The 98,656-nt window shown below is 69.6% G+C and carries 100 protein-coding genes and 1 tRNA gene; 72 read left to right on the top strand and 29 right to left on the bottom strand.

Going from position 1 to position 98,656, the window contains the following annotated elements:
- Positions 1–311: 311 nt before the first annotated feature.
- Positions 312–509: a hypothetical protein gene (locus tag ACYVIP_RS36770; RefSeq protein ID WP_460404982.1), complete on the top strand. Its 198-nt coding sequence runs from the start codon at positions 312–314 to the stop codon at positions 507–509.
- A 143-nt stretch (positions 510–652) separates the two neighbouring features.
- On the opposite strand, the gene ACYVIP_RS36765 is transcribed toward ACYVIP_RS36770, so the two are convergent.
- Positions 653–1,063: a hypothetical protein gene (locus tag ACYVIP_RS36765; RefSeq protein ID WP_460404980.1), complete on the bottom strand. Its 411-nt coding sequence runs from the start codon at positions 1,061–1,063 to the stop codon at positions 653–655.
- A 629-nt stretch (positions 1,064–1,692) separates the two neighbouring features.
- Here ACYVIP_RS36765 and ACYVIP_RS36760 point away from each other — a divergent pair.
- Positions 1,693–1,902, top strand: a complete 210-nt coding sequence (locus ACYVIP_RS36760; RefSeq protein ID WP_460404978.1) for a GntR family transcriptional regulator — start codon at positions 1,693–1,695, stop codon at positions 1,900–1,902.
- Positions 1,903–1,913: 11 nt separating this feature from the next.
- On the opposite strand, the gene ACYVIP_RS36755 is transcribed toward ACYVIP_RS36760, so the two are convergent.
- Both ACYVIP_RS36755 and ACYVIP_RS36750 read right to left on the bottom strand, forming a co-directional pair.
- Positions 1,914–2,402, bottom strand: coding sequence for a GNAT family N-acetyltransferase (locus tag ACYVIP_RS36755; protein WP_460404986.1), 489 nt, complete (start codon positions 2,400–2,402; stop codon positions 1,914–1,916).
- 56 nt (positions 2,403–2,458) lie between these two features.
- Complete coding sequence (locus ACYVIP_RS36750; RefSeq protein WP_460404976.1) at positions 2,459–3,223, bottom strand: GntR family transcriptional regulator; 765 nt, start codon at positions 3,221–3,223, stop codon at positions 2,459–2,461.
- A 121-nt stretch (positions 3,224–3,344) separates the two neighbouring features.
- Here ACYVIP_RS36750 and ACYVIP_RS36745 point away from each other — a divergent pair, with 121 nt between their 5' ends.
- From ACYVIP_RS36745 to ACYVIP_RS36630, 24 genes are all read left to right on the top strand, one after another.
- On the top strand, positions 3,345–3,656 hold the full coding sequence (locus ACYVIP_RS36745) for a hypothetical protein (protein WP_460404974.1): 312 nt from the start codon (positions 3,345–3,347) through the stop codon (positions 3,654–3,656).
- Positions 3,657–3,724: 68 nt separating this feature from the next.
- On the top strand, positions 3,725–4,000 hold the full coding sequence (locus tag ACYVIP_RS36740) for a WhiB family transcriptional regulator (protein ID WP_460404972.1): 276 nt from the start codon (positions 3,725–3,727) through the stop codon (positions 3,998–4,000).
- A 20-nt stretch (positions 4,001–4,020) separates the two neighbouring features.
- Positions 4,021–4,470 (top strand): Pycsar system effector family protein, encoded by a 450-nt coding sequence (locus ACYVIP_RS36735; protein WP_460404970.1) that lies wholly within the window; start codon positions 4,021–4,023, stop codon positions 4,468–4,470.
- A complete protein-coding gene (locus tag ACYVIP_RS36730; protein WP_460404968.1) occupies positions 4,467–4,871 on the top strand; it encodes a hypothetical protein in 405 nt (134 codons plus the stop codon). Before ACYVIP_RS36735 ends, ACYVIP_RS36730 begins: the two co-directional genes overlap by 4 nt.
- Positions 4,868–5,281 (top strand): RRQRL motif-containing zinc-binding protein, encoded by a 414-nt coding sequence (locus tag ACYVIP_RS36725; protein ID WP_460404966.1) that lies wholly within the window; start codon positions 4,868–4,870, stop codon positions 5,279–5,281. Before ACYVIP_RS36730 ends, ACYVIP_RS36725 begins: the two co-directional genes overlap by 4 nt.
- Positions 5,278–5,667 (top strand): hypothetical protein, encoded by a 390-nt coding sequence (locus ACYVIP_RS36720; protein ID WP_460404964.1) that lies wholly within the window; start codon positions 5,278–5,280, stop codon positions 5,665–5,667. Before ACYVIP_RS36725 ends, ACYVIP_RS36720 begins: the two co-directional genes overlap by 4 nt.
- Positions 5,664–6,167: an NUDIX domain-containing protein gene (locus ACYVIP_RS36715; protein WP_460404962.1), complete on the top strand. Its 504-nt coding sequence runs from the start codon at positions 5,664–5,666 to the stop codon at positions 6,165–6,167. Before ACYVIP_RS36720 ends, ACYVIP_RS36715 begins: the two co-directional genes overlap by 4 nt.
- The gene (locus ACYVIP_RS36710) at positions 6,164–6,862 is read left to right on the top strand and encodes a hypothetical protein (protein ID WP_460404960.1); all 699 of its coding nucleotides are present in this window, start codon (positions 6,164–6,166) and stop codon (positions 6,860–6,862) included. Before ACYVIP_RS36715 ends, ACYVIP_RS36710 begins: the two co-directional genes overlap by 4 nt.
- Positions 6,855–7,322 carry a hypothetical protein gene (locus ACYVIP_RS36705; protein WP_460404958.1) on the top strand — a complete coding sequence of 156 codons (468 nt, stop codon included), beginning with the start codon at positions 6,855–6,857 and terminating at the stop codon, positions 7,320–7,322. Before ACYVIP_RS36710 ends, ACYVIP_RS36705 begins: the two co-directional genes overlap by 8 nt.
- A complete protein-coding gene (locus tag ACYVIP_RS36700) occupies positions 7,322–7,483 on the top strand; it encodes a hypothetical protein (RefSeq protein ID WP_460404956.1) in 162 nt (53 codons plus the stop codon). Before ACYVIP_RS36705 ends, ACYVIP_RS36700 begins: the two co-directional genes overlap by 1 nt.
- Positions 7,480–7,695 carry a hypothetical protein gene (locus ACYVIP_RS36695; protein ID WP_460404954.1) on the top strand — a complete coding sequence of 72 codons (216 nt, stop codon included), beginning with the start codon at positions 7,480–7,482 and terminating at the stop codon, positions 7,693–7,695. The genes ACYVIP_RS36700 and ACYVIP_RS36695 overlap by 4 nt, the downstream gene beginning before the upstream one ends.
- Positions 7,692–8,114, top strand: a complete 423-nt coding sequence (locus ACYVIP_RS36690) for a hypothetical protein (protein ID WP_460404952.1) — start codon at positions 7,692–7,694, stop codon at positions 8,112–8,114. The genes ACYVIP_RS36695 and ACYVIP_RS36690 overlap by 4 nt, the downstream gene beginning before the upstream one ends.
- Before the next feature lie 126 nt (positions 8,115–8,240).
- Positions 8,241–8,750 carry a protein kilB gene (locus ACYVIP_RS36685; protein ID WP_460404950.1) on the top strand — a complete coding sequence of 170 codons (510 nt, stop codon included), beginning with the start codon at positions 8,241–8,243 and terminating at the stop codon, positions 8,748–8,750.
- Positions 8,747–10,030 carry a hypothetical protein gene (locus ACYVIP_RS36680; RefSeq protein WP_460404948.1) on the top strand — a complete coding sequence of 428 codons (1,284 nt, stop codon included), beginning with the start codon at positions 8,747–8,749 and terminating at the stop codon, positions 10,028–10,030. The genes ACYVIP_RS36685 and ACYVIP_RS36680 overlap by 4 nt, the downstream gene beginning before the upstream one ends.
- 17 nt (positions 10,031–10,047) lie before the next feature.
- Positions 10,048–12,279: a zonular occludens toxin domain-containing protein gene (locus tag ACYVIP_RS36675; protein ID WP_460404946.1), complete on the top strand. Its 2,232-nt coding sequence runs from the start codon at positions 10,048–10,050 to the stop codon at positions 12,277–12,279.
- A 239-nt stretch (positions 12,280–12,518) separates the two neighbouring features.
- A complete protein-coding gene (locus tag ACYVIP_RS36670) occupies positions 12,519–13,184 on the top strand; it encodes an HNH endonuclease family protein (RefSeq protein WP_460404945.1) in 666 nt (221 codons plus the stop codon).
- 497 nt (positions 13,185–13,681) lie between these two features.
- Entirely contained in the window at positions 13,682–14,512 is an 831-nt protein-coding gene (locus tag ACYVIP_RS36665; protein WP_460404943.1) for a hypothetical protein, read from the top strand.
- Entirely contained in the window at positions 14,512–15,297 is a 786-nt protein-coding gene (locus ACYVIP_RS36660; protein ID WP_460404941.1) for a DUF4417 domain-containing protein, read from the top strand. Before ACYVIP_RS36665 ends, ACYVIP_RS36660 begins: the two co-directional genes overlap by 1 nt.
- Positions 15,298–15,341: 44 nt before the next feature.
- Positions 15,342–16,106, top strand: coding sequence for a hypothetical protein (locus tag ACYVIP_RS36655; RefSeq protein WP_460404939.1), 765 nt, complete (start codon positions 15,342–15,344; stop codon positions 16,104–16,106).
- A 74-nt stretch (positions 16,107–16,180) separates the two neighbouring features.
- The gene (locus tag ACYVIP_RS36650) at positions 16,181–17,167 is read left to right on the top strand and encodes a bifunctional DNA primase/polymerase (RefSeq protein ID WP_460404936.1); all 987 of its coding nucleotides are present in this window, start codon (positions 16,181–16,183) and stop codon (positions 17,165–17,167) included.
- Complete coding sequence (locus ACYVIP_RS36645; protein ID WP_460404934.1) at positions 17,167–18,114, top strand: deazapurine DNA modification protein DpdA family protein; 948 nt, start codon at positions 17,167–17,169, stop codon at positions 18,112–18,114. The genes ACYVIP_RS36650 and ACYVIP_RS36645 overlap by 1 nt, the downstream gene beginning before the upstream one ends.
- Positions 18,111–19,154, top strand: coding sequence for an AAA family ATPase (locus ACYVIP_RS36640; RefSeq protein WP_460404932.1), 1,044 nt, complete (start codon positions 18,111–18,113; stop codon positions 19,152–19,154). The genes ACYVIP_RS36645 and ACYVIP_RS36640 overlap by 4 nt, the downstream gene beginning before the upstream one ends.
- A gap of 15 nt (positions 19,155–19,169) precedes the next feature.
- Positions 19,170–19,490 carry a helix-turn-helix domain-containing protein gene (locus ACYVIP_RS36635; protein ID WP_460404930.1) on the top strand — a complete coding sequence of 107 codons (321 nt, stop codon included), beginning with the start codon at positions 19,170–19,172 and terminating at the stop codon, positions 19,488–19,490.
- Between the two features lie 27 nt (positions 19,491–19,517).
- Complete coding sequence (locus ACYVIP_RS36630) at positions 19,518–20,936, top strand: tyrosine-type recombinase/integrase (RefSeq protein WP_460404928.1); 1,419 nt, start codon at positions 19,518–19,520, stop codon at positions 20,934–20,936.
- 99 nt (positions 20,937–21,035) lie between these two features.
- Here the strand turns inward: ACYVIP_RS36630 and ACYVIP_RS36625 are convergent.
- Positions 21,036–21,111, bottom strand: a tRNA-His gene (locus ACYVIP_RS36625).
- 65 nt (positions 21,112–21,176) lie between these two features.
- Positions 21,177–21,782 (bottom strand): oligoribonuclease, encoded by a 606-nt coding sequence (gene orn, locus ACYVIP_RS36620; RefSeq protein WP_460404926.1) that lies wholly within the window; start codon positions 21,780–21,782, stop codon positions 21,177–21,179.
- Positions 21,783–21,839: 57 nt separating this feature from the next.
- Between orn and ACYVIP_RS36615 the strand changes: the two genes are divergently transcribed.
- Complete coding sequence (locus ACYVIP_RS36615; protein WP_460404924.1) at positions 21,840–23,318, top strand: glutamate-cysteine ligase family protein; 1,479 nt, start codon at positions 21,840–21,842, stop codon at positions 23,316–23,318.
- Between the two features lie 4 nt (positions 23,319–23,322).
- On the opposite strand, the gene ACYVIP_RS36610 is transcribed toward ACYVIP_RS36615, so the two are convergent.
- Positions 23,323–23,532 carry a hypothetical protein gene (locus ACYVIP_RS36610; protein WP_460404922.1) on the bottom strand — a complete coding sequence of 70 codons (210 nt, stop codon included), beginning with the start codon at positions 23,530–23,532 and terminating at the stop codon, positions 23,323–23,325.
- A 134-nt stretch (positions 23,533–23,666) separates the two neighbouring features.
- Here ACYVIP_RS36610 and ACYVIP_RS36605 point away from each other — a divergent pair, with 134 nt between their 5' ends.
- The 4 genes from ACYVIP_RS36605 to ACYVIP_RS36590 are packed head-to-tail and all read left to right on the top strand — an operon-like array spanning position 23,667 to position 27,761.
- The gene (locus ACYVIP_RS36605; protein ID WP_460404920.1) at positions 23,667–24,893 is read left to right on the top strand and encodes an NAD(P)/FAD-dependent oxidoreductase; all 1,227 of its coding nucleotides are present in this window, start codon (positions 23,667–23,669) and stop codon (positions 24,891–24,893) included.
- A gap of 13 nt (positions 24,894–24,906) precedes the next feature.
- Complete coding sequence (locus ACYVIP_RS36600; protein ID WP_460404918.1) at positions 24,907–25,941, top strand: tetratricopeptide repeat protein; 1,035 nt, start codon at positions 24,907–24,909, stop codon at positions 25,939–25,941.
- 55 nt (positions 25,942–25,996) lie between these two features.
- The gene (locus ACYVIP_RS36595; protein WP_460404916.1) at positions 25,997–26,590 is read left to right on the top strand and encodes a hypothetical protein; all 594 of its coding nucleotides are present in this window, start codon (positions 25,997–25,999) and stop codon (positions 26,588–26,590) included.
- Between the two features lie 10 nt (positions 26,591–26,600).
- On the top strand, positions 26,601–27,761 hold the full coding sequence (locus ACYVIP_RS36590) for a lactate 2-monooxygenase (protein ID WP_460404914.1): 1,161 nt from the start codon (positions 26,601–26,603) through the stop codon (positions 27,759–27,761).
- Positions 27,762–27,766: 5 nt separating this feature from the next.
- Here the strand turns inward: ACYVIP_RS36590 and ACYVIP_RS36585 are convergent, their stop codons facing one another.
- Positions 27,767–29,428: a bifunctional 3'-5' exonuclease/DNA polymerase gene (locus tag ACYVIP_RS36585; protein WP_460404912.1), complete on the bottom strand. Its 1,662-nt coding sequence runs from the start codon at positions 29,426–29,428 to the stop codon at positions 27,767–27,769.
- Between the two features lie 94 nt (positions 29,429–29,522).
- Between ACYVIP_RS36585 and ACYVIP_RS36580 the strand changes: the two genes are divergently transcribed.
- The 9 genes from ACYVIP_RS36580 to ACYVIP_RS36540 all read left to right on the top strand — a co-directional run bounded on the left by ACYVIP_RS36580 (position 29,523) and on the right by ACYVIP_RS36540 (position 40,326).
- Entirely contained in the window at positions 29,523–31,136 is a 1,614-nt protein-coding gene (locus ACYVIP_RS36580; RefSeq protein ID WP_460404910.1) for an acyl-CoA synthetase, read from the top strand.
- A gap of 377 nt (positions 31,137–31,513) precedes the next feature.
- Positions 31,514–32,701 carry a S8 family peptidase gene (locus ACYVIP_RS36575; RefSeq protein ID WP_460404908.1) on the top strand — a complete coding sequence of 396 codons (1,188 nt, stop codon included), beginning with the start codon at positions 31,514–31,516 and terminating at the stop codon, positions 32,699–32,701.
- A 137-nt stretch (positions 32,702–32,838) separates the two neighbouring features.
- Positions 32,839–34,065 (top strand): acyl-CoA dehydrogenase family protein, encoded by a 1,227-nt coding sequence (locus ACYVIP_RS36570; RefSeq protein ID WP_460404906.1) that lies wholly within the window; start codon positions 32,839–32,841, stop codon positions 34,063–34,065.
- Positions 34,062–35,120, top strand: coding sequence for a phosphotransferase family protein (locus ACYVIP_RS36565; protein ID WP_460404904.1), 1,059 nt, complete (start codon positions 34,062–34,064; stop codon positions 35,118–35,120). The genes ACYVIP_RS36570 and ACYVIP_RS36565 overlap by 4 nt, the downstream gene beginning before the upstream one ends.
- Complete coding sequence (locus ACYVIP_RS36560) at positions 35,120–35,785, top strand: histidine phosphatase family protein (RefSeq protein ID WP_460404902.1); 666 nt, start codon at positions 35,120–35,122, stop codon at positions 35,783–35,785. The genes ACYVIP_RS36565 and ACYVIP_RS36560 overlap by 1 nt, the downstream gene beginning before the upstream one ends.
- Before the next feature lie 37 nt (positions 35,786–35,822).
- Positions 35,823–36,836: an SMP-30/gluconolactonase/LRE family protein gene (locus ACYVIP_RS36555; protein ID WP_460404900.1), complete on the top strand. Its 1,014-nt coding sequence runs from the start codon at positions 35,823–35,825 to the stop codon at positions 36,834–36,836.
- A gap of 299 nt (positions 36,837–37,135) precedes the next feature.
- Positions 37,136–38,449: an ABC transporter substrate-binding protein gene (locus ACYVIP_RS36550; protein WP_460404898.1), complete on the top strand. Its 1,314-nt coding sequence runs from the start codon at positions 37,136–37,138 to the stop codon at positions 38,447–38,449.
- A gap of 69 nt (positions 38,450–38,518) precedes the next feature.
- Positions 38,519–39,487 carry a carbohydrate ABC transporter permease gene (locus ACYVIP_RS36545; protein ID WP_460404896.1) on the top strand — a complete coding sequence of 323 codons (969 nt, stop codon included), beginning with the start codon at positions 38,519–38,521 and terminating at the stop codon, positions 39,485–39,487.
- A complete protein-coding gene (locus ACYVIP_RS36540; RefSeq protein WP_460404894.1) occupies positions 39,484–40,326 on the top strand; it encodes a carbohydrate ABC transporter permease in 843 nt (280 codons plus the stop codon). The genes ACYVIP_RS36545 and ACYVIP_RS36540 overlap by 4 nt, the downstream gene beginning before the upstream one ends.
- 22 nt (positions 40,327–40,348) lie before the next feature.
- On the opposite strand, the gene ACYVIP_RS36535 is transcribed toward ACYVIP_RS36540, so the two are convergent.
- Complete coding sequence (locus ACYVIP_RS36535; RefSeq protein ID WP_460404892.1) at positions 40,349–40,969, bottom strand: TIGR04282 family arsenosugar biosynthesis glycosyltransferase; 621 nt, start codon at positions 40,967–40,969, stop codon at positions 40,349–40,351.
- A 2-nt stretch (positions 40,970–40,971) separates the two neighbouring features.
- Complete coding sequence (locus ACYVIP_RS36530) at positions 40,972–41,772, bottom strand: SAM hydrolase/SAM-dependent halogenase family protein (RefSeq protein ID WP_460404984.1); 801 nt, start codon at positions 41,770–41,772, stop codon at positions 40,972–40,974.
- A 345-nt stretch (positions 41,773–42,117) separates the two neighbouring features.
- On the opposite strand from ACYVIP_RS36530, the gene ACYVIP_RS36525 reads away from it, so the two are divergent.
- From ACYVIP_RS36525 to ACYVIP_RS36480, 10 genes are all read left to right on the top strand, one after another.
- Positions 42,118–43,566, top strand: coding sequence for a glycosyltransferase family protein (locus ACYVIP_RS36525; RefSeq protein WP_460404890.1), 1,449 nt, complete (start codon positions 42,118–42,120; stop codon positions 43,564–43,566).
- Positions 43,567–43,574: 8 nt separating this feature from the next.
- Positions 43,575–43,952, top strand: coding sequence for a Dabb family protein (locus tag ACYVIP_RS36520; protein WP_460404888.1), 378 nt, complete (start codon positions 43,575–43,577; stop codon positions 43,950–43,952).
- Positions 43,949–45,391: an MFS transporter gene (locus ACYVIP_RS36515; protein ID WP_460404886.1), complete on the top strand. Its 1,443-nt coding sequence runs from the start codon at positions 43,949–43,951 to the stop codon at positions 45,389–45,391. Before ACYVIP_RS36520 ends, ACYVIP_RS36515 begins: the two co-directional genes overlap by 4 nt.
- Positions 45,392–45,404: 13 nt before the next feature.
- A complete protein-coding gene (locus ACYVIP_RS36510; protein ID WP_460404884.1) occupies positions 45,405–45,890 on the top strand; it encodes a VOC family protein in 486 nt (161 codons plus the stop codon).
- Positions 45,891–45,892: 2 nt separating this feature from the next.
- Positions 45,893–47,950: a methyltransferase gene (locus ACYVIP_RS36505; RefSeq protein WP_460404882.1), complete on the top strand. Its 2,058-nt coding sequence runs from the start codon at positions 45,893–45,895 to the stop codon at positions 47,948–47,950.
- A complete protein-coding gene (locus tag ACYVIP_RS36500; protein WP_460404880.1) occupies positions 47,947–49,212 on the top strand; it encodes an extracellular solute-binding protein in 1,266 nt (421 codons plus the stop codon). Before ACYVIP_RS36505 ends, ACYVIP_RS36500 begins: the two co-directional genes overlap by 4 nt.
- Before the next feature lie 19 nt (positions 49,213–49,231).
- On the top strand, positions 49,232–50,485 hold the full coding sequence (locus tag ACYVIP_RS36495) for a cation:proton antiporter (RefSeq protein ID WP_460404878.1): 1,254 nt from the start codon (positions 49,232–49,234) through the stop codon (positions 50,483–50,485).
- A gap of 505 nt (positions 50,486–50,990) precedes the next feature.
- Positions 50,991–51,485 (top strand): response regulator transcription factor, encoded by a 495-nt coding sequence (locus ACYVIP_RS36490; protein WP_460404876.1) that lies wholly within the window; start codon positions 50,991–50,993, stop codon positions 51,483–51,485.
- A gap of 201 nt (positions 51,486–51,686) precedes the next feature.
- The gene (locus tag ACYVIP_RS36485) at positions 51,687–54,239 is read left to right on the top strand and encodes a glucosidase family protein (protein WP_460404874.1); all 2,553 of its coding nucleotides are present in this window, start codon (positions 51,687–51,689) and stop codon (positions 54,237–54,239) included.
- Complete coding sequence (locus ACYVIP_RS36480) at positions 54,236–55,318, top strand: hypothetical protein (RefSeq protein WP_460404872.1); 1,083 nt, start codon at positions 54,236–54,238, stop codon at positions 55,316–55,318. The genes ACYVIP_RS36485 and ACYVIP_RS36480 overlap by 4 nt, the downstream gene beginning before the upstream one ends.
- 1 nt (position 55,319) lies before the next feature.
- On the opposite strand, the gene ACYVIP_RS36475 is transcribed toward ACYVIP_RS36480, so the two are convergent.
- A complete protein-coding gene (locus ACYVIP_RS36475) occupies positions 55,320–55,766 on the bottom strand; it encodes a MarR family winged helix-turn-helix transcriptional regulator (protein ID WP_460404870.1) in 447 nt (148 codons plus the stop codon).
- Between the two features lie 63 nt (positions 55,767–55,829).
- Between ACYVIP_RS36475 and ACYVIP_RS36470 the strand changes: the two genes are divergently transcribed.
- The 4 genes from ACYVIP_RS36470 to ACYVIP_RS36455 all read left to right on the top strand — a co-directional run bounded on the left by ACYVIP_RS36470 (position 55,830) and on the right by ACYVIP_RS36455 (position 58,446).
- Positions 55,830–56,198 carry a VOC family protein gene (locus ACYVIP_RS36470; RefSeq protein ID WP_460404868.1) on the top strand — a complete coding sequence of 123 codons (369 nt, stop codon included), beginning with the start codon at positions 55,830–55,832 and terminating at the stop codon, positions 56,196–56,198.
- Between the two features lie 51 nt (positions 56,199–56,249).
- A complete protein-coding gene (locus ACYVIP_RS36465) occupies positions 56,250–57,299 on the top strand; it encodes a TolB family protein (protein WP_460404866.1) in 1,050 nt (349 codons plus the stop codon).
- Between the two features lie 149 nt (positions 57,300–57,448).
- Complete coding sequence (locus ACYVIP_RS36460; RefSeq protein WP_460404864.1) at positions 57,449–58,279, top strand: helix-turn-helix domain-containing protein; 831 nt, start codon at positions 57,449–57,451, stop codon at positions 58,277–58,279.
- Positions 58,280–58,281: 2 nt separating this feature from the next.
- Positions 58,282–58,446, top strand: a complete 165-nt coding sequence (locus tag ACYVIP_RS36455; protein ID WP_460404862.1) for a DUF397 domain-containing protein — start codon at positions 58,282–58,284, stop codon at positions 58,444–58,446.
- A 64-nt stretch (positions 58,447–58,510) separates the two neighbouring features.
- Here the strand turns inward: ACYVIP_RS36455 and ACYVIP_RS36450 are convergent, their stop codons facing one another.
- On the bottom strand, positions 58,511–59,287 hold the full coding sequence (locus tag ACYVIP_RS36450; protein ID WP_460404860.1) for an ABC transporter permease: 777 nt from the start codon (positions 59,285–59,287) through the stop codon (positions 58,511–58,513).
- Positions 59,280–60,242 (bottom strand): ATP-binding cassette domain-containing protein, encoded by a 963-nt coding sequence (locus ACYVIP_RS36445; protein WP_460404858.1) that lies wholly within the window; start codon positions 60,240–60,242, stop codon positions 59,280–59,282. Before ACYVIP_RS36445 ends, ACYVIP_RS36450 begins: the two co-directional genes overlap by 8 nt.
- Positions 60,243–60,355: 113 nt before the next feature.
- Between ACYVIP_RS36445 and ACYVIP_RS36440 the strand changes: the two genes are divergently transcribed.
- The 6 genes from ACYVIP_RS36440 (at position 60,356) to ACYVIP_RS36415 (ending at position 64,992) form a co-directional block, all read left to right on the top strand.
- Complete coding sequence (locus tag ACYVIP_RS36440) at positions 60,356–61,111, top strand: TetR/AcrR family transcriptional regulator (protein ID WP_460404856.1); 756 nt, start codon at positions 60,356–60,358, stop codon at positions 61,109–61,111.
- A 44-nt stretch (positions 61,112–61,155) separates the two neighbouring features.
- Entirely contained in the window at positions 61,156–61,818 is a 663-nt protein-coding gene (locus tag ACYVIP_RS36435) for a DUF998 domain-containing protein (RefSeq protein ID WP_460404854.1), read from the top strand.
- Positions 61,819–61,829: 11 nt separating this feature from the next.
- Positions 61,830–62,465: a LysE family translocator gene (locus tag ACYVIP_RS36430; protein ID WP_460404852.1), complete on the top strand. Its 636-nt coding sequence runs from the start codon at positions 61,830–61,832 to the stop codon at positions 62,463–62,465.
- A gap of 172 nt (positions 62,466–62,637) precedes the next feature.
- The gene (locus ACYVIP_RS36425) at positions 62,638–63,051 is read left to right on the top strand and encodes a DUF6319 family protein (RefSeq protein ID WP_460404850.1); all 414 of its coding nucleotides are present in this window, start codon (positions 62,638–62,640) and stop codon (positions 63,049–63,051) included.
- Between the two features lie 14 nt (positions 63,052–63,065).
- Positions 63,066–64,094 carry an L-glyceraldehyde 3-phosphate reductase gene (gene mgrA / locus ACYVIP_RS36420; protein WP_460404848.1) on the top strand — a complete coding sequence of 343 codons (1,029 nt, stop codon included), beginning with the start codon at positions 63,066–63,068 and terminating at the stop codon, positions 64,092–64,094.
- Between the two features lie 7 nt (positions 64,095–64,101).
- Positions 64,102–64,992, top strand: coding sequence for a ribokinase (locus ACYVIP_RS36415; RefSeq protein ID WP_460404846.1), 891 nt, complete (start codon positions 64,102–64,104; stop codon positions 64,990–64,992).
- A gap of 162 nt (positions 64,993–65,154) precedes the next feature.
- On the opposite strand, the gene ACYVIP_RS36410 is transcribed toward ACYVIP_RS36415, so the two are convergent.
- Positions 65,155–66,144: an o-succinylbenzoate synthase gene (locus ACYVIP_RS36410; protein ID WP_460404844.1), complete on the bottom strand. Its 990-nt coding sequence runs from the start codon at positions 66,142–66,144 to the stop codon at positions 65,155–65,157.
- Positions 66,145–66,218: 74 nt separating this feature from the next.
- On the opposite strand from ACYVIP_RS36410, the gene ACYVIP_RS36405 reads away from it, so the two are divergent.
- Positions 66,219–67,649 carry an Nramp family divalent metal transporter gene (locus ACYVIP_RS36405; protein ID WP_460404842.1) on the top strand — a complete coding sequence of 477 codons (1,431 nt, stop codon included), beginning with the start codon at positions 66,219–66,221 and terminating at the stop codon, positions 67,647–67,649.
- Here ACYVIP_RS36405 and ACYVIP_RS36400 read toward each other — a convergent pair.
- The 10 genes from ACYVIP_RS36400 to ACYVIP_RS36355 all read right to left on the bottom strand — a co-directional run bounded on the left by ACYVIP_RS36400 (position 67,624) and on the right by ACYVIP_RS36355 (position 78,889).
- Complete coding sequence (locus tag ACYVIP_RS36400; protein WP_460404840.1) at positions 67,624–68,118, bottom strand: gluconokinase; 495 nt, start codon at positions 68,116–68,118, stop codon at positions 67,624–67,626. The two genes, ACYVIP_RS36405 and ACYVIP_RS36400, sit on opposite strands and share 26 nt — an antisense overlap.
- 24 nt (positions 68,119–68,142) lie before the next feature.
- Positions 68,143–68,916, bottom strand: a complete 774-nt coding sequence (locus tag ACYVIP_RS36395; protein ID WP_460404838.1) for an ESX secretion-associated protein EspG — start codon at positions 68,914–68,916, stop codon at positions 68,143–68,145.
- Between the two features lie 8 nt (positions 68,917–68,924).
- Complete coding sequence (locus tag ACYVIP_RS36390; protein ID WP_460404836.1) at positions 68,925–70,145, bottom strand: PPE domain-containing protein; 1,221 nt, start codon at positions 70,143–70,145, stop codon at positions 68,925–68,927.
- A gap of 70 nt (positions 70,146–70,215) precedes the next feature.
- Complete coding sequence (locus ACYVIP_RS36385) at positions 70,216–70,800, bottom strand: DUF3558 domain-containing protein (RefSeq protein ID WP_460404834.1); 585 nt, start codon at positions 70,798–70,800, stop codon at positions 70,216–70,218.
- A complete protein-coding gene (locus ACYVIP_RS36380; protein ID WP_460404832.1) occupies positions 70,797–71,144 on the bottom strand; it encodes a PE domain-containing protein in 348 nt (115 codons plus the stop codon). Before ACYVIP_RS36380 ends, ACYVIP_RS36385 begins: the two co-directional genes overlap by 4 nt.
- A 582-nt stretch (positions 71,145–71,726) precedes the next feature.
- The gene (locus tag ACYVIP_RS36375) at positions 71,727–74,195 is read right to left on the bottom strand and encodes a LamG-like jellyroll fold domain-containing protein (RefSeq protein WP_460404830.1); all 2,469 of its coding nucleotides are present in this window, start codon (positions 74,193–74,195) and stop codon (positions 71,727–71,729) included.
- Positions 74,196–74,269: 74 nt separating this feature from the next.
- Positions 74,270–75,256 carry an ABC transporter permease gene (locus ACYVIP_RS36370; RefSeq protein ID WP_460404828.1) on the bottom strand — a complete coding sequence of 329 codons (987 nt, stop codon included), beginning with the start codon at positions 75,254–75,256 and terminating at the stop codon, positions 74,270–74,272.
- On the bottom strand, positions 75,253–76,260 hold the full coding sequence (locus ACYVIP_RS36365) for an ABC transporter permease (protein WP_460404826.1): 1,008 nt from the start codon (positions 76,258–76,260) through the stop codon (positions 75,253–75,255). The genes ACYVIP_RS36370 and ACYVIP_RS36365 overlap by 4 nt, the downstream gene beginning before the upstream one ends.
- Entirely contained in the window at positions 76,257–77,771 is a 1,515-nt protein-coding gene (locus tag ACYVIP_RS36360) for a sugar ABC transporter ATP-binding protein (RefSeq protein WP_460404824.1), read from the bottom strand. The genes ACYVIP_RS36365 and ACYVIP_RS36360 overlap by 4 nt, the downstream gene beginning before the upstream one ends.
- Before the next feature lie 32 nt (positions 77,772–77,803).
- A complete protein-coding gene (locus ACYVIP_RS36355; protein ID WP_460404822.1) occupies positions 77,804–78,889 on the bottom strand; it encodes an ABC transporter substrate-binding protein in 1,086 nt (361 codons plus the stop codon).
- 386 nt (positions 78,890–79,275) lie between these two features.
- Here ACYVIP_RS36355 and ACYVIP_RS36350 point away from each other — a divergent pair, with 386 nt between their 5' ends.
- Together ACYVIP_RS36350 and ACYVIP_RS36345 are read left to right on the top strand one after the other, a co-directional pair.
- Positions 79,276–81,354 (top strand): PQQ-dependent sugar dehydrogenase, encoded by a 2,079-nt coding sequence (locus ACYVIP_RS36350; RefSeq protein ID WP_460404820.1) that lies wholly within the window; start codon positions 79,276–79,278, stop codon positions 81,352–81,354.
- 76 nt (positions 81,355–81,430) lie between these two features.
- The gene (locus tag ACYVIP_RS36345; RefSeq protein ID WP_460404818.1) at positions 81,431–82,303 is read left to right on the top strand and encodes a LamG-like jellyroll fold domain-containing protein; all 873 of its coding nucleotides are present in this window, start codon (positions 81,431–81,433) and stop codon (positions 82,301–82,303) included.
- On the opposite strand, the gene ACYVIP_RS36340 is transcribed toward ACYVIP_RS36345, so the two are convergent.
- Positions 82,300–83,004, bottom strand: coding sequence for a histidine phosphatase family protein (locus ACYVIP_RS36340; protein ID WP_460404816.1), 705 nt, complete (start codon positions 83,002–83,004; stop codon positions 82,300–82,302). The genes ACYVIP_RS36345 and ACYVIP_RS36340 overlap by 4 nt on opposite strands.
- A 59-nt stretch (positions 83,005–83,063) precedes the next feature.
- Between ACYVIP_RS36340 and ACYVIP_RS36335 the strand changes: the two genes are divergently transcribed.
- The 4 genes from ACYVIP_RS36335 (at position 83,064) to ACYVIP_RS36320 (ending at position 86,683) form a co-directional block, all read left to right on the top strand.
- Positions 83,064–83,717 carry a PadR family transcriptional regulator gene (locus ACYVIP_RS36335; RefSeq protein ID WP_460404814.1) on the top strand — a complete coding sequence of 218 codons (654 nt, stop codon included), beginning with the start codon at positions 83,064–83,066 and terminating at the stop codon, positions 83,715–83,717.
- A 141-nt stretch (positions 83,718–83,858) separates the two neighbouring features.
- On the top strand, positions 83,859–84,866 hold the full coding sequence (locus ACYVIP_RS36330; protein ID WP_460404812.1) for an ATP-binding cassette domain-containing protein: 1,008 nt from the start codon (positions 83,859–83,861) through the stop codon (positions 84,864–84,866).
- Positions 84,866–85,642, top strand: a complete 777-nt coding sequence (locus ACYVIP_RS36325; RefSeq protein WP_460404810.1) for an ABC transporter permease — start codon at positions 84,866–84,868, stop codon at positions 85,640–85,642. The genes ACYVIP_RS36330 and ACYVIP_RS36325 overlap by 1 nt, the downstream gene beginning before the upstream one ends.
- Positions 85,643–85,717: 75 nt before the next feature.
- Complete coding sequence (locus tag ACYVIP_RS36320) at positions 85,718–86,683, top strand: YeiH family protein (RefSeq protein WP_460404808.1); 966 nt, start codon at positions 85,718–85,720, stop codon at positions 86,681–86,683.
- A 9-nt stretch (positions 86,684–86,692) separates the two neighbouring features.
- Here the strand turns inward: ACYVIP_RS36320 and ACYVIP_RS36315 are convergent, their stop codons facing one another.
- Positions 86,693–87,583 (bottom strand): LysR family transcriptional regulator, encoded by an 891-nt coding sequence (locus ACYVIP_RS36315; RefSeq protein WP_460404806.1) that lies wholly within the window; start codon positions 87,581–87,583, stop codon positions 86,693–86,695.
- A gap of 71 nt (positions 87,584–87,654) precedes the next feature.
- Between ACYVIP_RS36315 and fxlM the strand changes: the two genes are divergently transcribed.
- From fxlM to ACYVIP_RS36300, 3 genes are read left to right on the top strand one after another with little or no spacing between them, the layout of a single operon-like run.
- The gene (fxlM, locus tag ACYVIP_RS36310; protein WP_460404804.1) at positions 87,655–88,833 is read left to right on the top strand and encodes a methyltransferase, FxLD system; all 1,179 of its coding nucleotides are present in this window, start codon (positions 87,655–87,657) and stop codon (positions 88,831–88,833) included.
- Between the two features lie 46 nt (positions 88,834–88,879).
- On the top strand, positions 88,880–90,217 hold the full coding sequence (locus ACYVIP_RS36305; RefSeq protein ID WP_460404802.1) for an MFS transporter: 1,338 nt from the start codon (positions 88,880–88,882) through the stop codon (positions 90,215–90,217).
- Entirely contained in the window at positions 90,214–91,644 is a 1,431-nt protein-coding gene (locus ACYVIP_RS36300) for a pyridoxal phosphate-dependent decarboxylase family protein (RefSeq protein ID WP_460404800.1), read from the top strand. Before ACYVIP_RS36305 ends, ACYVIP_RS36300 begins: the two co-directional genes overlap by 4 nt.
- Here the strand turns inward: ACYVIP_RS36300 and ACYVIP_RS36295 are convergent.
- A complete protein-coding gene (locus ACYVIP_RS36295; protein ID WP_460404798.1) occupies positions 91,641–92,606 on the bottom strand; it encodes a hypothetical protein in 966 nt (321 codons plus the stop codon). The two genes, ACYVIP_RS36300 and ACYVIP_RS36295, sit on opposite strands and share 4 nt — an antisense overlap.
- Complete coding sequence (locus tag ACYVIP_RS36290) at positions 92,603–92,728, bottom strand: hypothetical protein (protein WP_460404796.1); 126 nt, start codon at positions 92,726–92,728, stop codon at positions 92,603–92,605. Before ACYVIP_RS36290 ends, ACYVIP_RS36295 begins: the two co-directional genes overlap by 4 nt.
- A 167-nt stretch (positions 92,729–92,895) precedes the next feature.
- Here ACYVIP_RS36290 and ACYVIP_RS36285 point away from each other — a divergent pair, with 167 nt between their 5' ends.
- Complete coding sequence (locus ACYVIP_RS36285) at positions 92,896–93,777, top strand: IclR family transcriptional regulator (protein WP_460404794.1); 882 nt, start codon at positions 92,896–92,898, stop codon at positions 93,775–93,777.
- Here the strand turns inward: ACYVIP_RS36285 and ACYVIP_RS36280 are convergent.
- Positions 93,733–94,668 (bottom strand): cobalamin-binding protein, encoded by a 936-nt coding sequence (locus tag ACYVIP_RS36280; protein ID WP_460404792.1) that lies wholly within the window; start codon positions 94,666–94,668, stop codon positions 93,733–93,735. The two genes, ACYVIP_RS36285 and ACYVIP_RS36280, sit on opposite strands and share 45 nt — an antisense overlap.
- A 488-nt stretch (positions 94,669–95,156) precedes the next feature.
- Between ACYVIP_RS36280 and ACYVIP_RS36275 the strand changes: the two genes are divergently transcribed.
- Entirely contained in the window at positions 95,157–95,471 is a 315-nt protein-coding gene (locus ACYVIP_RS36275; RefSeq protein WP_460404790.1) for a hypothetical protein, read from the top strand.
- 220 nt (positions 95,472–95,691) lie between these two features.
- Here the strand turns inward: ACYVIP_RS36275 and ACYVIP_RS36270 are convergent, their stop codons facing one another.
- A complete protein-coding gene (locus tag ACYVIP_RS36270; protein WP_460404787.1) occupies positions 95,692–98,301 on the bottom strand; it encodes a glycoside hydrolase family 97 catalytic domain-containing protein in 2,610 nt (869 codons plus the stop codon).
- Between the last annotated feature and the right edge of the window lie 355 nt (positions 98,302–98,656).

Genomic DNA, 98,656 nt, shown 5'->3' with positions numbered 1-98,656 from the left:
GTGCGGTGGGCCGTTCCCGGCCTGCTCTGCGAAGGACTGGAACCTCTTGGCGGGTGCGCCGTTGATCACCCCCTCTTTGGTACAGCCTCTTGTTCTCTCTCTGCCACGGTGACCCTGTGACACAGAATTAGAGTGGGCGATCTTGAACTGATCGCGGTGTCACTGCCCTGTCACAGCTATTTCCCCAGGTCAGGGCACGTGGAGTGACACTGTGACAGGTGTGACACCTAGGACAGGTCCAGCACGTGTCACCGGCCCGGTAGGAACGCTTCCGCGCAGCCGGTTGAGGGCAGACGGTAAGGTCTTCGGCTATGGCAACGACGTTCGCTGACCTTGAGGCACGGGTACGTGGCCTGGAGTCACGCGCCCAGCGCACCGAGGAAGACGTCACCGCGATCGTTACCACCGTGGTTGAGGTCCGCGACGATGTGAAGTGGTTGAGGCGCGCTGTTGAGGCGCTGCTCGCCGACCGGAACCTCTCGATCCCGGAGGACGAGTCCGAGGACTGATCCGCGCTTCTGCGCACCCCGAGGTTGTCACTGTCCCGTCACAGCTGTTTCCGCAGGTCAGGGCGTGTGGAGTAACGCTGTGACAGGTGTGACACCCGAGACAGATTCTTGAGGTGTCACCGACCCGGCCGGCACGCTGGTCCTCAAGGGCGAGGCAGCGCCATCCGCAGGGTGATGGGGCCACCAATGCCGGCAAACACGGTGATCAGTAGCGCCAGCGGGTCGAACCCATGGCGCTCCAGAGAGCCGATAACGGTGAATCCCGCAATCGTGCCCACGGCAGCCACGAACAGCCACCGAAGACGATGCCAGTCTCGGCCCTGGCCCCGGTGGCAATCGCGGCGGAGCAGCAGCACAGCCGCCACTGCCACAGCGTGCAGCACCAGCGGCCACACGAATCCGCCAACCACGGCGTACAGACCGCCGAGTGGCGCCATAGCCCACTGGAAAGGCAGCACGGTCAACACAGCCGACGCAGCCTCCGTCAACACAGCCAAAACGATGACAACGACCGTCAGCACCCGAGTGCTCGGCTGAGCTGACTGGTTGTCCACGAGGTAATCATCGGCGGTGCCGCCGCAGCGGTGGAGCCGCCGTCCGAGTGGGGTTGCAGTCGCTCAGGAACGTGAGCACTGGGGGGTTCCGGCGCCGGGACACCTCACCTCAGCGTCGTCGACCTCGGTGACATAGGCTCCGTACTCTTGGCCAGCGGGGGTGTCACACACCTGTCACAGCTGTTTCCCCAGTTCAGGGCGTGTGGAGTGACACTGTGACAGCTGTGACGGCCAGGACAGGTAAGGCGGCTGTCACAGCTGCCCCGGCTGCTGTCGAGCCGTTCACCGCCAGCTGGCATCCGAACCAAGTACGACCAGGCACCCAAGACACTGCTGAGCCTGCCCGGCGTACACGGTCGAGGCTTGGGCGACGTGTTGGCACAGGGCCGTAACGGAGACCTCCCTGCGGAACTGCTCCCGCCCGAACGCGTGCATGCGGTCGTCCCAGGAGACCAACCATCGCAGCTGCGCAGAAGGTGGCACGGTTGAGTCTGCATCCATGCAGGTCAGCGTAATACCTCTTAAGACCTTATGGGACCTCTCATATTGTTTCCGCAGGTCGTAGTGTGTCTACATTGCACATCGTGTCCTGGTCGTCCCGCGCTGAGCGCATCCAACATGACTCAGCCGTGTTGGTGTGGCGTCAGGTCGCCGACGACCTCGTGGCCGGCATCCAGTCGGGCGACCTGCCGCCAGGTTCGCGGTTGCCATCGGAGCTGGAGCTGGCCGAGATCTACGGCGTGGCCCGAGTTACTGTTCGGCGAGCTGTCGCGGAGTTGCGCCAAGACAACCTGGTTGTCGTGGTGCACGGCCGGGGCACCTTCGTGCGCGAACGGTGATCGCTGCCGCGTCAAGGCTGGCTCAACTCGACCACCTTCGGACCCCGACAGAGTTGCATGTGCGCCGGTCGTTGGAAGCAAGCGCCGGACCCGGTCGGGTCGGCAACAACCCGCACCAGTTCGAATCCGCGATCGAGGTAGTAGTTCCAGAGCCCTTGATTGTTGCGCCACGCGTCGAGTCGAATCCAACTCAGTTTGTCGGCCATCGCCCGTCGTCCTGCCCAGTCCATTAGTGCCGACCCGAGTTCTTGGCCGGCTATGCGTGGTTTCGTGACCATTCGGTGAAGGTAGAGAGAGTCCTGTGGTTTATCCTCTGGGTACCACAAACCGGCCTCTGCATTTCTGTCCACGGTAATAGTTCCAATAATGCCCCCGAATGAGTCGGTGGCTAGCCAGCATGTACCGGCGTCGACAGCAGCTTGAACATTGTGCACCTTTACTGGATATTGCCATTGGTCAAGACCGCGTTTCGCCAGTCGCTTTGCTGCCTCAGACCACATATCGACCACGGCTCGAACGTCGTCCTTGCCCTGTGCTCGCCGCAGGTGCCCTGTGGTCACGTTGTGTCATCCTGTGAAGGATGCTCACGCTCGTAAACGATGATGTGCCGGTCTCCCGGTAGGACATATTTTTCAACTCGGCTAATATGATCGTCCGCCGTAAAGCCCGTGAGGTAATGCACAGCGACTGGTGTACCTGTCGACAGTGCGAGTCGTTCTGATTCCTCCGGCTTTGGCATTCGAATATAGTATTCGTCCAGCGCTCGGACCTCTCGACCTATCAGGCGAGTGATTACGGCATTGGAGCCCTCTGGAATATCAGTGGGACTCATAATGGGCGTGTCTTTAACCATGTCCAATAGGTAATAGGTGTCGTTGATGTTGAACGGCTCACCGTCGATGCTACGCACTCGCTTGCGTACCGCCATGGATGTCCCTTGCGGCACGCCGTATCGATCGGCGACGAGCTTGTCGGCACTCTCAATTTGTACTTCAATGGACTGTGTAGGTTTTCGACCTTCCTCGGTGAGTGATGCCATAAAGCGGTCCATCGTCTTGGATCGCCGGGGCTCTTCATCCGCTTGTGGTCGGTAGACCATGTCGCGGCGTTCACGCACTACGCGTCCCCGGCCTGCTCGAGCGGCGACCAGACCTTCCTGTTCCAACGTGAGCAGCGCGCGACGGACGGTCACGCGGCTCACGCCGTACTTCGCTTCGAGCTGAGCCTCGGACGGCAGGGCCTGACCTGGTTCGTACTTGCCTTCGCTGATGGATCTCCGCAGGTCGGCGGCGACGGTGCTGTGGAGCGGTTCGCTGGCCATTGCTCCCTCTGGGTGGATGTGAGGCCGGGTGTTGACACCCATCATGCCTGTAGCTACATTCATGACCGAACCTGTAGTAACAAGTACTACAAGCATCACTGCAACGACAGGAGGATATCAGGTGAAGCGCCTGCCTACTGACATGAACAGGCCCGCTGAGCTGGGGAACTACGCGTCTGACCAAGCTCTCGCCGACGACGCGGATTTGTCTGACCTGGAGCTTTTGGCTACGGCGACGCAGGACGCGATGGACGCGCACCAGGTGGGTGTGATCGTCGGTCCGGCGCTGGACACCGTGGCGTTGGCCCGTGCGGCGCGTCGGGCGCGTCGTCGGGATGCGTCGCGGTTGCTCAGGGCGAACGTGCTGTGTGCCGGTCTGCTGGGTTCGGGGAAGTCGAACGTGGTGGCCGGTACCACGGGTGGTGTGGCGTGACGGGGCGGGCTGTTCGCCCTCGTGCCAACCGGGCTGGTGGCCGGGGCCGGCCGGATTCGCTGTGGGCGTTGTTCGACCTTGGTGACCGGTCCGGTACGGACTGGATCCGGCGCGGGGTGTGTGCGCAGACCGATCCGGAGGCGTTTTTTCCGGAGGACGGCGCCAACGCGCGTGCGGCGAAGGCGGTGTGCCGGTCCTGTCCGGTGGTCGCTGAGTGCTTGCGGTACGCGGTGGCGCGGCCGGCGCTGACGGGTGTGTGGGGCGCGACGAGTTCGCTGGAGCGTCAGCAGCTGCGTCGCGTCGCGAACCGGCGTGCGGATGTTGCCGGGGAGGCGGCGGCATGAGCACGGCGCTTCCTGATGGTTTGAGTACGACGCGTGAGCAGGCGGACGACGCGGCGCGGCGGGCGGATACCAAGGCGACGACGTTGCTGTCGTTGACGGGTGTCGGTCTGGCGGGTGTGATCGCGTTGTCCACGCGTCAGGACGTGACCGGTGCCGGCGCCGTCCTGTTGTGGGTGTCGCTGACGCAGGTGTTCGCGAGTGTGGTGTTGCTGCTGCTCGCGATCCGGCCCCGGCTGAACCGGCACCCGGTGCCTGGTTCGTGGTTGTACGCGGCGACGGTGGGTCCGTCCACGTTGCTGCGGGCTTACGGCGACGACGCGCCTCGTGTGGTGAGCGCGGCGGACGAGCTGTGTGTGGTGGCGCGGATCGCGCGGGCGAAGTATCGGCGGGTCGGTGTCGCGGTGGTGCTGCTGCTGACCGGTTTGGCCACGCTCGTGTTGTCGCTGCTGGCAACGGCGGTGTCGGCATGAGCGCGACGATCACGTTGGATGACACGCTTTACGCGATCGTGCAGTTGACCCACGAACAGGGTCTGCCGTTGCACGGCGTGGACGTTCGCGCTGGGGCTGTGACGGTACGCACCGAGACGGCGGACGCCCGTTGGTGGGTGCGGTGGCTCACGGACTCGGTGTCGACCGGGGTGCGCCCGGTGGTGTGGGACGTTGAGGACGGTTCCGCGGTGCAGGTGGTGTACGCGACTCGTGCGGGCATCGAATGGTGCGTTGTCGAGCGCGTGCCGACTGAGGTCGCCGGCCGAGTGCTCGCCGCACACGGCATGACGCTCAGCACCAAGCACCAGTTTCTTCCGGCCGCCGTTGCCGTGGCGCTCGCGGACGAGCTGGCTGCGGATGCGCTGGCGGTGGCGTCGTGACCGCGGTTGGAGTGGTGAGGCTGCCGTGGTCGGGGGAGTGGTGGCCGGGCCGGGTCGAGAACGGACTGCCGACGTTCGGGTTTCGTGACGCGCCACCGGGTTTGGCGACGCGGCGCCAGCTGCGGACGGCCGGGCTGTGTCCGGGCCGGCAGTCCGTTGCCGCACAACTGGTGTGGCGGCAGGGTCGCCGGTGGGCGGCGCTGTATCGGCGTGAACTCGCGGTGGCGTCGCCTGGCGCGACCACCGGCCAACTGGCTGCGCTGCGCCGCGCGGAGCACGTGTTGCGCACCTGCGCCAACTGCGGGCGGCGCTGGGAGTTCCGGCTGCCTCCGTCGTTCGGTCGCCGTTGCTGGCCCTGCGTGTCTGCCGCCGAGGCGAACCCTACTGAGTACGGGGAGATTGCTGCATGAGTACGTACATCAAGATGGATGGCTATGTCGCCGTGGCGCGTCCCGGTGGCGTGCTTGTCACCACGCTGACTCTGATCATCGCTCTGCCCAATGGATCCACGGTCGAGTTCCCGGCCCTGTTGCTCCCGATCGGTGCTGGTCTCGCGATCACACCAGCGATCCGCACCGGCGTGGACGGTGAGGTGTGTTTGGACTTCACCCGGTGGTCACCGGCCCGGGTGGACGGGGACCTGTCCGTGCGGTTTCCAGTGGTCTGCGCCGACCAGGCCACGGCGGTGGCGGTGGCCCGCGCGTTTGACGCTGACCCGGCCACGTCGTGGCGTGACCCGGTGACGGTGATGGTCGAGTGGGCCAACCGGTTCGCGATGTCGGGCGGTGCGGCATGACCACTGTGGACTTGACGGCGGATGTGGTGCTGTTCGCTCCCGACGATGCCGGTCTTCTGCATGTGCTGGTGATCCAGCGCGGTGAGGGCAGTGACGCGTACCCGGGATGGTGGGCGCTTCCCGGCGGCTACGTCGATGAGGGTGAGACGTTCAAGCAGGCCGCGCGGCGTGAGTTGGCTGAGGAGACCGGATTGCTTGCGCCTGCTCGGTTGGGGTTGGTGGGTGTGTACGACGCGCCGGGTCGGGACCCGCGGGGGCGGGTGGTGTCGGTGCCGTTCGTTGGTGTGTTCGCACGCATGGTCCCGGCTCGTGCTGGGGATGACGCCCGTGCCGTGCGGTGGGTACCGGTCAGTGAGGTGCGGTCCGGTGCGCTGTCGTTGGCGTTCGACCACCGGCAGATCGTCGTCAACGCCGCCAACCGGTACGCCGCCAAGAGTGCCCATCACGAGCAGGTGGCGCCCGCGTTCCGCAACGCAGCGGATGAGCGGACGCGCCGATGAGCGGGACGGTTTCGTTGTGGGCCAGCGTGGTCGCTGTCGCGGGCACGCTGTTGGGTGGCCTGTTGGCCGGTGTGGTGCAGGCCCGGACGGCTCGGGTGGCGCGGCGTGAAACCCGTGAGGCGGACCGGCGTTCGGAAGCGTTGGGCGCGGTGACCGCGTTGTTGTCGGCGCTGGCCGATCACCGCGGCGCGATGCGGGATCGGGAAGACCTGCGGTTGTCCGGTGCGGATGAGGACGCTCTGCGGGACGCTCGGGCCGTTGTCCGGGTGACCCGTGCGGCGATCACGGCTCCGTTGTCCACGGTCGCGATCCTGCTCCCGGACCTGGCCAAGTGGGCAGACGCGGCGGTGCAGGCCACCTACGCGCTGCGGAAGGCGCCCGATCACACAGTTCTCGAACACTTGCGTCTTGTGTCGGTGGGTTTGGAGCGGGTGTTGCGGCAGGCCGCGTCCCGCGCGCTCGCCGCGGAGCGTCCCCGCTCCCGCCGTGCCCGCCGGGGGCCGGCGCTTGCGGACGAGGGGCTGCCGGTCCGGCTGGACCACCTTGCGGTGATGGTCGCGGACCTCGTCTCCGAGCGCTCCGCGTTGCCGCAGGAGCAGCTGGACGCGGAGCGGGACGCCGCGGTCGACGCGATGAATGAACTGCTTCGGCAGCGCGCGACGCGTGCTGATCAGGCCGGTGATCACCGTGGCTGACGGACTGGTGTCGAGCACCCCCGACCCGGCGGTGAATCCCGCCAAGAACCCCCGCCGGGTCGGGGTTCCCAACCACCACCAGAGCACTGGAAGTGGAGAGAACCTCATGGTAGTCAAGAAACCCGAACCGAGCAGGCCCACGGTGGCCCCGGTGTCGGTCGATGCGGTGCAGGCGCTGCTCACGAGCCGTAGCCACCGGTTCCTGTCGTTCGACGGCCAGGGGCGGCTGATGGTCCGGCTGGACCATCTCGCGGTGCTGGTCGCGGAGATCGTCACCGAGCACACCGCCGCCCTGGCGGAGCAGCTGGCCGCGGAGCGGGACGCCGCGGACGACGCGATCAACGAGCTGCTCCGCCAGGTGGACGAGGCGCGCACCGACCGGGACCCGGCGGACACGGCGACGGTCTACGAGTCCACGGAGGCGTTCCTGGCTCTGACAAACCCCGGGACGGTGTCGTGATGAGCGCGACGAAGGAACTCGGCCACCTGGGCACGCGGAGCTGGTGGGACGGGACCTTCCGCACCTTGTGCGGGCAGACGTTCCGTACGTCGCGCTCCGCGACGTGGAAGACCGAGAAGTGCGCGGCGTGCACGGCGGCCAAGAAGGCGGGTCGGCGATGAGCGCGACGGATGTGTTGGCGCGGTTCGGGACGTGGGCGCTGCTGCGGTTCACGCTGGCGTTGCTGGTGTTCGTGCTGCTGCACCTCGTGCGGTTGCCGGTGCTGCTGCTGACGGCGGTGCTGGACGGCGCTATGTCGCGTGTGGATCGTGCGGTGACGTCGGCTGTGTCCGGGCCGGGGCCAGGACCTGTTGGTGGGGAAGGAATGCGATGAACGAGCACGCAAAGAACACCGTGGACAACACCGACGCCTTGGACACCGAGGCCGTGGAGAACGAGACCGTGGCGCGGGTGGTGGGTTCGGAGTTGGTGATGCGTCGGGTCGCGCCGGTGGCGACGCCGGTGCCGGATCGGGCCACGCGGGTGGCCTCGTGGCTCGGATGGCATCTGCCGGAGATCACGGGTGTGGCGGTCCCGGCCGCGGTGGCGGTGTCGGTGTCGCCGTGGTTGTGGCTGGTGTCGGCCGCGGTCGGTGCGGGCTGGTCGGTGCAGGCGGTTCGCACGGCCCGTGAGCAGGCCGCGATCCGCGCCGGCAGCACCACCGCGGCGGGGACCGACACCGCGTCCGGTGAGCGGGACTCGGTGCCGGAGTCGGGTGTGGACGGAACTGCTCGGGTGAAGGGAGATCACTGACATGGACGTGTGTGTCTCATGTCTAGAGGGCGGTACCTGCAACGCCCACTGGGCCGAGGTTCTGGAGAAGGTCCGCGAGTTGAACGAGCAGGACCAGAAGGCCGGCCAGCAGCCGAAGGGGGCGTCATGACCGGGGTTGGGTCCAGTGTGATCGCGGTCGCCGGCACGCTGGCGGGTGGTGTGCTGGCCACCGTGGCGCAGGTGTTGATTGCTCGGGTGCAACGCCGGGAGTCGCGGCGGGAAACCCGCCGGGATGAGGCGTTGACGGCGGTGACCGCGCTGGCGGTGGCGTTGGCCGCGCACCGCCGGTCGACGTGGGTCGCGCGTCGCCAACAGCTCACGATGGACGATGAGCGAACGGTGTCGGACGCGGTGGCGGTGGCGCACGAGACGTGGTCGGTGGTGTCCGCTCGGCTGGTGACGGTCAAGATCCTGGCACCGAGGTTCACCGCCGCGGCGGAGGCGGTGACGGAGGCGATCTGGGCGATGCAGGCCGCCGGAGACGACTCCATGTTGGAGACCCGCCGCGCTGACGCGGTCGCCGCACTTGATGCCCTGATGGTGCAGGCGGCCGAGGTCTTCACCAGGAACGAATGGTCCCGTGTGGACGGTCGACCGGTCGGGGGTGCACGGTGACCTGGCAAGAACAGCGGCGCCTCAACGACGCCGCCAAGGCTGAGCAAGCACGTCAGGACCGGGTCGCGGCGGCTCAGGTCGAGGCGATCCGTACCCAGACCCAGGTGGACGCGGCGCGGGCGATGGGTGAGCAGCGGGATGCTGCGGAACGCGCTCACCGGGCCGACCAGGAGCAGCGCAACACCGAAGCGCGGGTCCGGCGCGCGGCGCGTCGTGCGCGCCTGCTCGGGTGGTGTGGTGCGCATGTGGTGGATCTGCTGATCTACCCGCTGGCGGTGGTGTCGGCGGTGATGGCGGTTCCGGCGATGGCCGCGTTCGGGCACGAGGTGTACGGCACGGCGGCCGGCTACGCCCTGCCGATCATCACCGAGTTGGGGATGTGGGCGTTCGCGATCGCGGTGCACCTGGTTCGGCACCGCAACGCGCAGGACGGCGGGGATCGTCCGGTGTGGGCGTTGCAGCTTGGAGTGTGGTCGTTCGCCACGGTCGCCGCCGGGCTGAACTTCTTGCATGGCGCCGTCACCGGCCCGTTGGGCGCTGGGGTGACGGCGGGTGTGGTGATGGCGGTCGCGTCGGTGGCGGGTGTGGCGGCCCACCAGTTGGTGACCGCCGCGCCGCGCCGATCCCGCGTCGCCAGGCACACGGCCCGAATCCAGCGGCGCACGGCCGCGACGGTGACCCGGGTTCGGCGGGCTGCGCTTCGGGCCACGGTCGCCGACATCGACCAGACCGGCGAACCGCGGCTGCTGTTCCGGCCTGGCCAGTACCGGCTCACCCGGTCCCGACTGGCGCCGTGGCGCGCACCCCGCCTCGCCCCGATCTCGACACCCGATCCCCAGGACATGCCGTCCCGGGAGTTGGATGCCCTGGACCACGAGCTGGCCGCACTGCTGAACACCGTCGACCCCTATCCGGCCGCCGGGTCGACCCGCGCGACCGAGGACGCCGGGGGCGGGATCGGTACGCTAGACCACCCCAACCGCGACACCGGTCCCGACTCCGATCGTGGGGCCGATCGGCCGGCCGGCCAGCGGAAATCGACCCGATCGAATCGCGCGACGTCGGATCGGAAGACGCCCCGATCGGCGCGCCGGGAAGCGAAGCGGGAACCGTCGCGGGCGGCTCGATCGATCGAGGATCTGCGCACCGAGCTGTACGCCGCGATCGAGGCCGACCCGTCCTCGATTGACCCGACGTCGGCGGAGTCGATTCGCCGTGCTCTGCACTGCTCCCCGACGCGTGCTCGTGAGCTTCGTGACTCCTACCGCCCGAACCATTGATCGAGGTGACACCAGCCATGAGCAACGACCCGAATCACCCCGGCAACAGCGACGGCGACGCAGAGGTGTCGAACGTGCGGTTCCTGCCCGCCCGGCGGCTCGATCGACCGACCGCGATCGAGGTGTCGCAGTCGAGGTCGGTTGAGCCTGCGGACCAGGTGCTGGAAGGTGAGATCGTCACCGCGCAGGAGTACAACGCGCGGCAGAAGGCCGCCGCGATCGAGCGGTACAAGGGGTACCGGCGCGACGCGGTCACCGTGTACCGGGGCGCGAAGACAGTGTTCACCCATGCCCGCACGAAGACCGCGGTTCGGCACGTGCTCGCCTACCCGGTGGCCGGGGCGGGGATCGTGTGGCACCGGTGGCGCGACGCGCACGGTGTCGGCCGCTACGAACGGCAGATGCGCGCCGCCGAAGCCGCAGGCGACCAGGAAGCGATGCGGTACTGGCAGGAAGCCGACACGGCCGAGAAGCAGCGTCGCCACGATCGCGTGATGGCGTGGATGGCCTTCCTCAACCCGTGGTTGTGGATCAAGTACGGCACCCTGGCCATCGTCGGTCTCGCGCTGTTCTTGCTGGTCATTGGTGTGATCACCGCGATCAACACCGGTGAGTTCGCCGACGTCATCGGCCCCATCTCCGCGGTGCTGGACGCGGTCGCGTTCGCGGTGTGGTTCGTCACCGCCTACGGCATGTTCCTCATCCTCGGTGGCACCGCCGCGACCCTGTTTTACCTGTACAGCCAGGGCCGTAAGCATGCGGAGGTGCCGGCCTGGTTGTCGGTCCCCGACCCCGGTGCGGGGAACGTGATGGACGCGCTGCCCGACGAGAACACCATCGTCAACGCCCTGAAGAACCTGAACATCCCCGGCTTCCAGCGTGCGCTCAAGGAAGGGTGGCGGGTCCGGTTCCGCATGCCCCCGGTGATCGACGGGAAGGGGTGGCGCGCGCAGCTCGATCTGCCCCCGGCGTGCACGGTCGAGGAGATCGTGAAACGCAAGAACATGTTGGCCCACAACCTGGTTCGGTTCCCGAACGAGGTGTGGCCCACCGAACCGCAACCGTCCATGTTGGACCTGTGGGTAGCCAAACCCGGTGCTCTGTCCGGGCCGGTGGACCCGTGGCCGCTGCTCGCCGACCTGGGGACCGACGCCGCGACCTGCGACTACTTCACCGGTGTGCCGGTCGGGGTGACGGTAAAAGGCGACGTGGTCAAGGCCCGGCTGTTCGAGGCGAACTACGTGCTGGGCGGCATGATGGGCTCTGGGAAGTCCACTATGGCCATCACCATCCTGCTTGGTGCGATGCTGGACCCGCTGGTGGACATCGACGTCGTGGTGATGGCCGAGAACGCCGACTACGAGCCCATGGAACGACGTCTGCGGTCGCTGACCACCGGTGTCGACGACGACACCGTGGACGCCTGCCTGACCCTGCTCGGTGCCCTGTACGAGGAGATCTCCGTGCGGGGCCAGGCACTCAAGGAACACGACGCACGTGCCGTGACCAGGGACCTCGCCGAGAAAGACGCCCGGCTGCGCCCTCGGGTGCTGGTCGTCGACGAGTGCCAGAACCTGTTCATCGGCAAGCACGGCGCGGCCGCGATCGAGGTCGCCTCGAAGCTGATGTCCAGTGCCCGCAAGTACGCCATCACCCTGCTATTCCTCACCCCCGAACCCAGCAAGGATGCGTTGCCACGCAAGCTCATCTCCATCGCCTCGAACAAGGCCTGCTACGCCATCGGTGACCACCAGGCCAACGACGCCGTACTTGGCTCTGGCTCCTACCGCGCCGGGATCTCCGCCGTGGGATTGACCCCGAAGACCGACGAAGGCCCCGGTGACGTCGGCACGTGCATGCAGCGGGGTTTCACCGCAAAACCCGGGTTGTTGCGGACGTTCTACGTGGGCCAGGCCGACGCGCACCGCGTCACCGATCGCGCGATGCAGCTGCGTGACCAGCGCGGCATCGCCACGGTCGACGTCGACCGGGAACCGCCGCGGGACCCGCTCATCGACATTGCCGCGGTGCTGGGTGACGCGACCCGTATGAAGACGATGGACGTGCTGCAACGCCTGGTCGAACAGCACCGGTCCACCTACCAGGACTGGAACGCCCGCACTCTCACGGCCTACCTCACCGACCACGAAGCGGCCCCCTACAAAAGCGACGGCGCCATGCAGATCAGCGCTGCCCGCATCCACGAAGCGATCACCGTCCGTGACGAAATCGCGGGTGAGGAGAGCTGAGAAAGGGTAGGGAGGAAGCCAGGGAGGCACCGAAAGTCAGGGAGTTTTCCCTGACCACCTCCCTGCCCCTGCCTCCCTGGACCTGAGCAGCACGAACCAGCCGTCAGGGAGGCAGGGACCCGCACCCCGCTGACCACCCATAACACCCACAAACCAGGGAATTCGAGGCGCCCCGTGCCTCCCTCCCTGTCTTCACCACACCCAACAACAGTCACAGATAGTAGTCATTTGGAGGTCTTGTGACCCGCACCAATCAGACCCGCGCTGCCGCGCTGACCATCGCCGTGATTGCGGCGCTGGCGGTGGCCTGCCTGCCCGCGACCACCGCACAGACCGCCCCGGCCCTGTCCGGTGACCCGGTCCCGGCGTTGGCCGCGCTGCCGATTCGTCCCGAGGACACCACCGCCGTCTACGAACGGGACCAGTGGGGCGACTGGGCCACCCACGGCGATGGCTGCGACACCCGCGAACTGGTACTCACCGACCAGGGCACCGGAACCACACCCGGCCCGGACTGCCGCCCGGTCTGCCCCGACGCGCCGGTTGGGCCGGCGTGCTGGGTCGGTCCCTACGACGGCGCCGAGTTGCGGGACCCGTCGCGGGTGCACATCGACCACCGCGTACCGCTCGCCGAAGCCGCCCGGTCCGGGGCGGCCGGCTGGACCGGGCGGCAGCGGGAGCAGTTCTACAACGACACGAACAACCTCGTGGCCGCGTCCGCCGAGTCCAACACCAGCAAGGGCGACGACGACCCCGGGCGGTGGCAGCCACCCAACCGCGCGGTGTGGTGCGACTACGCCACCCGCTACGTGACCACAAAGGACACCTACGGCCTGTCGGTCGACCCGGCCGAACGGGCCGCGCTCGCCGAGATGCTCGCCACCTGCGATCGGCGGACGTCCTGATGTTTCTTCACCACACCTGCATCACGGTGCAGTGCGACACGTGCTGGTCCGACCTCGAGCTTGATGGCGTCGGTGGCCTGCACTTCGAGAACATCGCCGACGCGACCGCGTGCTTTGGTGATCTCGGATGGGACGTCCGTCCGGACGGTCACGCCCGTTGTGATCAGTGCGTCGCCCGCGAGGCTTGTGCCACCGAGGGATGCGACTGGCGGGGGTGGATCCGCTGCGGGTGTCGTGGCGCCGTGGCCAGTCATCGGGCACTGGCTATGACCCCTGCGGCAGTTGCCGCCGGTCGCTGCGCGTGTGAGACCCGGTGGTGCGAGCGGTGTAGCGCCTACGAAACCCGCATCCCGGGCACCAACGGTGAGGAACCCCCGGCGCTCTGACATCCACTGTGGACAGTGAGAAAGGGAGAAGCTATGTGTCGCTCATCAGGTGAGGGCGGACGTCGGTGTCCCAGTCACGGCTCACGCGACCGTGCGTCGGCTCAGCGTGCTGTGCAGCGCGCTGCCGCTGAACTGCGGGCAGCTACCTACGCCCAGGACCCGGAGCGCATCAGGAACGCGAAACAGCGCGTGGCCGCCGCGGCCGAGCGCCTGGCTCGGGTTTCCACCGATCAGGCGGGGGACACGACACACCAGCACGGCCCAGACACCGTGCCGGGGATGGTCAACGTCAACAGTGCGGGGGCGGGCGCCACGGTCGGCGAACAACACGGTGTGATCCGGTCCAGCGACACCACCGTTGAGGACGGCGTCCACGACGCCGTCATGCGTGCGGCTCGGTGGGCGGATCGCGCGGCGCGCATGGCGCGCGACCACGGCGACACGGCGGGACACGACACGCCGCGACAGGGTGGCACGCACCGCCGCAACGTCGCCAGCGGGAACGAGCACGTCTCCGCCCAGATCGGTTTCGTCTTCCGCTCACCGGCCGACCAGCAACCCGAAGACGGGGACGGGACGCCCAGCAGCAAGCGGCGGGCCGCCGGTCGTGATGGTGGGGTCGGGCCGGTGAGCGGTGAAGACAACCTCACCCTTGTCTCTCCGCAGGGTCCGGTGCACATCTCCACCTCCAGCCCAGACGGCAACCCCGGGGTTGTGGGGGACGTGACGTCCGACGAACCCCGTCCACGCCCCGAGAACCGGGGCCGCGGCGCGGCTGCGAGCCGGGCTCGGGCGCGAGCAGCGCGCGACGCGCAACGTCGCGCTGCCCGGCGTCGCAGGGATACCGGGCCGGTCGACGTCATCGGCGACGGCCGCATCGTCATTGACGGCAGGGACGTGACGCCGCGCCGCACCGCGCGGGACGAGCGGGGTGATGCCTGATGACCGCGACCCGTGAGGTGTTCGCACTGGACGCCACGAAGACCAGCCACCGGTGGGCCGAGGTCCCGGGGAACTGGGACAAGCTCAACCTTCGTGCTGTGTTCGAGTCGGACAACCTGTGGGGGATCCCGGCCCTGCCGGCCGCCCGGTGGGTGCCTGCTCGGTTGGTGGCCTACAACGACCGGGCCGGGGTCGAGCGCTGGTCGGATGACCCGTGGGCCACCGTAGATCCGCGCACCGCCGTGCACTTCTTCCTGGACGACTACCGGTTCGAAACCGTCTGGTCGAAACCAGAGCGCGGGCTGTCCCGGTGCCAACGGGTCGGTGGCGCCCTGACGCCGGACTTCTCGCTGTGGACGACGATGCCGCTGGCGATGCAGCTCTGGCAGGTCTACCGGTCCCGCTGGTGTGGCGCCTGGCTGCTTCACCACGGCGTCGCCGTCATCCCCACCGTCAGTTGGTCCACACCGGATTCGTTCGCGTTCGCGTTCGCCGGCATCCCAACCCGGTCGACGGTGGCCGTGTCCACCGTGGGCATTGCCCGCGCGGACACCGACACCCGCGCGCGGTTCGTCGACGGCTACACCGCGATGCTCCACCACCTCGACCCGGCCACCGTGCTGGTGTACGGACGCGAACTCCCCAACACCGCCACCGCGCTGACGCCGGCCGGCACCGAGGTCCGCTACTACCCGACCCGGTGGGCCAACCACGAAACCCAACGAGCGCGCAAACGGGCCGGTGCCCGAACCGAGCAGGCGGGCGGCGCGGGGGGTGGTGCGTGATGGGCGGACGAGGCAGTGCTGGCAGCTCGCGGCAGATAATCCGCGTGCAGGACACGTTCCTGCCGGACCCGGCCGAAGCGCAAGCCGCGGACCCGGACGTGGTGTCGCCCGAACTCCCGGAGCAGCCGCCACCAACCGAGCAGGACCACGACCAGGCGGACGCGGTCACCGAGCCTGAGCTGAGTCCGGAGGAGACGCCGTCACCGTCTCCGGTGTCCGGTGCGATGTCGGACGCGCCGCTGCTGGACAACAAGTGGGGCGGATTCGACGACGCCGCGCCGGTCGCCTATCACGAGGACGGGGTGATCGGGTCCGCGCTGGCCAGGATGGGGACCGACACGCGGATGGAGGTCGACGGACAACCCCTCGCCAACGTGCTCGGTGGCCTGGCCACCGACGTGGTTCGCCGCAAGCTCACCGCACAGGAAGGACTGGACGCCTACAAGCAGGTGCGGGACCGGCTACCCGAGGACAGCCAAGCCAGGCGCAGCCTGGACGTGGCGATCATGCGGATGGACGCACCCGCCACCCCAGCACCGCAACTTCCCGCCAGCACACCGGAACCGTTGCGGCAGCTCGCCAACGACCTGCACAAGATCCCCATGGTGCGCGCGGACCCCACCGAACTGGACCGCATCAGGGATCTCGCCGAAGGCGTCGCCGCGGGTCGTGTCCGCGCCAGCTTCCTGCCCGACGAAGTTCGACGCATCCGGTCCATGCGCCACGAAAGCACCGGCGACACCGGCTACTTCGAGATCCGCGACGCCGTCCAGCGCGCAACCGACGCCCTCAACACCCGACGCACATGACCGAACAACCCGGGCGCCTGCCCGGCCCGTGCCTGCTCGGTTCACGTACTGACTCCACTGTGGAGGGACACGCCATGACCACGGCAACCCTGGTCGCCACACCCGATCCCGTACCGGCCCCTCGTGACCGGAGTACCGATCTGCTCACTGCCGCGCTGCAAGCCGCGTCACGCGGCTGGCACGTGTTCCCGTTGCGGTCAGGCACGAAGCTGCCGGCGCTGCACCGGGTCGACCGGTGCCCGCGAACCGGCGCGTGCGTGGCCGGGCACGCCGGGTGGGAGCAGCGCGCCACCACCGACCCCGATCGCATCCGGGCTGCCTGGTCGGCCGGCCCGTTCAACGTCGGTATCGCGACCGGCCCATCGGGTCTGGTCGTGGTGGACCTCGACACCGCCAAAGGCGAACTGCCCCCGGACCCGTGGAACGTGCCCGGGGTGCGGGACGGACAAGACGTGCTCGCGGTGCTCGCCGACCGCCACGGCCAACCCGTGCCGTGGGACACCTTCACCGCCGCCACCCCGTCCGGCGGGGTGCACCTGTACTTCCAAGCGCCCGTCGGGGTGCAGTTGCGGAACACCGAGGGCGACAAGGGCAACGGGATCGGGTGGCGGGTCGACACCCGCGCGCACGGCGGCTACATCGTGGCCCCTGGTTCCATCGTGGACGGAGCCATCTACACCGTCACCGCTGACCGGGACCCGGCGCCGCTCCCGAGGTGGCTCACCGACCTGTTGCGGCCGGCGCCGCTCCCCGCGCCACCCGAACATCCGGTGGTGGCGAGGGTTGGTCGGTCCCGCTACCTGGATGCCGCGATCCGGATGGAGTGCGAACGCGTCCATACCGCGCCCAAGGGGCAGCGCAACGCCTGCCTGTTTGTCGCGTCGTCCGCGCTTGGACAGCTCGTTGCCGGTGGCGCCCTAACCGAGCAGGAGCACGAGGCCGTGTTGCTCACCGCGGCCGGTCGGCATCTCGCGGTCGGTGCCTACACCGAACAGCAAGCGAGAGCCACCATCCGATCCGGACTTGCCAAGGGCCGTAACCGGCCCCGGCAGGTGGCCTGATGGTGGCGTTCCTGTTGGGCACCCATCAGCCGGGCTGGTTGGCGCGGGCGGGTGTGCCGTTGTTCGTGTCGGACGTGCGCCTGCGGGCCTACAAGACGCTGCCGCGGGCAGTGGCGTCGTGGGCATTGGACTCGGGTGGGTTTTCCGAGTTGCAGTACCACGGCCGGTGGACGGTCACCCCAGAGGAGTATGTGGCGCGGGTGCGTCGCTATCGCGACGAGATCGGCCACCTGTTGTGGGCAGCGCCGCAGGACTCGATGTGTGAGCCGCCGATCATTTACGGCGGCCAGTACGGACGCGAGAAGTTCGTGGGCACCCGCCAGTTCCTTGACCCGGGCCGGCGGTTGAGCCACGAGGACCTGATCCGGCTGCACCTGATGATGACGGTCGCGAACTACGCGACCTTGGTGCGACTGGACCCGACATTGCCCTGGGTGCCGGTTGTGCAGGGCTGGAGAGTGAAGCACTACCTGCTCTGCGTTGACCTGTACCGGGAACTCGCTGGCATCGACCTGGCCACCATGCCACTGGTGGGAGTCGGCAGTGTGTGTCGCCGGCAGAACACCAGCGAGGCAGGCGAGATCCTCGCCGCACTCCGCGATCGTGGCCTGACCCGGCTACACGGGTTTGGGTTCAAGCTCCAAGGGCTCGAGCAGCACCGGCGACTGTTGGCATCGGCGGACTCGATGGCATGGTCGGACACAGCGCGCAAACACCACCGTCGCGCCATCAAGCTCGAACTCGCGCATGGCCTGATGCCCGGCTGTGAGCCTGGGCCGCATCACCCGGCCCAGAACTGCGCCAACTGCCTGCCCTTCAGTCTGCGGTGGCGCACCACCGCACGCGCAGCTGCGGCAGCTACCCGAACAGGCCGGTCCGCGAGCCAACCCCAGAGCCGTGACGTTCGGCAGTTGGCGCTGTGGAACACCACAGGAGATGCCGCATGACCGCCACACCCGGACGGGGCCTGCATCCGGTGACGCCGCAACCGAGCAGGCGGACACGATGGACCGACACCGAACTCATGCGCGAGGAGTTCCCGCCCGTGCGGTGGGCCGTTCCCGGCCTGCTCTGCGAAGGACTGAACCTCTTGGCGGGTGCGCCGAAGCTCGGCAAATCCTGGCTGTCGCTGGGGATCGGCGCGGACATCGCCAACGGCGATGCCGCGCTGGGCTCCATCGACGTCGAACGTGGCCCTGTCCTGTACTGCGCACTGGAAGACACCGGACGGCGCCTTCAACGCCGCAGGCGGCAAATGCTGGCCGCCGGGGGCCGTGCGGCGTCGTTGCTCACCCTGGAAACCGCCTGCCCCACCATGACCGCGGGCGGGGACGCGCTCATCGTGGACTGGCTCGAACAGAGCCCAGGGGCCCGGCTGGTCATCATCGACACCTACGAGAAAATGCGGGGCCGGGACGCACCCGGCGTGTCCGCCTACGGCGGGGACTACGCCGCCGCGACCAGGTTCAAGGTCATCGCCGACACCTACGGCGTCCCGATCCTGCTCATCCACCACGTCCGCAAACAAGGCGCCGACGACTGGCAAGACCTCGTGTCCGGCACCAACGGCCTGATGGGCGCCGTAGACGCCACGTTGGTGTTGGAACGCTCACGCGGCCAAGCAGACGGCGTTCTGCACGTCACCGGCCGCGACGTCGAAGAAGCCGACTACGCCATGAGCTTCGACCCCCAATCCGGTGCCTGGACCAAACTCGACGGCCCCGCCTCCGACTACGAAGTCAGCGAAACCCGCGGCCTGCTCCTCCGCCTGATCCGCGACTACCCCGGCAGCAAACCCGTCGAACTCGCCAAAGCCCTACCCGACATACCGGCGTCGACGATCCGCAAAACCCTCGCCCGCATGGCAGAAAAAGGCCAGGTCAAAGCCACCCCCGGCGGCGCCTACCACCCGATCGACCAGGCCAGTGACACCCACCAGGACGTCACCGCTGTCACACCTGTCACACCGTCACTCCACACCCTCTGACCAGGGAGAACACCTGTGACACCCCCAGTGACACCCACCAGGACCAGTCACTCTGACCTTCCGGTCCTGTACACCACCGATGAGGCTGCGGACATCCTCAGGGTGCGCAAAAGCTGGCTCGAACGGCAAGCAGCTGCACGGAAGGTCCCATTCACCCTGCTCGGTGGCAGCTACCGCTTCTCAGTCGCCCATCTCCACGAAATCGTGCACATTTTCGAGCCTGATCCGAGCACGGTGGTGATAAGCACACCACGTATAGCGATGCGTCGGGGAACCCAGCCCACAGGCAAGAAAGCGACTCCGCTCCAGGCGCGTCACCGGACACGGGCCGCCTGATCGGTCGACGAAAGGAACGTATCAACCGTGGCATACGCGGAAAAGCGCGGAAATGCGTGGCGCGCTCGCTGGCGCTCGCCGGACGGCACGCTTGACGGCCTGTCGGGCTTCGAGAGCAAGAAAGATGCCGTCAACTACGGACAGGATCGTGAAGCAGAGATCCGGAATGGCACCTATGTTGACCCGCGCGCTGGCAATATCGCGCTGGCGACGTGGGTCAACGAGTGGTTTCCGTCGTTGGACCTAGAGCCTACAACGTTGAGCAACTACCGCTACATGATCGAGTATCACATCTTGCCAGAGTTCGGTGGTCGCGCGTTGAACTCGCTCACCGCCCAGGAGGTTGCGAAGTGGGAGAAGGCGCTCAGGGCAAGTGGCCTTTCGCAACGAACGGCGGCAGGTGCGCGTTCAACGCTCACGACGGTTCTCGCGGACGCAATCCCCCGTCACATTCCGAGTAACCCTGCGGAACGACAACGAGGTAAGGGGAGGAAGGGGCGGAGTCGCATAGCGCGGCTCGAAAAGCAGGAGAAGGCTTGGCCATCACCATTTCAGGCGCTAATCCTCGCCGAGCGCGCTGCCGCGCTGACCGGAAACGATCTGGACTTCGTCCTGTCCATCACGATCGCATACACCGGAATGCGATGGAGTGAAGCTATCGGGCTTGCTCCCAACTGTGTTCGGGGAGACGTGCTCGGCATCGACTGGAAGCTCTACGAGCTGGACGGACAATTCTACTCAGGTCGTCCCAAGGATGGGTCCATGCGCACTGTCGACTTGCCAACGTTCCTGAGTAAGCTTCTGGCTGCTCACCTTGGAACAACGACAGGTTCCAGCTGTACGTGTCAGCTCCCCAACGGTGCGGACCCGGATATCCAATGGTGCACCGGGGCCGAGTTCGTCTTTCTTGGCACGAGAGGCGGACACTTGCGACGGTCGAACTACGGTGCGCGCGTCTTTCGCCCTGCGGCTGACGGCTACTACCCGGAAAGGAATGGGCGCCGGAAGCGGGACAAGATGCCGGTACTCGTCGACTACGCGCACCCATGGCCGGGCAAGCTGGTACCGCCGTGGCCGTTCGCTGACGCGCGTGAGCCGACCTACCAGCCACCTGTTGGCCGGGGGAGACCACGTCCGGCAGATGCGACCAGCTTCGCGTCATGGCTTGCCATCCGGCCGGGCTTGACACCCCATGGGCTGCGTCACGGGCATCAGACCTGGATGGACGAGACAGGCGTTCCCTACCCGCTCCAAGCAGAACGGATGGGGCACGAGGTGTCCGGAATGCGGGGCGTGTACAGCCACGTCAGCGAGAGCATGCGGGCGATGCTCAAGGACGTGCTACAGGCGCTGTGGGAGCAGTCTCTCACCGAACGGCTGCGGATCTCGCCACGTTCATCGGTGCCCGTCCTGGACAGGCTTCTGCGCGATCACCAAGGAGCCTGATCCGGGGAGCCCGCTCCCATTTCGCTCCCAGAATCGGACACCTCAAGGTCAGGGTCTCCCTGCTCAACTGAGCGGAGAGGCCCTGACCTGGTGTTTTCTTGGGGTGAGTGACGGGACTTGAACCCGCGACATCCTGGACCACAACCAGGTGCTCTACCAGCTGAGCTACACCCACCATCGCCGCCGGGAAACAGCGGCGGACAACATCGTAACGTGCGCCCCACCCGGCCCCGCAATCGGTTACTGGTTGGCCCCGCTGAGCCCGTCGGCCACGGCCTTGGCCTGCTCACTGCTCGGCCCGGGCAGCGGCACGAACGCGGTACCCCGGTAGTAGCGCAGCTCCCGGATCGACTCCCGGATGTCGGCCAGCGCCCGGTGGGTCAGCCCCTTGTCCGGCTGCGCGTAGTACACCCTCGGGTACCAGCGCCGACACAGCTCCTTGATCGAGGACACGTCGATCATCCGATAGTGCAGGTGGGTGTCCAGCGCCGGCATGTCCCTGGCGATGAACCCCCGGTCGGTGGCGATGGAGTTCCCGCACAGCGGCGCGGTCCCCGCCTCCGGCACGTGCCGGCGGACGTAGTCGAGCACCTGCTTCTCCGCCTCGGCGAGGCTCACGGTCGACTGGCGCACCACTTCGGTGAGTCCGGACCTGGCATGCATGTCTCGCACGACATCGGGCATCCCCTCGAGTACCGCGTCCTCGGCGTGGATGACCACGTCGACTCCGTCGTCCAGGATGTTCAGCTCGGAGTCGGTGACGAGTACGGCGATCTCGATCAGGGCATCCCTGCCGAGGTCGAGGCCCGTCATCTCGCAGTCAATCCAGACCAGGTTGTCCGTCACACCGAGGGAGCTTAGCCCGGGTACGCTCGTTTGATCTCGGAACCGGAGGCGAGGCCGATGGGCAAGGATGTCGAGCGGACCGAGTTCACCCGTGCGGACCGGCAGCAGTTCCGCCAGAAGGTCCGTCAGTGTCTTGACGTGTTCGCCCAGATGCTGGCCGAGGCGCGGTTCGACACCGAACGCCCGATGTCCGGCCTCGAGGTGGAGCTGAACCTGGTCGACCCCGCCGGCGACCCGGCGATGCGCAACGCCGACGTGCTCGCCGCGATCGCCGACCCGGCCTTCCAGACCGAGCTTGGCCGGTTCAACATCGAGATCAACCTGCCGCCGAAGGAGCTCGGCCCGTCCGGCCTTGCCGACTTCGAGACCAGCCTGCGCGACAGCCTCAACGCCGCCGAGCGCAAGGCCGAGCTGTCCGGCTCGAACATCGTGATGATCGGCATCCTGCCCACGCTCCAGGACGAGCACATGGGCCCGGAGACCCTCTCCGAGAACCAGCGCTACAAGCTGCTCGACCAGCAGATCTTCGCCGCGAGAGGCGAGGATCTGGAGATCGACATCGCCGGCCAGGAGCGGCTGGTCACCCAGGCCGACACGATCGCGCCGGAGAGCGCGTGCACCAGCGTCCAGTACCACCTGCAGGTGGCGCCGGACACGTTCGCCAAGTACTGGAACGCGAGCCAGATCGTCGCCGGCGTCCAGGTGGCGCTCGGCGCCAACTCGCCGTTCCTCTACGGCAAGCAGCTGTGGGCGGAGAGCCGGATCACCCTGTTCGAGCAGAGCACCGACACCCGCTCCGAGGAGCTCAAGGCCCAGGGTGTGCGCCCTCGGGTCTGGTTCGGCGACGGGTGGATCACCTCGATCTTCGACCTGTTCGAGGAGAACGTCCGCTACTACCCGGCCCTGCTCCCGCTGTGCGACGACGAGGACCCGGCGGAGGTGCTCGCGCGGGGCGAGACGCCGACGTTGAGCGAGTTGCGGCTGCACAACGGCACGGTCTACCGGTGGAACCGGCCGATCTACGACGTGGTGGACGGCTGGCCACACCTTCGGGTGGAGAACCGGGTGCTGCCGGCCGGCCCGACCGTGGTCGACGTGATGGCGAACGCGGCGCTCTACTTCGGCCTGGTCAGGGGGCTCGCCGACCAGGATCGTCCACTGTGGACGCAGATGAGCTTCTCCGCCGCCGAGGAGAACTTCCACGCCGCCGCCAGGGAGGGCATCGGCGCGCGGATCTACTGGCCGGGGGTGGGCGAGGTGCCGGTGACCGAGCTGGTGTTGCGCAGGCTGCTACCCCTGGCGCACGCCGGCCTGGACGCGTGGGGCGTCGCCGCGGCCGACCGGGACCGGCTGCTCGGCGTGATCGAGCAGCGGTGCATCAGCGGCCGCAACGGCGCCACCTGGCAGGTCGACACCGTGCACGCGCTGGAGCAGACGACCTCGGTCGACCGCAGACCGGCGTTGCGCGAGATGACCAGGCGCTACGCCACCCACATGCACAGCAACGAACCCGTGCACACCTGGCCGGGGGTGTGACCGGTCAGCTGGTTGTCTTCGACGCCTCGAGCACGGCGTCGCGCAACACGGCGCGCAACCGGCCGACGTCCAGCGCCGCGAGCACGGCGGTTTCCCCTGGTGGCGTGACCAGCACGACCCTTCCCTGCCGGACGAACACCGTCAGGTCCCGGCGCCGTCCGGCGACGTCGCGACAGGCGATCGACCACTCCCTGTGGTTGTTCACTATCCCCATCCTCGGGCCGTTACTGAACTACGCCACCGTTGGCGCCGTATACCCACAAGGGACGCGACCGCGGTGGCTACGTGACGGCAGTTCGTCCAGACAATCGTGAGAACGACGCAAACTTCTCGAAAGGCATGATTCACATGGCCGATCCGAACCGTATCGTGATCGTCGGCACAGGTCTCGCCGGTGCCACCGCGGCGGGCGAGCTGCGCGCCCAGGGCTACTCCGGACACCTGACCCTGCTCGGCCAGGACGCCGACCGGCCCTATGAACTGCCGCCGCTGTCCAAGGGCATCCTCCTTGGCGACACGACCGACCCGGACTGGGTGCACGACGAGGCGTTCTACGCCGACAAGGACATCGACCTGCGACTGTCCACCCTGGTCAGCGAGGTGCGCCTGGGTGACCAGGAGGTCGTCGAGGCCGGCGGCACCAGCCACCGGTTCGACCGGCTGCTGCTGGCCACCGGCTCGACCCCGCGCACGCTCGACCGGCTTCCCGGCGCCGACCTCGACGGCCTGCGCACGCTGCGCACCCTGGCGGACTCGCGGTCGCTGCGCGCGGAGCTGACCGAGGGCCGCCGGGTGGTGATCATCGGCGCCGGCTGGATCGGCTGCGAGGTCGCCGCCGCCGCGCGCGCCCACGGCGCCGAGGTGACCGTGGTCGACCAGCAGCCGTTGCCGCTGCACGCCGTGCTCGGCGACACCGTCGCCGGCGCGTTCCACGACCTGCACGCCGGCCACGGCGTGACCTGGCGGCTTGGCATCGGCGTGGCCGGGTTCACCGGCGACGGCACCGTCTCCGGGGTGACCCTGGCCGACGGCACGACCCTGCCGGCCGACCTGGTGCTGGTCGCGATCGGCGCCGCGCCGAGGGTGGAGCTCGCCAGGGCGATGGGCCTCGAGCTGGCCGAGTCGGGCGGGGTGGCCGTCGACGAGGGCCTGCGCACCTCGACCGAGCACGTGTACGCCGTCGGCGACATCGCCGCCCACCGGCACCCGCGCTACCCGGACCGGGTGCGGGTCGAGCACTGGGCCAACGCCAAGGACCAGGGCGCGCACGTCGCCCGCAACCTGCTCGGCGCGCACGAGCCCTACCAGGCGAGCCCGTTCTTCTTCTCCGACCAGTACGACCTCGGCCTGGAGTACCGCGGCCTGGCCGACCCGAACGCCGACGAGCTGGTCGTGCGCGGCGACCTGGCCGCCCGCGAGTTCATCGCATTCTGGCTGCGCGACGGCGCGGTGCGCGCGGCGCTGAACGTCAACATGTGGGACGACGGCGACGCGCTCGGCGCGCTGGTCGACAACGGCGTCCGGGTGGAGCCGGCGAAGCTCGTCGCCGCCGAACTCGCCAACATGCTGGGGTGAGCCGGAGCACACCATGACGGGGTCACTCGAGTCGGTACTGGTCAGAGCCGACCAACTGGCCGCACAGGGCCGTCCGCACTCGGCGATCGCCATGCTGGTCCCGGCGATCGCCGAGTTCCCGGAGCATCCCGGCTCGTGGTGCCGGCTGGCCGCGGCCCACCTGGACGCGGGGCAGCCGGGCGAGTCGCTGGACGCGGCCAAGCAGGCGATCGTGCTCGGCGAGCGGTCCTGGGCACACCGGGTGGCCAGCCTCGCGCTGGTGGAGCTCGGCCGGCACGACGAGGCCGTGGTCTCGGCGCGCGAGGCGGTGCGCCGCGAGCCCGAGGACTGGCGTTGTCACGTGGCGCTGGCCGAGGCGCTGGCCAACGACACGCCCGCGGACGCGATGCGCTCGGCTGGCGCGGCGGTGGCGCTGGCGCCGGAGCAGGCGCGGACCCACGAGATCCTCGGCGACGCGGCCACCCGCGCGCACGACTGGCTGGCCGCCGAGCGGGCCTACCAGCAGGCGCGCCGGCTGGACCCGGACAACGAGGACGTGGTGGCCAAGCTCGCCCGGTTGGCCGCCCGCCCGCCCGCGGATCCGCGCCGGCCCGCGCGGCCGGCCATCCGGGCGCCTGCCCGCCGCGCGACGGGCAGGCTGGGCCGGGCCGAGCGGATCGGCCTGCTGTTGCTGGTGCGCCGGAGCGCGGCGTGGCTGGTGGTCGGGTCGCTGGCGTTGCTGGTGGCCGGGCAGCCGGCGCCGAGCCGGATGCTCGCCTGGTTCGGGCTCGGGACGGTGGTGTTCGTGGCGGCGCTGGCCGGGCACGGGTGGCGCGGGTTACCCGCGCCAGTGCGGGTTTCACCGCGTGAACTGTCCACACGGGAGCCCGCGATCGCGGTGTCGGTAGGGTTGGCCATGTTGTCGGTACTGGCGATCCTCAGCTGGATTGTGTTGCTGGTACTGGGATCGGGGTCACTCACCGCGTTGCTGCTCGCGCTCGGTGGTTGCTCGGTCGCAGCCGCAAACAGTTGGTTCGGACTGTGGCGGATTTGGGCAGGTAGAGGCTAGGGTGCGCGAATTGGCGCGGGGATAGGGGACGATCGTGTTGGTCAGGCTAGGTGGTTTGCTCGCGTTCTTCGGTCTTGGCTCGGTGGCGCTGTACTCCTTCGACATGCAGTTCAAGATCCTGTCGTGGGCCGAGCCGGCGCAGCCGTGGCTCGGTGTCGGGCTCGCGTTGGCCGGAGCCGCCGTACTGGCGGTGAAATTCTTGGTGAACAACAACGACACGCCGGCCCCGGCGAGCGCGCCGGGCGCACCGGGCGCACCGCAGTTCTCGCCGCCGCCGGGCGGGTACGCCCCGCCGCCGAACGTGCAGCGCGGCCAGAACTTCGGCCCACCGCAGGGTTTCCCGCCCGGCCAACAGTTCCAGCAGGGTCCCGGCCAGCAGCCGGGTGGCCCCGGGTTCCCGCCGGGTCACGGGCAGCCCCATGGCGGTTCCGGGTTCGGCCAGCCGCGCGGGCCGGAGCCGGTGCTCGGCCGCCCTCAGTTCGCGCCGCAGGTGGCCACGCCGCCCCCGCCCGGCCAGCCACGGCAGGCGCCGCCGGCCGGGTTGCCGCAGTTCCCGCCGCGCCAGCAGCCGCCGCAGCAGCAGCCGGAACCGGTGCCCCAGGACCAGTTCGGCCCGCAGGGTGGGCAGCCCTTCGGCCACCAGGGCTGACCGCGGCGGCATGACGACCTTCGGCGGTTACCAGAACGAGCTGTACCTGCAGGGTCTCGGTGGCCAGGTGCCGATGTTCACCACCAACGGCACCGCGCTCGAGGCGGCCGCGCGCGCCCACCTCGCCGACGATCCGTTCGGTTACGTGGTCGGTGGTGCCGGTGCCGGCACCACCGTGGCGGCCAACCGGGAGGCGTTCGACCGGTGGCGGATCGTCCCCCGGATGCTGACCGACGCGACCAGGCGGGACCTGTCGACCACGGTGCTGGACACCGCGATGCCGGCGCCGGTGATGCTCGCTCCCGTTGGCGTGCAGTCGATCGTGCATCCGGACGGGGAGCTGGCCACCGCGCGGGCGGCGGCCGCGCTCGGGGTGCCGATGATGCTCTCGACGGCGTCGTCGTACGCCATCGAGGAGGTCGCGGAATCCAATGGGGACGGTCCGCGCTGGTTCCAGCTGTACTGGCCCAACGACAACGACGTGACGATCAGCATCCTGTCGCGGGCCAAGGCCGCCGGGTTCTCGGTGCTGGTGGTGACGCTGGATACGTGGACGCTGGCCTGGCGCACCACGGACCTGGACGCGGGGTACCTGCCGTTCCTGCGTGGCATCGGCACCGCGATCCCGTTCTCCGACCCGGCCTTCCGCGCCGGCCTCGCGAAGTCGCCGGAGGAGGACCAGACCTCGGCGATCCTGCACTGGATCCCGATGTTCACCGGCACGGACAAGCGCTGGGACCAGCTGCCGTTCCTGCGGGAGCACTGGGACGGGCCGATCGTGCTGAAAGGCATCCAGCACGTCGACGACGCGCGCCGGGCAGGTGACGCCGGGATGGACGGCATCGTGGTGTCCAACCACGGCGGTCGCCAGGTCGACGGGGCGATCGGGTCGCTGGACGCGCTGCCGGAGATCGCCGCCGCGGTCGGCGACCGGCTGGCGGTGCTGTTCGACTCCGGCATCCGCACCGGCGCGGACATCGTGAAGGCACTGGCGCTGGGCGCACGGGCGGTGCTGCTCGGCCGCCCCTATGTCTACGGCCTGGGCCTGGCCGGCGAGGCCGGCGTCCGCCACGTCCTCCGCAGCATCCTGGCCGACCTGGACCTGACGATGGCCCTGTCCGGCCACCGCACCCCCACCGACCTCACCCCCGACACCCTCCGCCGCACCTGAGTTGACTACTTCGCGTCGGCGTAGGTGGTGACGGTGGTGGCCTGGAGGGGGAACAGGACTGGGGTGTCCGGGAAGACCAGGCGGGTGGCTTCGGCGGCGGACGCGGTGATGGCGTCGGTGACGTGGGGGGCCTGGGCGGTCGGGCAGTGGACCAGGACCTCGTCGTGCTGGAAGAAGACCAGTTGGGCCTCGGTGCCGGCGAGGTGGCCGCGCAGCAGGGCGAGCACGGTGAGCGCCCAGTCCGACGCGCTGGCCTGGACCACGAAGTTGCGGGTGAACCGGCCCCACTCCCTGGCCGCCTGCCGGGAGCGGCGCTCGGCGCCCTCGTCGTCGGCGGCCGCGCCGATCAGGTCGCGCCAGGCCTCGCTCGGCGGCGGGCTGGTGCGCCCAAGCCGCGACCGGACCAGCTGTCCCTGCTCGCCCGCGCGGGCCGCCCGCTCCACGTAGTCCACCGCCTGCGGGAACCGTTTGCGCAACGTGGCCAGCAGCGCCGCCGCGCCCCCCGCGGTGCCGCCGTACATCGCCGAGAGCATGGCGATCTTCGCGTGGTCCCGGTCGCCGTCGAAGGCGTCGGCCGCCAGCCGCGAGTACAGGTCGACCCCACTGGACACCGACGCGAGCCCGTGGTCGCCCGACAGCGCGGCCAGCACCCTGGGCTCCAGCTGCGCGGCGTCGGCCACCACGAGCGACCAGCCGGGATCGGCCCGCACCGCCGTGCGCAGCGCCCTTGGCAGCTGTAGCGCGGCTCCACCCCTGGTCGCCCAGCGGCCGGACACCACCCCGCCGACCACGTACTCCGGCCGGAACCGGCCGCCGCGCACCCACGAGTCGAGCCAGGTCCAGCCGTTGGCCACCCACAGCCGCGCCAGTTCCTTGTAGCGCAGCAACGGCTCCACCGCGGGATGGTCGACCTCGCGCAGCACGTGTGCCCTGGTCGACGTCACGTCGATGCCCGCGCGGCCGAACGCGCGGAGCACGCTCGCCGGGTTGTCCGGGTTGACCTGCCGGCTCTCCGGCACGCCGACCAGACCGAACGCCGTGGTGATCTCCTCGGCCAGGCCGGCGAGCACGGCCGGGCGCGCGCCGGGTGACGGCCGGGGACCGAGCAGGTCGGTGAGCAGCGCGTCGTGCACGTCGGCCCGCCAGGGCAGCCCGTGGTGGCGCATCTCGGCGGCGGCCAGCGCGCCCGCCGACTCCGCGGCCACCAGCAGGCGTAACGGCGCCGCCTCGGCCATCCGCCGCACCTGGTCGGCGTGCACGGCCACCGCCGCGGCCAGCGGGTCGGCGTCGGGCGGCAGCCGGGAGCGGTCCGGCTCGAACAGCGTCGGCTGCTCGTCGCGGGACACCGGCCGAGGGTCGGCCGGCTCGGGCAGGCCACGCAGTCGCGCCCACGCCGCGGCCGGGTTGCGCGGCCGGCCGGGCGTGCCGGCGTGGGCCAGCAGGATGCCCTCGGTCAGCGTCAGGTCGTGGCAGCGGCCGAGCCGCACGCCGGCCGCGAGCAGGTCGGGGTAGAGCGCGTCGGCCGATGGCAGCACCCAGCGCGGCGCGTGCTCGGCCTCGGTGCCGGCGATCCAGCCGGCGAGGTCGGGCACGACCGTGTCGGTGCCGCCGGGGAGCACGCGCACCCGGCCGGCGCCATCGGCCTCCGGTGCCACTACGACCTGCATACTCGGCATTGTGCGCGCTGCCACCGACAGTTCCACGGTGGACCGCTAGTTAACTCCCTAGTAGGTTCGAGCACAGCCGACGAGGAGGTCAGAGTTGACTCGGGTCAGGCACGCGGTCGCACAGGTTCCGGTTCTGGTACGCGGGCTCAACGTCATCCGCCGGTCGGGCCTGGTGCCCTTCACCCGCCCGGACCGGGCGCTGGTCTCGCTGCTTCGGTTACGCCAGCTCGGCCCGATCGCCGGCGCGGCCAGGGTCGCCGCCGGCCGCGACCGCACCGCCGTCGGCCTGGTCGACGAGCGCGGCCCGCTCACCTACGCCGAGCTCGACGCCCGGTCCAACGCGCTGGCCAGGGCGTTCGCCGCGCGCGGACTCGGGCCGGACTCGGTGATCGCGCTGCTGGCCCGCGACCACCGCGGCGCGGTGCTGACCATGATCGCCGCCGGCAAGCTCGGCGCCCGGCTGCTGCTGATGAACACCGGCTTCGCCAAGCCCCAGTTCGTGGACGTCGCCCGGCGCGAGCGGGTCTCGGCGATCGTGCACGACCAGGAGTTCACCGACCTGGTCGACGCGGTCGACCTGCCGGCGTTCCTGGCCTGGGTCGACGACCCCACCACCGGCGAGACCCTCGAGGACCTCGTCGCGGGGGTGGACGACAGCCAGTTGCCCAACCCGCGGCGCCCCGGCGGGCTGGTGCTGCTCACCAGCGGCACCACCGGCACCCCCAAGGGGGCGCCCCGGCAGGTGAAGTCGCCGCTGGCCATCGCCCAGTTCCTCGACCGCGTGCCGCTGCGCGTCGGCGAGGCCACGATGCTCGCCGCGCCGCTGTTCCACGGCACCGGGCTGTCCCAGTTCCTGCTGTCCTTCGGCCTCGGGTCGACGGTCGTGCTGCGCCGCCGGTTCGACCCGGAGGAGACGCTGCGCGCGATCCAGGACAACCGGGTCACCGCGCTGGTGGTGGTGCCGACGATGTTGCGGCGCATCCTCGACCTCGGCCCCGATGTGCTGGCCAGGTACGACACCTCGAGCCTGCGGATCGTGTTCACCGCGGGCTCGGCGCTGCCCCCCGAGCTCGGCAACCGGGCCACCGCGGCGTTTGGCGAGGTCGTGCACAACCTGTACGGGTCGACCGAGGTCGCGGTGGCGACCGTGGCCACGCCGAGTGACTGGCGGGAGGCGCCGGGCACCGTCGGCCGGTCCCCGGTCGGTTGCACGGTCGCGCTCTACGACGAGGACGGTCGCCGGATCACCGCCAACGAGGTGGTCGGCCGGGTTTTCGTGGGCAGCGTGCTGGCCTTCGAGGGCTACACCGACGGCCGGCACAAGGACGTCATCGACGGCCTGCTGGCCACCGGCGACCTCGGCCACTTCGACGAGCAGGGCAGGCTGTTCATCGACGGCCGGGACGACGACATGATCGTCTCCGGTGGGGAGAACGTGTTCCCCGGCGAGATCGAGAACCTGCTGCTGGAGCACGAGGCGGTGGCCGAGGCCGCGGTGACCGGCGTGCCGGACGAGGAGTTCGGCCAGCGGCTCAAGGCCTATCTGGTGCTCCGGCCGGGCGCGCGCCTGGACGTCGAGGCGGCCAGGGAGTACGTGCGGGCGAACCTGGCCAGGTACAAGGTGCCGCGCGAGGTGGTCTTCGTCGGCGAACTGCCCCGCAACGCGACCGGCAAGCTGCTGCGCGAGCGGCTGGCCGAGCTGGCCTGATATCACATCAAATTTCTCGGGGCAAGACCCCATAGTTGGGGATCATGGCGAAAAATGGGTGGAACTCGAAAGGTGGAAATCTAAATTTCATTTCCGCATCGAATATCCGCGGGATTGTCCGGAATAGTCACCCGATAGCAGTGTTTGCGCAGGTGGCGACACGTGTGCGGCGGAGTGTACCGGTGGTCATCCAATTTCGCGGCCGTTGACACTGCTGGACTGTCTGCAGTAGAACGATTACGCCGTTCAGTCCAGAACGGGCAAGTGGCAAGCATTGCCCGAAGTTCAATCGAAAGGGTTGCATGAGATTGGGTTACCGGCATTCTTCAAGAAATGCGGGTGGCCACATCGTCGGGGACAGAAAGGGCAAAATCGTCATGACGCGCAATCGTCGGGGCCGGCTCATCGCCGGCGTGGGGCTCGCGGCAGCGGCAGTGGTGGTCACCACTGCCGTCGCGATTCCCGCACAGGCGCAGGAAGGCACGATCCGTCTCGCGGACTCCGAGGCGGCCGTGACCGACAGCTACATCGTGGTGCTGGAGGACAACCTCCCGGCCGCGGTGGACACCGCGGTCAACACGCTGGCCTCGCAGTACGGGGTCCAGGTCGAATTCACCTACACCACCGCACTGCAGGGCTTCTCGATCACCGCGTCGGCCGACCAGGCCAAGCGGCTGGCCGCGGACGACTCGGTGGCCTACGTCCAGCAGAACCAGCAGTTCAGCATCAACGACACCCAGCCCGACCCGCCGTCCTGGGGTCTGGACCGCATCGACCAGCCCGACCTGCCGCTGGACAGCTCCTACACCTACGCCACCAGGGGCGCGGGCGTCACCGCCTACGTCGTCGACACCGGCGTGATGATCGAGCACCCCACCTTCGAGGGCCGGGCGACCGGCGGCTTCGACGCGATCGACGGTGACAGCGACGTGACCGATGGCCACGGCCACGGCACGCACGTCGCCGGGACCGTCGGCGGCGCGGAGTACGGCGTCGCGAAGGGCGTCAGCATCGTCGGCGTCCGGGTGCTCGACGACAGCGGCTCCGGCACGACCGCCCAGGTGGCGGCCGGCATCGACTGGGTGGCGCAGAACGCGAGCGGCCCCTCGGTTGCCAACATGAGCCTCGGCGGTCCGGCCGACGACGTGCTCGACGCGGCCACCGCCGGCGCGATCGACGCCGGGGTCACCTTCGCCGTCGCGGCCGGGAACTCCTCGGCCGACGCGGCCGGCTTCTCGCCGGCCAGGGTCGAGACGGCGCTGACCGTCGCCGCGTCCGACGACGCCGACTCGCAGGCCTCGTTCTCCAACTACGGCTCGCTGGTGGACCTCTACGCCCCGGGCGTGGACATCACCTCCTCCTGGAACGACGGCGCCACGGACACGATCAGCGGCACGTCGATGGCCTCCCCGCACGTCGCGGGCGCGGCCGCGCTGTACCTGGAGGCCAATCCGGACGCCGCCCCGGCGGACGTGGCCACCGGCCTGACCACGGCGGCCTCCGCCGACAAGATCACCAACCCGACCGAGGGCACCGCCAACCTGCTCCTCTACGTGGGCGAGTGACGTCGAGCGGGTAACCGCAGCGAAGGGTCCCTTCACCGCGCTCAGCGCAGTGAAGGGACCCTTCGCTGCTTGTGCGGCCAGCCCAAGGTCCAATCGGGGGTCTCCCGGACGGGTGGTTTTGGCCTACTGTCCATGAGGTGGACTTCTCGCACTCGGCCTCGGCGGCCGACTACCTGCAGCGTGTCGGCGACTTCCTCCGCACGGAGATCGAGCCGGTGGAGGCCGAATACCACCGGACACTCCAGGAGAGCAAGGACCCCTGGGTGGTCCTGCCGATCATCGACGAGCTCAAGGGCAAGGCCCGCGCGCAGGGCCTGTGGAACCTCTTCCTGCCGGAGAAGGAACATGGCGGCGCCGGGCTGTCCAATGTGGAGTACGCGCCGCTGGCCGAGCTGATGGGCCGCTCCACGATCGCGCCGGTGATCTTCAACTGCAACGCCCCGGACACCGGCAACGCCGAGGTGCTGGTCAAGTACGGCACCGACGAGCAGCGCGCGCGTTGGCTGGAGCCGTTGCTGCGCGGGGAGATCCGCTCCGCGTTCTGTATGACCGAGCCGGAGGTGGCCTCCTCGGACGCCACCAACATGGCGGCCACCGCGGTGGTCGACGGCGACGAGATCGTCCTCAACGGACGGAAGTGGTGGAGCACCGGCGTCGGTCACCCGGAGTGCGCGTTCGTGATCTTCATGGGCCTGACCGATCCCGACGCGCACCGTTACCGCCGTCACTCGATGGTGCTGGTGCCGATCGACGCCCCCGGTGTCCGGGTGGAACGGTTGCTGTCGGTGTTCGGTCATCGGGACGAGCCGTTCGGCCACGGCGAGGTCAGCTTCACCGACGTGCGGGTGCCGCTCTCGTCGGTGATCGCCGGGCCGGGCCGGGGCTTCGAGATCGCCCAGGGCAGGCTCGGCCCCGGCCGGATCCACCACTGCATGCGCTCGATCGGCCTGGCGGAGAAGGCGTTGGAGCTGGCCTGCGCGCGGGCCACCGAGCGGGTCGCCTTCGGCAAGCCGCTGGCCGGCCTCGGCGGCAACCGGGAGCGGATCGCCAAGGCCAGGATCGCGATCAACCAGGCGCGCCTGCTGGTGCTGCACACCGCGTGGCTGCTGGACACCGTCGGCCTGGACGGGGCGCGCAGCGAGGTGTCGCAGATCAAGGTCGCGGTGCCGAACATGGCACTCGAGGTGATCGACATGGCCATCCAGCTCCACGGCGCGGCCGGCCTGTCCGACGACTTCCCCCTGGCCGCCGCCTACACCGGCGCCCGCTCACTGCGCCTGGCCGACGGCCCCGACGAGGTCCACCTCGGCCTGATCTCCCGCTACGAACTGGCCGGCTACCAGCCAGAGGTGGGCCGCCAGTGAGCGAGCTTCAGGATCGGCCTGGGCGGGTCAGGGACGAGGACGCGTTCGACACCGAGGCGGTCACCGCCTGGCTTCGCTCCACTGTGGACGATCTGGGCGCGCTGACCGAGGTGTGCCAGTACCCCGGCGGCGCGTCGAACCTGACCTACCTGCTGCGCTTCGGCGACCGAGAGCTGATCCTGCGTCGCCCGCCGGCCGGCCAGAAGGCCCGGTCCGCGCACGACATGCGGCGCGAGTACCGGGTCCAGCGCCAGCTGCGCCCGGTCTACCCCTATGTGCCCGAAGTGCTCGCGCTCTGCGAGGACCCCGAGGTGCTCGGCTCGGACTTCTACGTCATGGAGCGGCTGACCGGCATCATCCTGCGCGGCGACCTGCCGCCGGGCATGACGCTGCCCGCGGCCGAGGCGCGGGCGCTGGCCTACCGGGTGTTCGACCGGCTGATCGAGCTGCACCAGGTCGACCCGGAGGCCGCGGGCCTCGCCGATCTCGGCAAGGGCGCCGGCTACGTCGACCGGCAGGTGCGCGGCTGGTCGGACCGCTACGTCCGGGCCCGCACCGACGACTCGCCCGACTGCGCCGAGGTCATGGCCTGGCTGGCCGAGAACCGGCCAGACGACGTGGGCATCTGCGTGATCCACAACGACTTCCGGTTCGACAACGTGGTGCTCGACGACCAGTCGACACTGGACGTCGTGGGCGTGCTCGACTGGGAGATGGCCACCCTCGGCGACCCGCTGATGGACCTCGCGGGCAGCGTGGCCTACTGGATCCAGGCCGACGACGACGAGACCGCGCAGGTGCTGCGCCGCCAGCCGACCCACCTGCCCGGTATGCCGACCCGCGCCGAGCTGGTCGACCACTACTGCGCCAGTACCGGCCTCTCCGCGGCGAACTGGACCTTCTACGAGGTGTTCGGCCAGTTCCGGCTGCTGGTGATCATGCAGCAGATCTACTACCGCTACCGCGCCGGCCAGACCAACAACCCGGCGTTCCAGCACTTCGGCACGTTCGTCAGCTACCTCGACCAGCGCTGCCGCGCGGCGATCGGTCGCTGATGGCCGCCATCTACCTGCTGCGCCACGGCCAGGCCAGCTTCGGCACCGCCGACTACGACGTGCTGTCCTCGGTCGGCGAGCTGCAGGCCAAGGTCCTGGGCGACGAGCTGCGCCGCCGGGAGGTCCAGGTGCACGCCGTGTGGTCGGGCACCCTGCGCCGCCAGGTGGCCACCGCCGCGGCCTGCCTGCCGGCCGCCGGCGTCGACCTGGAGATCCGCCAGGACCCGAGGTGGAACGAGTACGACCACCTCGGGCTCGTGCCGGAGGGCCAGGCGAGCGACCCGGCGGATCTGGCCGCGTCCGCGCGGCACTTCCAGGCCGCCCTGGACGACGCGTTGTCCCGGTGGCTCACCGGCGGCGGCCCGGCCGGCACCAGCGGCACCTGGGAGCGGTTCCGCGACGGCGCGTTCGCCGCCGCCACGGACGTGTTCGCCGGCCTGCCCAAGGGCGGCGCCGCGCTGGTGTTCACCTCGGCCGGCCTGATCAGCGCGTTGTGCACGCGCCTGTTGGACCTGCCGCCGAAGGGCTTCCTCGCGCTCAACCGCACGATGGCCAACGCCTCGGTCACCAAGCTGGTCAGCGGCCGGTCCGGGGTGAGCCTGCTGTCCTACAACGAGCACGGCCATTTCGAGGGCCAGCACCGGGAACTGCTCACCTATCGGTGAGTTGCCCGCTCACCGAGCGGTGCGGTAGGCAGAGACCATGCGACGCCCCCGGATCGAGCCGGTCACCTGGCAGCCGCCCAAGACCGACCGGGCCGACCGGCCGGCGAAGGGCAGCCTGCCGCCGCTGGACATCCTCCCGGTCAACGGCCGAGGCCCGGAGGACGTGCTGATCGACCGGGGACACGTGTTCACCGGCGTCGAGGACGGCCGCATCCTGCGGCTCACCGCCGACGGCCGCCGGCTGGACACCATCGCCGACACCGGCGGCCGGCCGCTGGGCATCGAGCTGTACCCCGACGGGCGGCTGCTGGTCTGTGACGCCGCGCGCGGCCTGCTGCTGGTCGACCGTGGCAGCGGGGAGATCGAGGTGCTCGTCGCGCGCGGTCCTGACCTGCGGGTGTGCAACAACGCCGCGGTGGCCGGCGACGGCACGGTGTACTTCACCGACTCCACCACGCGCTTCGACCTCGAGCACTGGAAGGCCGACCTGCTCGAACACCGGGGCACCGGCCGGCTGCTGCGCCGCGATCCGGACGGCACGGTGACCACCGTGCTGGCCGGGCTGCACTTCGCCAACGGCGTCGCGCTCGCCGCCGACGAGTCCTCGGTGATCGTCGCGCAGACCGGGGCCTACCGGCTGGACAAGGTGCACCTCACCGGCGACCGGCAGGGCATGAGCGAGCCGTTCGTCGACGGGCTGCCCGCCTTCCCGGACAACATCGCCACCGGCTCGGACGGTCTGGTGTGGATCGCCATGGCCAGCCCCCGGGTGCTCGCCCTCGACCTGATCAGCCGGCGGCACCCGGTGCTGCGCAAGGCCATCTGGGCGCTGCCGGCGCCGTTGCAGGTCAAGGAGAAGCGGGTGGTCTGGGTGCGCGCGCTGGACGGCGTCACCGGTGCCACGGTGCACGACTTCCACGGCGTCCGGCCCGACTACCACATGGTCACCGGCGTGCGGGAGAGCGCGGGCACGGTGTACCTGGGCAGTCTCGACGAACGGGCCGTCGGCCGGTTCACCATCCCGGCGCCGGCCGACCAGGGACGCGATTAACCCCCGTTCACCGGTATACGGCGATGCGGTTTTGTTGCCGAACAGCAACCATGCCAGGCGTCCCCGGGTTTCTCGGACATCGAAACGCTGCCATGGCGGTATTTTCGTGCGTTCGCGCGGGTGAATACGGCCGTACGGGGGTTGACGTGAAAGCTTGTGCTGGTCCAGGCTTGTCCGCCATTAACCGATCAAGTCTGGCTTAGTGCCAACGGATTACGCGGCCGTGACCAGCCGATCCGAAATGGACTAGGCGGTCAAACTGGTGCGGTTCGGTAAGTCCGGATTGACAGGAGTATGGGATGAGTGCTGGAGCAAGGGTGCGCGGTGCGGCCTTCCTTGCCGTGGCGGCGGTGGTGCTGGCGGGATGCGGCGACAGCGGTGACAGTGGTGGGGACGGCGGCGGGCAGCAGGGCGGTGAGCCGGTCGCGCTGGAAGGTCGCGGCCCGATCACGTTCGCGACCGGCAAGGACACCTCACGCAACATGCAGGACCTCGTCGACGAGTGGAACGGCGCGCATCCCGACGAGAAGGTGACGATCACCGAACTGCCGGACTCCGCGGACGAACAGCGCAACCAGATGATCCAGAACGCCCAGGTGGAGTCCGAGGAGTTCACCGTGCTCAACCTGGACGTCATCTGGACCGCGGAGTTCGCGGCCAACCGCTGGGTCGTCGAGCTTCCGCGCGACGAGTTCGACCTGGAGAACTTCCTCGAGCCGGCGGTCGACACCGCGATCTACCGCGACAAGATGTACGCGATGCCGGTCTACTCCGACGGTGGCCTGCTCTACTACCGCAAGGACCTGCTCGACAAGGCCGGCCTGAAGGCTCCCGAGACCTGGGACGAGATGTTCGCCGCCTGCGAGGCGGTCAAGGCGCTGCCAGAGGCCAAGAGCATCGGCTGCTACGCGGGCCAGTTCGACAAGTACGAGGGCCTCACGGTGAACTTCTCCGAGGCCGTGCTGTCCGCCGGTGGTGACATCGTCGACGAGAGCGGCAAGCCGGCCGTCGACACCGCGGCGGCCAAGGATGGCCTGAACTTCCTGGTCGACGCCAAGAAGAACGGGCAGATCCCGGACGCCGCCATCACCTACCAGGAGGAGAACGGGCGCCGCGCGTTCCAGGACGGCCAGCTGCTCTTCCACCGGCAGTGGCCGTACCAGTGGGTGCTGGCCAACGCCACCGACGGTTCGTCCAAAGTGGCCGGCAAGTTCGACGTCGCGCCGTTGCCCGGCAAGGACGGCCCCGGCACGTCCAGCCTCGGCGGGCACAACTTCGCGATCTCGGCGTTCGCGCCGAACAAGGCGACCGCGTTGGACTTCATCAAGTTCTTCGCCAGCGAGGAAGCCCAGCGGTCCAACCTGCTCGCCACCTCCCAGGCACCGACGCGCTCCGCGCTCTACGACGACGCGGAACTGGTCAAGAAGTTCCCCTACCTGCCAAGCCTGCGGGCCTCCATCGACAACGCCGCGCCACGACCCCGGGTCGTGAAGTACGGCGCGGTCACCGCGGCCATCCAGGAGGCCGCCTACGGCGCGCTCACCGGTGAGAAGTCCACCGACGACGCACTCGCCGACCTGCAGGCAGAGCTGGCGGAGCTGACCAAGCAGTAGGCGTCGCACGGTGCCGGCCGGGCGGACCGCCCGGCCGGCACCGTCGACCCGTGTGAACGGGAGATCGTCGTGACCGTGCCCAACAACAACCCGCAGCGCCACGGCCGGCTTGCCGTGCTGCTGCTCTCGCCGACGTTCGTCGTGCTGGGGCTGGTGATCGCCTATCCGCTGGTTTCCGCGTTCCGGGAATCGTTGTACCGCAGGGAAGAAGGCCTTGACGAGAGCGGGTTCGTCGTCGAGGGCGATCGCTTCGTCGGTATCGACAACTTCACCGCGATCTTCTCCGGCGACGCGGCCGACCGGTTCTGGAACGCCTTCTACAACACCACGTTCTTCACCATCGTCGGCGTGACGATCGAGGTGCTGCTCGGCGTGGCGATGGCACTGGTGATGCACCACGCGCTGCGCGGGCGCGGGGTGGTGCGGGCCAGCATCCTCGTCCCGTGGGCGGTGCCGACCGCGATGTCCGCGCTGTTGTGGCAGTGGATCTTCCAGGCGGACGGCGTCGCGAACGAGATCCTCAACGCCGAGATCCTGTGGACCGCGGACGGGTTCGAGGCGAAGATCGCGGTGTTGCTCGCGGACACCTGGAAGACCGCGCCGTTCGTCGGCCTGTTGGTACTGGCCGGGTTGCAGATCATCCCCAACGACGTGTACGAAGCGGCCAGAGTGGACGGTGCGACCGGCTGGTTGCAGTTCTGGCGGATCACCCTGCCGTTGGTCAAGCCGGCGCTGCTGGTCGCGGTGTTGTTCCGGGTGATGGACGTGTTGCGGATCTTCGATCTGCCCTATGTCCTCATCGGACCGCGAAAGGCGTCGGTGGAGACGTTGTCCATGTTGGCCTTCGAGGAGGCGAGACAGATCCGCTTCGGGCCGGCCGCGACCTACGCGATCATCCTGTTCCTCTACGTCGCGATCGTCGCCTACGTCTTCGTGAAGCTGCTTGGCGCGGACCTGATCGGTGAGGCGAGAGTGCGCGAGCGAGAGCGCACCAAACGCGGCCCGGCCGCGCGTGAGCCAGAGGCGGTGTCGGTATGAGCGCGAAGGGCGGGATTCCGCGCGGCCGGCGCTGGTTGCTCCAGCTGGGCATCGTGCTCATCGTCGGCTACTGTCTCGTGCCGTTCTACTGGATGGTGGTGTCGGCCTTCCGCCGGCCGACCGACCAGGGCGACAACACGATCCTGCCGAGCCCGTGGTCGACGGCGAACTTCGAGGCGGTGTTCGGCGCCGGCACCGGGTTCGGCCGGTCGCTGGTGAACAGCGTGGTCGTGGCCGGGGCCACCACGATCCTCACGCTCATCATCGGCACGTTCGCGGCCTACACGTTGGCGCGGCTGAACTTCCGGTTCAAGAACCTCGTCGCCGGGATCATCATCGCCTGCTCGATGTTCCCCAGCATCTCGCTGGTGGTGCCGCTGCTCAAGCTGTTCACCGAGATCGGCTGGATCAACACCTACCAGGCGATGGTCGTGCCCAGCCTGTCGTTCGCGCTGCCGCTCGCGGTGTGGACGCTGGCCATGTTCTTCCGGCAGATGCCGAAGGAGCTGGAGGAGGCGGCCATGGTGGACGGTCTGACCAGAGGGCAGGCGTTCCGCCGGGTCATCATCCCGCTGGCCGCGCCGGGCATGTTCACCACCGCGATCATCACGTTCATCGCGGCGTGGAACGAGTTCATCCTCGCGCTGTCCATGGTGAACGACAAGGAGATGAAGACCGCGACGGTGGCGATCTCCCAGTTCACCGGCTTCTCCGAGTTCGACACGCCGTTCGGCACCAAGATGGCGGCCGGCGTGATCGTGACCGTGCCGTTGGTGGTCCTGGTCCTGGTCTTCCAGCGCCGGATCATCGCCGGGCTGACCGCCGGCGGCGTCAAGTGACGGTCGCCGGCGGCCAACGCGGTCAGGCCGGGCGGGGATGTGCCTCGAGATCGGCGCCGGTGTCGATGTCGGGGATCTCGACGTCCGGCACGGCCTCGATGCGGTGGCCGGCCTCGCCTGCGCACCGGATCAGCTGTCGTGCCGTGTCCGGCACGCTCATCGGCACGTCGGCCAGCTCGTCGAACGGCCTGCTGGCCGACAGGGCGGCGTAGCCGCCGTCCGGCGCCAGCAGCAGACCGAGGTCGCCTGCCGCGGCGATGTCCTGGCAGGCGACCAGGTTGGCCGCGGTCAGGCCGACGAGATCGGAGCCGACGACGGTGACCACCCGGTGGCCCCGGGCCAGCCCGGTGCGCAGCTCGTTGGCCTGCCGGGCGGCGAAGGTGTCGCCGACCTGCCGGTGAGCCGGCGGTGTTGGCCGCACCCGGGGGAGTGCGGCCAACAGTTCCTCCGGTGAGCCGTGGACCGCGAGCCGGACCGTGGCCGTGGTGTCCAGCGCGGCGCGGATCACCGAGATCAGGCACTCCGTGTAGACCCGCTCGGCGTCCAGGTCACCGATGTCGCGGCGCAGGCGGGTCTTGGCGTGCTTGGCCGTCGGTGGCTTGCACAGCACGACGACCAGGTCGCCAGCCGGTCGCGTGGTCACCGTCAGACCCGGGCCGCGTCCGTCGATGTTGGCTTCGCCAGCGTGGCCGGGTCCGTCGAGTGGATCTCCACCAGCGTGGCCGGCGTGACGTTCAGCTGCTCGACCAGGTTGCCCTGGTTCAGCCCGAACGACAGGTTTCCCCGGCTGTTCAGGTATGCCAGTCGCTGGCCATGGTCGACCTCCGAGAAGGTGTCGCGCAGCGGCCACCGGCCGCGGTCGCCGCCGATCGTGACCTCCAGCTCGACGTGGCCGTCGCCGTTGGTCGCGATCCGCAGGTCGTCCACGGCGGTCGCCGGGATGTTGGTCCACACGTTGCCGAACGCCTTGTCGATCCTGGTGACCTGACCGAGCAGGCCCGACTCGTGCGCGACCGCCCGCACCGCCGGCAGCCGCACCAGGTCCGCCGGCTCGACGCGCGCGCCCACCTCGTCGATGGGCCGTCCGTTGGCCAGATGCGCCGCGCACGCGACCACGACATCCCGGCCGTACCAGGTCGGCGTGGCCGGGTAGTTGATCACCTCGGGGTTCTCCACGCGATAGGCGTGGGTGGCCGGTGACGTCTCCAGCGCCCAGGTGAGCAGCCCGTTGTCGGGTGCCACCAGGATCTGGCCCTTGTCGTTGCGGACCGCGACGGTCGGGGTCGCCGAGCCGGTCTCCGGGTACACATAGGCGCAGATCACCGTGTCCGAGGGGAAGAAGTCGGGCACGTCGCCGAGCATGTGCGATCCCTCGACGACATCGAACGCTGGCACCTGGTGAGTGATGTCGATGATCTCGGCGCTGGGGCAGATCTGCAGAATCAATCCCTTGCACAGACTGGTGGCCTCGTCGTGAATTCCGACGTCGGAAAGAAAAGCGATGATGCTGCGCTGTGAATTCTCCATGGCTGCTCCGGTCGGTAGGAGATGTCGGGGAATCGCTGTCTCCAACGTACAAACGGAAAGCACCATGGACATCCGTCGTGGGTTGTCGGCCCGAGGTCCGCTCGGTGCCGGTGGGTGTTACCCGGGGTGGCGGGCTGTGGGGCCACAGTTGCGGTCACCATCTACCACGGGAGGTTTCGGGTTGCGGCTCGGTATTCCTAACGTCGACCTCACCGCGATCCGACCTAACCCGAGACGGGGACGATGCCTGTGCGATGTCACCTGGTGGTCCCCTCCGTCGTGCACGTGGAGGTGGGCCTTGGCGGGTTGAACCACTACCGGGGCACGGCCATGGCGCTGGCCACGCTGATGCCGACCACGGTGCACCAGCCGAAGCTGCCTCTCGCGCGGCGCACGGAGTGGAACTCGGCGAAGGTGCCGGTGCTGGCCTGGTCCACCGTCGACGACGTCGTCGACCACCTGCTGCGGCACACCTCGGCAGGCGACCTCATCGTCAAGTATGCCGGCGCGTTCGGTGTGCAGACCGACATCGCGCTCGACCGTGCCCTGCTGGAGTTGCGGCGGCGCACCGGGTGCGTGCTGGTGTACGCCGATCCGGACGCACCCCACCGGCTGCCGCTGTTCGGTCCGCGCAGCGACCTCCCGTTCGCCGCCGCCGACGGGGTCTGGTGCTTCCAGGGCGGCGAGCGCGCGGTGCGGGAGTACGCGCGGATGCTGGGCGACCGGGATGACCTCGTCCGGGTCGCGCCCTTCGGGGTGTCCGCGTTGCCGGCGCTGGCCGCGGTCGTCCCGCCGGCGCCGGATCGCCGGTTCGACCTGGTCACCACTATCGGCGCGGTGTCCAGCCGGGAGGACCGGCTGGTCGGGCTGCTGCGCCGGACGATCGCCGGCTGGCCGCGCGCGGCGCGGCCGCTGCGTGTCGGGCTGTGCGGCCCGGTGCCCGCCGACCTGGCCGGGGACCTGCGCTCGCTGGGCGCGGAGGTGACGGTGCGCCCGCCGGCCGATCCCCACGAACTCCTTGCCTGGTACGGACAGGGGCGCTACACCGTCAACCTGCTGCGCGCCGAGTGCCGGGGATATCCCGACGTGCCGGCCTGCCGGCTGTTCGAGGCGGTGGCCATGGGCTCGGTGCCGGTCACCGAGTACTTCGACGGCCTGGAGAGCTACTTCTCGCCGACCAGGCACCTGCATCTGCTGGACGAGCTGGCGGGACTGCCCATCGCGGTGAGCGACCCGGCGACCGACGCCGCGCGCACCCGGGTGGCCGACGCGGCGGCGAGCCGGCTGCACGCGGTCGCGCGGGCCAGCCGCGACGCGCTCACGGTCCTGGTCGAGACCACCGCCCCGGCCGGCGTCTCCCCGCCACCGCCGCGTGTCTTGCCGTGTGGGCAACGGATTCCCCTGGTCGGCTCCTGGCATCCGCGCGGTCTGGCCAGCCTGTCTGAGCTGCTCGGACCGGATGTGGCGCTTTCCCCGACGCGGGCGGAGGTCTCGTCGCTGGACACCGACGTGCTCGCGGTGACCGCTTCGCTGAAGAACCAGGTCGACGCCACCCTCAGGGAACAGGGAAATCGAGTGTCCACAATGTATGTCGACGTTACCGGGCTGCACGACTCCGGTGCGGTGCGCTGGGTGCCCGGCCGCGACGTCGCGATCCCGAACGACTCCGGATGGCCGTGGCTGTCCGGATCCTCCACTGCCGGCGCGAGGTGAGGAGAACGATGTCGGACACGGCTCTGGTACACGTGGTGCTGCTCAGGTTCGATTCGTCGGCCACGGCCGAACAGCGCGAGACCTTCCTGGCCGGACTCGACGAGGTGCTGCGGCGCGACGAGGGTTGTCTTGACTACCGGTTCGGGCTCGACGCCGGGGTCGCGGCCGACCACGACCACTACGACTTCGCCCTGACCGTCGCGTTCGCGGACCCGAAGGACTATCTCGCCTACGAGTCGTCGGCCACCCACGACGAGTTCGTCCGGCGCTGTGCCGCCCCCATCGTCGTCGGCCGGGCCACGGTGCAGCACTGGTGGGACCGGACCAGACCGTCTGTCCACAACGGACAGACCGGCGCACGTGCCGGCGGGACGGCGACTCGATGACCTCAACGCCACCGGCGGAAGGCGTCCGGAGCTCGACCACCCTGCGGCTCACCGTGCTCACCGTGTTGCTGGCACAGTTCCTCGGTGTCCTCGACGGGCTGATCGTCAGCGTTGCCCTGCCGTCGATGTCGCTGGAGCTGGGCATCGCGCCCGGCGACGTGCACTGGGTGCTCAACGCGTACTCGGTCGCGTTCGCCGGTCTGTTGCCGCTTGGCGGGAAGGCGGCGGACATCTTGGGCCGCCGGCGGACCTTCCTGGTGGGACAGGCGTTGCTGAGTCTCGGCTCGCTGCTCGGCGCGCTGGCGTCCAACGGGGTCGTGGTGCTGGTCGCCAGGGTCATGCAGGCGCTGGGCGCGGCGATCAGCACGCCGGCCGCGATCTCCATCCTCGCCGACAGCTTCCACGACGAGAAGGAACGCGCGCGGGCCTTCGGTCTGCTGCCGATCGGCGGCGGTGTCGGCTGGGTGAGCGCCGGCCTGTTCGGCGGCCTGCTGACCGCCTTCGTGGGGTGGCGCGGGGTGTTCCTGGTCAACCTGCCGGTGTCCGCCGCGGCGATCGTGTTGGCGCTGTTCTGCTTTCCCCGGTCGGGTCCCCGCTCGGCGGGCGACCGGATCGACTGGTCGGGTGCGGCGCTGCTCATTCTCGCGCTCGGCTGCGCCGTGTTCACCCTGGGCAGGGTCGAACAGGTCGGCGTCGCCTCGCTGGACACGCTGGTCGGCGTGGTGGTCGCCGCCGTGCTCGGCCTGCTGTTCGTCCTGCGTGCCAGGCGCGGCGCCAACCCGTTCCTGCGGTTGGAACTGCTGCGTCGCGGCGGGGTGCCGGGGGCGGCGGTTCTCGGCCTGGTGCTGCCGGTCGGCTTTGTCGCGACCCAGTTCCTCGGCAGCATCTACCTGCAGAACGTGCTCGGGCTGCGCGCCGATCTGGCCGGCTACGCCTTCCTGCCCCTCGCGGCGACCCCGCTGCTGGTGACCACGGCGGTCGGCCGGTTCTACCCCCGCTTCGGGGTTGCCCGGTCCGTCTCGTTCGGCTTCCTGCTCGCCGCGGTGGGCATGGCGCTGGCCGCGGTGGCGCCGACCCAGCTGGGCGTCGGCTGGCTGCTCATCGGGTTCGGCCTGATCGGCATCGGGCTCACCATCGTCTACGTGCCGCTCGCGGTCGCGTCCGTCTCCGGCATCGACAGCGCGGAGTACGGCGCCGCGTCCGCGATCTTCTCCACCGCCAACCAGGTCGGCGGGTCCATGGCACTGGCCGTGTTGTCCACAGTGGCCCTGGCCGCCAGCGACACCTCGGCGCCGGGCACCCGCTACGGCGCCAACGGCCTCGCCGCCGGTCTGGCCGCCGCGGCTGTGCTGGCCCTGTTCGCCTGTGTCGCGGCCATTCCGTTGCTGCGCAGGGTCGACCGCCTGTCGCAGACGTCCGAACCGAGCGATGCCGAGTGAAAGGAGATGGCACATGTCCGGCGCCGCACCACATCGGCTGCACCATGTCGGCCTGACCGTCACCGATCTGCCAACGGCCGTTGACTTCTACGCCGGTGTGCTGGGCGCTGAGGTCGTCGACCACATCGAGCCGCGCGACCACACCCAGGTACGCGAGCTGGTCGGCGTGCCGGACGCGGAGCTGGTCGGCCGGATGCTCGCGCTGGGCTCCGGTGCGCGCATCGAGTTGCTGTCCTATCGGTCGACGCACCGCAGAAAGCTGGATGTGCGGCCGTGTGACGCGCCGTCGGCGCATCTCGCGTTCGCGGTGCCCGATCTCGAGGTCGCCATGAAAGCCGTGTCGGCCCTCGGTGGCCGGCTGGTCGGCACGCCGGTCCGGTTCGACGCCGGCAGGTTCGTCTACTGCGCCGACGTCGACGGAAACATTCTCGAGCTGATCGAGGAAGTCACCCAGGAAGTCACCCAGGACGTCACCGAGAAAACAGTGGAAGGGGAATGACGATGCCACCTTTTCGTGCGGTTCTCGTTGGCTGTGGTCCACGCGGCGAAGGCCATGCCAACGCCTATGCGCTGGCCGACGACGTCGACCTGGTCGGCTGCTGTGATCTGGACGCCGCGCGGGCGGCGGATTTCGCGGAGCGGTTCGGCATCGCCACCTTCGGCGACAACCTGGACGAGGTGCTCGCGGCCTGCCGGCCCGACCTGGTCGACGTGTGCACGCCCGCGTCGGTGCGCCTGCCGGTGGTGACGGCCGCGTTGGCCGCCCAACCGTCGGCCCTGTTGGTGGAGAAGCCGTTGAGCTGGTTACCGGAGGAGGCACGCCAGCTGGCCGCCGCCGCCGAGGCCGCGGATGTGCGCCTGTTCGTCAACCACCAGTTGCGGTTCCTGCCACCGGTGGTCGAGCTGCGGGACCTCATCGCGAGTGGCGCCATCGGCGACGTGCGGTCGATCCGGGCGACCACCCAGTGGTCCCTGCTCGAACAGGGAACCCACCTGTTCGATCTGGTGAGCTTCCTGCTGGGCGACCGTGTCGAGTTCCACCGGGTCGTCGCGCAGGCGGTCGGCTGGGAGCCGAACGCCGCGCTGCCACCGGCGCCGTTCTACACCCAGGGCGTCGTGCTGGCCGACGGCGACCGGCGGGTGTACTTCGAGTGCGGCCCGCAGGCGCCGACCTGGCCCGGCCGCGACCAGCCGTGGCACCAGGCGGGCATCGAGCTGACCGGCTCGAACGGCCACGCGACCTGGAGCCTCAACCGGGGCTGGACGTGTGTGTCCGGCGATCGGCGGTGGGAGAACCTCTACCTGCACGACGACCTCGACGACCGCACCGAGGCACGGCTGCTCGACGACCTCGTGGCCGCCACCCGCACCGGCGCGGCGCACCAGGCCGACGTCGCGATCGCGCTGCGGTCCTTCGACGTGGTGATGGCCGCCGAACGCTCGGCGTTGCGCCGGCAGTGGGTGGAGCTGCCCGCGCGCTGTGTCGACGCGGACGTCCGGCAGTTGCGGGACCTGCTGGCCGTGGCCGGACCCGGCCAGGCGGACGGACTCCTCGAACGGGACGAGCACGCGCGGCGGTTGCGCAGGCTGTCCGATGTCGCCCCGAACCGGACTCTGTACGCGCTGTCCGTGCTCGGTGTCGCCAACCACCTGCTCGACGGGCCGAGGACCACGACCGAACTGGCCCGGCTGACCGGCGCGCACCAGGAGACGCTGTTTCGCCTGCTGCGCGCGGCGACCGCGTTGGACGTGCTGTCCGCCGAGGACGCGGACCGCTGGTCGCTGCGCCCCGCCGGCAGGCTGCTGTCCGACGCGGAGCCGGAGAACCTGCGGGCGCAGTTCAGCGACAACGACCTGTTCGTCTGCTGGAGCGGCTTCGCGGACACGCTGTACAACGGCGAGTCCAGCTATACCAAGGCATTCGGCCAGTCGTTCTTCGCCAGGCTCAGCGAGCACCCGGACGGCATGGACAACTTCCACACGCACATGTTCGAGCGCGCGCACGCCCTGTACAAGTCGCTGATCGACCTCGACGTGTGGCCGGCCACCGGGTCCTGTGTGGACGTCTGCGGCGGTACCGGCGGGTTGCTGGCGCAGCTGCTGGCCAACCGGCCGGGGTTGCGGGGCGTGCTGCACGATCTGCCCGAGGTGTTGGAGATCTCGCCGCTGCGCCGGCGCGCCGAGCTGGCCGACCGGGTGGTCTTCGTCGCGACCGACGTGTTCACCGAGGTGCCGGCCGGCCACGACGTCTACGTGGTCGCCTCGGTGCTGCACGACTGGGACGACCAGGCCGCCATCGAGATCCTGGGCACCTGCCGGCGCGCGATGTCGGCGGGGTCGCGGCTGTTCGTGATCGAGCGGGTGCTCGCGTGGCCGGGGGAGGACACCACGATCTTCAGCGACCTGTGGATGCTGGTGGTGGCCGGCGGCCGGGAGCGAACGGGCCAGGAGTGGCGCACGTTGTTGGCGGCGGCCGGTTTCGACCTGGTCGCCGTGCACGAGCCGGTGAACGCGGAGCTGGGTCTGCTGGAGTGCGTGGCCACCGAGGTGCACCAGTGAGGGTCGGCGTCCTCGGCGCGGTGGCGGCGGTGGCCGCGTTGGTCACCGCCTGCGCCGCCGCCGACGACGGGCCGGTGACGATCGATCTCTCCTTCGCCCCGGAGGCCAGCGTCGCCACCATCGTGGACGACTGCAACGCCAGGGCGGCCGGCCGCTACGAGATCGTGCACCACGCGATGTCGGGCGATGCCAACCAGCAACACGACGAGCTGGTGCGTGGCCTGGCCGCCCGCGCGGACGAGATGGACATCGTGGGCCTGGACGTGACCTGGGTGCCCGAGTTCGCCGAGGCCGGCTGGCTCGAGGAGTGGACCGGCGAGCACCTGGCGGCGGCCGAACGCGGTGTGCTGCCAGGGCCGTTGGAGACCACCAGTTGGCAGGGCAGGACCTACGCGGCCACCAAGAACGCCAACGTCCAGCTGCTCTGGTACGACCGGCGGGTGGTCACGTCCCCACCGGCCACCTGGGACGACCTGATGACGCAGGCGGAAGGCCTGCGGACGGCGGGCAAGCCGTACCGGGTGCTGTTCACCGGGGCCCAGTACGAGGGTCTGGTGGTCCTCTACAACACCCTGGTGGAGTCGGCGGGCGGGCACATCCTGGCCGAGGACGGCGGTTCGGTGGCGGTGGACGCCGGCGCGGTCGAGGCGCTGGCCGTGCTCAGGGAGATCACGGCTCGGGGGCTCACCGATCCGCGCGTGGCCGACCACAAGGAGGAAGAGGTCCGCCAGGGCTTCCAGGACGGCCAGGCCGCGTTCCAGCTCAACTGGCCCTACGTCTACGCCATGATGGCCAAGGAGCGGCCAGCCGACCTGCGCCACCTCGGCTGGGCCCGCTACCCGGCGGTGCGTCCCGGCCAGCCGAGCCGGACCACGATCGGCGGCTACAACGTGGCCGTCGGCACCCATTCGGCGAACAAGCCCGAGGCGTTCGAGGCGGCGCTGTGCCTGCGCGACGAGGCGAACCAGAAGTTCGCCGCACTGCGCGACGGGCTCCCACCGACCATCGAGTCGATCTACGCCGACGACACCCCGCTGCGTGCCGACCAGCCGCCGGACCCCGAGGACAACCCGACGATGAGCAGCGCGTACCCGATGCGCGACGCGATTCTGGATGCCCTGCGGGACGCGGCCGTGCGGCCGCAGACGCCCAGGTACCAACAACTGTCGACGATCATCGCCGAGCAGCTGTGGCCACCGGCGACGATCGATCCCGCCGTCACCGCCGAGCGGCTCCGCGACGAGCTCGCGGCGATCGCCTGAGGTTGAGGGCAACTCCCCTATGGAATTCTGGATTCGGGTCGCGCATGTCGGGGTGACGTTCGCGTTGGTGTTGGTGATCGCCCTGCTCGGCCGGTGGGTGGCGCGGGTGCTGCGGCAGCCGGAGGTGATCGGGGAGATCGCGCTGGGCCTGCTGATCGGGCCGGTGCTGGTCGCCGTGGTCGGCGCCGATGCCTTCGGCCGGCTGGTGCCCGGCGATGTGCTCGCGGTGCTGAAGTTCCTTGCCCAGATCGGGTTGGTGCTGTTCCTGGTCGGCCTGACCCATCGGATGCGGCGCGCCCCAGCCGGTTCGGCGCGCGGCGCGGTCGGCTGGGTGACCTTCGGCGGGTCGGTGCCCAGCTTCCTGCTTGGCGCGCTGTTCGGGGTCTGGGTGCTGCTCACCCAGGATGGTGGGGTGCGGGGCAGCGCGCCGGCGCCGGCTTTTCTGGTGTTCGTCGCCGTCGCGCTCGCGGTCTCGGCGGTTCCGGTGCTGGCCAGGATTCTGGCCGACCGGAAGATGGTCGACTCGCCTGTCGGCTGGTTGGCGCTCGCGTCGGCCGGCATCATCGACACCGCGGGCTGGCTGTTGCTGACGGTGGCGGTCGGGCTGAGCACCGGCAGCCTTGCCGGGCTGGTCCGCACGTTGCTGGTGCTCGCCGGAACTGTCGTGGTGGCGCTGGTCATTCGCCGGGTGCTGCGGCTGCCGGCCGCCGCACGGTCGTGCGCGCGCTGGCCGAGGTGGTCGGCGACGGTGCTCGGCGCGGTCGCGCTGGCCGGGGCGTTCGGCGTGGAACACCTCGGCCTCAGCGTCATTTTCGGGGCCCTGCTGGTGGGTCTGGCGATCCCGGCGGAGGAGGACACGCGGTGGGGCGAGGTGGTCGCCACCGTCAGTCGTGCCGGCCGGACGCTCGTGCCCGCGTTCTTCGTGGTCACCGGAATCACTGTGCTCACCAAGGCGTTCACTGCTGTTCCGTGGACCGTGGTGCTGCTGGTCACCGTGCTCGGCATGCTGGGCAAAGTCGGCGGTGGCTACCTCGGCGCGCGGCTCGCGGGCGAGTCGAGGCCGGTCGCCACGCGCGTCGGCGTCCTGCTCAACACCCGGGGCCTGACCGAACTGATCGTGCTCGAGATCGGCTACCACGCCCACATTCTCAGTGGTCCGCTCTATCTGGCGTTCGTCGTGATGGCGCTGTCGACGACCGCGCTCACCGGCCCATTGTTGACGTTGCTGGATCGGCTGTCGGCGGCGCGGCCGATGGTCCAGGTCGCCCCGTAGTTCGTCGACCTGACAATTCTGAATTCTGGCGGTGGCAGTAACCCTGTCCGCCCTCCTGTTCCGGCCAGGCGGTCCAGTAGGCCGGTTGGGTACAGTCTGATGTCAGGGCAACAAAACTATGATCGAGCTGAGGTGTGCGCACGTGAAAGACGAAGTCCGGGCGAAAATCTTCACCCGATCAGACCAGTGCTCGACTACTCAGCGTGTCCGATCTTGATCGAAAATCCCGGTAATGACTTGACCTAAACCTGGGAGATCCGTAGTATCTATGAACATTGTTGTAACAACAAAAAATCGCGCAGTTCAAACCTGCCGAACCGGGGGAAGAATGCGGATCTTGGTACATTGTACCTTGCCACTTATTGCCGCAGCATTCGCCAGTCTGCTTCAGTCGACGCTGGGAAGGATCGACGTCCTCATTCAGTCAGACGAGGAACTGCTGCCGCAAAGCTACATTGAATACAATCCACGGTTGGTCGTCATTTTGACACCGAATGCGTTGCCGGTGAAAACCGAGAAGATGTTGGACGCGGTAGTAGCCGACAAGAAACATGTCGGCCTGGTGATCGTGGCCGCTGGATTCGAGCGGGGACTACCCGAGTTCATCGGCCGGCCGTCGACCGCGACCCTGCTTTTCGACGACGCGGTGGACGATCTGCACTACGCGATCCGCAAAGTCATCACCGGCGAACCGGTGATCACCTCCCGGCTGGTGGCGCCGGTGATCACGAACGCGACCGCCGCGGTGTCGAGGGCGAAAGCCGCGATCGACCGCCTGGCGCCCCGGGAGCGTGAGGTACTCCGGCTGATCGGCACCGGCCGGACCAACCAGGAGATCGCCCGCGAGCTGTCCCTCGGGACGACCACGGTCAAGTCCTATGTGTCCCGACTGCTCGCCAAGCTGCACTTACGGGACCGGGTCGAGTGTGCGTTACTCGCACGACAGGTCGAACTGCTGAACACCCGCCCCGTCGCCAGTCTTGATCATTCCCGTGGGTGACGTGGCCGCCTGAATCGGTTCGGATGTTGGTCGGGCGGTTCGGGCCCGATCACCACAGGCACGTCAACACTTTCTCCGGTGTCCCGGCACCATCCGGTTGGTTATCGTGTGCTCACCTTGTAGCGCCGGACCAACGCCGGCCTCACCGTGGAGGTGTCGAGTACGTTGCGTGGGAGCAAAGTCGTCTTAGCCTTGGCCGTGTTGGCCACCACCTCGACCGTCCTCGGCGCTCCGGCCGCGACTGCCGCACCGTCTGTTTCGGACTCGATCGGCGGTGGCGCCGGCGGAAAGCTGGCTGAACTCACCGAAACCACGCGGCTTGGCGACCGGCGCGCACTGGCCACCGGCGAACGGGCGATCGCCATGGGCGACGCCAACGGGCTCTACCCGGCCAGCGGCTGGCACATCCGCGGCGAGCTGGGCGGCGTCTGGTCCCCGCCGGTGAAGCTGCTCGACGGCATCTGGTTCGCCGTCGACGGCGCGTGGCTTGGCGCCGACCGGCCGGCCGCCGGCTACACCACCGGCTGGGGCTACCACCGCTTCGACTACGGCGACGTCGACGGCCTGCGGGTCGACCGCCTGGACTTCGTCCCCGACGGCCTGCGGGCCAACGTCATCGGCCTGACCTTCCACAGTGATGCCCGGCGCACGGTGAACCTGGCGCTGGACGCGCATTCCGAGCTGATGCCGGCCTATCCCTGGGGCTGGACCACGCCGGGCGCGGCCGAGGTCAACCTGCCGGACACCGGCTCCTACGACGCCGGCACGCTCGCCTTCCGCGAACAGGGCACCTCACCGGGCACCGGCGCGCACGACTACGCGGCGTTCGTCGGCTCGTCGGCGTCCCCGGTCGGCCACGCGCTCGGCCCCGACCACCGAGGCCCGCAGGACCCGGCCGTGGTCTGCCCGGCCGATGGCGACGCCCCGCCGCGCTGCGACGACTCCGCGTTCGGCAAGGGCACCGGCGGCCGGCTCGACTACGAGATCCCGTTGCGGCCAGGGAAGTCCACCACCGTGTGGTTCACCGTCGCCGGCTCGGACGCCGGCCAGTCGGCAGCACGCGCCGAGTACACGAAGGCGTCGGCGAACCCGGCCGCCGCTCTCAGGTCCACAGTGGAGAGCCGAAAGGCGGTGGCGGCCAACACGGTGGTGGAGCTGCCGGGCGACGAGCTGCTGGCGCGCAGCGTGGAGTGGAGCAAGCAGAACCTCGCCGCCTCGGTGCAGCAGGCGAGGGACCTGCGGCTGCGCAACACCGACGAGGGCACGGTGTTCCCGCCTGCGGCCGGCACGCTGGCGCGGGCGAGCTGGTACGGCGCCGGGTTCCCGGACTACCCGTGGCTGTTCGGCACCGACGGCGAGTACACCGCGTTCGCCGCGGTGGCCGCCGGCCAGTTCGAGCCGATCAAGGCACACCTGCGCGCGTTGCGGGACGTCTCCGAGGTGATCAACGACGGTAGCGGCAAGCTGGTGCACGAGATCGTGTCCACAGGGGACGTCTACTTCGGAGCCAACGCCGACGCCGGCAACACCGACGAGACGGTGAAGTTCCCGAGCGCGGTCGCGCTGGTGTGGCGCTGGAGCGGCGACGACCGCTTCCGCGACGACCTCTACGACTTCGCGGTCCGCAACCTGCGCTATGTGGACGAGCACCTCGACGCCGACGGCGACGGTTGGCTGGAGGGCCTCGGCAACGTCGAGCGTCCCGGCATGGGCGAGGAGAAGCTGGACAGCACCGCCTACTTCGTCCGCGGCCTGCTCGATCTCGCCGACCTGGCGGCGAGCAAGGGCGACCACGCCACCGAGGCCTGGGCCAGCGCACGCGCCGCCGGCATCCGGGAACGGTTCGAGACCACCTGGTGGGCCGGCGGTGACGCGAACGCCTACGCCGAGTCGATCGACGACCCGACCGATCCGGCCAACGACAACCGCCCGGTGTTCCAGCGCCACTGGACCGGTGTGTCGCCGATGGAGATCGAACTGCCAGACGGCATCCCGCTGGCCGGCCGGGACAACGGCACGACCGCGTTGACCCAGCGGGAAAAGCCCTGCTACACCGGCGAGTTCGGCCTCTACCACACCGGCTCCGGCCCGACCTCCGCGCCGGCGGGCAACCCCGGCCCGGCGTGCGACACCGTGGTGTCCACCGTGCCAAGCGAACGGTCGACCTACTCGCTGAACACCGCGGTGATGGCGGTGGCCGAGGGCAACTTCGGCCGGCTCGGTCCACAACGGACCTACACCACCGGCAACGCCCGCATCCAGCTCGACCCGGCGGTGTGGGAGACCCCGGGGTCGATGCCCGAGGTCGCGCCGTCACCGGACTTCGTGGCCAACATCGACCGCCCGTTCCACGACCGCTCGATGTCGTTGCAGGCGTGGGGCGCCTACGGCGTGCTGTGGCCGGTGGTGCACCAGCATCTCGGCGTGGCCCCGGATCTCGGCAACGGCCGGCTGTCGGTGGTCCCGCAACTCGCCGAGGACCGGAACCGCATAGCCGGCAGGAACATCCGCGTCGGCACCGGCTCGGTCGACGTGACCGTGACCCGCGACGGCGACCGCCTGCGCGTGTCCACCGACGTGCACCGGGTGCGCGCCGACCTGACCGTGGGAGCCGTGCTCCCACAGGGAAAGCGCCCTACGGCGGTCACCTTCGACGGCCGCCCGGTAACCTTCGAGCTGATCGAGACCACCCGGGGCACGGAGGTCAGCACCGCTGTCCGACACGACGGCACACTGGAAGTGAGGTTCCGTTGACGGCCAGACGGCTGCTCGTCGCACTGGTCGCCGGCGCGGTCCTCGCCGGCTGCGCCGAGTCGTCCCGGCCGGGGCCCGGCCAGAGCCCCGACGTGGACACGCTGACGGTCACCGGATCCGAGCCGGTGGAGATTCCCGGCTCGGCCAGCCTCTCGCCGACGGGCGAACGCCTACTGCTGACCTCCACGGCCCCGTGCGTGCGCCGGCTGGACGGCTCCGACGAGGTGTGTGTGGACACCGATCGGGTCGCCCCCGACGCGGCCAACGCCGCGTGGTCGCCCGACGGCACACAACTGGCGTTCACCGACGACTTCTGGCGGCTGGCGAACGAGCCGGACCTGTGGGTGTTCGACGTGACCACCGGCGTGCTGCGCAACCTCACCGACGACGGCGAGGACAAGATCGTCCTGTCCGGACCGAACGAGAACGCCGACATCGACCTGCTGCCGTCCTGGTCGGCCGATGCCGAGACGATCCGGTTCGTCCGTGGCAGGGCGAAGGCGGAGTCGGTCGAGTTGATGTCGGTGCCGGCCGGCGGCGGCGAGCCGTCGACGATCCGGACGGTCGACTGCGCCACGACGGACGTCGCGGCGCTGGCGTGGTCGGACTCCCGGGTGGCCTGGTCCTGCGGCCTCGAGGGCGCGGAGGTGTTCCTCGCCGACCACGCCGACGGCACGCCGGAGCGGGTGCTGCCCGGCGACGGGGCCGAGGACCGGATGCTGCTGTCGTTCTCCCCGGACGGGCAGTGGCTGCTGGTGGACTCGCTTCGCCAGTACGGCCAGTACACCGCCCTCGAGGGCGGGCAGGCGGTGATCGTGCCGGCCGATGGCGGCGACCCGGTGCCGGTGGCCGACCAGGCCGGCTTCCCGACCTGGTCGCCGGAAGGACACGCGCTGGCCTACGTCGCGCTGCCGGACCGGCTGATGATCGCGGCCGAACCGGGCGCGGAACCACGCGAACTGCGCACGGCCGAGAAGACCTTCGGCGCCGCCGACGGCCGGCGGCTGGCCTGGACGCATGACCACCTGCTCGTCCAGGCCGACCAGGAGCCGGCACTGCTCACACTCGCCACCGAGTGAGTCACGGGCTGCCGTCGCGCAGCGAATGGATCATGCTCCGCAGCAGCCGGAGCGCGGCTGACTGCTCGCGTTCGGTCATCCCGGCCAGCATCCTGACCTCGACGGACCGGACCGCCACGGTCGCCTTCGCCAGGCTCCGCCGGCCGCGCGGCGTGAGCCGTGTCGGCAGCGCCTTGCCGACGGGTGCCGCCGAGGGCCTGGTCACGAAGCCATCCCGTTCCAGGGTCTGGAGCAGCACGTTCATCGACTGCCGGGTGACGAACGCGCCCCGCGCGAGCTCGGAGTTCGACAGGCCCGGCCGTTGCGCCAGCAGCTCGAGGCAGGAGTAGTGCGTCACGCTCATCCCGAGCGGCCGTAGCACCTCCTCCATCGCCGCGCGCAGCGCGCTGGACGCCTCCTTCAGCAGGTAGCCCAGTGACGTCTGGAGGTCGACCCCGTCTTGCGTCATGTCAGTATTCTGACATACAGTGAGTCGTGTCAGAAAACTGACATGACTAGGAGGAGGATCACCATGCCCGTCACCGGCCCAGACTTCATCTCGCTCCAGGCGCGCGACCTCGACGCGTCGCGGACGTTCTACGAGCGGTACCTCGGCCTCGTCCGCTCGCCGGCCGGACCGCCACACGCCGTCGTCTTCGAGACCAAGCCGATCGCGTTCGCCCTCCGCGACGTCGTCGCCGGCACCGATCTCGACGCCGTCGCCCAGCCCGGCATCGGCGCCGCGATCTGGCTGCACGCCACCGACGTCCAGGCCATTCACGACGCGCTGGTCGCCGACGGCCACCCCATCGTCACCGCACCGATCGACGGCCCCTTCGGCCGGACGTTCACCTTCGCCGACCCCGACGGCTACCAGATCACGCTGCACGACCGCGCCTGACCTGCGTCGATCCGCGCACTCTCGCTGGTTCGAGATGACATCATCACCCGCATGGTGCGACGGTGGAGCTTGCTCGTGGTCGGTCTGGTCCTCGCCGGGTGTTCGAGCGAGTCCGGGCCGGACGTGGACAGCCTGACGGTGTCCGCGTCCGCGAAGGTCGAGCTGTCGGGCCCGGCCCGGCTCTCCCCGGACGCCACCAAGGTGCTGGCGCTGACCGCCCGCCCGTGCGTGCGCGACCTGGACGGCGCCGACGAGGTGTGCGTCGATGAGGACGTCGACGCCGACCTGGCCAACGCCGCCTGGTCGCCGGACGGCACCAAGCTGGTGTTCACCGACGACTTCTGGAAGTACATGCGCGAGCCCGACGTCTGGGTGTTCGACGTCACCTCCGGCGAACTGCGCGCACTCACCGACGACGGCGTCGACGACTTCGACCTGTCCGGCCCCAACGAGGGCGCCGACCTCGACGTGCTGCCGTCCTGGTCGACCGACGGCGAGGACATCCTGTTCGTCCGGGGACAGGCGAAGGCGGACACCGCCGAGCTGATGTCCGTGCCGGCCGACGGCGGCGAGCCGTCGACCCTGCGCGAGATCGACTGCGAGCTGACCGACGTCGCCGGCTTGGCGTGGTCGGCCTCCCGGGTGGCCTGGACCTGCGGCCTCGACTCGCCCGAGGTGTTCCTCGCCGACCACACCGGCGGCGAGGCGCAGCGGGCGGTGCCCGGCGAGGGCGGCCAGGACCGGATGCTGCTGTCGTTCTCCCCGGACGGTGAATGGCTGCTGGTCGACTCGTTCGCCCAGTACGGCCAGTACGCCCAGCCGGCGGGTGGCCAGGCACTGGTCGTGCCGGCCGACGGCGGCGACCCGGTGCCGCTGGCCGACAAGGCCGGCTACCCGACGTGGTCGCCCGAAGGGCACGCGCTCGCCTACATCGCCGTACCGGACAAGCTGATGGTCCTCGCCGAGCCGGCCGGCGAGCCGGCGGAGTTGCGCACGGCCAAGGCCTTCAGCGCGCCCGACGACCGGCGGCTGGCCTGGGCGGCCGACCGCATCCTGCTCAACGCCGACCGCGAACCGGTGTTGCTCACCCTCACCGAGTGACCGCGCTCGACATGCGGCCGGTGTTCGGGAAACGTACGATCTGAGGCCATTCACCCGCTTGTCTGTTGCTGTCGTTCTGGTCGCGCCGACGACGGTAATGACGATTCTGGGAAGGTGCGCTGCCTTCCCCGGGTGGGAAAGGTCTGACTGTGCCGACCAAACGACAGGTACCCCGGCCTCGGGACCGGATCATCGGCGCCCGCCTACGGGCGATACGCAAGCAGCGAACGACGTTGTCGCTCGAGGCGGCGGCGAAACTGCTCGGCTGGGGACTGTCGACGATGTCCCGAATAGAGAACGGGCAGTGTCGCATCACCATGGAGCACGTGGCGATCATCCTGACCGCGTACCGCATTCCCGCCACGGAACGGGACGACCTGCTCGCCGAGGCACGCGCGGAGGACGTGTCGGGTTGGTGGGACCGCCCACTTCCCGGCGTACCAACCGAAATGGGCACCCTGGCAAGCTACGCCGCCGACGCCACCAGCCTCACCAACTGGGCGGTGTCGGTCGTGCCTGGTCTACTCCAGATCGAGGAGTACGCCATGGCGGTGATGTTCTCCGAGGACGTGCCACCGGATGTCGCGGAGTTGCGTTGGTTCGCTCGGCGTAGCCGGCAGAAGATCCTCGGCACGCTGGACTACGCGGCCTTCATCTGCGAAACCGCACTGCGGACGCCGTTCGGCGGTCGGGAGGGTTTGCGCAAACAGTTGCAGCACTTGCTAGATGCCCGTGAGCGCGGGATCGCCGTCCGAGTCGTGCCAGCACATCTGCCGTTCGGGCTGGTCACCCACTCCTGGCTCTACATGACCTTCCCCAACACAACACCCGTGGTGAACGTCGAGGTCGCCGAGGGTGGGGTCTACTTGCACGACGACCAGGCGGCGCCCTATGTCAAGGTACTGGCCAAGCTGGATCGTCTAGCCCTTCCCACCTCCGGAAGCCAGAATAGGCTTCGGGAGATCCTGAAGGAGGTCTGATCGTGGACTGGCGCGTATCGAGTTTCAGCGGAGCTGGCGGCGATTGTGTGCAGGTGCGGCGGGATCTGGCCGCTGTGCGGGACAGCAAGAACCTCGCCGGCCCCGAGTTGACCGTCGACCTGTCCCACCTGCTGGCAACGCTCAAGGCCGCCGACCCGGCTCGGTAAATGCGAAGAAGGCGTCCTTCATTGCGTTCACCGCGACGAAGGACGCCTTCATTGCACGAAAAGGTCAGGAGATGCGGCGGCGGAAGGCGTAGGTCGCGGCGATGATGCCGGCGACCAGGATGCCGGCGCACCAGGCCAGCGCCTGCCAGCCGCTGTTGCCCATCGGCTGGTCGAGCAGCAGCGCCCGCATCGTCTCGATGATCGGGGTCATCGGCTGGTTCTCGGCGAACCCGTGGATCCACGTCGGCATCGTGTCGATCGGCACGAACGCGCTGCTCGGGTAGGGCAGGAACATCACGAAGAAGCCGAACCCGTTGGCCGCCTCGGCCGACCGCGTCACCACGCCGACCGCGGCCGACACCCACGAGAACGCGAGTACGAACAACAGCAGCAATCCGATCGCGGCCAACAGCTCCAGCGGGCCCGCCTCCGGCCGGAAGCCGATCAGCAACGCCACCGCGAGCACCAGCACCGTGGACATCAGGTTCCGCGCCATACTGGAGATCACGTGCCCGCCGAGCACCGCGGCACCCTTGATGTCCATGGACCGGAAGCGGTCCATGATGCCGCCGTTCATGTCCTGGGTCACCGCGACCGCCGTCAGCGACGAGCCGAACCCGGCACACAGGATGATCACGCCGGGCACCACGTAGGTGACGTACTCGGTCCCGGTCTGGATCGCGCCGCCGAACAGGTACACGAACAGCAGCATCAGCATCACCGGCAGGAACAGCGCGGTGAACAACGCGTCCATGTTCCGGATGGACAGCCGGATCGAACGCGCGAGCATGACCTTCGCGTCGCCGGCAAGCGACGGTGGGCGCAGGGCTGTCTCAGACACCGGCGGTCTCCTTCTCCGGCTGGGTGGTGTGCCCGGTCAGGGCGAGGAACACGTCGTCGAGCGTCGCGCTGTGCACGGTGAACCGCGCGAGCGCGCGCCGGCTCGGGTCCAGCTCGTCGAGCAGCGCGCGCACGTGGCCTGCGCTGCCGTCGGTGGCGACCGAGAACGTCAGCCGGTCGGGCGCCAGTTGGATCGCCAGCGGACCGAGGTGGTTGATCAGCTGGGTGAACGCGTGCCGGTCGGCCGCGACCAGGTCGAGGCGGTGCCCGGCGACCTGCTGCTTGAGCTCGACCGCGGTGCCCTTGGCGACGATCTTGCCGCCGTCGACCACGGCGATCTGGTCGGCGAGCCGGTCGGCCTCCTCCAGGTACTGGGTGGTCAGGAAGATCGTCACGCCGGCGCGGGTCAGCTCGGTGACCACTTCCCACACCTGCTGGCGGCTGCGCGGGTCCAGGCCGGTCGTCGGCTCGTCGAGGAAGATCACCTCCGGCCGCGCGATCAGGCTGACGGCCAGGTCAAGACGCCTGCGCATGCCGCCGGAGTAGGTGCCGACCCGCCGGGAGCCGGCCTCGACCAGGTCGAACTGGGCGAGCAGCTCGGTGGCCCGCGCGGCCGCCCGCGCCCTGGGCAGCCGGCACAGCCTGGCCATCATCCGCAGGTTCTCCGCGCCGGTCTGCAGCTCGTCGATCGCGGTGTCCTGGCCGGTGAGGCTGATGCTGCGGCGAACCTTCGAGCGGTCGGCGCGGATGTCGTAGCCGGCGACCCTGGCGGCGCCGGCGTCGGCCGGCAGCAGGGTGGTCAGGATCCGCACGGTCGTGGTCTTGCCGGCGCCGTTGGGCCCGAGCAGGGCGAACACGCTGCCCCGGGCGACCGCGAGGTCGACCCCGCGCAGCACGTGTAGGTCGCCGTAGGACTTCTCGAGGCCGGTAGCCTCGATCGCTGGAAGGTCTGGCATGTGGGGTACCCCCTGTTAGCGTCTTCTGTGTACGAGATAAACGCTACTGCGTAGGATGTAAACAGTACATCAGGGTAAAACCCTGATATGGAGTTCGGGGTAGGACCAGGGTCATGGGTGCGGACACGACCGGCGGCAGCGGCCTGCCGGCCAGCTTCGAGCAGGCGTGGGGAGTGCGGGAGCGCCCGACCAAGGGCCCCAAGCCTGGTCTGAGCCTGGAACAGGTGGTTCAGGCAGGCGTGCGGGTGGCGCGGGCCGACGGGTTCGGCGCGGTGTCCATGAGCCGGGTGGCCAAGGAGGTCGGCACCTCGGCGATGGCGCTGTACCGGTACGTGGCGTCCAAGGACGAGCTGCTGATGCTGATGGTCGACGAGATCGTCGGCTCGGTCGAGTTCACCGTCGGGGACGGCGGTTGGCGGGCCGAGCTCACCGGGTGGTCCTGGGCCGAGCTGGACGTCTACCGCGAGCACCCGTGGGTGCTACAGGTGCCGATCAACGGCCCGCCGGTCACCCCGAAGACCATCGCGTTCGTCGAACAGGGACTGCGCTGCCTGGCCGGCACCTCGCTCACGCCGGGGGACAAGATCTCGGCGATCCTGACCCTCACCAGCTTCACCCGCGCGTGGGCCATGCTCATCACCCAGCTCGACATCGCCTTCACCACCGCCGAGCACCAGACGATGCACGACTACGAGCAGACCCTCATCGCGGTCACCACCCGCGAGGAGTTCCCCGCGCTGTACGAGGTGCTCGACGTCAACGGCTTCTCCCCGTCGGACAACAACGAGACCGTCGCCGACGACTTCGTCTTCGGGCTCGAGCGGCTGCTGGACGGGTTCGAGGCGCTGATGAGGACACGCGCTGTCTGAATTGTCTTACCTTGGTCATATGTTCGGTCGCTAACGTCGAAGCCATGCCCCACGCCAGAGCCGCCTGCGCGGCAAGTCTCGCCGCGCTGCTGGCCGGTGTCGCGTTGATGCTCTCGCTGCACGTGATCCCGCCGACCAGCCAGATCGACCCGGTCCGGCGCACGCTCAGCCAGTACGCGCTCGGCGAGGGCAAGTGGGCCTTCGACGTGTCCGTGCTGCTGATCGCGCTCGGCTCGGCGCTGGGGTTCTACGCGCTGATCCGCAACCGGGTGGTGGCGCCGCGCTCGGCCGGGGTCGTGCTCGGCTCGCTGTGGATCGTGAGCCTGCTGGCGGTGGTGTACTTCACCAAGACGGACTGGTCGGTCGGGCCGTCGATCGGCGGCACCATCCACCGCTACGCCAGCGTGGTCGCGTTCGTGTCGCTGCCGCTGGCGGTGTTGGTGATCGCCAGGGCCGCGTTCCCCGACCGGCTCGGCTGGCGGCTGGCCGCGCAGGGGTTCGGCGTGCTGGCGCTCGGGTTCTTCTCGCTGATCGTGATCGGCGTCATCCGGATGGGCGCCGGGGGCGGGCCGTGGTGGCTGTTCGTGCCGCTCGGGCTGGTGGAGCGGGCGATCGCGTTCAGCGCGGTCGCCGCGATCGTCGTGGTGGTGCTCGGGTCGCTGGTGCGGCCGGTCAAATCAGGTGAACTGAGCACCGCGGCGGCCTAGCCTGCGTCGGCATGATGTCGATGAACCAGGTGCTCGCGTTCGCCGCGTTGACGGTGGTGTTGGTGCTGTTGCCAGGGCCGAGCGTGTTGTTCGCCATCGGCCGGGCGCTGAGCGTCGGGCGGCGGGCGGCGCTGCTGACCGTCGCGGGCAACGCGGGTGGTTGCTATCTGCAGGTGGTCGCGGTGGCGTTGGGCGTCGGCACGGTCGTCGAGCGGTCGGCCGCGGTGTTCACCGTGGTCAAGCTGGCCGGCGCGGCGTACCTGGTCTTCCTCGGCGTGCAGGCGATCCGGCACCGGCGGCGGGTCACCGACGCGTTGCGGTCGACCCCGGTGCACTCGGCGGGCCGGTCGCTGCGCGACGGGTTCGTGGTCGGCTTGCTGAACCCGAAGTCGATCGTGTTCTTCGTGGTCGCGCTGCCGCAGTTCACCGACCCGGCGGCGGGCAACGTGCCGGTGCAGATGTTGCTGCTCGGGGCGCTGTTCCCGCTGGTCGCGCTGGTGCTCGACAGCGGATGGGCGCTGGTGGCGGCCACCGCGCGGTCGTGGTTCGCCCGCTCGCCCCGGCGCCTGGAGCTGGTCGGCGGCGCGGGCGGCCTGATGATGATCGGCCTCGGCACCAGCCTCGCCATCTCCGGCCGCAGGGACTAGCACGCCAACAGCGCGGATCGGGTCACGGTGACACCCCTTCCCCGGGATGGCGCAGGGTAGTGAACGTTCCCGGTTCCGCTACCGTTTCCCTGACCCGGCCGACATGCGGCCGGCGAACAAATGTTCTAATGTTGCGTCCCGCAGCGTTTGTGATGATCAAAGGAGCGTGAGGGTGTCTTCCCCAACGAGCGAGTCCGCAGCGACGCCCGAAGAGCAGCCGGCGACCCCGGCCGAGACCCCCACCGAGGCCTCCGCTGAGGCCCCGGCCGAGGCGCCGAAGAAGCGCGGTCGCAAGCCGGGCAGCACCGCCCGCAAGACCCGCACGGTCGAGCTGACCCTCACGGTCACCGGCACCCTCGACGGCGAGTGGCAGGCCGAGCTGACCCAGTCCGGCAGCCGCCTGCTGCAGGGCCTGTCCGTGCCGGCCGCCGCCGTGTCCCGCGCGGCCGCCGAGCTGCACGAGGACATCTCCAAGGCCATCGAGTCGGTGCTCGACACCGCGCGCGAGCAGCACAAGTCGCGGCTGGTCGAGCTGGAGGCCGAGCTGAGCAAGGTCAAGCAGGCCCTCGCCGACCTCCAGGACTGAGGGGAACGACGATCATGGCCTACTCCGCAGCGGAGGACCGCTACGAGCGGATGACCTACCGCCGCAGTGGCGAAAGCGGCCTGGTGCTGCCGGCGATCTCCCTCGGCCTGTGGCAGAACTTCGGCACCGAGGTCCCGCTCGAGCAGTGCCGGGCGATCGTGCGCCGGGCCTTCGACCGCGGCGTGACCCACTTCGACCTGGCCAACAACTACGGCCCGCCCTACGGGTCGGCCGAGTCGAACTTCGGCGCGCTGCTGGCCTCGGACCTGCGCCCCTACCGCGACGAGCTGGTCATCTCCACCAAGGCCGGCTACGACATGTGGCCCGGTCCGTACGGTCAGGGCGGCGGCTCGCGCAAGTACGTGCTGTCCAGCCTCGACCAGAGCCTGTCCCGGCTGGGCCTGGACTACGTCGACATCTTCTACTCCCACCGGTTCGACCCGGACACCCCGCTGGCCGAGACCATGGGTGCGTTGGCGTCGGCGGTCCAGCAGGGCAAGGCGCTCTACGTCGGCATCTCCTCCTACTCCCCGGCCAGGACCAGGGAGGCGCGGGAGCTGCTCGCCGGCCTCGGCGTGCCGCTGCTGATCCACCAGCCGTCGTACTCGATGCTCAACCGCTGGATCGAGCCCGACCTGCTCGACACGCTCGGCGAGCTCGGCGTCGGCTGCATCGGGTTCTCGCCGCTGGCGCAGGGGATGCTGACCGACCGCTACCTCGACGGCATCCCCGACGGCTCCCGCGCCAGCCGGCCGGGCTCGCTGTCGCAGGACATGCTCAGCGAGCAGAACCTGACCAGGATCCGCGCGCTGAACGTGATCGCCGGTGGCCGCGGCCAGACGCTGGCGCAGCTGGCGCTCGCGTGGACGCTGCGCGACCAGCGGATGACCTCCACGCTGATCGGCGCGTCGAGCGTGCGCCAGCTCGACGACAACCTCGACGCGCTGGACTCCCTCACGCTGACCGCCGACGAGCTGGCCGAGATCGACCGGTACGCGGTGGACAGCGGGGTCAACCTGTGGGCGAGGTCGTCGGCGACATGATCGCGGCATGATCGCGGTGGTCGGGTCGTGCAACGTCGACTTCGTCGTCCCGGTGGCGGCGTTGCCCGGCCCGGGGGAGACCGTGCTCGGCGGTGACCATCTGCGCACGCCAGGGGGCAAGGGCGCCAACCAGTCGGTGGCGGCCGCGCGGTTGGGCAGCGAGGTCGCCTTCGTCGGCCGGGTGGGCGACGACGAGCTGGCGGCCACGATCACCACCGCACTGGCCGATGCCGGAGTGCGCCTGTCGTGGCTGCGCGCCGTGCCGGACACCCCGAGCGGCATCGCGCTGATCACCGTGGCCGACGGCGGGGAGAACACGATCGCGGTGAGCCCCGGCGCGAACGCCCGGCTGAGCGTCGAGGACATCGCCGAGGCGTCCACGCTGCTGGCAGAGGCGGCGGTGACGTTGGTACAGCTGGAGATCGCCCCCGAGGTGGTCGCCGCGACCGTCGCCGCCGCCCGTGGCCGGCTGGTCCTCAACCCGGCCCCGGCAAGACCGCTGCCGCCGTCCTTACTGTCCGAAGTAGACGTCCTGGTGCCGAACCGCTCAGAACTGGCACTGTTGGCCGGAAAACCCGAACCGTCCACTGTGGATGAAGCGGCCGAGCTGGCCCGCTCGCTGTCCGGCCCACAGGCGGTAGTGGTCACCCTGGGCGCAGACGGCGCACTGGTGGTCGACGGCGGACGAACAACACACGTCCCGTCGATCCCCGTCGATGCGGTCGACGCCACCGGCGCCGGCGACTCGTTCTGCGGCGCACTGGCCGACGGCCTGGCCCGCGGCCAGTCCCTGGACGAGGCCACCGCATGGGCCGTCCGAGTAGCCGGAATCGCCACCACCCGCTGGGGCGCCCAGTCCGGCATGCCAACCCGCCCCCAAGCCGAACAACACCCCTAACCCCACCCCGCCCCGGCCGACCCGGTCCGCTCCCGACCCAGCCCGACCCAGCCCCGGTCCGGCCCGGCCCGGCCCCGCCCAAGTGCAGCGAAGGGTCCCTTCGCTGCACTGGACGCAGTGAAGGGACCCTTCGCTGCGGTGCCCAGGGACTCGCGGGCGGCGTCAGTCCAGGATCCGGCCCTGGGCCACCAACCTGGTCAGCCGGTCCCGCCACCACGCGGCCCGCTCGTCGTCGGCGATCTCGTACCGGTCAAGCAGCCCCTGGTCCGGCGTCGGCGGCACCGGCGAGACCGGCAGGTACCCGTCGACCGGCCGCAGCGACCGCGCGGGCCCGACCAGGTCGTCGGTCAGCAGGGACAACGTGCCGAGACCACAGGCGAAGTCCAACGTCGGCAACGCACCCGCCAACGCTAGCCCCGCCGCGAGCCCGACACTGGTCTCCAACGCCGAGGACACCACACACGGCAACCCACACGCCTCCGCCACCCGCAACGCCCGCCGCACCCCACCCAGCGGCGTGCACTTGATGACCGCGACATCCGCCGCCTCCGCCACCGCGACCCGCAACGGATCCTCCGCCCGGCGGATCGACTCGTCGGCCGCGATCCGCACCCCAACCCGCCGACGCACCGCGGCCAACTCGTCGACCGTCCCGCAGGGCTGCTCGACGTACTCCAGCCCACCGGCCGCCCGCTCCAACTGCGGAATCACCCGCACCGCGGTGTCCACATCCCAGAAACCGTTGGCATCACAGCGAACCGCGCCCGCCGGACCGAGCGCGTCGCGCACCGCGGCCAACCGCTCGATGTCCTCGCCCAGCGAGTCGGGATGGTCGGCGACCTTCACCTTCACCGTGGCACAACCCGACTTCGCCACGATCTCACCCGCCGCCGCCGGGCCGACCGCCGGCACCGTCGCGTTGATCGGGATCCGGCCACGGACCGGGTCCGGCCAGCCGACCGTGCACGCCTCGATCGCCGCGGTCAGCCAGGACGCCGACTCGCGGTCGTCGTACTCGGGGAACGCGGAGAACTCGCCCCAGCCAGCCGGCCCCTCGATCAGCATGCCCTCGCGCACGTCGATGCCACGGAACCGCGTGGTCAGCGGAACGGCGAACGTGCGCGCGTCCTGGAAGTCGATCATCGTCTTCATCGACGTTAACGCTAGTCGACGTCCGCTCGGTACGATCCGGTGATCGTTTCACCCGAACGGGAAGGTGAACGCACATGACGAGGCAGCACGACGGCGTGACGCCCTCGGTGGTCGATCGATTCCCCGCCAAACATCTGGCAAAACCCGAGATCAGAGCCCTCCCCGAACCGCCGGCGTCGACCTGGCGGATCATCGGCCCAGGGATCATCGCCGCCGGGGTCGGTCTGGCCTCCGGCGAGTTCATCCTCTTTCCCTACATCGCCTCGCAGGTCGGGTTGGTCTTCGTCTGGGCGGCGTTGCTCGGCCTGGCCACCCAGTACTTCATCAACATGGAGATCGAGCGGTACACGCTGGCCACCGGCGAGACCGCGCTCACCGGGTTCAGCCGGTTCTGGCGGCACTGGGGTCTGGTGTTCGCGATCCTCACCCTGCTGGCGAACCTGTGGCCCGGCTGGGCGAGCTCATCGGCGACGCTGGTCACCTACCTGTGGGGCGGTGACGTCAAATGGATCACGCTCGGCATGCTGGTGGCGATCGGCCTGATCCTCACGCTCGCGCCGGTGGTCTACGTCGTACTCGAACGCGCCGAGATGCTCAAGGTCGCGGCCGTGCTCGTGCTGGTGATCGTCGGCGCGATCGTCGCGATCACCGCGCAGGCGTGGGGCGACGTGCCGAAGATAATCACCGAGGCGTCCATCCCGGTCGAGCCGCTCGGGTTCGCACTGCTGCTCGGCGCGCTGGCCTTCGCCGGGGGCGGTGGCGGGCAGAACCTGGTGCAGAGCAACTGGATCCGGGACAAGGGCTTCGGCATGGGCCGCTACGTGCCGCGGATCACGAGCCCGGTGACCGGCAAGCCAGAGGCCGCGCCGAGTACCGGTTTCATCTTCGAACCGACCGAGGAGAACCTCGGCCACTGGCGGGCGTGGTGGCGGTTCGCCAACCGTGAGCAGCTGTACACCTTCGTGCTGATCACGTTCCTGTCCATCACGTTCACCTCGCTGCTGGCGTACTCCACGGTGTTCGGCCGCGCCGACCTGCCGAACGGGATCGGCTTCCTGCAGATCGAGGGCGAGGTGCTCAGCGAGACCGTCGGCGCGTGGTTCGGCACGTTCTTCTGGGTGGTCGGCGCGTTGGCGTTGTTCGCGGCCGCACTGGGCATTGTGGACTATTCGGCACGACTGGTCGCCGACGTCCTCAAGACCGCCTACGCACCGAAGGCGAAGGAGAGTTCGCTCTACTTCGTAATCGTGTGGGTGCTGGTCGCGGTCGGCTGCGTCATCATGGTCGCCGGGTTCGCGCAACCGTTGGTGCTGCTGGTGATCTCGGCATCGGTCGGCGGCGTGATGATGTTCATCTACTCGGCGCTGCTGTTGTTGCTCAACCGCACGGTGTTGCCGCCGGAGATCAGGATCAGGGGTTTCCGGGTCGGTGTGCTGGTGTGGTCGTTCGGGCTGTTCGGCGTGCTGAGCGTGCTGACGGTCATCGATCAGGTGAAGAAGTTCTGACCGCCCGGTCGACGAGGTCGTCGACCGGCTCGGTCATGTCCAGTACGACGCCACGCTCGTCCGCGCCAAGCGGTTCGAGCGTGGCGTACTGGGAGTCGACCAGCGACACGGGCATGAAGTGGTCGGTCCGCCCGGCGACCCGCACCCGTGCCGTGGTCGGGTCGCCGTCCAGGTGCACGAAGAACGCGTCCGGCGCCTGCTCGCGCAGCACGTCGCGGTAGTGCCGGCGCAGCGCCGAGGAGGTGGCGACCGCCCCGGTGTCCCGATGTTCGGCCAGCCAGGTGCCGATGGCGCGCAACCACGGCAGCCGATCGGCGTCGGTCAACGGCGTGCCGGCGCTCATCTTGGCGATGTTGGCCGCGCTGTGGAAGTCGTCGGCGTCCCGGAACGGCACCCGCAACCGCGCCGCGAGCGCCTCCCCGACAGTGGTCTTCCCCGACCCCGTAACCCCCATCACCACGAGCAACATGGCCCCCACCCTAAAGCAGCCGCGCTACGGGCGGTCGGGGTCGAGTTCGGCGAGCAGTTCGGCCAGTTGGCGGGTGAGGGCCTGTTCGGTGCCGGGGAGCAGGGTCACCCAGTCCTTCTTCCGCATCGCCAGATACCGACCGCCCGGGTTGTCATAAACACTGACGACATAGGACGCCCGCCGCCGCCCGCCACCGACCCGGGTGCGCGCGGCCCCGAACTGCCCCTGCCGAACGACGTCGCCGAACACGTCGGTGACCTTGCGCGCCTCGGACCTGCCGAGCCCCTGGGCCACCAGCGCCCGCGCGAACCGGTCCCGGTCGGCGCCCGCCGCGCTGGCGGCCCGGTCGAGAGCGGTGGCCGGCAGGGAGACCGAGCCGCCGGTCCCCGCCGGGTGGGCCGGCAGCAGCCGAACGGCCTCGGCCACCATCTGGTCGGGGTTGACCGCCCAGAGCGTCAGGGACTCCTCACCGAGAACCGCCACGGTGGCACTGCGCCCGGCGCGGGCCAGCAGCGCCGAGGTCCGCGGGCCCTGGGTCGACAGCCACAGCCGGGCGTCGAGCTCCCACTCCGGCCGGGCGAGGCGGGCAAGCCGCCGCGCGAGCCGATCGTCGAGACTGTCGGGGTGACCGAGCCCTTTGGCGGTGAGCGAAGCCCACGCCGTGGCCCGCAGCTCCGCGCGCTCGTCGGGAGTGACCCCGGGCGAGGGCACGGTGAGCACCGGCTGAAAAGGGCCGAGCCGCAGGTGCTCCCACAGCACGTCGTACTCCAGCTGGCTGAGCGTGGTTCGTTGTCCCATCGTGGTCGCTAGCCGTCGTGACCGATGACCGGTGGCGAGGTGGGTGGGGTGTCGTCCCAGAAGTCGTCGTGGTGGCCGCGGAGGTACTCGGGGGAGGTGTGTTCCTTGTCCTCCTCGTCCCGGGCGCCGGTACCCAACGGGCCGAACCCGGCACCCGGGGCTCCACCGCGGGCACCCGCCGCGGTGCCACGGACGGCGGCGTTCTCGGCGGCCAGCGCCCCCGCGCCGATCCGCCCCGGGGCGCCTCCCGGGCTTCCGCCGCCGGGCGCTCCGCCGATGCCACGCGAACCTCCCGCACCACCGCCCACGCCGCCGGAGCCGCCACTACCGCCCGCACCGCCGCGACCACCTGCACCGCTACCACCGAACAACCCGCCGCGGCTGGGCGAACCGCCCCCACCGGACGAACCGCCGCGGCCGGGCATGTCACCGCTGCCAGACGGCCGGCCGGCCGTCGGGTCGGTCAGTATCCCGGCGACCGGCGAGATCGAGCCGGAGGTTGTCGGACCCGGCGTGCTGGGCCCGCTGATCGGCAGCGCCTGCTCGGCCGTCGGCACGCCCTGCGGCAGAGTGGCGCGCCCATCGGGCCCCACGGGAGATGACGTGGATCCGGAAGGTCCGCCCGAACCAGCACCCGATCCACCGGCGGCATCACCACCGGAGCGATCGTCGCTGACCGAGGCGCCGTCGACGAAGCCGCCCGCACGGCCACCCACAATGGCCCGCTCCGCGACGCCGGCGCTGATCTCCGGCGGTTCGGTGAACGTGCCGGCGGTGTTCCGCGAGTCCTCGTTGTTCACCGTGTAGGCGTTCATCAGCTCGACCGCCAACTGCTTGGCGGCCCGGGCCCGGTACTCGGCGGAGTCCGCGTCGACCATGCCCGCGACGATCGCGACGAAGCCGCCGAAGGTCCCTACCCGGGACGGCACGTGCACCGGCTCGGGCATCGAGTGCGACGTCCTGGCGAAACTGTCGGCGATCTGCTGCAGGCTCGCCTTGGTCTGCTCGGCCGCGGCAACGGTGTCCTGCGTCCACTTGCTCAACGGGGACACCCGCTCGGCCATGGCGGCGGCGGCCGAGCCCTCCCAGGAGACGCCGACCTCCTGGTTCAACCGGTCGATCCGGTGCTGCGAGTCGCTCATCACGGTGGCGAAGTTGCGCCATCCCGGATCGGCCCGCGCGATCACCGACGCACCGATGGCCCAGGTCCGAACCATGTCGTAGATCACCACATGATCGAACCCCTCCCAGCGATAGCCAAGAACCCCTCTGCCCACCACGCTCATCACGAACCCCCAATCACGACGCCACCAACGTGCTCATGATCGAGGCGGCGAATTGATGAGCATATTCACAGACCGGCGGCACACCAGGCCGATCGCCGTCCAACCCCACCTGGACGTCGAGATACTGATCATCGGCGACATCGACGCCGATGAAACAAATGTCGGTGTCACTGTTCCGTATCGTGAAGATGTAGGCCGGAAAGCCCTCGATCGGCTCGGCTGACGTCGTCTCGACGTTCCGATCTTTCCTGGCCTCGACGCCCTCGAACGTCACCAGGACCGCGTCCATGTAGCCGATCTCGCCGTACCAGGCACATTCGATCGCGCCACGTTTGGTCCTACCCGGCTCTCCAGGTTTGTGCAGGTAGAAGTCGCCGTAGTCCGCCTCCGGAAGGAGAGTGCACGGGTCGATTCCATCCAGCTTGAGCTCACGCGGCCGCATCGGCGATGGCGCTGAGGTCTCCTCGGAACTGTTGGCGTCCAACGTGTTCGACGAACCGGGCTGGGGCTCGCCGGCGGATGTGCTGGTACAACCAGCAACCAGCCAGGCGAGTAGCAGGACGACCAGAGATGTGGCGCGTCGCGTGGGGTCTCTCACGCTGGCTCCTGGCGGAACGTGTGCGCGTTGTCGGCCTCGATCAGCCCGTAGGACACCGCGCTGTCGTGCAGGTTTTCGACGATGGCAGTGAGCCGATCAACGTAGGCGTCGACCGCGTTGACCGCGTCCTGCCCGTTCTGCGACATCCAGAACATGGTGTCCTTGCTGCACGGGTCGTTGCCGGGAGGGTCGATCTCGGCAACGTCGCGGCCCTCCGTTCGCCGCCACGTGCGGATCCGGTCGCGTTCCTCTTCGAGACCCTGTTTTAGCCGCAGGAGATTGTCCGGAGTGACGATCATGCGGGCGGGCCCGCTCGGGGCCTCGGCGCCGGTGTCGATATACATCGTGAGGATTGCCTCCCTCGCGCGTGCCGGTGTAACGCGCCAGCAGCAAGAAATCTTAGCGCAGGAAAGTTGTTTCGGCGGCGAGTTGAACAATCTCTATAGCGCGGTCCTTGCGTACCTGAACGGGCTAATGGTGCCTATATTAACCAGTTTCTGGTTGCTCATTGATCATGGGAATTCTGACGGGGTAACCCACCTGGGTGAGAATCTCCGAGAGGGTGGTGACCGGGCGTCGGATGTGGCCGCGGTGGAAGAGCAGGCGCTCACCGTGCACTGGATGGCGAGTCGAAGATCACCGGGAGGATCGCGCGGCGACTCGAACGCCATCCAGCGCTGCTGGGCGGGTTCGTCGTGTTGATGTTTCAGCCGGATGTGGTGCACATCGAAAGGCCGCTGTCCGGGATGTTTCCCGGCGACCCGGCGGCGGTGACGGAATATGGGCTGGCCACCGAAAGGTCGGCGACCTTGCCACTGGTCGAGCGGGAGTCACACGATCTGCTGCTGGCCATCAAATGCCCGAGCGGCCCGGTGCTGGCGTTTCGCACCGGGCCGCTGGGGACTGCTGGTCACTCGACTGCTGGCCTAACGGCCGGACTCGTACAGCGACGCCACCTCTTCCGGCGGCAGCGCTCGGTCGAACACGTGCACCTGGTCGATCGCACCGCGCCAGAAGTCGACCGGGTTGCCGCCGAACTTCGCCCGGCCGATCACCGTGTTGCCCTGCGAGTCACTGCCGACACAGGCGTTGGCCGACCCGGCCTGCTGACCGTCCACATAGAGCCGCAGCGTCCCGGAGACGACATCTCGCACGCCAACCAGGTGATACCACCGCCCCGGCTCCGGCACACTCGGCGCCAGCGCCCGTACCCCGACGAAACTGAACGCGAACCGGTTGTCCGACCCCGAGTACTGCAGGAAGTACCCGCTGTTGGAGCTACCGTCCTGGCTCACCGCCGTGGCGAACCCGTCCAGACTGTCCAGCTTCACCCACGCGGCGACCGAGTAGTTCCCGGTGGTGTCCGTCAGCGGCGCCCCGGTGTCCACATAGGAGTCACCGGCGAACTGCAGTCCGGCGCCATCGCGACCGTCCGTCCATGTCGGACCGTCGACCAGCGTGCCGTCCGCGTCGCCGACCTCGTCGGTGGTGGTCGTGCCGGAACCCTCGCTGAACGGGTAGTAGTGAATACCGTCCGCGCCAGGGGTTCCCGGTCCCGGCGGCTCGGTGCTCCCGCCGGATCCGTCGGCGCTCGCGATGATCTCCTCGTTGATCGCCCGCACCTGCGCGAAGTCCATCTTCTCCACCTGGCGGTCGTAGGTGAAGAAGCCGTTGACCTCGTGCTCGACATCGGTGATCTGGGTGTAGATCGCCCCGGAGATCCCGCAGTTCTGCGCGGAAGTCAACACATCGCGCTGGTTCTCGACATAGCGCCGGGTCAACGTCGCCTCGTCCGGGGTCATCTCGTAGGCGTGGCCCTCGCCGAACCACATGTGGTCCTCGACCTCGAGGCCGAAACCACCGTGCTCACCGTCGACCGACACCCTGGTCGCGTCCGGCACCGGCTGCGCCGGGCCGACATAGGCGTGGTGGTCGATCATGTCGCCCTTGCCGGAATCGCCCTTCGAGTCACAGCAGTTCACTCCGGAGTGCGCGTTCACCAGCCTACTGGGGTCCATCGCCTTGACCTCGTCGGCGATCCGGCCGGTGGCCTCGCGATCCCACTCGCCCCAGCCCTCGTTGAACGGCACCCAGGCCACGACCGACGTCCAGTTGTCGTGCTGCTCGATCATCGTGTGCAGCTCGGCCTCGAACTGGGTCTGGGCGTACGGCGGCGGGTCCTCGTTCGAGGTCTTCATCGCCGGCATGTCCTGCCACACCATCAGTCCAAGCTGGTCGGCGTGGTAGAACCAGCGGTCCGGCTCGACCTTGATGTGCTTGCGCACGGTGTTGAACCCCAACACCTTGTGTTGCTCCAGGTCGAACCGCAGCGCCTCGTCGGTCGGTGCGGTGTGGATGCCGTCCGGCCAGAACCCCTGGTCCAACGTGGACATGTGGAAGAGGATCTCGCCGTTGAGCGTCATCCGCAGCTTGCCGTCGGCGCCGGGCTTCATGCCGATCTCGCGCATGCCGAAGTACGAGCCGACCTCGTCGACCGTCTTCTTGGGACCGTCGAGCAGTCGAACCTTGAGGTTATAGAGGAACGGCGAGTCCGGGGACCACAGCTTGGCCTTGGGCACCGGCAGTCGCAGGTCACTGTTCGCCGCCCCGCGCACCCGGCCGACCTCGCGCCGGCCGTCGTAGGCGATCGCCTCGACGGTCGCCGCGCCACCGACGGTGTTGGCGCGCAACGTGATGCTGCCGTCGGCCAGCTTCGGGGTCAGATCGAGCTTGGTGATGTGCTTGGGGGCCACCGGCTCCAGCCACACCGTCTGCCAGATCCCCGAGCTGCCCGTGTAGAAGATGCCCCGGTCGGGCACCCGGCGCTGCTTGCCGACCGGCTGCCAGGTGGCGTCGGAGAGATCCTCGACGCCGACGATCAGCTCCTGCGGGCCACGCTTGGCCAACGCGTCGGTGATGTCCACACTGAACTTGTCGTAGCCGCCCTGGTGCGCGGTGACGAGCTTGCCGTTGACCCACACCTTGGACACGTAGTCGACCGCGCCGAAGTTCAGCACCAGCCGGTCGCCGCCGCGGCCGACGCGCCAGCCGGCCGGCACCTCGAAGGTGCGCCGGTACCACATCCGGTCCTCGCTGCGCTGGATCCCGGACAGCGCCGACTCGACCGGGTAGGGCACCAGGATTCGCTCGTCGAGGGTCTGGCCGACCGGTGGTGTGCCAAGGGATCCGGTGCCGGCGAACTCCCAGACTCCGTTGAGGTTCTGCCAGTCGCCTCGGGTCAGCTGGGGTCGGGGGTATTCCGGCAACGCGTTGTCGGGGCCGACCTCGTCGGTCCACGGCGTGGACAGCGGCGGAGTTCCCGGCTGCCAACCGGGATCGGCGGTCGCGGGCGTCGGTGTCGCGGGAATCAGGGCCACTGTGGTGAAAGCGGCCACGATCGCACCGAGAACCCTTCTTCGAACGGCTGTCCTCATCGTTGGGTCAACCTCCTTGGTGGGTAACGGAAGAGCTACCGCCGCCGGCCGCGGAGATGTGCGCGGCTCAGGTACGCCTGGACGGCGACCACGACGGCCAGGAACGCGCCGCTGACCACCGACTGGTAGTGCGTGGACAGCGTGCCGACCTGGTTGATCACGTTCTGGATGACGCGCAGCAGCAGCACCCCGGCCAGCGTGCCACCGACGGTGCCGGCGCCGCCGGTGAGCAGCGTGCCGCCGATCACCACCGCCGCGATCGCGTCCAGCTCAAGGCCTTCGCCGACGATGGTCACCCCGGAGGCGGAGTAGGCGGCGGCCAGTGCGCCGGCCAGGCCAGCGAGCAGCCCGCTGCCGAGGTAGAGCAGCATCGTGTCCCTGGCGACGGGCAGGCCCATCAGCGTCGCGGCCTCCCGGCTGCCGCCGATCGCGAGCGTGGTGTGGCCGAACCTGGTCCGGCCGAGCACGACCACCCCGACGACGAACAGGCCGAGCGTGATCCAGACCGGCAGCCCGAGCCCGAGAAAGGTTCCCTGCCCGAGTTGGGTCAGCCAGTCGTCGCGGGCCATCAGCCGGGTGGTCGCGCCCTCGTCGGTGATCGCGAGCAGCAGGCCGCGCGCGCCGAGCAGGGTGGCCAAGGTGACGATGAACGGCGCCAGCCGGCCGTAGGCGACGAGCACCCCGTTCAGCAACCCGATCGCGCCACAGACCACCAACGGCAGCAGCAGTCCGACCAGCGAGCCCCACTGGATCCCGTAGGCGGCAAGGACTCCGCCAAGCGCGTACACCGAGCCGACGGACAGGTCGATGCCCCCGGAGATGATGACGAACGTCATGCCGAGCGCCACGATCGCGAGGAACGAGCTCTGGATCGCGATGTTGCGCGCGTTGCCCAGGGTGGCGAACGAGTCGAACGACGCCGAGGCGACCAGCACCACGAGCGCGAGCACCACGATCGAGCCGCGCCGTTGCACCAGCCCGGCGACCCGCTCGGTTCTGGTCAGCTGTTCGCTCATCGTCATCGGGCACCCCGGGAACGCTGCAGGTAGACCGCGAGCACGATGATCGCGGCCTGGACGATCTGGGCGGTCGAGTCCGGCAGGTTGTGCCGGATCAGGGTGGCGGTGATCAGCTGCATCAGCACCGCGCCGGCGACCGTGCCGAGAATGCGCACCCGCCCGCCGGACAACGGCGTGCCCCCGACCACGACCGCGGTGATGGCCGACAGCTCGAACAGGTTGCCGATGGCCGACGGGTCCGACGCGGTCAGCCGCGCGGTGGCCACGATCCCCGCCACCGCGGCCAGCACTCCACTGAGGACATAGGTGAACAGCAACACGCGCCGCACCGGCAACCCGGCCAGCGCGCTCGCCGACCGGTTCCCGCCGACCGCGACCAGCTGCCGCCCGAAGGTCGTGTACCGCACCAGCAGCCCGACCAGCACCGCCAGCAGGACCGCGATCCAGCCAACCACCGGGAGCCCGAGGAACTCCCCGCTGCCCAGCCACAACAGCTCTTCGTTGCGAATGTCCTTGAGCTGCCCGTCCGCGAGCACCAACGCCAGCCCGCGCCCGCCGACCAGCAGGGCGAGGGTCGCGACAATGGGCTGAATCCCCACCACCGCCACCAGGCTTCCGTTCAGCGCCCCGCAGATCGCGCCGGCCACCAACGCCAGCCCAACAGCGGCCACCACGCCATACCCCAGATACAACGGCAACATCGCGGCCGCCACCGCCATCACCGACCCGACGGAGAGGTCGACGCCCTCGGTCCCGATGACCAGCGCCATCCCCAACGCCACGATCAGTACCGGCGCCACCTGCACGACCTGCGTGCTCAGATTCCCCCAACTGGCGAAGTTGGGACTGAAGACCACGTTGTAGAGAACAAGAACCCCAACAGCCGCGTAGACGCCGTTCTCCCGCACCCACTCCGCGAGTCCAACGCTCCCACCCCGCGAGTCCAACGCTCCCGCCACGCGAGTTCGACGTTCCCGACCCGCCGGCCGCCCCTCGTCGCCGGTCATGCGGTCTCCTCCGCCAGCGCGGCGAGCAGTGCGGCCTCGGAGATCTCCGCGCCGGCCAGCCGGGCGACGACCTTTCCCTCACGCAGCACGACGATCGCGTCCGAACCCTCCACCACCTCCTCGAACTCCGAGGAGATCAGCACCACGGCCAGGCCGTCCCTGGCCAACTCGTCGACCAGGCCCTGTACCTCGGCCTTCGCGCCGACGTCGATGCCCCTGGTCGGCTCGTCGAGCAGCAACACCTTGGGTTGGGTGCACAACAGCCTGGCGAGCAACACCTTCTGCTGGTTGCCGCCGGACAGCTCGCCGACCCGTTGGTCGGGACTGGCCGCCTTGATCCGCAGCCTGCGCATGAAGGTGTCCACAATGGAGTCCTGGCGCCGCCGGGAGACCAGCCCGGCCGGGGACAGCCGGGGCAGCGCGGCCAGCACGATGTTCTCCCGCACGGACAGGTCCGGCAGGATCCCGTCCGCCTTGCGGTCCTCGGGCAGCAGCACGACGCCCGCGCGCATGGCGGCCGCCACCGAGCCGGTGCGCAAGCGTTTGCCGTCGACCTGGACGGTGCCGTTGTCCAGCGGCAACGCGCCGGCGATCGCCATCACGGTCTCGCTGCGCCCGGCACCGAGCAGCCCGCCGAGCCCGACGATCTCGCCCGGCCGCACGGCCACGTCCACGCCGTCGAGCCGGTGTTTCGCGGTCAACCCGGTGGCCTCGAGTACCGGGGCGGTCTGTTCGGCGGTGTGCTCGCCGGCGAACCGTGTCGCGCCGTCGCGGCGGACCTCGTCCAGATCCCGGCCGAGCATCTGGGCCACCAGCCGGAGCCTCGGCAGGTCGGCCAGCGGTCCGTTGTGGACAAGGCGGCCGTCGCGCAGCACGGTGACCCGGTCACAGATGCGGTACAGCTCGTCGAGCCGATGGCTGACGTAGAGCACCGCCACCCCGTCTGTCCGCAGGCGTTCGACGATCGCGAACAGGGTGTCGACCTCCCTCGGCTCGAGCGAGGAGGTCGGCTCGTCGAGGATCACCACTCTGGCCCTGGTGGCCGCGGCGCGGGCCACCGCGACCATCTGCTGCACCCCCATGCCGAGCGTGCGCAGCGGTCGTTTGACGTCGACGCGGATGCCGTAGGACGCGAGCAGTTCGGTGGCCGCCGCGTTCATCGCCCGGAAGTCCAACAGCCCCCAGCGGTTTCTCGGCTCGCGGCCGAGATAGATGTTGCTGGCCACCGACTGCAGTGGTACCAGGTTGACCTCCTGGTACACGGTGCTGATGCCGGCGGCCTGCGCGTCGGCCGGCCGTCCGAAGTGGACGTCCTGGTCGAGGTAGGTCAACGTGCCGCCGTCAGGTGCGTAGACCCCGGTGAGCACCTTGATCAGCGTGGACTTCCCGGCGCCGTTCTCGCCGACCAACGCGTGTACCTCGCCCGCGTGCAGCGTGAGGTCCACATCGGACAGCGCGACGACTCCGGGAAACCGTTTGCCGATCGCGGTGGCGGTCAGTACCGCGTCCATATCGCGCCGTTCTCCCGCCCTGCTCGGTCTGCTCAGTAAGCGTTCGCGACCTCACCGGAGGCGTTGTCCTTGTCGTACAGCTTGTCGCTGATCACGAGGTTCTGCGCCACCGGCTCGCCGGCGAGGAACTTCTCCAGCGTCTCGAAGGCGAGCGGGCCGAACCTCGGGTTGGACTCGACCACCGCGTACATCTCGCCGTCGACGATCTTCTGGACCGCGTTGCGGGTGCCGTCGATGGACACGACGTGGATGTCGGTGCCCGGGGTCTTGCCGGCGCTCTTCAGCGCGACCAGGGCGCCGAGGGCCATCTCGTCGTTCTCCGCGTACACGCCGGTGATGTCCGGCTGGGCCTGGATGATCTGCTCCATCACCTGCTGGCCCTTGTCGCGGGCGAACTCGCCGGTCTGCTGCGCGACGATCTCGATGTCCGGGGCGACCTTCGCCAGCTCGTCGACGAAACCGTTGGTGCGGTCGGTGGTGACGTTGTTGCCGGAGGCGCCGAGCAGGATCGCGACCTTGCCCTTGTTGTCCAGGGCGGTCGCCATCTCCTTGGCCGCGCGCTTTCCCTGCTCGACGAAGTCCGAGCCGAGGAAGGCGACGTAGTCCTCGCAGGGCGCGGAGTTCACCTCGCGGTCGATGGTGAGCACGGGGATGTCCTTGGCCCGCGCGGCATCCAGGGCCGGCTCAAGGCCGTCGGAGTTCAGCGGGGCCACGATCAGCACCTGCGCGCCCTTGTTGATCATGTCCTGGATGTCGGAGATCTGCTTGCCGAGTTGGGAGTTGGCGTTCGTGGTCAGCAGTTGCTTGACCCCGGCCTCCTCGGCCGCGTCCTTGATCGACTGGGTTTCGGCGATCCGGAAGGGGTTCGCCTCCTTCTCCGACTGGGAGAACCCGACGATCGCGTTCGCGAGCTCGATCTGCTCGCCGCCGTACTGCTCGAGGGAGCAGGTCGGGCCATCGGCGGCGTCGGTCTGGGCGACCTGTGCGCCGCCGGTCGAGTCGGTGGAGCCGCCGTCGCCGGAGTCCTCGGACTTGGTGCACGCACTCAACGCGAGTGCCGCACACAGGGCCGCGGCGCCGGCGAGGCGAACGGGGCGAAGAGAACGGAAAGCCGCCATTGGCTCACTCCTGGCCATCGCGGAGGTTACATCCGATTCGCAACCTCGCCGATCAAATTCAGTCACATCCGAAAGTTATCTGTCAAGACATCACGCCAAATTCGCACATGTTCGATCAGAGGTTGAACAAAGTTGCAGCCGCCACGGGGTGGCCTGCGGACGTTCGGGAGGCCGGCGCGCGTCTCGTTGAAAAGCCCTGAATGCCCCATTGAGGACGTTGAGCGTCCCAAATGGGGCATTCAGGGCATCGGTGTGCGGGGGGTGGTGGAGGCCTTGCTATGTGTGAGGGGCGTGAGTAGGGTCAGGAAAGCGCTTTCCGGCAAGTGATTCCTGGTCACGCGACCCCACGAGGTGGTGGGCGAATGTCGAATCCAAGACGATGGCTGGTGGCGATCGCTGGTGCGATCGTGTTCGTTGGCGGCCTGGTGCCGAGTTCGGCAGCGGCTGACTCGCCCGCGAACACCCCGCCGAACACGACAACAAACACCGCGGCGGCGGACGAGCCGATTCAGGATCCCTTGCCAGACCCCGTTCCCGCGAACCTCGGCATCACGGTCGAGGAGTTCGCCCAGTTCCCGAAGACCGAGCCGGTGCCGGCGCCGACCGACCAGCGCCTGGTCCGCCACGCCAGGATCAACCACCTCGGCGAACTGCCGGACGGTCGCATGTACGTCCCCGACCTCAACGGGCAGATGTACCTGCTCGGCGACGACGGCACCCCACACCTCTACCTCGACGTCGGCGCCACGTTCGCGCCCGAGTTCATCTCCGGCCGCGGTCTCGGCTCCGGCTCCGGGTTCATCACCTTCCACCCGGACTTCGCGCGCAACGGCAAGTTCTACACCGTGCACACCGAATGGGGCGCCGGCCTCGCCGAGCCGACCACCTATCCCGCCCAGCCAGGCACCGCCTTCCACGGCATCATCACCGAATGGACCGCGACCGACCCGGCCGCCGACACCTTCGCCGGCACCCACCGCCAGGTGATGCGCCTGGGCTTCCGCGGCCAGATCCACGGTTTCCAACAGATCGACTTCAACCCGACCGCGACCCCCGGCAGCGCGGAGTACGGCGTGCTCTACCTGGCCGCGGGCGACGGCGGTCTCGGCGCGTCCACCACCGGCCCGCAGGACACCACCAACCCGTACGGCAAGCTCCTGCGCATCGATCCCCTGGGGGACAACGGACCTGGCGGCACCTACGGCATCCCGGCGGACAACCCGTTCGTCGGCGACGACGGTGTGCTCGGCGAGATCTACGCGATCGGCATGCGTGACCCGCACCGCTTCAGCTGGGATTCCGCCGGCAGCCACCAGATGTTCCTCGGCCACATCGGCGAGCACCGCATCGAGGCCGTCTACGACGTCCACCCCGGCGACAACTTCGGTTGGAGCGAACGGGAAGGCCCGTTCGTGTTCAAGCGAGGCGACTCCCAGTGCGGCGTCTACCCGCTGCCGGCCGACGACGACCAGTACGGCTACACCTACCCGGTCGCCGCGTTCGACCACAACCCGCCGCCCGGCCACCCGCTGTGCGCCGACTCCGGCCACGCGATCAGCGGCGGCTTCGTCTACCGCGGCGACGATGTGCCGCAGCTGCGCGGAAAGTACCTGTTCACCGACCTGGTCGACGGCCGGATCTTCTACACCGAGGCCAGCGAGATGCGCCGCGGCGCGCCGATGGCGCAGATCCGGCAACTGTCGGTCTACACCGCGGCCGGTCAGCGCACCACGATGCGCGAGCTGGTCGGTCACAACCGGGTCGACCTGCGCATCGGCCAGGACGGCGAAGGCGAGCTGTACCTGATCGCGAAGGCCAACGGCAAGATCTGGAAAGTCAGCGGTACCAACACCTTCGCCGACTGCCGCACCGGCGTCACCCGGGTCGCCGCCGACGGCGCCCGCGACTGGGCCCCGGTCACCCCGAGCAAGTGGCGCTTCCACCGCGACCAGGCCGTGCTGACCGAGGCGGGGGAAGCCCGCCCCGGCCCGCGTCGCCCGTTCGAGTACGCGGTGCTCGCCGACGGCCCGGCGCTGACCTCGGCCAGGATCGACGCCAAGGTCCGCCTGGACACCCCGGTCGAGATCAGCAACCGGGACGTGATCATCGTCTTCGGCTACCAGTCGGACACCCGCTACTACTACGCGCATCTGTCGACGGACAACACGATCTACCCGCACAACGGGATCTTCGTGGTAAACGACGCCGACCGGCTGCGCATCGACGACCAGTGGAACGAGACCCTGTCCTACGGCGCCGCGCCCGCGATCACCGACGCGAACTGGCACGACGTCCGGGTCAGACACTGTGCCGACACCGGTGAGATCACCGTGCACGTCGACGGGAAACTCGTGATGACCGCGCTGGACCAGACCTTCGGCAGTGGCCGGACCGGGTTCGGCTCGTTCGACAACATCGGCCGGGTACGGGACTTCACGGTCACCGGCACGGCTGTGCGGGGGTGAAGTGATGCGGCGGCACCGGTTCTCGAGGTGGGCGACAGCGTTGTTGTGCACGTCGACCGCGGTGTTGTGTGGCCCGGTGCCCGCTGGGGCAGACCCGGCGGGCACCGGCGCCGTGTTCCCGACCCTGACGCGAAACCTCGTCGCGTACTACGACTTCGAGCATCCGGTGCGCGCGAATCCAGCCCTGGAAAGGGATCTTGGCCGCTCGGGCACGGATCTCGCGCTGGTCAACGGTGGCGAGCGGATGCGCGTGCGCGACCGGGGCGGCCACGCCCTGGTGACCAGGCAGGTCGAGCCGACGCTGGCCGGCAACGACGACTGGAAGGCCGGGGTCTACGCCGATGGCGGCGTGCCGACGCTGCGCGCGTTCAACGCCGCCCGCGAGGCCACCGTCATGGGCTGGTTCAAGGTCACCGGCGACCTGCCAGCGCTCAACTCCACCACCCCCGCGCCCGACGACCGCTACAACGCCGTCGGCCTGGCCGGGGTGCTGACCGGCGACTCCGACGGCCACGCCGTGCGCGCGCTGCTCGAGGTCATCGACGTCGCGGGGGTGCCGAAGGTGGTGGCGCTCGGCCGTCGGGTGGACGGTGCGAGCTCGCAGACCTTCGCCGCCGACGCCGACTGGCGCACCGTGCTCCCGCGCGGCACCTGGGTGCACCTGGCCGCCACGTTCGACTTCGACACCGGCGAGCTCGCCCTGTACCGCAACGGTCGCCCGCTGGCCGGCGCCTACACCGGCACCGGCGACCCGTGGGAGCTCGACGGGCCACCGGAGCCGGACCTGACATCCGCGACCGACCCGGCCGGCATCAAGATCGGCGGCAGCTTCCCGCAGAACACCCGCGAGGCCAACCCCTGCGACTGCCGGATGGACGGGCTGATGTTCCTCGACCGGGTCGTGTCGCCGACCGAGGCCTGGCTGCAGTACCGCTGGTCGAAGGACTAGCCGAGCGGCTCCGCGCGGATACTGAACGACGGGTTCAGGTGCGCGGTGTCGTTGAAGCGGCGGATGATCCACCGGTCCTCGGTCACCACCAGCTGGGTGATCGAGGCGTTGTCCGCGTCGATGAAGGCGAAGGGCTGCGAGCCGGTGGCCATCGCGACGATCTGCCCGATCGCCCCGCCGTGGGTGACCGCCACCACGTGCCCGTCCGGGTGGGCGGCCGCGATCCGCCCGATCCCCGCGCGCAGCCGGGCCGCGAAGTCCTCAGTGGACTCCGCGCCGGGGATCGCGTCCCAGCGCTGGGTCTCCCACATCCGCACGGCGTACTCGTGCCGCTCCGCCACCCGGATCCGGAACAGCCCGCCCTCCCACTCGCCGAGCCGCACCTCGCGCAGGTCCGGCTCGACCTGAGGGGTGAGCCCGAGCCGCTTGGCCAGCGGCGCCGCGGTCTGGTGGGTGCGCCGCAGTGTGGTCACGTAGACCGCGTCGACCTGCTCGACGGCCAGCCGGTCGCCGACCAGCTCGGCTTCGCGTTCGCCCTCCGGCGCCAGCGGCGGGTCGCCGTGCCCGTCGACGAGCGGGAACGGCTGGTCGATCAGCGCGGGGGCCGACTCGCCGTGGCGGACCAGCAGGATCTCGGTGGCGCCTGGCGGCAGCGTGAAGCGGAACTGGCGGTGTCCGGGGGTCTCACTCATGAGGTCCATTCAACACCGTGTCCCGAACCGAATACTCGAGTCAGAATATTTGGGCTATGATGACCGGCATGCGCAAGCGCAAGGTCGCCAACCCGCTCGCTCTGGCGGTGCTGTGCCTGCTGACCGAGCGGCCGATGCACCCCTACGAGATGTCCAGCACGCTGCGGGAACGTGCCAAGGAGGAGAGCATCAAGCTCAACTTCGGCTCGCTCTACTCGGTCGTCGAGTCGCTGCGCCGCCACGGGCTGATCGACGTCCTGGAGACCGTCCGGGAGGGCCGCCGCCCGGAGCGCACGGTCTACGCGATCACCGATACCGGGCGCGAGGAGTTCGTCGACTGGGAGAGCGAGTTGCTCTCCGTCCCGGTCAAGGAGTTCACCCAGTTCGAGGCGGCGCTGTCGCTGATGGGGGCGCTGCCGCCGGACGAGGTCGCCCGGCTGCTGGAGACCCGCCGCATGCGGCTGGCGACCGAGATCGTCAGCATGGCCGCGGTGATGGACGAGATGGCCAAACAGGGTCTGCCCTACCTGTTCGCCATCGAGGCCGACTACGTGATCGACCTGCGCAGGGCGGAGTTGGCGTTCGTCGAACGGCTGCTCGACAAGATGACGGACGGCACCCTGGACGGGCTCGATGTCTGGCGGCAGGTGCACGCGAGCGGCGGCCGGACGATGGAGAGCGACTGGGACCAGGCCAGCGCGCAGTTGCGCAGCATCAAGTAAACCGCTGGCCGGGTGCGGCAACACCCGGCCAGCGTCCAGAAACCCAGGCCCGATCCGTGACGGCCCGCGACCCAGGCACCCTCTTCACCATAGCTGGCCGCGCACGGACCGACCTGGGCCACAACCAGGAGGTTCAGGGAAATGACAGTGCCAGCCGAACGGGTGTCCGCCCGTCCACAACGGACCGAGGAGCCGGCGATCCGCGCCGAGTCCCTGGTCAAGACCTACGGCGAGGTCACCGCGCTCGCCGGACTGAGTTTCTCGGTGGCGCCGGGCACCGTGTTCGGCCTGCTCGGCCCGAACGGCGCCGGCAAGTCGACCACGATCAGGATCCTCACCACGCTCTCCCGCCCGGACAGCGGCACGGCCGTGGTGGCCGGGGCGGATGTGCTGCGCCGGCCGGATGCCGTGCGCCGGGCCATCGGCGTGGTGACCCAGGGGGCGAGTACCGACCCGCAGGCCACCGGCCGGGAGAACCTGTTGCTGGCCGGCCGGATCCACGGCATGCGCGGCCGCGAGGTCAAGGCGCGGGCCGACGAGCTGCTCGACCGGTTCGGGCTGACCGAGGCCGCCGGCCGGATCGTGCGCACCTACTCCGGTGGCATGCAACGGAAACTCGATGTCGCGATGGGCCTGGTGCACCGGCCGGCGGTGCTGTTCCTCGACGAGCCGACCACCGGCCTTGACCCCCAGGCGCGCGCGGACATGTGGGCCGAGATCGCTCGACTGTCCACACAGGAACAACTGACGGTGATGCTCACCACGCACTACCTGGAGGAGGCCGACCACCTCGCCGACCGGCTGGTGATCGTCGACCGGGGCACGGTGGTCGCGGAGGGCACCCCCGACCAGCTCAAGAGCGAGCTGCGCGGCGACGCGGTGGTCATCGACCTCGGGCCGGACGCCGACCTCGCGGTCGCCGGCGGGGTGATCGAGGCGCTGGCCGGCACCAGCGAGCTGACCGTGGAGGGCCGCACGATCCGCACCCGCGTCGACCACGGGGCGAGCGCGGTGCCCTCGGTACTGGCCGCGCTGGAACGGGAGTCGATCGCGGTGGTCGCGGTGACCATCGCCCGGCCAGCGCTGGACGATGTCTACTTGCGACACACCGGCCGGTCCTTCGCCGCCGCGGAGCGGGTGAGTGCCTGATGGCCGTGCTCGCCCAACACTCGGCCTACCTGACCGGCCGGCTGCTGCGCGCCACCCTGCGCCAGCCGGCGTTCGTCGCGATCTCGTTGGTGCAGCCGATGATCTGGCTGCTGCTGTTCGGGGAGCTGTTCAAGCGGGTGGTGGAGCTGCCCGGCTTCGCGACCGGCAGCTACGTCGACTTCCTCACCCCCGGGGTGGTCGTGATGACCGTGCTGTTCACCGCGGGCTGGGCCGGGATGGCGTTCATCGACGACATGGACCGCGGGGTGATGGACCGCCTGCTGTCCTCGCCGGTCAGCCGCACGGCGATGATGGTGTCCTCTGTGGCCAACCAGGCGGTGACGATCGTGGTGCAGAGCGCGATCGTGGTGGTCATCGCGCTGTTGCTCGGCGCGGAGTTCGCCGGCGGGGTGCTCGGCGTGCTGGTGATGCTGGTGTCGGCGATCCTGCTCGCGGCGGCGTTCGCGTCGCTGTCCAACGGGATGGCGCTGATCGTGCGCACCTCGGAGTCGCTGATCGGCTTCTCCACCATGCTGACGCTGCCGCTGTCGTTCCTGTCCTCGGCGATGATGGCCAGGGAGGCGGCGCCGGCGTGGATCCAGGCGGTGTCCACCTGGAACCCGGTGGACTGGACGGTGGTCGCGAGCCGGGAGGCGCTGTCGGCCGATCCGGACTGGGCGGCGGTGCTCAGCCGGCTCGGTGGGTTGCTCGCGGTCGCCCTGTTCGCGATCTGGTTGGCCACCAGGGCGTTCCGCGCCTACCAACGTTCGCTGTAGGTCATAGCCGGCGGCTATGACGGGATGCCCTGCTGGTGGCTACCCACCGGCAGGGCGCCACCGCACCATGAGGGTGTGCTGGCGGTCAGGGTCGGGTCGGGGTTGGCGGTGGTCGCCGCGGCCACCGCCGTCGGCCAACTGGTCGGCTGGCTGGTGCCGGCGGCCAGCCCACTGGTGGTCGGCGTGCTGCTCGGGATCGTCTGGCGCGCGGTGTTCGGCCCGATCGCCGCGCTGACACCGGGTTTCCGGTTCGCCGCGTCCTGGTTGCTGCGTGCCGGGGTGATGCTGCTCGGGCTGCAGCTGGTCGTGTCCCAGATGGTCCACTTCGGACTTCCGGTGCTGGCGGTGGTGCTGGTGTCGGTGCTCGGCGCGTTCGTGGCCACCCGCTGGTTCGGCCGGCTGCTCGGACTGTCGAAAGCGCGGTCCCTGCTGGTGGCCACCGGCGTCTCGATCTGCGGCGCGTCCGCGGTGGCCGCGGTCAACCAGGTGGCCGGCGGGGACGAGGAGGACGTGGCGACCGCGGTCACCTCGGTCACCCTGCTCGGCACGCTGGCGATCGGCGTGTATCCGTTGGTCGGCCTGGTACTGGGGCTGCCCGACCACGTCTTCGGCATCTGGACCGGCGCCAGCGTGCACGAGGTCGGTCAGGTGGTGGCGATCGGCGCCGCGGCCGGGCCGGCGGTGTTGCAGGTCGCGGTGGTGATCAAACTGGCCAGGGTGGCGCTGCTGGCCCCGTTGGTCACCGCGGTCGGCCTGTCCCGGCGGGGCACCGGCGATGCCCGCCCGCCGCTGCTGCCGTGGTTCGTCGTCGGGTTCGTGCTGCTGGCGTTGGTCCGGACCACGCTGCCGGTGCCCGCCGCCGTGCTGTCCACTGCGGAGCAACTGGCGAGCGTGTTGTTGTGCGCCGGCATGTTCGGCCTCGGCTCGGCCGTCGACCTGCGTTCGGTCGTGCGCGCGGGCGGTCCGGCCATCGCCGCCGGCGGCCTTGGGAGCGTGGTGCTCGCCTGCCTGGCCGGCGCCGGTATCTGGCTGACGGCCTGACCCCGGCGCTCAGCGGCCGATCACCGCCAGCAGGGTCGCCGCCGGGCCGCCGAGCCGGCGACCCCTCGGCCACACCGCGCGTAGCCGTCTGGTCAACGTCAGGTCGGCCACGGGCACCGCGACCAGCGAACCGCTCGCCAGGTCGCTCTCCACCGCGTGCCCGCTCAGCACCGCGGGCGCGATGCCGGCCACCGCCGCGCCCTTCACCGCCGCGCTCGACCCGAGCGCCAGCTGCGGGGTGACCGGGTCGTGCGGGGTCAGCAGCCGGTCGAGCGTCTCCCGGGTGCCCGACCCGGATTCCCTGACCACCAACGGGGTCGCGGCCAGCTCGGCGGCGAGCAACGGCCGCCGGCGCCGGGCCCACGGATGGCTCGGGGTGACCACGACGAACAGCTCGTCGGTGGCGACCACCCGACTCGCCAGCCCCTCGGTCAGCGTCGGTCCCTCGACGAAGCCGATGTCCACCTCGTCGTCGGTCAGCACCAGCCGGGCGACCTCGGCCGAGTTGGTCACCGTCAGTCCGACGTGGACCTCGGGCTCCCGGACACGCAACTCCGACAGCCAGCGCGGCAACAGCGCCTCGGCGATCGTCATGCTCGCCGCGATCCGCAGCGCCGCCGACCGGCTCGACCACAGCGTCGCCACGCTGCCGACGAACTCGTCGGCGGCCACGAGCAGCTTCGCCGCCCAGGCGACCACCAGCTTGCCGTCGGTGGTCAGGGTGGAGCCCTGCGGGCCACGGACCAGCAGCGGCACCCCGGTCCGGCGCTCGAGCGCGGCGAGTCGCTTGGTCGCCGACGGCTGGGCAAGGCCCATCGCCCTGGCCGCGCGCCCGACGCTGCCCAACTCCGCGACGTGCACCAGGAGTCGGAGGGAGGCGAGGTCAGGTGGCGCGGTCATGCCAGCACACTAGGACTATTGCGCCCAATGGGAGCATGATGCCGCCGGACACGGACATCGGGGAGGCATCGTTGGGTGCGGAGCTGAACGGTTTACGCGCGCAGTTGCTCCGGCACGTTCGGGAACACGGCGGTGCCACCGACGCACTGGTCGCCGACGCGCTGCGGACCGTCCCGAGACACCTGTTCCTCCCGGACCTGCCGCCCGACACCGCCTATCGGGACGAGGTCATCGTCACCAAACGGGACCGGGCCGGCAAGCCGACCAGCTCGTCCTCCCAGCCGACGATCATGGGGATCATGCTCGACCAGCTCGGCGCGGCCAGGGGGCACCGGGTGCTCGAGATCGGCGCCGGCACCGGCTTCAACGCCGCCCTGCTCGCGCACATCGTGGGCACCGGCGGCCGGGTGACCAGCATCGACCTCGACCAGGACGTGGTCGAGCGGGCCGAGGAGAACCTGTCGGCCGCCGGCTGCACCGGGGTCACCGTGCTCACCGCCGACGGCGCCATCGGCTACCAGCCCAACGCCCCCTACGACCGGGTGATCGCCACCGTCGGGGTGTGGGACCTCGCCCCGGCCTGGCTCGACCAGCTCGCCCCCGGCGGGCGCATCGTGGTCCCGCTAGACCTGCGCGGGGTGCAGCGCTCGGTGGCCTTCGAGCGGTCCGGTGGCCACTGGACCAGCCGGTCGGCTCGCCCGTGCGGGTTCCTGCGGATGCGGGGCTCGCTGGCCGGCCCGGAGCGGACCTACCTGCTCGACGCGCCGACCGGGCTCACCCTGAGCCTGCCGGATGCCCGCGAGCTGGAGGCCGATGCGGTCGTGGAGGCCATCGACAGTCCACCCGAGAGGGTGGCGACCGGCGTTCGGCCGGGGCCCTACGAGCTGCTGGACGGCCTCGGGCTGTGGCTGGCGATCCGCGAGCCGCGCTGGTTCGCGCTGTCGGAGGTGGACCCGGGCACGCGGCTGCTGGACGCGCCCATGACGGCGCCGGACGGGCGGGCCACCGTCGGCCTGCTCGACGACTTCGGCCTGGCGACCATCCGGGCGGGCGCGGACGGCGAGCTGGTGGTGACCGGCGACGAGCAGCCGGTCGAGGAGCTGGCCGGGCACATCGCCGCGTGGCAGCGCGCGGGTCGGCCAGGTTCGGCCGGGCTGCGTGTCGAGGCCCATCCGCCGGGCACCGCCGTCGACGGGGCCTACGTGCTCGACAAGCGCTGCGTGCGCCTCGCACTGTCCTGGCCGGAGTAGTCCGGACTGGACTGCCGGGGCCGGTGTCCGTAGGGTCATCGGCCAAATGGTGAAATCGGCTCACGTTTCGGCCGAGTCCGCTCCGCGCGGGCGACTGTCGGCCGGCACTCGCTTCGGTTACGCGCTCGGGTCGCTGACCTGTGGCGCGTTCGGCACTGTGCCGGGGTTGTTGCTGCTGCCGTACCTGACCGACACCCTCGCGGTGTCCGCGTCGGTGGCCGGGCTGCTCGTGCTGGTGCCCAAGGCCTGGGACGTGCTGTTCAACCCGGTCGCCGGGCGGATCAGCGACCGCGCCGGTACTCGGCGGCCGTTCCTGCTCGGTGGTGGGCTCGCGCTCGCGGTCTTCTTCGCCGCGCTGTTCGCCGGCCCGGACACCGGCTCGACGGCGGTGGACGTGCTGTACGTGGTCGTGATGTTCCTGTTGTGCGCCACCGCGTTCGCGCTCTTCCAGGTGCCCTACAACGCGATGCCGGCGGAGCTGGTCGACGACCCGGTCGAGCGCACCAGGCTGACCGCGTGGCGGATCGCCGTGCTGGCGGTCGCGATCCTGGTCAGTGGGGCCGGGGCGCCCGCGCTGCGGGACGCGGTCGGTGGCGCGGCTGGCTACCGGGTCATGGGCATCGCGGTCGGCGTGCTGATCGTGCTCGGCGCTGTCGGGGTGTACCTGGGTACCGCGCGGGCGCCGGGAACCAGGGTGGCGCCGTCGGTGTCGAGCTGGGCCGAGGTGTTCGCCGCGGTCCGCGACTGCCGGCCGTTCCGCTGGCTGCTCGGCGCGTTCGTGGTGCAGGCCGTCGGCATCGGCACGATGCTGGCCGGCGTCGACTACCTCGCCAGGGTCGTGCTCGAGGACCGAGGCGCGCAGGCGCTGCTGTTCGCCGCGTTCGTCGGGCCGGCGCTGCTGGTGATGCCGGCGTGGCAACGGGTGGCCGCCCGGTACGGCAAGCGGATCGGGTACGTGCAGGCCACGCTGGTGTTCGCCGCCGGCGCGCTCGGACTGCTCGCCGCGCCGGTGCTGCCGGTGGGTGCGGTGGTCGCCTGTGCCGGCGTGTGCGGCGTGGGGTACGCGGGCATCCAGGTGTTCCCGCTCGCCATGTTGCCGGACGTGATCAGCGCGGAGGAGCGGCGGACCGGGCAGCTGCGCGCCGGGCTGTTCGCCGGGGTGTGGACCGCGGGGGAGACCCTCGGGCTCGCGCTCGGGCCTGCGCTCTACGGGGTGGTGTTGGCCGTCGGCGGGTATGTGTCCTCGTCGGCCGGGGAGCGCGTGGCGCAGCCAGCTGGCGCGGTCACCGCAGTCGTTCTGGGCATCGGACTGGTGCCCGCGTTGTTCGCACTCGCCGGGCTCGCCCTGCTCCGGCGCCGAGTTGTGGAGGTCACCGACCGATGACCGGAGGGTTACCCGCCGACCAGGTGCTCACGGAGTTGCGGCAGTTGCGCGGCGGTGACCTGCCGACCCACGGTGGGCGCACCCTGGCCTACGTGTACGACAGTGGACTGTCCGGTGTGGACGATCTGGGGGCGGCGGCGCACGCGTTGGCCAGCTCGGCCAACGGGCTCGACCCGACCGCGTTCCCCAGCCTGCTGCGGATGGAGAACGACGTGGTGGCCGTCGCGGCCGCGTTGCTTGGCGGCGGTTCGTCCACTGTGGGCAGTGTGACCTCCGGTGGCACCGAGAGCTGTCTGCTGGCGGTGCAGGCGGCCAGGGACGCGCGGCCGGACATCGCCAGGCCGAGGATGGTCATCGCGGACACCGCGCACGCCGCGTTCCACAAGGCGGCGCACTACTTCGGCGTCGAGCCGGTCGTTGTGCCGGCCGATCCGGCGACCTTCCGCGCGGACGCGGACGCGATGGCCGCCGCCATCGACTCGTCGACCGTGCTCGTCGTGGTGAGCGCGCCGTCCTACGCCCACGGTGTGGTCGACCCGGTCGCCCTGGTGGCCGCCGCGGCCGCCGCGGCCGGGGTTCGGTGTCATGTGGACGCCTGCATCGGCGGTTGGCTGCTGCCGCACTTCCGGCGGCTGGGGGTGGCGGTGCCGGACTTCGACCTGTCCGTGCCCGGCGTGACCAGCCTCTCGGTCGACCTGCACAAGTACGCCTACTGTCCCAAAGGGACGTCGGTGCTGCTGCACGCGGACGCCGCGGTGCGCCGCCCGCAGCTGTTCGCGAGCGCGGCCTGGCCCGGGTACACGATGTTGAACTCGACGCTGCAGTCGACCCGGTCCGGTGGCCCGCTGGCCGCGGCGTGGGCTGTGCTGCGCCACCTCGGCGACGACGGCTACGCCCAGCTGGCCGAACGCACGCTCACCGCGGTGCGCGCGTTGCGGGCGGGGATCGAGTCGATCCCCGGCCTGCGGGTGCTCGGCGACCCGGACGCCGCGTTGTTGGCGGTCAGCTGTGCCGATGATCTCGACGTGTTCACCGTCGCCGACGAGATGACCGCGCGGCGGTGGTATCTGCAGCCGCAGTTCGGGTTCGGCGCCTCGCCGGCGAACCTGCACCTGACCGTCACCGCCGCCAACCACGGTGCCGAGGGGGAGTTGCTCGCCGATCTCGCCGCCGCGGTCACCGCCGCGCGGGCCGCCGGCCCGGTCCGGCTCGCGCCGGAACTGGTGGCCGCGATCGCCGCGCTCGACCCGGATTCGCTGACCCCGGAACAGTTCGCCGGCCTGCTGGCCGCCGGCGGGTTGGACGGGGCGGCCGTGCCCAAGCGGATGGCCGAGGTGAACACGATGCTCTCGGTGGCCTCGCCGGGCCTGCGGGAGCGGCTGCTGGTCGAGTTCCTCAGCGCCATGTACACCCCCGATCCCGCCTAGCGCGGCTGGTTCAGCGCGAGACCGACCACGGCGGCACCCGCGGCCTGCATCGGCAGGCCGGCCACCGAGGCCGAGGTGAACGGGCGCTCGGTGACCGTGCCCTCGTCGTTGCGCGCCACCCAGGCGCCGAACAGGTCGTCGAACACCGCGGCGTCGATCACCACCGACACCAGCAGATCGGTCGCGAAGGTGAGCGGGTCGACGCCGAGACCGAGACAGCTGGCCCGGATCCGCCCGGCCAGCAAGGCGTCCGTCATCGCGACGGCGAACGGCCAGGTGAGGTAGTCCACATCGGAGCGTTCCGGCTCGCCGAGCAGCTCCTCGGCGTACTCCCGCAGGATGCAGTGCCACAACGAGAAGTCCGTGTCGTCGCGGTTGGGCCCGGCGGCCTGGAACACGCCGACCGGGAGCACCTGGTAGAGCCCGCCGGCATGACCTACCCTGGCCGGGTCGCGCCAGTGCAGGAAGAACGTGTCGCCCGACCGTCCACTGCGGACCGTGAGGACGCTGATCCCCAGATTCGCCGGCCGCCGCGTCAGGTCACACGGATCGCCGATCGCGTCCCGCAGCGGGCTTGGCCCGCCGGCCGCGTACTCGTGCGCGGCCGCCTCACCGGTGTCGATATGGTCGAAATACCGCCCTGGACCGAACTCCAGCCGCGCGTCGCCGGTCAGTGTGGCCGACAGCAGCCGATAGGTTGGCCGGTTCTCGAACACCGCTGGCGGGTCGAACTCAGCCATCATGGCGGCGTAGCCACTGTCCGGCAGCTCGGGCACCGGCGGCGAGTCGCCGAGCGAGATCGCGATCTCCGCCAGGTCGACCGGCCGGTCGGGCACCCAGTCCGGTCGGGTCAACAGCGCGGTGCCCGCCAACCGTGGTGCTCGCGGATAACGCGCGGCCGCCTCGACGCCGAGCCGAAACCTGTTGTGCCGCAGGTACTCCCGGACATCCAGCCAGCTCATCGACACACCGGCCGCCAGTACTGCTCGCGGACATCGTCGCGTACCAGCACACCCATCCTGGCCAACAGTTGTGGCAGCCAGCCAACGACCGCGTAGCCGGCGGGCAGCAGCGTCCTGGTCATTCGTCCCCTCCTCCCGAGAGGATTGTGCCCCAAGCCCCACCCGCGCCGGAAATGTCCGCTGTGGAGGGCCAGGCCGAGTAGTTGATCGCAGAACTATCGAAGGCGCGGTGGTCTGCCGTAGGGTCGCAGCGTGGTGCCGCTCCGGGTGCCACCGTGGAGGTGGATCGGTGACGCGGGAGACCAGCGGTCTGATCGGTTCCGCACAGCGGGCGTTGCGGGTGCTGGACATCGTGGGTTCGGCGGGCGACGGAATCACCGCGAAGGCGGTGGCCAGGAGAACCGGCTACAACCTGTCGACGACGTATCATCTGCTGAACACGTTGGTACACGAGGGTTATCTGATCAGGCTGGGTCATGGGCGCGGGTTCGGCCTCGGCTACAAGGTGGGCAACCTGTACCGGCGCCTGTGCGCGGAGTTGGACGTGGGCCAGGAGATCCAGGACGAACTGCACCGCCTGCACCTGCGAGCCGAGGCCCCCGCGTACTACACGGTGTTCCGCGAGACGGACATCGTGGTGGCGGCGGTGGCCGACTCGCCGGAGTTCCCCCGCGCGACCCCACTGGACTTCGGCTTCCACGAAGCCGCCCACGCCACGGCCTTCGGCAAGGTCCTGCTCGCGTCGATGCCACGCCGTCAGCGGCGGGACTACCTGGCGGGCGCCGGTATGCCAAGGCTCACCGAGCGCACCACGGTTCGGGTCGCGGACCTGGACACCGAACTGGACCACGTCGGCCGGGCAGGCCTGGCCCTGGAGATCGAGGAGTTCCAACCGGAACTGGCCTGCCTGTCCGCCCCCGTCCGCGACCCCAACAACCGAACAACCGGCGCCGTGGCCTTCTCCGTCCCCGCCGCGACCTTCCACACCCGCCGCCACCACCTCGAACAAGCCGCCCGCACCGGCGCCGCCCGCCTCGCCCACCTCCTGGCCACCCGCCCCTCCCGTCCCGCGAGTCCAACGCTCGCGTCTCGCGAGTTCAACGCTCCGGACCCGCGAGTCCACGACTCACCCCGTTCGGTCCTGAGAGCTGCCGTTCACGACCTCAGCTGACGTCGAGGCGACGCCGCCGACCCGCGTGGCTTCTCCCTGGCTGACCCCGAAATCCACCCCGTGCAGTACCTGCGCGAGCACCTCCACGCCGCGCACCACACGAGGCCCCGGCCGGTTGAAATAGGCCGGACCGTCGAGCACCCAGACCGCCGACAGCTCGTCCCAGCCGGGCAGGGTCGTGAGCAGGTGCAGTTCCTCGATGGTTCGCTCCGGCGGGAATCCGCACGGCAGCAACAGAAGCACGTCCGGCCGTGCCTCGATCACCCGTGCCCACTCGACGGCGCCGGTGTGTTCGCCCGCCTCCGCGAGCAGCGGCGCCCCGCCGGCGATCTCGATCTGTTCCGGCACCCAGTGCCCGGCCGGCCAGATCGGGTCCAGCCACTCGATCGCCGCGACCCGGGGTCGTGGCCGTTCGGCGACCTGCCGGCGCACGTCGGCGAGTCGGGTGTGGAGGGCGTCGATCCGCGCGGCGGCGACGTCGGGCACGCCGAGCGCCTCGCCGACGACCCGCACCGTCTCGAGCACCTCGGGGAGGGTGCGTGGCTCGAGGCTCAACACCCGTGGCCCGACTTCCATGACCCGCACCGCCGCCGACACCTGCCGGTACGAGACCGCGCAGACCTCACACAGTTCCTGGGTGAGCACCAGGTCCGGGGCGAGCCGGGCAAGGAGATCGCGGTCAAGCCCGAACAGCGACGAGCCGTGGTGGCGCGCGGCGGTGGAGATCTCCCGGCTGGACAGCCCAGGAGCCAGCCCGCTCGTGGTCACCACCGGGACCTCGGCCACCGCCGCGGGCCAGTCGCATTCGTGGGTTCGGCCGACCAGCTCGGCGAGGAGACCGAGCTCGGCGACGATGTCGGTGGCTGCAGGGAGTAACGATGCTATCCGCACACTCGAAAGTGTATTTCTTGACGTGGGGCCGATCACTTCCGACTTCGGAGCGTAACCAAGAATGGGCTGCTCAGTTGATTGCTCGCTCACCTGCAGGTGGGGACACGCAAGTCACTCGATTGAGTCATTCGTAGCGTAGTCGCAGGTGAACAAGTACTGCTCGTATGCATGTGCAGGTGCATGTTCCACCCTTTTGGCGGGGAAGTAACGTCTCGGCCATTCGCCGATGAATACACACCGTTCATCGCTTGAATGGGCGCGTCACAGTCAGATAACAAGATCAATAGGTGATGATGGCCAAAGAGCGCGCCTGGGGGCAACGCGCGGCTACAACTGCACCGCACATGCCGGACGTGACTTCCTGCTGGAACAGGGAGCCACGCGACGTCCGAACCCAGGCGAGCACGTTCACCGCTCCAGCACCAGAAGAGGAAAGAACGATCGACCCGCAACCGCCCAGGAAGGGTCCGGACCGGCGCACTGTTCAGTTGGCCGCACTGGCCGAACTGGACATCACGCCGGATCCGCCACCCGCCCCAGTAAGGATCATCCCCGCGCCGCGCACCGCCAGCGGCCGCTTCGCCCTGCCGATATCCCGCGACGACTGGTTGCGGTTGGCGGAGCGTGCGGTCGGCGACTGGGCGGCAACCCTTCGCAACGCGCTGCTGCTGTTACTGGTGTTCGCGGTCATGGTCACGTTGATCGGTATCGCGTTCGGGGTGGAGAGCGCGGCCGCCACGACAGCCGTCGGGCTGCTGGTCTTCCTCTTCGGTCGCCGGCGTGATGATTCGATCTCGGACTGAAAGTCCAGGTCGTGACGCAGGATCCGAGCGAATGGTCCATTCGCTCGGTGCAGGATCCCCGATGCCGAATGCTACGGACGAGCACTGACAATCGTGCTCGGTGTGGGACCTGGCTCGGGGCGGGGAAGGTAAGGGCATATCGGAGAGGGCGTCGTGACCGCGGCGCCCTCTCCGATGTTCTGGCCGGTTGTCGGTCGCAAGGCGCCCGTGCATCCACACGTTATCCACAGGTCAGCCGCGCGTCGGCCCAGTCGGCGTGGTCGAAGTTCTTGTTGTCGCCGCCATCGGTGACCAGCAGCGAGAGCATGCGCACCCCCGTGACGTCCACCTCCACCGGCGCCGCGGGCCCCGGACGCAACACACCGCTGTCATGCAGCGTCTCGCCGTCGCCGATGACCTCGAAGGTCACCGAGCCGGGCTCGGTCGTCTCGTCGTCCAGGCCGACCAGTGCGTCGAACCGGGAGCACTGCTGTCCCAAGTAGACGGTGAGGTTCGCCGGCGCGTGCATGCCGAGACCCTTCTCGTACACGACACCGTCGATGGTCAGCGGATTGCCGTCCGCGCCGTCGGACTCGTTCACCGAGCGGTCGCGCTCCACCGGCCCCCACCCGTTGGTCTCGGTGACGAACGGCAGGTCGCTGACATACGGGTTCCCGCTCAGCGGCGGCGGCGGAACGAACGCCAGGACCGCCTGCTCGACGTGCACCGGATCGCTCCACTGTGGAGTCGTGAACGTCGAGACCACCGGAACGTCGACGTAGCCGGTCGGGCTGTCCTGTCCGACATGGACAGTCCAGCGGCCGGTGACGGACTCGCCCGCTGGCAGCCGTTTCCTGGTCACCGGCTCGCCGGTCACCGTCCAGCCGGCTGGCGTCTCGGGCGCGAGCCGGACGTCGCGCACATTCCGGTCGGTCTGGAATGTCGCGGTCACCTCGAAGGATTCGCCCTTTGTCGCGTCAGTCTCGCCCTCTGGGGTCACCGTGAGCGTTGATGCCGGCACCTGCCGGATCGGCTCGTCACAGGTCGTGCGGCCGGGGCGTGCGGGGCAGGCGATGGCAACAAATCCGCCATCGGCGGGCACGTCGACCGTGAGGGTGTCCTGTGCCGAACGGATGGCACCGGTGCGTACCAGGTCACCGCGCGGAGGCACGCCGTCGGTGGCGACCTCGACCAGCCATCGGCCGCCGCCGAGGAAGCCGAGTGGTGCGGTCATCGTGCGCGCCTGTCCGGATGAGATCCCGCCGACGAACCACCGATCACCGCTGCGCCGGGCGAACACCGAACCGGTGGACGGATGTCCGGCGACCAGCTGGGTCTCGTCCCAGACGGTCGGCACCTGGTTCAGGTAGCGCAACGCCTCCGGGTAGCGCTCATAGGCCTCCGGCATGTCCGCGAAGTGTTGCCAGCCAGACTCGTAGACCACCGGCAGGGCCACCTCGTGCGCGATCGACGCTCGCTGGATGCCGGTGTCCAGCGAGACCGGCGTGTAGTCCATCGAACCGACCACGTTGCGGGTGAACGCCTGTACCGGGTTGTTCTCCGGCAACGGGTAGTTCTCCGCGCCGCGCACCGCCTCCATGGTCATCACGTGCGGCCACGTCCTGGCCAACCCGTGGGGGATCGTCGATCCGTGGAAGTTGACCATCAGCTCGAGTTCGGCGGTCTTGGCCAACACCGTGTCGTACCACTGGTAGCGCGCCTGGGTGTCGGACTCCATGAAGTCCAGTTTCACGCCGCGCACGCCCCAACTCTTGACCAGTGGCAGAACGGTGTCGCGTTCCTCGGCGGTGTCGAGTCGGTTCCAGTGGAACCACAACAGGATCTCCACGCCCCGCGCCCTGGCGTAGCGCACCAGTTCGGGTACCCACTCCGCGCTCCAGCCCTCGTCGACGAGCACGGCGTACCAGTTGTTGCGCGCGGCGAAGTCGACGAAGTCCTTCTGGCGTTCGAAATCGCTCGGGCTGGAGTGCTCGGAGAGCCAGGACCAGGCCACCTTGCCCGGCCGGATCCACGACGGGTCACTGATCTTCGACGGTGTCGCCAGGTCATCGACCAAAGTGGACTCGGTGACGGTGGCCAGATCGCCGACGATCGCCGTGCGCCATGCGGTGTGTTTCGTCGTCACCTGCTCGTCGGCGAGGACGACCTGGTAGTCGGTCGATCCGGCGGCGTGGCGCAGCCTGCTGCCGGAGTACCGGCCGTCCACGTCGGACTCGGTGAGCAGGGCGAAGTCATCGCCGACCTGGAACAGCGACGGGTAGCCGAAGTCGCCCGCCGCGGCCTCACCCGCCGTGGTGGCCACCCGGTTCTGCTCGTACCAGGCGTTGTAGGGCAGCAGCCAGGCCGGCGCGTCGGCGGGAAGGGTGAACGCCGACGCCTCGCCGGTCACGGTCGCCTCGGTCGGCAGCTCGTAGCGGTAGGCGACGCCGTCGGCGGCGGCGCGGACGACGAGCGTCATCGCCGCGTCGTCCGTGCCGCGCAGGTCGAGACGTAGCTCCGACAGCTGGTTCGCCCGGTCGAGGCGTTTGCCGGTGGTCATCCGGTAGCGCTCGACGACCGTCCGTCGGGCGGTGTTCACCACCTGCAGGTCGGTGCTGAGGTCGGCGTCGGTGGTGTGCAGGCCGATCGGGGCCGGGGCGAGGACGGTGCGGCCCTGCCGGCTGACGGCGAGGGTGGGGGTGCCGTCGGTGAGTGCGAGCTCGGCGGCGATCCCGCCCTGGGCGACGGTCCACTGTTGGGGCGCCGGCGTGGCGGAGGCCGTGATCGCGGTCCCGGCGAAGCTCAGTGCGACGACGGTGACGGAGGCGGCGAGGCGGGACAGGGACAGCATTCGGGCTACCTCCGCGCACGGCATTGGGCGGCTCACGGCTGTGAGAATGTGGAAGTTTCTGTGTGCTTCCTGTTCAACAGATACTGGACTTGTGCGGGAAAGACAAGACTTTCGCCCATGATGTGCAGACTTTCGCCCATTAGCACCAAAAGTCCGTGACCTGCATGGAGGGTTGTGCGGGGTAGGTGGTCAGCGTGGTTCGCGAGTGGCCGCTGTGCCTCGGGTGGGGCGAAGCCGGTGCGAAGTCCGGCTTAGTCCGAGCGATGAGGGTTCGCCATGTCCGCGGGGTTGGACTCGCGTGTCGGGAGGGTTGGACTCGCGTGTTGGGGTGCGCCGTTTGGGGGGTGGGTGAGGG

The sequence above is a fragment of the Actinophytocola sediminis genome, assembly GCF_054779715.1.
This window is presented reverse-complemented; position numbering and strand designations above follow the sequence as displayed.

What these genes read in the sequence shown, in the direction of transcription:
- ACYVIP_RS36770 (WP_460404982.1), top strand. Translation starts at nt 312, where the DNA reads ATGGCAACGACGTTCGCTGACCTTGAGGCACGGGTACGTGGCCTGGAG.
- ACYVIP_RS36755 (WP_460404986.1), bottom strand. Translation starts at nt 2,402, where the DNA reads ATGTGGTCTGAGGCAGCAAAGCGACTGGCGAAACGCGGTCTTGACCAA.
- ACYVIP_RS36750 (WP_460404976.1), bottom strand. Translation starts at nt 3,223, where the DNA reads ATGGCCAGCGAACCGCTCCACAGCACCGTCGCCGCCGACCTGCGGAGA.
- ACYVIP_RS36730 (WP_460404968.1), top strand. Translation starts at nt 4,467, where the DNA reads ATGAGCGCGACGATCACGTTGGATGACACGCTTTACGCGATCGTGCAG.
- ACYVIP_RS36720 (WP_460404964.1), top strand. Translation starts at nt 5,278, where the DNA reads ATGAGTACGTACATCAAGATGGATGGCTATGTCGCCGTGGCGCGTCCC.
- ACYVIP_RS36715 (WP_460404962.1), top strand. Translation starts at nt 5,664, where the DNA reads ATGACCACTGTGGACTTGACGGCGGATGTGGTGCTGTTCGCTCCCGAC.
- ACYVIP_RS36710 (WP_460404960.1), top strand. Translation starts at nt 6,164, where the DNA reads ATGAGCGGGACGGTTTCGTTGTGGGCCAGCGTGGTCGCTGTCGCGGGC.
- ACYVIP_RS36700 (WP_460404956.1), top strand. Translation starts at nt 7,322, where the DNA reads ATGAGCGCGACGAAGGAACTCGGCCACCTGGGCACGCGGAGCTGGTGG.
- ACYVIP_RS36695 (WP_460404954.1), top strand. Translation starts at nt 7,480, where the DNA reads ATGAGCGCGACGGATGTGTTGGCGCGGTTCGGGACGTGGGCGCTGCTG.
- ACYVIP_RS36690 (WP_460404952.1), top strand. Translation starts at nt 7,692, where the DNA reads ATGAACGAGCACGCAAAGAACACCGTGGACAACACCGACGCCTTGGAC.
- ACYVIP_RS36685 (WP_460404950.1), top strand. Translation starts at nt 8,241, where the DNA reads ATGACCGGGGTTGGGTCCAGTGTGATCGCGGTCGCCGGCACGCTGGCG.
- ACYVIP_RS36675 (WP_460404946.1), top strand. Translation starts at nt 10,048, where the DNA reads ATGAGCAACGACCCGAATCACCCCGGCAACAGCGACGGCGACGCAGAG.
- ACYVIP_RS36660 (WP_460404941.1), top strand. Translation starts at nt 14,512, where the DNA reads ATGACCGCGACCCGTGAGGTGTTCGCACTGGACGCCACGAAGACCAGC.
- ACYVIP_RS36650 (WP_460404936.1), top strand. Translation starts at nt 16,181, where the DNA reads ATGACCACGGCAACCCTGGTCGCCACACCCGATCCCGTACCGGCCCCT.
- ACYVIP_RS36645 (WP_460404934.1), top strand. Translation starts at nt 17,167, where the DNA reads ATGGTGGCGTTCCTGTTGGGCACCCATCAGCCGGGCTGGTTGGCGCGG.
- ACYVIP_RS36640 (WP_460404932.1), top strand. Translation starts at nt 18,111, where the DNA reads ATGACCGCCACACCCGGACGGGGCCTGCATCCGGTGACGCCGCAACCG.
- ACYVIP_RS36615 (WP_460404924.1), top strand. Translation starts at nt 21,840, where the DNA reads ATGGGCAAGGATGTCGAGCGGACCGAGTTCACCCGTGCGGACCGGCAG.
- ACYVIP_RS36610 (WP_460404922.1), bottom strand. Translation starts at nt 23,532, where the DNA reads ATGGGGATAGTGAACAACCACAGGGAGTGGTCGATCGCCTGTCGCGAC.
- ACYVIP_RS36605 (WP_460404920.1), top strand. Translation starts at nt 23,667, where the DNA reads ATGGCCGATCCGAACCGTATCGTGATCGTCGGCACAGGTCTCGCCGGT.
- ACYVIP_RS36600 (WP_460404918.1), top strand. Translation starts at nt 24,907, where the DNA reads ATGACGGGGTCACTCGAGTCGGTACTGGTCAGAGCCGACCAACTGGCC.
- ACYVIP_RS36590 (WP_460404914.1), top strand. Translation starts at nt 26,601, where the DNA reads ATGACGACCTTCGGCGGTTACCAGAACGAGCTGTACCTGCAGGGTCTC.
- ACYVIP_RS36585 (WP_460404912.1), bottom strand. Translation starts at nt 29,428, where the DNA reads ATGCAGGTCGTAGTGGCACCGGAGGCCGATGGCGCCGGCCGGGTGCGC.
- ACYVIP_RS36575 (WP_460404908.1), top strand. Translation starts at nt 31,514, where the DNA reads ATGACGCGCAATCGTCGGGGCCGGCTCATCGCCGGCGTGGGGCTCGCG.
- ACYVIP_RS36560 (WP_460404902.1), top strand. Translation starts at nt 35,120, where the DNA reads ATGGCCGCCATCTACCTGCTGCGCCACGGCCAGGCCAGCTTCGGCACC.
- ACYVIP_RS36555 (WP_460404900.1), top strand. Translation starts at nt 35,823, where the DNA reads ATGCGACGCCCCCGGATCGAGCCGGTCACCTGGCAGCCGCCCAAGACC.
- ACYVIP_RS36550 (WP_460404898.1), top strand. Translation starts at nt 37,136, where the DNA reads ATGAGTGCTGGAGCAAGGGTGCGCGGTGCGGCCTTCCTTGCCGTGGCG.
- ACYVIP_RS36540 (WP_460404894.1), top strand. Translation starts at nt 39,484, where the DNA reads ATGAGCGCGAAGGGCGGGATTCCGCGCGGCCGGCGCTGGTTGCTCCAG.
- ACYVIP_RS36520 (WP_460404888.1), top strand. Translation starts at nt 43,575, where the DNA reads ATGTCGGACACGGCTCTGGTACACGTGGTGCTGCTCAGGTTCGATTCG.
- ACYVIP_RS36515 (WP_460404886.1), top strand. Translation starts at nt 43,949, where the DNA reads ATGACCTCAACGCCACCGGCGGAAGGCGTCCGGAGCTCGACCACCCTG.
- ACYVIP_RS36510 (WP_460404884.1), top strand. Translation starts at nt 45,405, where the DNA reads ATGTCCGGCGCCGCACCACATCGGCTGCACCATGTCGGCCTGACCGTC.
- ACYVIP_RS36505 (WP_460404882.1), top strand. Translation starts at nt 45,893, where the DNA reads ATGCCACCTTTTCGTGCGGTTCTCGTTGGCTGTGGTCCACGCGGCGAA.
- ACYVIP_RS36495 (WP_460404878.1), top strand. Translation starts at nt 49,232, where the DNA reads ATGGAATTCTGGATTCGGGTCGCGCATGTCGGGGTGACGTTCGCGTTG.
- ACYVIP_RS36475 (WP_460404870.1), bottom strand. Translation starts at nt 55,766, where the DNA reads ATGACGCAAGACGGGGTCGACCTCCAGACGTCACTGGGCTACCTGCTG.
- ACYVIP_RS36470 (WP_460404868.1), top strand. Translation starts at nt 55,830, where the DNA reads ATGCCCGTCACCGGCCCAGACTTCATCTCGCTCCAGGCGCGCGACCTC.
- ACYVIP_RS36465 (WP_460404866.1), top strand. Translation starts at nt 56,250, where the DNA reads ATGGTGCGACGGTGGAGCTTGCTCGTGGTCGGTCTGGTCCTCGCCGGG.
- ACYVIP_RS36445 (WP_460404858.1), bottom strand. Translation starts at nt 60,242, where the DNA reads ATGCCAGACCTTCCAGCGATCGAGGCTACCGGCCTCGAGAAGTCCTAC.
- ACYVIP_RS36440 (WP_460404856.1), top strand. Translation starts at nt 60,356, where the DNA reads ATGGGTGCGGACACGACCGGCGGCAGCGGCCTGCCGGCCAGCTTCGAG.
- ACYVIP_RS36435 (WP_460404854.1), top strand. Translation starts at nt 61,156, where the DNA reads ATGCCCCACGCCAGAGCCGCCTGCGCGGCAAGTCTCGCCGCGCTGCTG.
- ACYVIP_RS36430 (WP_460404852.1), top strand. Translation starts at nt 61,830, where the DNA reads ATGATGTCGATGAACCAGGTGCTCGCGTTCGCCGCGTTGACGGTGGTG.
- mgrA (WP_460404848.1), top strand. Translation starts at nt 63,066, where the DNA reads ATGGCCTACTCCGCAGCGGAGGACCGCTACGAGCGGATGACCTACCGC.
- ACYVIP_RS36415 (WP_460404846.1), top strand. Translation starts at nt 64,102, where the DNA reads ATGATCGCGGTGGTCGGGTCGTGCAACGTCGACTTCGTCGTCCCGGTG.
- ACYVIP_RS36410 (WP_460404844.1), bottom strand. Translation starts at nt 66,144, where the DNA reads ATGAAGACGATGATCGACTTCCAGGACGCGCGCACGTTCGCCGTTCCG.
- ACYVIP_RS36405 (WP_460404842.1), top strand. Translation starts at nt 66,219, where the DNA reads ATGACGAGGCAGCACGACGGCGTGACGCCCTCGGTGGTCGATCGATTC.
- ACYVIP_RS36400 (WP_460404840.1), bottom strand. Translation starts at nt 68,118, where the DNA reads ATGTTGCTCGTGGTGATGGGGGTTACGGGGTCGGGGAAGACCACTGTC.
- ACYVIP_RS36395 (WP_460404838.1), bottom strand. Translation starts at nt 68,916, where the DNA reads ATGGGACAACGAACCACGCTCAGCCAGCTGGAGTACGACGTGCTGTGG.
- ACYVIP_RS36380 (WP_460404832.1), bottom strand. Translation starts at nt 71,144, where the DNA reads ATGTATATCGACACCGGCGCCGAGGCCCCGAGCGGGCCCGCCCGCATG.
- ACYVIP_RS36370 (WP_460404828.1), bottom strand. Translation starts at nt 75,256, where the DNA reads ATGACGATGAGCGAACAGCTGACCAGAACCGAGCGGGTCGCCGGGCTG.
- ACYVIP_RS36365 (WP_460404826.1), bottom strand. Translation starts at nt 76,260, where the DNA reads ATGACCGGCGACGAGGGGCGGCCGGCGGGTCGGGAACGTCGAACTCGC.
- ACYVIP_RS36360 (WP_460404824.1), bottom strand. Translation starts at nt 77,771, where the DNA reads ATGGACGCGGTACTGACCGCCACCGCGATCGGCAAACGGTTTCCCGGA.
- ACYVIP_RS36355 (WP_460404822.1), bottom strand. Translation starts at nt 78,889, where the DNA reads ATGGCGGCTTTCCGTTCTCTTCGCCCCGTTCGCCTCGCCGGCGCCGCG.
- ACYVIP_RS36340 (WP_460404816.1), bottom strand. Translation starts at nt 83,004, where the DNA reads ATGGACCTCATGAGTGAGACCCCCGGACACCGCCAGTTCCGCTTCACG.
- ACYVIP_RS36335 (WP_460404814.1), top strand. Translation starts at nt 83,064, where the DNA reads ATGCGCAAGCGCAAGGTCGCCAACCCGCTCGCTCTGGCGGTGCTGTGC.
- ACYVIP_RS36330 (WP_460404812.1), top strand. Translation starts at nt 83,859, where the DNA reads ATGACAGTGCCAGCCGAACGGGTGTCCGCCCGTCCACAACGGACCGAG.
- ACYVIP_RS36325 (WP_460404810.1), top strand. Translation starts at nt 84,866, where the DNA reads ATGGCCGTGCTCGCCCAACACTCGGCCTACCTGACCGGCCGGCTGCTG.
- ACYVIP_RS36315 (WP_460404806.1), bottom strand. Translation starts at nt 87,583, where the DNA reads ATGACCGCGCCACCTGACCTCGCCTCCCTCCGACTCCTGGTGCACGTC.
- ACYVIP_RS36305 (WP_460404802.1), top strand. Translation starts at nt 88,880, where the DNA reads ATGGTGAAATCGGCTCACGTTTCGGCCGAGTCCGCTCCGCGCGGGCGA.
- ACYVIP_RS36300 (WP_460404800.1), top strand. Translation starts at nt 90,214, where the DNA reads ATGACCGGAGGGTTACCCGCCGACCAGGTGCTCACGGAGTTGCGGCAG.
- ACYVIP_RS36295 (WP_460404798.1), bottom strand. Translation starts at nt 92,606, where the DNA reads ATGAGCTGGCTGGATGTCCGGGAGTACCTGCGGCACAACAGGTTTCGG.
- ACYVIP_RS36290 (WP_460404796.1), bottom strand. Translation starts at nt 92,728, where the DNA reads ATGACCAGGACGCTGCTGCCCGCCGGCTACGCGGTCGTTGGCTGGCTG.
- ACYVIP_RS36270 (WP_460404787.1), bottom strand. Translation starts at nt 98,301, where the DNA reads ATGCTGTCCCTGTCCCGCCTCGCCGCCTCCGTCACCGTCGTCGCACTG.